This window comes from Oerskovia sp. 140933, from assembly GCF_059651515.1.
Genome location: NZ_JAMXIO010000005.1, coordinates 1 through 115,343 on the forward strand (window position 1 = coordinate 1; position 115,343 = coordinate 115,343).

The 115,343-nt window shown below is 72.7% G+C and carries 98 protein-coding genes (1 of these 98 running past the window's edge); 28 read left to right on the top strand and 70 right to left on the bottom strand.

Annotated features, from left to right (window positions below):
- Positions 1–320 precede the first annotated feature (320 nt).
- The 19 genes from NHG27_RS04210 to NHG27_RS04300 all read right to left on the bottom strand — a co-directional run bounded on the left by NHG27_RS04210 (position 321) and on the right by NHG27_RS04300 (position 21,939).
- A complete protein-coding gene (locus NHG27_RS04210; protein ID WP_497014850.1) occupies positions 321–797 on the bottom strand; it encodes an LpqN/LpqT family lipoprotein in 477 nt (158 codons plus the stop codon).
- Between the two features lie 111 nt (positions 798–908).
- On the bottom strand, positions 909–1,607 hold the full coding sequence (locus tag NHG27_RS04215) for an FHA domain-containing protein (RefSeq protein WP_497014851.1): 699 nt from the start codon (positions 1,605–1,607) through the stop codon (positions 909–911).
- 124 nt (positions 1,608–1,731) lie between these two features.
- Positions 1,732–2,754, bottom strand: a complete 1,023-nt coding sequence (locus NHG27_RS04220; RefSeq protein WP_497014852.1) for a polyprenyl synthetase family protein — start codon at positions 2,752–2,754, stop codon at positions 1,732–1,734.
- On the bottom strand, positions 2,751–4,556 hold the full coding sequence (gene nuoN, locus NHG27_RS04225) for an NADH-quinone oxidoreductase subunit NuoN (protein WP_497014853.1): 1,806 nt from the start codon (positions 4,554–4,556) through the stop codon (positions 2,751–2,753). The genes NHG27_RS04220 and nuoN overlap by 4 nt, the downstream gene beginning before the upstream one ends.
- Entirely contained in the window at positions 4,553–6,118 is a 1,566-nt protein-coding gene (locus NHG27_RS04230) for an NADH-quinone oxidoreductase subunit M (RefSeq protein WP_497014854.1), read from the bottom strand. Before NHG27_RS04230 ends, nuoN begins: the two co-directional genes overlap by 4 nt.
- Before the next feature lie 7 nt (positions 6,119–6,125).
- Positions 6,126–8,177, bottom strand: coding sequence for an NADH-quinone oxidoreductase subunit L (gene nuoL, locus NHG27_RS04235; protein ID WP_497014855.1), 2,052 nt, complete (start codon positions 8,175–8,177; stop codon positions 6,126–6,128).
- Between the two features lie 10 nt (positions 8,178–8,187).
- Positions 8,188–8,487, bottom strand: coding sequence for an NADH-quinone oxidoreductase subunit NuoK (gene nuoK / locus NHG27_RS04240; protein ID WP_138825647.1), 300 nt, complete (start codon positions 8,485–8,487; stop codon positions 8,188–8,190).
- Between the two features lies 1 nt (position 8,488).
- The gene (locus tag NHG27_RS04245; RefSeq protein WP_497014856.1) at positions 8,489–9,442 is read right to left on the bottom strand and encodes an NADH-quinone oxidoreductase subunit J; all 954 of its coding nucleotides are present in this window, start codon (positions 9,440–9,442) and stop codon (positions 8,489–8,491) included.
- On the bottom strand, positions 9,439–10,107 hold the full coding sequence (gene nuoI / locus NHG27_RS04250; protein WP_497014857.1) for an NADH-quinone oxidoreductase subunit NuoI: 669 nt from the start codon (positions 10,105–10,107) through the stop codon (positions 9,439–9,441). Before nuoI ends, NHG27_RS04245 begins: the two co-directional genes overlap by 4 nt.
- Entirely contained in the window at positions 10,100–11,548 is a 1,449-nt protein-coding gene (gene nuoH, locus NHG27_RS04255; RefSeq protein WP_497014858.1) for an NADH-quinone oxidoreductase subunit NuoH, read from the bottom strand. The genes nuoI and nuoH overlap by 8 nt, the downstream gene beginning before the upstream one ends.
- Positions 11,545–14,301 carry an NADH-quinone oxidoreductase subunit G gene (locus tag NHG27_RS04260; RefSeq protein WP_497014859.1) on the bottom strand — a complete coding sequence of 919 codons (2,757 nt, stop codon included), beginning with the start codon at positions 14,299–14,301 and terminating at the stop codon, positions 11,545–11,547. Before NHG27_RS04260 ends, nuoH begins: the two co-directional genes overlap by 4 nt.
- Positions 14,301–15,635, bottom strand: coding sequence for an NADH-quinone oxidoreductase subunit NuoF (gene nuoF, locus NHG27_RS04265; RefSeq protein WP_497014946.1), 1,335 nt, complete (start codon positions 15,633–15,635; stop codon positions 14,301–14,303). The genes NHG27_RS04260 and nuoF overlap by 1 nt, the downstream gene beginning before the upstream one ends.
- A gap of 11 nt (positions 15,636–15,646) precedes the next feature.
- Positions 15,647–16,486, bottom strand: a complete 840-nt coding sequence (gene nuoE / locus NHG27_RS04270; RefSeq protein WP_497014860.1) for an NADH-quinone oxidoreductase subunit NuoE — start codon at positions 16,484–16,486, stop codon at positions 15,647–15,649.
- Entirely contained in the window at positions 16,483–17,832 is a 1,350-nt protein-coding gene (locus tag NHG27_RS04275) for an NADH-quinone oxidoreductase subunit D (RefSeq protein WP_497014861.1), read from the bottom strand. The genes nuoE and NHG27_RS04275 overlap by 4 nt, the downstream gene beginning before the upstream one ends.
- Positions 17,829–18,551 (bottom strand): NADH-quinone oxidoreductase subunit C, encoded by a 723-nt coding sequence (locus tag NHG27_RS04280; RefSeq protein WP_497014947.1) that lies wholly within the window; start codon positions 18,549–18,551, stop codon positions 17,829–17,831. Before NHG27_RS04280 ends, NHG27_RS04275 begins: the two co-directional genes overlap by 4 nt.
- A 71-nt stretch (positions 18,552–18,622) precedes the next feature.
- Positions 18,623–19,174 (bottom strand): NuoB/complex I 20 kDa subunit family protein, encoded by a 552-nt coding sequence (locus NHG27_RS04285; protein ID WP_191791733.1) that lies wholly within the window; start codon positions 19,172–19,174, stop codon positions 18,623–18,625.
- A 25-nt stretch (positions 19,175–19,199) separates the two neighbouring features.
- Complete coding sequence (locus NHG27_RS04290; protein WP_030152013.1) at positions 19,200–19,562, bottom strand: NADH-quinone oxidoreductase subunit A; 363 nt, start codon at positions 19,560–19,562, stop codon at positions 19,200–19,202.
- A 148-nt stretch (positions 19,563–19,710) separates the two neighbouring features.
- Positions 19,711–21,012 (bottom strand): geranylgeranyl reductase family protein, encoded by a 1,302-nt coding sequence (locus NHG27_RS04295; RefSeq protein WP_497014862.1) that lies wholly within the window; start codon positions 21,010–21,012, stop codon positions 19,711–19,713.
- A 231-nt stretch (positions 21,013–21,243) separates the two neighbouring features.
- Positions 21,244–21,939 (bottom strand): demethylmenaquinone methyltransferase, encoded by a 696-nt coding sequence (locus tag NHG27_RS04300; protein WP_193721115.1) that lies wholly within the window; start codon positions 21,937–21,939, stop codon positions 21,244–21,246.
- A gap of 33 nt (positions 21,940–21,972) precedes the next feature.
- Between NHG27_RS04300 and NHG27_RS04305 the strand changes: the two genes are divergently transcribed.
- Together NHG27_RS04305 and NHG27_RS04310 are read left to right on the top strand one after the other, a co-directional pair.
- Positions 21,973–23,385, top strand: coding sequence for an isochorismate synthase (locus tag NHG27_RS04305; RefSeq protein WP_497014863.1), 1,413 nt, complete (start codon positions 21,973–21,975; stop codon positions 23,383–23,385).
- A 146-nt stretch (positions 23,386–23,531) separates the two neighbouring features.
- A complete protein-coding gene (locus tag NHG27_RS04310; protein WP_193721113.1) occupies positions 23,532–24,086 on the top strand; it encodes a GNAT family N-acetyltransferase in 555 nt (184 codons plus the stop codon).
- 257 nt (positions 24,087–24,343) lie between these two features.
- Here NHG27_RS04310 and NHG27_RS04315 read toward each other — a convergent pair whose 3' ends face one another.
- The 4 genes from NHG27_RS04315 to NHG27_RS04330 all read right to left on the bottom strand — a co-directional run bounded on the left by NHG27_RS04315 (position 24,344) and on the right by NHG27_RS04330 (position 29,547).
- Positions 24,344–25,948 (bottom strand): S1C family serine protease, encoded by a 1,605-nt coding sequence (locus NHG27_RS04315; protein WP_497014864.1) that lies wholly within the window; start codon positions 25,946–25,948, stop codon positions 24,344–24,346.
- Between the two features lie 113 nt (positions 25,949–26,061).
- Complete coding sequence (gene menD, locus NHG27_RS04320) at positions 26,062–27,873, bottom strand: 2-succinyl-5-enolpyruvyl-6-hydroxy-3-cyclohexene-1-carboxylic-acid synthase (protein ID WP_497014865.1); 1,812 nt, start codon at positions 27,871–27,873, stop codon at positions 26,062–26,064.
- Entirely contained in the window at positions 27,870–28,865 is a 996-nt protein-coding gene (locus tag NHG27_RS04325) for an o-succinylbenzoate synthase (protein ID WP_497014866.1), read from the bottom strand. The genes menD and NHG27_RS04325 overlap by 4 nt, the downstream gene beginning before the upstream one ends.
- A 73-nt stretch (positions 28,866–28,938) precedes the next feature.
- The gene (locus NHG27_RS04330) at positions 28,939–29,547 is read right to left on the bottom strand and encodes a TetR/AcrR family transcriptional regulator (RefSeq protein WP_497014867.1); all 609 of its coding nucleotides are present in this window, start codon (positions 29,545–29,547) and stop codon (positions 28,939–28,941) included.
- Between the two features lie 194 nt (positions 29,548–29,741).
- Between NHG27_RS04330 and NHG27_RS04335 the strand changes: the two genes are divergently transcribed.
- A complete protein-coding gene (locus NHG27_RS04335; RefSeq protein WP_321575495.1) occupies positions 29,742–30,707 on the top strand; it encodes a 1,4-dihydroxy-2-naphthoyl-CoA synthase in 966 nt (321 codons plus the stop codon).
- Between the two features lie 80 nt (positions 30,708–30,787).
- Here the strand turns inward: NHG27_RS04335 and NHG27_RS04340 are convergent, their stop codons facing one another.
- Both NHG27_RS04340 and NHG27_RS04345 read right to left on the bottom strand, forming a co-directional pair.
- Positions 30,788–31,033: a hypothetical protein gene (locus NHG27_RS04340; protein WP_193721107.1), complete on the bottom strand. Its 246-nt coding sequence runs from the start codon at positions 31,031–31,033 to the stop codon at positions 30,788–30,790.
- Positions 31,034–31,177: 144 nt separating this feature from the next.
- Positions 31,178–32,242 carry a DUF3048 domain-containing protein gene (locus NHG27_RS04345; RefSeq protein WP_227748796.1) on the bottom strand — a complete coding sequence of 355 codons (1,065 nt, stop codon included), beginning with the start codon at positions 32,240–32,242 and terminating at the stop codon, positions 31,178–31,180.
- A gap of 75 nt (positions 32,243–32,317) precedes the next feature.
- Here NHG27_RS04345 and NHG27_RS04350 point away from each other — a divergent pair, with 75 nt between their 5' ends.
- Both NHG27_RS04350 and NHG27_RS04355 read left to right on the top strand, forming a co-directional pair.
- On the top strand, positions 32,318–33,553 hold the full coding sequence (locus NHG27_RS04350) for an AMP-binding protein (protein WP_193721106.1): 1,236 nt from the start codon (positions 32,318–32,320) through the stop codon (positions 33,551–33,553).
- Between the two features lie 10 nt (positions 33,554–33,563).
- Positions 33,564–34,433 carry a 1,4-dihydroxy-2-naphthoate polyprenyltransferase gene (locus NHG27_RS04355; protein ID WP_193721105.1) on the top strand — a complete coding sequence of 290 codons (870 nt, stop codon included), beginning with the start codon at positions 33,564–33,566 and terminating at the stop codon, positions 34,431–34,433.
- A 13-nt stretch (positions 34,434–34,446) separates the two neighbouring features.
- Here NHG27_RS04355 and NHG27_RS04360 read toward each other — a convergent pair whose 3' ends face one another.
- Both NHG27_RS04360 and NHG27_RS04365 read right to left on the bottom strand, forming a co-directional pair.
- Positions 34,447–35,217 (bottom strand): hypothetical protein, encoded by a 771-nt coding sequence (locus NHG27_RS04360; protein ID WP_497014868.1) that lies wholly within the window; start codon positions 35,215–35,217, stop codon positions 34,447–34,449.
- Positions 35,218–35,267: 50 nt separating this feature from the next.
- Entirely contained in the window at positions 35,268–35,612 is a 345-nt protein-coding gene (locus tag NHG27_RS04365) for a DUF4229 domain-containing protein (protein WP_227748802.1), read from the bottom strand.
- 98 nt (positions 35,613–35,710) lie between these two features.
- On the opposite strand from NHG27_RS04365, the gene NHG27_RS04370 reads away from it, so the two are divergent.
- Positions 35,711–36,184 (top strand): PLD nuclease N-terminal domain-containing protein, encoded by a 474-nt coding sequence (locus tag NHG27_RS04370; protein ID WP_497014869.1) that lies wholly within the window; start codon positions 35,711–35,713, stop codon positions 36,182–36,184.
- A 45-nt stretch (positions 36,185–36,229) separates the two neighbouring features.
- Here the strand turns inward: NHG27_RS04370 and NHG27_RS04375 are convergent, their stop codons facing one another.
- The 7 genes from NHG27_RS04375 to NHG27_RS04405 form a co-directional block, all read right to left on the bottom strand.
- A complete protein-coding gene (locus NHG27_RS04375; protein ID WP_497014870.1) occupies positions 36,230–37,429 on the bottom strand; it encodes an LCP family protein in 1,200 nt (399 codons plus the stop codon).
- Positions 37,430–37,738: 309 nt separating this feature from the next.
- Complete coding sequence (ccsB, locus tag NHG27_RS04380) at positions 37,739–38,701, bottom strand: c-type cytochrome biogenesis protein CcsB (RefSeq protein ID WP_497014871.1); 963 nt, start codon at positions 38,699–38,701, stop codon at positions 37,739–37,741.
- Positions 38,698–40,599 carry a cytochrome c biogenesis protein ResB gene (gene resB, locus NHG27_RS04385; protein ID WP_497014872.1) on the bottom strand — a complete coding sequence of 634 codons (1,902 nt, stop codon included), beginning with the start codon at positions 40,597–40,599 and terminating at the stop codon, positions 38,698–38,700. The genes ccsB and resB overlap by 4 nt, the downstream gene beginning before the upstream one ends.
- The gene (locus NHG27_RS04390; RefSeq protein WP_193721099.1) at positions 40,599–41,429 is read right to left on the bottom strand and encodes a cytochrome c biogenesis CcdA family protein; all 831 of its coding nucleotides are present in this window, start codon (positions 41,427–41,429) and stop codon (positions 40,599–40,601) included. Before NHG27_RS04390 ends, resB begins: the two co-directional genes overlap by 1 nt.
- 3 nt (positions 41,430–41,432) lie before the next feature.
- Entirely contained in the window at positions 41,433–42,077 is a 645-nt protein-coding gene (locus NHG27_RS04395) for a TlpA family protein disulfide reductase (protein WP_193721098.1), read from the bottom strand.
- 52 nt (positions 42,078–42,129) lie between these two features.
- Positions 42,130–42,819, bottom strand: coding sequence for a histidine phosphatase family protein (locus tag NHG27_RS04400; protein ID WP_193721097.1), 690 nt, complete (start codon positions 42,817–42,819; stop codon positions 42,130–42,132).
- Between the two features lie 101 nt (positions 42,820–42,920).
- The gene (locus tag NHG27_RS04405) at positions 42,921–43,427 is read right to left on the bottom strand and encodes a MarR family winged helix-turn-helix transcriptional regulator (protein WP_193721096.1); all 507 of its coding nucleotides are present in this window, start codon (positions 43,425–43,427) and stop codon (positions 42,921–42,923) included.
- A 204-nt stretch (positions 43,428–43,631) separates the two neighbouring features.
- On the opposite strand from NHG27_RS04405, the gene NHG27_RS04410 reads away from it, so the two are divergent.
- On the top strand, positions 43,632–44,183 hold the full coding sequence (locus tag NHG27_RS04410) for a YceI family protein (RefSeq protein WP_193721095.1): 552 nt from the start codon (positions 43,632–43,634) through the stop codon (positions 44,181–44,183).
- Between the two features lie 188 nt (positions 44,184–44,371).
- Here NHG27_RS04410 and NHG27_RS04415 read toward each other — a convergent pair whose 3' ends face one another.
- Positions 44,372–45,088: a redox-sensing transcriptional repressor Rex gene (locus NHG27_RS04415; RefSeq protein ID WP_497014873.1), complete on the bottom strand. Its 717-nt coding sequence runs from the start codon at positions 45,086–45,088 to the stop codon at positions 44,372–44,374.
- Between the two features lie 86 nt (positions 45,089–45,174).
- On the bottom strand, positions 45,175–45,510 hold the full coding sequence (locus tag NHG27_RS04420) for a glutaredoxin family protein (RefSeq protein ID WP_321575494.1): 336 nt from the start codon (positions 45,508–45,510) through the stop codon (positions 45,175–45,177).
- 105 nt (positions 45,511–45,615) lie between these two features.
- Here NHG27_RS04420 and NHG27_RS04425 point away from each other — a divergent pair, with 105 nt between their 5' ends.
- Entirely contained in the window at positions 45,616–46,425 is an 810-nt protein-coding gene (locus NHG27_RS04425) for an HAD family hydrolase (protein ID WP_193721093.1), read from the top strand.
- Positions 46,426–46,482: 57 nt separating this feature from the next.
- A complete protein-coding gene (locus NHG27_RS04430; RefSeq protein WP_497014874.1) occupies positions 46,483–46,995 on the top strand; it encodes a hypothetical protein in 513 nt (170 codons plus the stop codon).
- A 128-nt stretch (positions 46,996–47,123) separates the two neighbouring features.
- Here NHG27_RS04430 and NHG27_RS04435 read toward each other — a convergent pair whose 3' ends face one another.
- Together NHG27_RS04435 and NHG27_RS04440 are read right to left on the bottom strand one after the other, a co-directional pair.
- Positions 47,124–47,222: a 30S ribosomal protein bS22 gene (locus tag NHG27_RS04435; RefSeq protein ID WP_003792170.1), complete on the bottom strand. Its 99-nt coding sequence runs from the start codon at positions 47,220–47,222 to the stop codon at positions 47,124–47,126.
- 216 nt (positions 47,223–47,438) lie between these two features.
- A complete protein-coding gene (locus NHG27_RS04440; protein WP_497014875.1) occupies positions 47,439–48,635 on the bottom strand; it encodes an acetoin utilization protein AcuC in 1,197 nt (398 codons plus the stop codon).
- 276 nt (positions 48,636–48,911) lie between these two features.
- Here NHG27_RS04440 and NHG27_RS04445 point away from each other — a divergent pair, with 276 nt between their 5' ends.
- A complete protein-coding gene (locus NHG27_RS04445; protein ID WP_497014876.1) occupies positions 48,912–50,288 on the top strand; it encodes a TrkH family potassium uptake protein in 1,377 nt (458 codons plus the stop codon).
- 78 nt (positions 50,289–50,366) lie between these two features.
- Positions 50,367–51,038, top strand: coding sequence for a potassium channel family protein (locus NHG27_RS04450; RefSeq protein WP_193721090.1), 672 nt, complete (start codon positions 50,367–50,369; stop codon positions 51,036–51,038).
- Here the strand turns inward: NHG27_RS04450 and NHG27_RS04455 are convergent.
- The 13 genes from NHG27_RS04455 to NHG27_RS04515 all read right to left on the bottom strand — a co-directional run bounded on the left by NHG27_RS04455 (position 51,035) and on the right by NHG27_RS04515 (position 75,117).
- Entirely contained in the window at positions 51,035–51,760 is a 726-nt protein-coding gene (locus NHG27_RS04455; protein ID WP_227748798.1) for an ABC transporter permease, read from the bottom strand. The genes NHG27_RS04450 and NHG27_RS04455 overlap by 4 nt on opposite strands.
- Before the next feature lie 101 nt (positions 51,761–51,861).
- Positions 51,862–52,638, bottom strand: a complete 777-nt coding sequence (locus NHG27_RS04460; RefSeq protein WP_497014877.1) for an ABC transporter ATP-binding protein — start codon at positions 52,636–52,638, stop codon at positions 51,862–51,864.
- Positions 52,628–53,278 carry a TetR/AcrR family transcriptional regulator gene (locus tag NHG27_RS04465; protein WP_497014878.1) on the bottom strand — a complete coding sequence of 217 codons (651 nt, stop codon included), beginning with the start codon at positions 53,276–53,278 and terminating at the stop codon, positions 52,628–52,630. Before NHG27_RS04465 ends, NHG27_RS04460 begins: the two co-directional genes overlap by 11 nt.
- Positions 53,279–53,487: 209 nt before the next feature.
- A complete protein-coding gene (locus NHG27_RS04470; RefSeq protein ID WP_497014879.1) occupies positions 53,488–56,280 on the bottom strand; it encodes an immunoglobulin-like domain-containing protein in 2,793 nt (930 codons plus the stop codon).
- Between the two features lie 199 nt (positions 56,281–56,479).
- On the bottom strand, positions 56,480–61,465 hold the full coding sequence (locus tag NHG27_RS04475) for a family 43 glycosylhydrolase (RefSeq protein ID WP_497014880.1): 4,986 nt from the start codon (positions 61,463–61,465) through the stop codon (positions 56,480–56,482).
- 212 nt (positions 61,466–61,677) lie between these two features.
- The gene (locus NHG27_RS04480; RefSeq protein WP_497014881.1) at positions 61,678–65,580 is read right to left on the bottom strand and encodes an alpha-L-arabinofuranosidase family protein; all 3,903 of its coding nucleotides are present in this window, start codon (positions 65,578–65,580) and stop codon (positions 61,678–61,680) included.
- A gap of 215 nt (positions 65,581–65,795) precedes the next feature.
- Entirely contained in the window at positions 65,796–66,905 is a 1,110-nt protein-coding gene (locus tag NHG27_RS04485) for an ABC transporter permease subunit (RefSeq protein ID WP_497014882.1), read from the bottom strand.
- The gene (locus NHG27_RS04490) at positions 66,902–68,035 is read right to left on the bottom strand and encodes an ABC transporter permease (RefSeq protein ID WP_193721452.1); all 1,134 of its coding nucleotides are present in this window, start codon (positions 68,033–68,035) and stop codon (positions 66,902–66,904) included. The genes NHG27_RS04485 and NHG27_RS04490 overlap by 4 nt, the downstream gene beginning before the upstream one ends.
- Positions 68,032–69,570: a sugar ABC transporter ATP-binding protein gene (locus NHG27_RS04495; RefSeq protein ID WP_193721451.1), complete on the bottom strand. Its 1,539-nt coding sequence runs from the start codon at positions 69,568–69,570 to the stop codon at positions 68,032–68,034. The genes NHG27_RS04490 and NHG27_RS04495 overlap by 4 nt, the downstream gene beginning before the upstream one ends.
- A 137-nt stretch (positions 69,571–69,707) precedes the next feature.
- The gene (locus NHG27_RS04500; RefSeq protein WP_193721450.1) at positions 69,708–70,697 is read right to left on the bottom strand and encodes an ABC transporter substrate-binding protein; all 990 of its coding nucleotides are present in this window, start codon (positions 70,695–70,697) and stop codon (positions 69,708–69,710) included.
- Positions 70,698–71,104: 407 nt separating this feature from the next.
- Positions 71,105–72,169: an arabinan endo-1,5-alpha-L-arabinosidase gene (locus NHG27_RS04505; RefSeq protein WP_321575541.1), complete on the bottom strand. Its 1,065-nt coding sequence runs from the start codon at positions 72,167–72,169 to the stop codon at positions 71,105–71,107.
- Positions 72,166–73,677, bottom strand: a complete 1,512-nt coding sequence (gene arfA / locus NHG27_RS04510) for an arabinosylfuranosidase ArfA (RefSeq protein ID WP_193721448.1) — start codon at positions 73,675–73,677, stop codon at positions 72,166–72,168. The genes NHG27_RS04505 and arfA (NHG27_RS04510) overlap by 4 nt, the downstream gene beginning before the upstream one ends.
- Before the next feature lie 84 nt (positions 73,678–73,761).
- Positions 73,762–75,117, bottom strand: coding sequence for a glycoside hydrolase family 27 protein (locus tag NHG27_RS04515; RefSeq protein ID WP_321575540.1), 1,356 nt, complete (start codon positions 75,115–75,117; stop codon positions 73,762–73,764).
- A 312-nt stretch (positions 75,118–75,429) separates the two neighbouring features.
- On the opposite strand from NHG27_RS04515, the gene NHG27_RS04520 reads away from it, so the two are divergent.
- The 5 genes from NHG27_RS04520 to NHG27_RS04540 all read left to right on the top strand — a co-directional run bounded on the left by NHG27_RS04520 (position 75,430) and on the right by NHG27_RS04540 (position 80,698).
- Entirely contained in the window at positions 75,430–76,770 is a 1,341-nt protein-coding gene (locus NHG27_RS04520; RefSeq protein WP_497014883.1) for an ABC transporter substrate-binding protein, read from the top strand.
- An 83-nt stretch (positions 76,771–76,853) separates the two neighbouring features.
- A complete protein-coding gene (locus NHG27_RS04525) occupies positions 76,854–77,816 on the top strand; it encodes a carbohydrate ABC transporter permease (RefSeq protein WP_497014884.1) in 963 nt (320 codons plus the stop codon).
- A gap of 17 nt (positions 77,817–77,833) precedes the next feature.
- Complete coding sequence (locus NHG27_RS04530; RefSeq protein ID WP_497014885.1) at positions 77,834–78,691, top strand: carbohydrate ABC transporter permease; 858 nt, start codon at positions 77,834–77,836, stop codon at positions 78,689–78,691.
- A gap of 1 nt (position 78,692) precedes the next feature.
- Complete coding sequence (locus tag NHG27_RS04535) at positions 78,693–80,000, top strand: arabinan endo-1,5-alpha-L-arabinosidase (RefSeq protein WP_497014886.1); 1,308 nt, start codon at positions 78,693–78,695, stop codon at positions 79,998–80,000.
- Positions 80,001–80,017: 17 nt separating this feature from the next.
- A complete protein-coding gene (locus NHG27_RS04540; protein ID WP_497014887.1) occupies positions 80,018–80,698 on the top strand; it encodes a DUF624 domain-containing protein in 681 nt (226 codons plus the stop codon).
- Between the two features lie 22 nt (positions 80,699–80,720).
- Here NHG27_RS04540 and NHG27_RS04545 read toward each other — a convergent pair whose 3' ends face one another.
- On the bottom strand, positions 80,721–81,824 hold the full coding sequence (locus NHG27_RS04545) for a LacI family DNA-binding transcriptional regulator (RefSeq protein ID WP_497014888.1): 1,104 nt from the start codon (positions 81,822–81,824) through the stop codon (positions 80,721–80,723).
- Positions 81,825–81,925: 101 nt separating this feature from the next.
- The gene (locus NHG27_RS04550; protein WP_497014889.1) at positions 81,926–83,899 is read right to left on the bottom strand and encodes a glycoside hydrolase family 127 protein; all 1,974 of its coding nucleotides are present in this window, start codon (positions 83,897–83,899) and stop codon (positions 81,926–81,928) included.
- Between the two features lie 96 nt (positions 83,900–83,995).
- On the opposite strand from NHG27_RS04550, the gene arfA (NHG27_RS04555) reads away from it, so the two are divergent.
- On the top strand, positions 83,996–85,540 hold the full coding sequence (arfA, locus tag NHG27_RS04555) for an arabinosylfuranosidase ArfA (RefSeq protein ID WP_497014890.1): 1,545 nt from the start codon (positions 83,996–83,998) through the stop codon (positions 85,538–85,540).
- A gap of 120 nt (positions 85,541–85,660) precedes the next feature.
- Here arfA (NHG27_RS04555) and NHG27_RS04560 read toward each other — a convergent pair whose 3' ends face one another.
- From NHG27_RS04560 to NHG27_RS04600, 9 genes are all read right to left on the bottom strand, one after another.
- Positions 85,661–85,912, bottom strand: coding sequence for a hypothetical protein (locus tag NHG27_RS04560; RefSeq protein WP_497014891.1), 252 nt, complete (start codon positions 85,910–85,912; stop codon positions 85,661–85,663).
- Between the two features lie 55 nt (positions 85,913–85,967).
- Positions 85,968–86,957, bottom strand: a complete 990-nt coding sequence (locus NHG27_RS04565; RefSeq protein ID WP_497014892.1) for a glycoside hydrolase family 43 protein — start codon at positions 86,955–86,957, stop codon at positions 85,968–85,970.
- The gene (gene araA / locus NHG27_RS04570) at positions 86,954–88,462 is read right to left on the bottom strand and encodes an L-arabinose isomerase (RefSeq protein ID WP_193718189.1); all 1,509 of its coding nucleotides are present in this window, start codon (positions 88,460–88,462) and stop codon (positions 86,954–86,956) included. Before araA ends, NHG27_RS04565 begins: the two co-directional genes overlap by 4 nt.
- A 100-nt stretch (positions 88,463–88,562) precedes the next feature.
- Positions 88,563–89,423, bottom strand: coding sequence for an L-ribulose-5-phosphate 4-epimerase (locus NHG27_RS04575; protein WP_497014893.1), 861 nt, complete (start codon positions 89,421–89,423; stop codon positions 88,563–88,565).
- Between the two features lie 19 nt (positions 89,424–89,442).
- Positions 89,443–91,056 carry a xylulokinase gene (locus NHG27_RS04580; protein ID WP_497014894.1) on the bottom strand — a complete coding sequence of 538 codons (1,614 nt, stop codon included), beginning with the start codon at positions 91,054–91,056 and terminating at the stop codon, positions 89,443–89,445.
- Positions 91,057–91,262: 206 nt separating this feature from the next.
- Positions 91,263–92,333 carry a LacI family DNA-binding transcriptional regulator gene (locus NHG27_RS04585; RefSeq protein ID WP_227747943.1) on the bottom strand — a complete coding sequence of 357 codons (1,071 nt, stop codon included), beginning with the start codon at positions 92,331–92,333 and terminating at the stop codon, positions 91,263–91,265.
- Positions 92,330–93,196, bottom strand: coding sequence for a pyrroline-5-carboxylate reductase (proC, locus tag NHG27_RS04590; protein ID WP_497014895.1), 867 nt, complete (start codon positions 93,194–93,196; stop codon positions 92,330–92,332). The genes NHG27_RS04585 and proC overlap by 4 nt, the downstream gene beginning before the upstream one ends.
- A gap of 128 nt (positions 93,197–93,324) precedes the next feature.
- Positions 93,325–94,014 (bottom strand): hypothetical protein, encoded by a 690-nt coding sequence (locus tag NHG27_RS04595; protein ID WP_497014896.1) that lies wholly within the window; start codon positions 94,012–94,014, stop codon positions 93,325–93,327.
- 76 nt (positions 94,015–94,090) lie between these two features.
- The gene (locus NHG27_RS04600; protein ID WP_227747942.1) at positions 94,091–94,618 is read right to left on the bottom strand and encodes a potassium channel family protein; all 528 of its coding nucleotides are present in this window, start codon (positions 94,616–94,618) and stop codon (positions 94,091–94,093) included.
- Between the two features lie 144 nt (positions 94,619–94,762).
- Here NHG27_RS04600 and radA point away from each other — a divergent pair, with 144 nt between their 5' ends.
- Positions 94,763–96,247, top strand: coding sequence for a DNA repair protein RadA (gene radA / locus NHG27_RS04605; RefSeq protein ID WP_497014897.1), 1,485 nt, complete (start codon positions 94,763–94,765; stop codon positions 96,245–96,247).
- A 116-nt stretch (positions 96,248–96,363) separates the two neighbouring features.
- On the top strand, positions 96,364–97,419 hold the full coding sequence (gene disA / locus NHG27_RS04610; RefSeq protein WP_193718329.1) for a DNA integrity scanning diadenylate cyclase DisA: 1,056 nt from the start codon (positions 96,364–96,366) through the stop codon (positions 97,417–97,419).
- A 56-nt stretch (positions 97,420–97,475) separates the two neighbouring features.
- Here disA and NHG27_RS04615 read toward each other — a convergent pair whose 3' ends face one another.
- Positions 97,476–98,318, bottom strand: coding sequence for a hypothetical protein (locus NHG27_RS04615; protein ID WP_497014898.1), 843 nt, complete (start codon positions 98,316–98,318; stop codon positions 97,476–97,478).
- Positions 98,319–98,487: 169 nt separating this feature from the next.
- Between NHG27_RS04615 and NHG27_RS04620 the strand changes: the two genes are divergently transcribed.
- Entirely contained in the window at positions 98,488–99,447 is a 960-nt protein-coding gene (locus NHG27_RS04620; RefSeq protein WP_497014899.1) for an HhH-GPD family protein, read from the top strand.
- 44 nt (positions 99,448–99,491) lie between these two features.
- On the opposite strand, the gene NHG27_RS04625 is transcribed toward NHG27_RS04620, so the two are convergent.
- Together NHG27_RS04625 and NHG27_RS04630 are read right to left on the bottom strand one after the other, a co-directional pair.
- Positions 99,492–100,019 carry an amino-acid N-acetyltransferase gene (locus NHG27_RS04625; protein ID WP_497014900.1) on the bottom strand — a complete coding sequence of 176 codons (528 nt, stop codon included), beginning with the start codon at positions 100,017–100,019 and terminating at the stop codon, positions 99,492–99,494.
- Positions 100,020–100,056: 37 nt separating this feature from the next.
- Positions 100,057–101,061: a sugar-binding transcriptional regulator gene (locus tag NHG27_RS04630; protein ID WP_193718180.1), complete on the bottom strand. Its 1,005-nt coding sequence runs from the start codon at positions 101,059–101,061 to the stop codon at positions 100,057–100,059.
- A gap of 250 nt (positions 101,062–101,311) precedes the next feature.
- Here NHG27_RS04630 and NHG27_RS04635 point away from each other — a divergent pair, with 250 nt between their 5' ends.
- The 3 genes from NHG27_RS04635 (at position 101,312) to glpK (ending at position 105,735) form a co-directional block, all read left to right on the top strand.
- Positions 101,312–103,060: a glycerol-3-phosphate dehydrogenase/oxidase gene (locus tag NHG27_RS04635; protein WP_193718179.1), complete on the top strand. Its 1,749-nt coding sequence runs from the start codon at positions 101,312–101,314 to the stop codon at positions 103,058–103,060.
- A gap of 219 nt (positions 103,061–103,279) precedes the next feature.
- Positions 103,280–104,041 (top strand): MIP/aquaporin family protein, encoded by a 762-nt coding sequence (locus NHG27_RS04640; RefSeq protein ID WP_193718178.1) that lies wholly within the window; start codon positions 103,280–103,282, stop codon positions 104,039–104,041.
- A gap of 176 nt (positions 104,042–104,217) precedes the next feature.
- Positions 104,218–105,735 (top strand): glycerol kinase GlpK, encoded by a 1,518-nt coding sequence (gene glpK / locus NHG27_RS04645; RefSeq protein ID WP_193718177.1) that lies wholly within the window; start codon positions 104,218–104,220, stop codon positions 105,733–105,735.
- A gap of 87 nt (positions 105,736–105,822) precedes the next feature.
- On the opposite strand, the gene NHG27_RS04650 is transcribed toward glpK, so the two are convergent.
- On the bottom strand, positions 105,823–106,185 hold the full coding sequence (locus NHG27_RS04650; protein ID WP_193718176.1) for a hypothetical protein: 363 nt from the start codon (positions 106,183–106,185) through the stop codon (positions 105,823–105,825).
- Positions 106,186–106,225: 40 nt separating this feature from the next.
- Positions 106,226–106,690, bottom strand: coding sequence for a Fur family transcriptional regulator (locus NHG27_RS04655; RefSeq protein WP_193718175.1), 465 nt, complete (start codon positions 106,688–106,690; stop codon positions 106,226–106,228).
- 96 nt (positions 106,691–106,786) lie between these two features.
- Here NHG27_RS04655 and NHG27_RS04660 point away from each other — a divergent pair, with 96 nt between their 5' ends.
- Together NHG27_RS04660 and NHG27_RS04665 are read left to right on the top strand one after the other, a co-directional pair.
- Positions 106,787–108,100, top strand: a complete 1,314-nt coding sequence (locus NHG27_RS04660; protein ID WP_497014901.1) for an alpha/beta fold hydrolase — start codon at positions 106,787–106,789, stop codon at positions 108,098–108,100.
- 220 nt (positions 108,101–108,320) lie between these two features.
- The gene (locus NHG27_RS04665; protein WP_497014902.1) at positions 108,321–110,954 is read left to right on the top strand and encodes a helix-turn-helix transcriptional regulator; all 2,634 of its coding nucleotides are present in this window, start codon (positions 108,321–108,323) and stop codon (positions 110,952–110,954) included.
- A 10-nt stretch (positions 110,955–110,964) separates the two neighbouring features.
- Here NHG27_RS04665 and NHG27_RS04670 read toward each other — a convergent pair whose 3' ends face one another.
- Complete coding sequence (locus NHG27_RS04670; RefSeq protein ID WP_497014903.1) at positions 110,965–111,564, bottom strand: hypothetical protein; 600 nt, start codon at positions 111,562–111,564, stop codon at positions 110,965–110,967.
- 60 nt (positions 111,565–111,624) lie between these two features.
- Between NHG27_RS04670 and NHG27_RS04675 the strand changes: the two genes are divergently transcribed.
- The 3 genes from NHG27_RS04675 to NHG27_RS04685 all read left to right on the top strand — a co-directional run bounded on the left by NHG27_RS04675 (position 111,625) and on the right by NHG27_RS04685 (position 114,435).
- Positions 111,625–111,753 (top strand): hypothetical protein, encoded by a 129-nt coding sequence (locus tag NHG27_RS04675; protein WP_497014904.1) that lies wholly within the window; start codon positions 111,625–111,627, stop codon positions 111,751–111,753.
- 210 nt (positions 111,754–111,963) lie between these two features.
- Entirely contained in the window at positions 111,964–112,923 is a 960-nt protein-coding gene (locus NHG27_RS04680) for a hypothetical protein (RefSeq protein ID WP_497014905.1), read from the top strand.
- A gap of 147 nt (positions 112,924–113,070) precedes the next feature.
- A complete protein-coding gene (locus NHG27_RS04685; protein ID WP_497014906.1) occupies positions 113,071–114,435 on the top strand; it encodes a hypothetical protein in 1,365 nt (454 codons plus the stop codon).
- 98 nt (positions 114,436–114,533) lie between these two features.
- On the opposite strand, the gene csrA is transcribed toward NHG27_RS04685, so the two are convergent.
- Both csrA and NHG27_RS04695 read right to left on the bottom strand, forming a co-directional pair.
- Positions 114,534–114,770 carry a carbon storage regulator CsrA gene (gene csrA / locus NHG27_RS04690; protein ID WP_497014907.1) on the bottom strand — a complete coding sequence of 79 codons (237 nt, stop codon included), beginning with the start codon at positions 114,768–114,770 and terminating at the stop codon, positions 114,534–114,536.
- Positions 114,771–114,839: 69 nt separating this feature from the next.
- On the bottom strand, positions 114,840–115,343 hold the 3' portion of the coding sequence (locus tag NHG27_RS04695) for a hypothetical protein (protein ID WP_497014908.1). The gene runs 336 nt beyond the window's last position; 504 of the gene's 840 nt are visible here — the last part of the coding sequence; its start codon lies beyond the right edge, outside the window; the stop codon is at positions 114,840–114,842.

Below are 115,343 nucleotides of genomic sequence, written 5' to 3' on the forward strand. Positions count from 1 at the left end.
CGCCGCATAGATCCCAGCCGGACCAGCACCGACGATAGCCACACGCAAAGGACGAGAGCTGCTCACAAGAAAGAACGCCTTCCGGTCGAGGAGGGAGGTCGAGCCGCAGGACTGGGCGGACCGGTCGCCCGGGCTGTCCGGGAGGTCCACGGCTGCCAACGGGAGAACTCGATTGTACGTCTGAGGTGAATCTCCACACTGACAGCGGATCTCGCCTGGTGGAATCGCGTCTCAGGATCCGGCCGAATGTTACGTGCCGCGGGGCGCGCCGGTGCGTCGGGAAGCGACCCCGGCCACCGCCCGGCGGTACCGCAGGGGGCTCACACGACGATGCTCAGGCTGTCCTGGATCGCACGGATCTCCGGCAGGGTGCTCGGCATCTGCGCGCCGGTGCAGGAGCCCGTCACCTGCACCAGGTCCTTGACCGGCCCGCGGTCCACGAGGACGATCCGCACGGCCTGGACGAGCATGCCGAGCGTCGGCTCGGCGAAGAGCCCCTCGATCCGGAACCCGGCGTTGCCCTGCACCTCGATCTCCGACCTCCCGAGCTCCTGGAACTGCGGGAGCCCGGTGAGGCGCGCGACGACCTCGCCGACGGCCTGGTCGAGCGTGTGCTCCGCCCGGACACGGTTGAGCACCGTGATGACGTTCGCCCGGAACTCGCCGTCGGCCGCGTCCTTGGCGAGTGCGAGCGGCAGACCCACCTCGGGAAGGGGCTGCCACCCCGAGGGCTGCACGAGGCCCACCCCGGGGTAGGCGGGAAACTGCTCGCTCGGGAACTGCAGGGTCGTCGGCACGCTCACTCCTCTTCGTGGTCCACCAGGCCCCGACAGTCTAGGCAGGGCCGGGCGGCGCACCAGCCCAGGGCGGCGCACCGGCCCCGGGCGGGGCGGCGGGCGCGAGGACCGTCAGGAGAGCTCGCCCACCAGGTCGAGCAGGTGCAGGTCTTCGGCCGTGACGAGGCGGGAGGCCACCGCGTACTCCACGAGCCGCGCCCGACGGTTCGTGGCGGGCGCGCCGGACCCGCCGCGCAGGCCCTCCACACCGACGCGGTCGAGCTTGTCGCACACGTCGTCGAGCTTGCGGTGGAAGCGGTCGGCGGCCCACCCGAGCCTGCGGGCCGCGTCGGCCGCGGTCGGGACCTCCGAGGGCACCGTCCCCCCGCTGCCCAGCACGGGCTCTGCGAGGGCGAGGAGGAGCTGCTTCTGGGTGATCGTGAAGGCGACGGCCGCGATCGTGGTGGCTCCCCCGGACGGCGCCTCCGACCGGACCGGCCGGTACGGGGCGTCCTGGAGCTCGACCTGGAGCACATAGGTGGTCGGTCCGGCCGTGAACACGACCGACATCGACGGGAGGACGAGCGGCAGCCGGCCCCCGGGAGACAGCCACGACTGCACACCACCCCCGGCGTCGCAGACCGTCGCGGAGATCGACGACCCGACGTTCGCCAGCCACCAGACGCCGTGGTCGTGCGTGAACCGCAGGAAGCGACGGTGGAGGTACGGGTTGTCCTCGATCCCCAGGTCGCCGTCGCGCCCGACGTCGAAGGTCCCGCCCGGGACCGGCCGGAACCGCTCACCGCGGAACCCGATCGCCAGGTCGCTCATACGGCGGCCACGCAGGTCGGCGCGGGCTGGGACATCCTGCACTCCCTCTCGTTCACGATCTCGGCGTCACCCGCTCGTACGTGGCGTCTCGACCCGCGGGCGACGGCGGGCACGCGGCTGCGCCTCAGGCCGCGCGGTCCGCCAGCGCCTGGGCGAACGAGACGAGCGCCTCCTTGACCGGTCCTGCCGGGAGGGGCTCGAGCTCGGCGATCGCCGCCTGCGCCCACCCCACGGCGAGCGCCCGGGTCTCGCCCAGGACCTCGTGCGCGCGGAGCGCCGAGACCGCGGACGCGAGCTCCTCGTCCCCCGACAGGTCGGAGTCGAGCAGGTCGACGAGCTCCGCGTCGGCCGCGGTGCCCGTTCCCGCCGCGACCCGGGCGCGCAGCAGCAGGGCCGGCATGGTCGGCACCTTCTCCCGCAGGTCCGTGCCCGGCGTCTTGCCGGACTCGGCCCCCGAGGACGCGAGGTCGAGCACGTCGTCGGCGAGCTGGAACGCGACGCCCAGCTTCTCGCCGTACTCCGCGACGACCTCGACCACCGACGCGTCGCAGCCGCCGAACATGGCGCCGAGGCGGGCCGACGTCGCGAGCAGCGACGCGGTCTTGTCCGCGAGGACGCCCAGGTAGTGCTCGACGGGGTCGTCGGACCCCGAGGGGCCCGTCGTCTCGTGGAGCTGGCCCAGGCACAGCCGCTCGAAGGTCCGCGCCTGGATGAGCACGGCCTCCGGTCCCAGCGCGGCGACCGTCGACGCCGCGCGGGCGAACAGCAGGTCGCCGATGAGGATCGCGACGGAGTTGCCCCACACGGCGTGCGCCGACGGAGCCCCGCGCCGCACGGGCGCCGAGTCCATGACGTCGTCGTGGTAGAGCGAGGCCAGGTGGGTGAGCTCGACGACGACCGCCGCCTCCACCACCTCGGGCCGGTCGCCGTCGCCCAGCTCCGCGCACAGCAGTGCGAGGAGAGGACGCAGGCGCTTGCCGCCGGCGTTCACGAGGTGGCGGGACGCGGAGTCCGCGAGCCCGTCGGACTGCGCGACGGCGTCGCTCAACCTCGCCTCGACAGTCGTGAGGCGTGCGGTGAGCGTCGCGGCGAGCTCCGGATCGGTCAGGGGGATCGCCGTCGTGGAGACGGGTGGCACAGTGGTCACGGTCTGAACTTAGCCGCCTCGAAGGCAAGATCGAGAACCGAGGAGGGCAAAACGCCGAGAAGGATGACGCCGATCACACAGATCGCGATGGCGACCGTGGTGAATCCCTCCGACCTCACGACCGTGACCCGGCTCGTGAGCGCCGCGACCGGGCTCGTCCCGCCACCCGTCGACGACGCACCGTCGGGCGCCGTCCCCGGGCCGCCCGCTCCCTGCGGCGTGGGCGTGGGCGTGGGCGTGGGCGTGAAGAACATCAGCACGATGATGCGCACGTAGAAGAAGACCGCGACGGCCGAGGCCAGCACGCCGATCAGCGCCAGGGGCCAGGCCCCGACCGCGACCGCCGACTGGAACGCGGTGAACTTCGCGATGAAGCCGGCCGTGAGCGGGATCCCGGCCATCGAGAGGAGGAAGAGCGCGAACGCCCCCGCGAGCCACGGGCTGCGCCTGCCGAGCCCGGCCCACTCGCTGAGGTGCGTGGCCTCGCCGAGGACCGCTCCGGCGTCGGGCACGTCCGACCCGGCGGACGCCGCCGTGCCGGAGGCCCCCGCGCCTGCCCCGGCGCCCACCGTGGCGAGGTCCACCTCCGCGGGGACCACGACCGGCTGCGGTGCGCGCTCCCGCACGAGCGTCACGACCGCGAACGCGCCGATCGTCGCCAGGCCGTACGCGAGCAGGTAGAACAGCAGCGCCCGGACGCCGAACCCGCTCAGCTCGCCGAAGCCGACGAGGGCCACGATCAGGAAGCCCGCGTGCGCGATCGAGGAGTAGGCGAGCAGGCGCTTCATGTCCGTCTGGACGACGCCGATCACGGTCCCGACGACCATCGTCAGGATCGCGACGACCCACAGCGCGACCACGAGCTTCTCCTGGAGGTCGGGCGGCAGGGCCTGCCCGACGACGTACAGCACCCTCAGGAGCGCCCCGAAGGCCGCCGCCTTGGTGCAGGCCGCCATGAAGCCCGTGATGGGCGTGGGGGCCCCCTGGTAGACGTCAGGGGTCCACGAGTGGAACGGCGCCGCCCCCACCTTGAACAGCAGCCCGGTGAGCACCATCACGAGGCCGAGCAGCACGAGGCTCGTCATGCCGTCGAGGCCCGTGCCTCCCAGCAGCGCGCCGCGGACCTCCGCGAGCTGCACCGAGCCCGCGAAGCCGTAGACGAGCGCGACCCCGAAGATGAAGATCGCGGACGCGAACGCCCCCAGCAGGAAGTACTTGAACGAGGCCTCCTGCGACAGGAGCCGACGGCGGCGCGCGAGCGCCGTGAGCACGTACAGCGGGAGCGAGAGCACCTCGAGCGCGACGAACATCGTGAGCAGGTCGCCCGTCGCCGGGAAGATCATCATGCCGCCGACCGCGAAGAGCACGAGCGGGTAGACCTCGGTCTGCTCCAGGCCGCGGCGCCGGGCCAGGTCCTCGTACGCCGAGCCGGGCACGGCGGCCCCCGTGGGGGCGAACGCGTCCTGCTTGGTCGAGGTGCGGTCCGCGACCACGAGCGTCGCGAGGAGCGCGAGGACCACCACGATGCCCTGCACCGCGAGGCCGAACGGGTCGACGACGAGCGCACCGCCCAGGACCCGCACGCCGTTGCGCTCGAGCACGTCGGGCCACAGCAGGACGATCGACGTGAGCGCCCCGGCCAGGGCGCCGAGCGCCAGCACGAGCTGCACCGCCCGGCGCGCCCGGTCCGGCACGAAGGCCTCGACGAGCACGCCGACCACGCCGGCGACCAGGACGACGATCACCGGGACCAGGTAGGCCCACTCGATCGTGGGGGCCACGAAGGCGGCTGCGGGGGTCACGAGTCGCTCCCTTCAACGCTGAGGAGATCGGGGGTGGTGGCCGGGTCCTCGAGCCCCACGGCCGTCATGGTCACCTGCGCGGGCTCGCGCACGAGGTCCAGCGCGGGAGCCGGGTAGAAGCCCAGGGCCAGGAGGGCGACGATCAGCGGCGCGACGACCCACTTCTCGCGCGCCCCGAGGTCCGGGGTGCCCACGAGGTCGTGCGGGGCCTTGCCCGTGAAGACCTTCTGGTAGGTGAGCAGGACGTACAGGGCCGCGAGGACCACGCCGAGGACGGCCACGAGAGCGGCCGGGTGGCTCCGGGAGAACGTCCCGACGAGCACCATGATCTCGGACACGAAGGTCGAGAGCCCGGGCAGCGACAGGGCCGAGAGGCCCGCCACGAGGAACGTCCCCGCGAGGACCGGCGTGACCCGCTGGAGCCCGCCGTAGTCCGCGAGCCGGCGCGAGCGCGTCGGGTGCCGCGCGACCAGGAACCCGGCGAGCAGGAACAGCGCACCCGTCGAGATCCCGTGGTTGAACATGTAGAACGACGCCCCGGACACGCTCAGCGACGTGAACGAGAAGATCCCGAGGACGATGAACCCGAAGTGCGACACCGACGTGTACGCGATGAGCCGCATGATGTCGCTCTGGCCGATCGCCATGAGCGCGCCGTAGAGGATCGACACCACCGCGAGCACCACGACGACGGGCGCCGCCCACTGGCTCGCGTGCGGGAACAGCGGCAGGCACAGCGTCAGCATCCCGAACGTCCCCACCTTGTCCAGGACGCCCACGAGCAGCGTCGAGGTGCCCGCAGGGGCGTGCTCGGCGGCGTCGGGCAACCAGGTGTGGACGGGGAAGAGGGGCGCCTTGATCGCGAAGGCCAGGAAGAAGCCCAGGAACAGCAGGCGCTCCACGCTGACCGGCAGCGGGTTCGCCGCGAAGTGGTCCACCAGGTTCTGGGTCAGGAAGCCCTGCTCGCCCCCCGGACCGTTGAGGTACAGCGCGATCACCGCGACGAGCATGACGAGCCCGCCAGCGAGCGAGAAGAGCAGGAACTTCACGGCCGCGTACCGCCGCTGGGCGCCACCCCCGAAGCCGCCGATCATGAAGTAGACCGGGATCAGCATGGCCTCGAACAGCACGTAGAAGAAGAACACGTCGCGGGCCACGAAGACCGCGACCATGAACGCCTCCAGGAGCAGCACGAGCCCCAGGTAGTGGCGGAGCTTGGCGAGGTCGCCGTCCTGCTCGCGCCACGCAGCCAGGATCACGAGCGGGACCAGCAGGACGGACAGCCCGACCAGCAGGAGCGCGACGCCGTCGGCCCCCACCGCGTAGCTCACGCCGAGCTGCGGGATCCAGGCGTGCGTCTCGGTCAGCTGGACCGTGCCCGCGTCGGACGTGTCGAACGCGCTGATCGCCAGGCCCAGCAGCACCAGCTCGGCGAGCCCGAACACCACGGCCACGGTCCGCAGGTGCTTGCGCGCGGACGTCGCGCCCAGGCCCCAGACGGCCGCCGCACCGACGAGCGGCAGGGCGATCAGGAGCGTCAGCCAGGGAATCTCGGTGGTCATCGTTCCCTCAGCTCCCTGTTCCGGTGGTCACGGCGAGGACCACCGCGACGATCACGATCAGGCCGGCGAGCATCGTCGCCGCGTACGACCTGACGAATCCGTTCTGCATGCCGCGCAACTTCTCCCCCGTCGCTCCGACGAGACCGGCCAGACCCATCCAGCCGCCGTCGACCATCTGCCGGTCCCCGTAGACGAGGGACCGCGTGAGGTACTGCCCGGGCCGCATGAACACGGCCTCGTTGACCTGGTCCTGGTACAGGTCCTTGCGTGCTGCCCGCGTGAGGACCGAGCCGCGCGGCGGGACGATCGGCACGCGGGAGACCGCGAACTGGCGCCAGGCCAGCAGCACGCCCAGCAGGACGAGCACCAGGGTCAGCGTGACGAGGGCCCACACCGGGAGCACCGGGTCGGCGTGCTCGACGTGCCCCGTGACGGGCGAGAGCCAGTCGACGAACCCGTTGCCGAACGCCAGGAGGCCACCGAGGGCCACCGACCCGACCGCGAGGACGACCATGGGGGCCGTCATGAGCAGGGGGGACTCGTGCGGGTGCTGCACGGGTCCGTCGGTCGAGAGCGGCCCCGTGGGGCTCCCCGACCCGTCGTTCCAGCGCTTGTGCCCGTGGAAGGTCATGAAGAACAGGCGCGACATGTAGAACGCCGTGATCCCGGCCCCCAGCAGCGCGACGCCGCCGAAGACCCACGCGCGCCACTCCTGCCCGTCGATCGGGACGAACGCCGCCTCGATGATCTTGTCCTTCGACCAGAACCCGGAGAACGGCGGGATGCCCAGGATCGCGAGCCAGCCCAGGCCGAACGTGATCCACGTGACCTTCATGTACCTCGACAGCGCACCGAAGCGCCGCATGTCGACCCCGTCGTTCATGCCGTGCATGACCGAGCCCGCCCCGAGGAACATCCCGGCCTTGAAGAAGCCGTGCGTCACGAGGTGGAAGATCGCGAACGCGTACCCGATGGGCCCCAGGCCCGCCGCGAGGATCATGTAGCCGATCTGCGACATGGTCGAGGCCGCCAGGGCCTTCTTGATGTCGTCCTTGGCGCAACCGATGATCGCCCCGAACAGGAGCGTGACCGCACCGACGACGACCACGACGAGCTGCGCCGTCGGGGCCCCCTCGTAGATGGGTGCCGAGCGGACGACCAGGTAGACGCCCGCGGTGACCATCGTGGCCGCGTGGATCAGGGCCGAGACGGGCGTGGGACCCGCCATGGCGTCACCGAGCCACGCCTGGAGCGGGAACTGCGCCGACTTGCCGCACGCGGCGACCAGGAGCGCCAGACCGATCGCGGTCAGCAGGGCCGTGCCCGCCTCCGGCGCGTCGGCGAAGACCGTCGCGAAGTCGACCGCGCCGAAGCCCGCGAACATGAGCATGAGCGCGACGATCAGCCCGAGGTCGCCCACGCGGTTCATGATGAACGCCTTCTTGGCGGCCACCGCGTTCTCCCGCTCGTGGTTCCAGAACCCGATGAGCAGGTAGGACGCCAGGCCCACGCCCTCCCAGCCGACGAAGAGCACCAGGTAGGAGTCCGCGAGGACCAGGACCAGCATGGCCGCGACGAACAGGTTGAGGTACGCGAAGAACCGCCGCCTGTCCTTGTCGTGCTCCATGTACGCGACCGCGTACACGTGGATGAGGGTGCCGACGAACGTCACGAGCAGCACGAACGTCACGGACAGCGGGTCGAGCCGCAGGCCCACGCCCACGTCGAGGCCGCCGGCGGCGATCCAGTCGAACAGTCGGTGGTCGACCACCCGCTCGTCCGGGGGCAGGCTCAGCATCGAGAAGAACACGACGAGCGCGACCACGAACGACGCCGCGGACATGAGCACCCCGAACCACGCGCCCCAGCGGTCGCTGCGCCGTCCTGCGAGGAGCAGGATCGCGGCTCCCAGCAGGGGCAGCAGGATCAGCAGCGGGGCCAGCAGGAACGGCCCGGGCACGACCGTCGTGGCAGGGACGACCTCCTGTGTCGACAGGGCGGCCGGCAGCGCCGCCGGCAGGGCGTGCGCGAGTGCCGGAAGCAGAGTCACCGTTGGCATGCCTGCCCTCTCAGTTCTTCAGCAGGTTGACGTCGTCGACCGAGGCCGAGCGGCGGGTACGGAAGATGGCCACGATGATCGCGAGCCCCACGACGACCTCGGCCGCGGCCACCACCATCACGAAGAAGGCGATGACCTGACCGTGCAGGTCGCCGTGCATGCGGGCGAACGTCACGAACGTCAGGTTCGTGGCGTTGAGCATGAGCTCGATGCCCATGAAGACGATGATCGCGTTGCGTCGCAGCAGCACGGTCGTGGCACCGATCGCGAAGAGGATCGCGGCGAGGACCAGGTAGTTGGTCAGCTCCATGTCAGCTCTCCTTCCCGTGCTCGGTCGTCGGTCCGGCGGGGCTCGTGGGCGTGGTCGACCCGGTCGGGCCGTCCGCCGTACCGGTGGCTTCCTGGCCGGACGCGGGCGCCCGGGTCTGCCCGGACAGGTCCGCGGCGACCTCCTCGTCGGTGGCCGCCGAGAGCTCGGGGAAGCGCCTGGACGTCAGCTCGGGCTCGTGCTCGAGGAGCACGGCCCGCTCCTTGGCGAGGATGCGGCCCGCGGACCGCTCCTGACCGCGGATGCGCAGGATGCGCGAGACCGAGTGCTCGATGGGCCGTCCCTGCGGGTCGAGCGCGGGCGTGTCCATGGCGTTGTTCTGCGCGTAGACGCCGGGCGCCGGGAGGGGCGTGAGGAGCCCGCCCTCGGCGAGCGCGGCGACCTTGGCGTCGGAGATCTGCCGCTGACCCACGCGCGGGACCAGCCGGCGACGGTGGGTCAGGACCAGGGCCGCGATGGCCGCGGTCACGAGCAGGATGCCGACGACCTCGAGCGCGAACACGTAGTCGGCGAACAGGATCCGGGCCAGCGCGACGGGGTTGGTCTCGGCGTTGGCCGCGGTGAGTCCCACCGAGGGCGGGAACGTCGACTGCGCGATCACCCCGACGAGCACGGAACCGAGTCCCAGACCCAGCAGCCACCCGACGACCCGCTGGCCGCGGATGGTCTCGACGAGCGAGTCCGAGGCGTCGACGCCCACGAGCATGAGCACGAACAGGAACAGCATCATCACGGCGCCCGTGTAGACGACGATCTGGACGACGCCCAGGAACGCCGCCTCCTGCGCGATGTAGAGGATCGCGAGGCTGATCATGACGAACACGACGCAGACCGCGGCGTGCACGGCCTTGCGGGCGAACAGCAGGCCGAGCGCGGCCAGGACCATGAGGGGGGCGAGGACCCAGAACAGGACGACCTCTCCCCCGCTGACGGTCACCGGACCACCTTGCGGACCTCGGGGCGCCGCGCGGCCGCAGGGTCCTCGACGGGCGGCAGGGTCGGGTCGTCGGGCCGGTGCTCACGCACCCAGTCGATCTGCTCGGGCACGGGCCCGGTCACCTCTCCCCGGTAGTAGTCGGTGTCGCTCGTGCCGGGCACCATGGGGTGCGGGGCGGCGAGCATGCCCTCGCGCAGCGGCGCGAGGAGGTCTTCCTTCTCCCAGATCAGCCCCTCGCGGGTGGGTCCGGTGAGCTCGTACTCGTTGGTCATGGTGAGCGCCCGGGTGGGGCACGCCTCGATGCACAGCCCGCAGAAGATGCAGCGCAGGTAGTTGATCTGGTAGACGCTGCCGTAGCGCTCGCCGGGCGAGCGGTGCGCGCCGTCGGGGAGCGCGGAGTTGTCCGCGCCCTCGACGTAGATCGCGTCCGCGGGGCACGCCCAGGCGCACAGCTCGCACCCGATGCACTTCTCCAGGCCGTCCGCGTACCGGTTGAGCTGGTGACGACCGTGGTAGCGGGGCTTGGTCGGCACCTTCTCGAACGGGTACTGCTCGGTCACGGTCGGCCGGAACATCGAGGAGAACGTGACCCCGAACCCTGCGACCGGCGCGAGCAGACCGCCGAGCCCCTTCCTCTGCGGGATCAACGACTCGTAGTCAGCCACGGGGGACCTCCTCGTCCTGGGCGTCGGGTGCTGCGGTGCCCGCACCGGGCGGGCTGTCCTCGGGGACCAGGCGCCGTGCTCGGCGCGAGGCGCTGGGCAGGGTCTGGCCGGGCAGCGGCGGGACGGGGAAGCCGCCCGCGAAGGCGTCGAAGGGCTCGGGGGCCGCGGTGGCGCCCTTGCGGTAGGGGCCCGACGGCGTCGCTCCCCCGGCCGTCTCGGCCGCCCCTCCGGGTTCCTTGCGCGCCGGCCACAGGAAGATCGCGAGCATGGCGACCACGAACAGCGCGCCGGCCGCGACGAGGATCGCGCGGTTGTCGACGTCGCCGAAGCGGATGAGGCCCTGGACGACCGAGAGCACGACGATCCAGGCGAGCGCGGCCGGGATGAGGATCTTCCAGCCGAACTTCATGAACTGGTCGTAGCGCAGGCGCAGGAGCGTGCCGCGGACCCACACGAACACGAACATGAAGGCCCAGACCTTGACGAGGAACCAGAGGATGGGCCACCAGCCCTCGTTGAACATGCCGTCGTTGATCGCGGACAGCGGCCAGGGGGCGCGCCAGCCGCCCAGGAAGAGCGTGGTCGCGACCGCCGAGACGTTGATCATGTTGATGTACTCGGCGAGGAAGAACCAGGCGAACTTCATGGACGAGTACTCGGTCATGTAGCCCGAGACCAGCTCGCCCTCGGCCTCGGGGAGGTCGAACGGCAGGCGGTTGGTCTCGCCGATCATCGCGATGATGTAGATCACGAAGCTCGGGATGAGGATGAGCGCCCACCAGACCCTGGTCTGGGAGTCGACGATCTCCGAGGTGGACATCGAGCCGGCCATGATGAAGACGCTCACCAGGGCCAGGCCCATCGCGAGCTCGTAGCTGATGACCTGGGCCGTCGAGCGGACCGCGCCGAGCAGCGGGTAGGTCGAGCCGGACGACCAGCCGCCGAGCACGATCCCGTACACGCCCACCGAGGCGCACGCCAGGATGTAGAGCACCGCGACGGGGAAGTCGGTGAGCTGTGCGGGCGTGGAGTAGTCGGTGAACGGGATCGTGACGTTCGGCCCGAACGGGATGACCGCGAAGGTCAGCAGCGAGCAGAACACCGCGATCATGGGCGCCAGGATGTACACGAACTTGTCCGCCGCCGAGACCGTGAGGTCCTCCTTGAGGAGGAGCTTCATGGCGTCCGCGAGCGACTGGAGCAGACCGAACGGCCCGTGCACGTTGGGTCCGGGACGGACCTGCATCCGGGCCACGACCTTGCGCTCGAACCAGATCGCGATGAGCACGCTCGTGAGCAGGAACACGATGATGAGGACGGCCTTGACCAGGTACGTCCAGCCGTTGTCCTGCGAGAAGTCGGCCGCGATCCCGGGCACGCCCGGGGTCTCGGAGGCCAGTGCCGCCTCGGAGACCAGGGCGAGGTTCAGCAGGCCGCTCATGATGCTCCCCCGTCGGTGGGCTGGGTGGTTCCGCCGGGCCGGGAGGCACCGGCGGTGCGCGGGCCGGGACCGGCGACCGGCTCGACGCGCACGAGCGCGCCGGGGGCCACGCCGAGGTCGCGGTGGACCCGCGACCCCTCGGAGCCGAGCGGCAGCCAGACGACGTGCTCGACCATGTCGGTGATCACCACGGGCAGCTCGATCGACCCGCGGTCCGTCGAGACCCGCACGACGTCGCCCTCGAACAGGTCGGCGGCCGCCGCGGTGGCCGCGGACAGCCGGGCCACGGGTCGCTTGGCCGTGCCCGCGAGGAAGCGCTCGCCGTCCTGGCCGCGCCCCGCGTCGAGCAGCAGCCGCCAGCCCGCGAGGACCGCGGTGCCGGGAGCGACCGCCGGGGGCTCCGCGGTCGGGGTCGAGGGCGCCGCGGGGCGTGCACCGTCCCAGGTGCCGAGCTGGTCGATCTCCGCCCGGACCTCCTCGACCGTCCGCGCCCCCAGCGTGACGCCGGCCGCGTCGGCGAGCGCGTCCAGGACGCGGTGGTCGGGCATCGCGGTCGTGGCCAGCGCGGCCTCGAACGACCGCACGCGACCCTCCCAGCTCACGAACGTGCCCGCCTTCTCGACGGGCGGCGCCACGGGCAGGACCACGTCGGCGAGGGCCGTGACGTCCGAGGCACGCACCTCGAGGGACACGACGAACCCTGCGGCCCCCAGCGCCTTGCGGGCGTGCTCCGGGTCGGGCAGGTCGTCGGTGTGCAGGCCGCCCACGAGGACGCCGCCGAGCTGCCCCACGGACAGCGCGTCGAGGATGTCGCCCGTGTCGCGACCGGGCGCCTCCGGGAGGTGCTCGACGCCCCAGGTGACGGCCGCGTCGACGCGCGCTGCGGCGTCGGGCACGGGGCGCCCGCCGGGCAGGAGGCCCGGCAGCGTGCCCGCCTCCACCCCGCCGCGCTCGCCCGCCCGGCGCGGGATCCACGCGAGGCGAGCCCCCGTGGCCTCGACGAGGCGCACCAGCGCCGAGTACCCGCCGGGGACCCCGGCGAGCCGTTCGCCGACCAGGACCACCGCGCCGGGCTGCGCGAGCGCGTCCCGCAGGGCCGAGACCTCGGCGGGCTCGTCGACCGACTCGGAGGCGTCGGGTCCCACGGAACCGTCGTGGCCGAACAGCGTCTGCGCCCCGGAGGCGAGCACGTCGAGCCACTCGGCCTCGGTGCCCGGGGCCGCGCGCAGGAGCGTGCCGTCGAGTCGCTGCACGCCCCGGCTCGCGAAGGGAGCGAGGGAGAAGACCCGCAGGCCGCGCTTGTGCACGCCCTTGCGCAGGCGCAGGAACGTCACGCCCGCCTCCTCCTCGGCCTCGAGGGCCACGAGGAGCACCGCGGGCGCCTTCTCGAGCTCGTCGAACGTCACGCCCAGGCCCGTGCCCGCGACCCGGTGGGCCAGGAACTCGGCCTCCTCGGCCGAGTGCACGCGGGCGCGGTGGTCGACGTCGTTGGTGCCGAGCACGACCCGTGCGAACTTGCCGTACGTGTACGCGTCCTCGACCGTGAGGCGCCCGCCGGGAAGCACCCCGACGCCGCCCGCCGCGCGGGCGCGCTCCAGACCCGCCGCCGCGACCTCGAGGGCCTCGGCCCAGCTCGCAGGGCGCAGCTCGCCGCGCGTGAGGCGCCCGTCCTGGTCGACCTCGCGGTCGCGCACGAGCGGGTGAGTGAGGCGGTCCGGCGCGTCCTGCCACGTGAACGCGAAGCGGTCCTTGTCGGTGATCCACTCCTCGTTGACCAGCGGGTCCTCTCCCGCCAGGCGCCGCAGCACGACGCCGCGGCGGTGGTCGACGCGGATCGCGGAACCGCACGCGTCGTGCTCCCCCACGCCGGGCGTCGAGACCAGGTCGAAGGGCCGCGAGCGGAAGCGGTAGGCCGCGCCCGTGAGGGCACCGACCGGGCAGATCTGCACGGTGTTGCCGCTGAAGTAGGACGCGAACGGACGGCCCGACTCGTCCTCGAGCGCGGCCCCCACGGGCGCCTCGAAGCCCGCCCGGGCGCCGTAGGGCAGGGCGCCCGCGGGTGCCGCCGCCTCGGAGTCGGCGTCGGCGAAGCCCAGGACGCGTGCGTCGTAGCGGCCGATCTGCTGCTGCGCGCCGCGCTTCTGCAGGTCGATGAACGCGTCGCCCGCGATCTCCGCGGAGAACCGGGTGCAGCGCTGGCACAGGACGCAGCGCTCACGGTCGAGCAGGATCTCGGTCGAGATCGCGATGGGCTTGGGGAACGTGCGCTTGACGTCGACGAACCGGCTCGTCGCGCGACCGTTGCTCATGGCCTGGTTCTGCAGGGGGCACTCGCCGCCCTTGTCGCACACCGGGCAGTCGAGCGGGTGGTTGATGAGCAGGAGCTCCATGACGCCGTGCTGCGCCTTGTCCGCGACCGCGGACGTGTGCTGGGTCTTGACGACCATGCCCGGCGTGGCCTCGAGCGTGCACGAGGCCTGCGGCTTGGGCATGGGGCGGACGTTGCCCTCGCGGTCGGGGGTCGCGACCTCGACGAGGCACTGGCGGCACGCCCCCGCGGGGGCGAGCAGCGGGTGGTCGCAGAACCGCGGGATCTGGATGCCGACCTGCTCGGCGGCCCGGATGACCAGGGTGCCCTTGGGCACGGCCATCTCGATCCCGTCGATCGTGAACGACACGTCGTCGGGACGGGCGGGGGGCTGAGCGCCTCCCGCCGCGACCGTGGTCGACGGCTTGGGCGTCGTGGTCGTCATCAGTGCGCTCCTGCCGTCAGGGCCTGCGGGGCACGCCGGGGCGTGTAGTCGAACAGCGCGGCGGCCGACGGGTCGAACGGGCAGCCGCGCCCGGTGATGTGCGCCTCGAACTCGTCGCGGAACAGCGCGATGCTGCTCGTGACGGGCGAGGTGGCGCCGTCCCCGAGCGCGCAGAACGCGCGGCCGAGGATGTTGTCGCACGTGTCGAGCAGGACGTCGAGGTCGCCCTCGGTGCCCGCACCGGTCTCGATGCGGCGCAGGATCTGCTTGAGCCAGTAGGTGCCCTCGCGGCACGGCGTGCACTTGCCGCACGACTCGTGCGCGTAGAAGTCCATCCACCGGCTCACGGCCCGCACGACGCACGTGGTCTCGTCGAAGATCTGCAGCGCGCGCGTGCCCAGCATCGAGCCCGCCGCCGCGACCGACTCGTAGTCGAGCGGGGTGTCGAGGTGCGCGTCGGTGAACAGGGGGGTCGAGGACCCGCCGGGGGTCCAGAACTTCAGGCGGTTCCCGCCCCGGACGCCGCCCGCCATGTCGAGGAGCTCGCGCAGCGTGATGCCGAGCGGGGCCTCGTACTGCCCCGGACGGACCACGTGCCCCGACAGCGAGAACAGCCCGTGGCCTGCCGAGCGCTCGGTGCCCATGGACGTGAACCAGTCGGAGCCGTGGTTGACGATCGCGGGCACGCTCGCGACGGACTCGACGTTGTTGACCACGGTGGGCCGTGCGTACAGGCCCGCGACCGCGGGGAACGGGGGCTTGAGGCGCGGCTGGCCGCGCAGCCCCTCGAGCGAGTCGAGCAGGGCGGTCTCCTCGCCGCAGATGTACGCGCCCGCCCCGGCGTGGACCGTGACGTCGAGGTCGAAGCCGGACCCCTGGATGTTCTTGCCCAGGTACCCGGCCGCGTAGGCCTCCTCGACGGCCCGCAGCAGGCGGCGGTACACGTGCAGGACCTCGCCGCGCACGTAGATGAACGCGTGGTCGCACCCGATCGCGTAGGACGTGATGGCCACGCCCTCGATCAGGAGCTGGGGGCTCGCGAGCATGAGCGGGATGTCCTTGCACGTGCCCGGCTCGGACTCGTCGGCGTTGACGACGAGGTAGCGGGGTCCGCCGTCGGGCGCGGGCAGGAAGCCCCACTTCATGCCCGTGGGGAACCCGGCGCCGCCGCGGCCGCGCAGGCCCGAGTCCTTGACGACCTGCACGACGTCCGCGGGCGGCTGCGCGAGGGCCTTCGCGAGGCCCTGCCAGCCACCCTGCGCGACGTACGCGTCGAGGGTCCAGGAGCGGTCCGCGTCCCAGGTCTCGCTGAGGACGGGGGTCAGCGGGTCGATCGTCCGGTCGCTCACGGCTGCTTCCCCTTCGAGGCGTCGGGCGTCTCGCCCGTGGTGTCCGCGGGCGTGGTGGGCGTGCGCTCGGCGCTGGACTGCTCCTGCCCGACGACGGAGGCGCCCTCCGCGGCCGCCTCGCCCGTGCCCGTGGCCGACCCGTCCGCCTGCTCCGGGGCCTCGCCGCCGGGTGCCGTCCAGTCGTGGTCGCGGGCGAGCCGCAGGCCGGCGAGCGTGGGCCCCCCTGCCCCGACGCCCTCGTCCGCGCGACCGTCGGGGAACCCGGCGAGCACACGGCTCATCTGCTTGAACGTGCACACCGAGGCCGCACCACGCGTGGGGGCGACGTCCTCGCCCGCCCGGAGGCGGTCCGCGAGCTGCGTGGCGCCCGCGGGCGTCTGGTTGTCGAAGAACTCCCAGTTGACCATCACGACGGGCGCGTAGTCGCACGCCGCGTTGCACTCGACGCGCTCGAGCGTGATGGCGCCGTCCTCGGTCGTCTCGTCGTGCCCGACCCCCAGGTGCTCCGAGAGCTCGTCGAAGATCTCGTCGCCGCCCATGATCGCGCACAGCGTGTTGGTGCAGACCCCCACGGTGTAGGTGCCGTTGGGGTGGCGCTTGTACTGGGTGTAGAAGGTCGCGACCGCCGACACCTCGGCCGCCGTGATCCCCAGCTGCTCCGCGCAGAACGCGATGCCGTCGCGGGACACGTAGCCGTCCTGCGACTGCACCAGGTGCAGCATGGGCAGCAGGGCCGACCTCTTCTCCGGGTACCGCGCGACGATCGCCGCGGTGTCCTGCGCGAGGCGCGCGTACGTCGCCTCGTCGTATCCGGACCTTCTGGCCTCGAGCGTCATCGGTCCACCCCTCCCAGCACCGGATCGAGCGAGGCGACCGCGACGACGACGTCGGCGACCTGGCCGCCCTCGCACATCACGGCGACCGCCTGCAGGTTGTTGAACGAAGGATCGCGGAAGTGCGCCCGGTACGGGCGCGTGCCGCCGTCGGAGACCAGGTGCACGCCCAGCTCGCCGCGCGGGTGCTCGACCGACTGGAACACCTGGCCGACCGGGACCCGGAAGCCCTCCGTGACCAGCTTGAAGTGGTGGATCAGGGCCTCCATCGAGGTGCCCATGATCTCCCGGATGTGGTCGAGCGAGTTGCCCTGGCCGTCCGACCCGACGGCGAGCTGCGCGGGCCACGCGATCTTCTTGTCGGCGACCATGACGGGCTGGCCCGCCGTGGCCTCGAGACGCTCGAGGCACTGCTCGACGATCCGCAGCGACTGGTAGCACTCCTCGAGCCGCAGCACGACCCGCGAGTAGCAGTCGGCCTCGTCCGACGTGGGGACGTCGAAGTCGTACGTCTCGTAGCCGCAGTACGGGGCGGCCTTGCGCACGTCGTACGGCAGGCCCGTCGAGCGCAGCACCGGCCCGGTGATCGCGAGCGCCATGCACCCCGACAGGTTCAGGTGACCGACGCCCTGCAGGCGCCCCTTGAAGATCGGGTTGGCGAGCATGAGGTCGCCGAGCTGCCCGAGGTAGCCGCGGATCAGCGGGTCGGCCTTGCGGACCTGGGCCACGACGTCCGGCGGGACGTCCTGGACCACGCCGCCCGGGCGCACGTACGCGTGGTTCATGCGCAGCCCCGTGACGGCCTCGAAGATCCGCAGGATCTCCTCGCGCGCCGTGAAGGAGATGGTCATGACCGTCGTGGCGCCCATCTCGTTGCCACCGGTCCCCAGGCACACGAGGTGGGACGCGATGCGGTTGAGCTCCATCATGAGGACGCGGATGACGCTCGCCCGCTCGGGGACGTCGTCCGTGATGCCGAGGAGCTTCTCGACCGCCAGGCAGTAGGCCGTCTCCTGGAACAGGGGTGCGAGGTAGTCCATGCGGGTGCAGAACGTGACCCCCTGGGTCCACGTCCGGTACTCCATGTTCTTCTCGATGCCCGTGTGCAGGTAGCCGACGCCGCAGCGGGCCTCCGTGACGGTCTCGCCGTCGATCTCGAGCATGAGCCGCAGCACGCCGTGCGTGGACGGGTGCTGGGGGCCCATGTTGACGACGATGCGCTCCTCGCCGAGCTGGGTGGCCTCGGCGGCGATGTCTGCCCAGTCGCCGCCCGAGGCCTCGTAGCTCGGGATGCTCGCGTCGAAGTCCCCGTACGGCGCCTTCGTGGCGTGGGGCGTGGTGGTGCTCACGAGTACGACCTCCTCTGGTCCGGCGGGGGCACCGTGGCGCCCTTGTACTCGACCGGGATGCCGCCGAGCGGGTAGTCCTTGCGCTGCGGGTGGCCGGGCCAGTCGTCGGGCATCTCGATGCGGGCGAGGGCCGGGTGGCCGTCGAACACGATCCCGAAGAAGTCCCACGTCTCGCGCTCGTGCCAGTCGTTGGACGGGTAGACCGAGGTGGTCGACGGGACGTGCGGGTCCGCGTCCGGGACGGAGACCTCGAGGCGCAGGCTGCGTCCGTGGGTCACCGAGGTCAGGTGGTAGACGGCGTGCAGCTCGCGGCCCACGTCGTGCGGGTAGTGCACGCCGCTGACGCCCATGCTCAGCTCGAAGCGCAGGTCCTGCTCGTCGCGCAGCGCCCGGGCGACCGTCACGACGTGGTCCCGGCGCACGTGCAGCGTCAGCTCGGCGTGGCGTCCCGGGGGGTCCACGACGACCTGCTCGACCGCGTCCTCGAACCGCACGCCGGACTCCGCGAGGACCTCCGCCAGGACGTCGACGGCCTCGTCGAACCAGCCGCCGTACGGGCGCGCGCTCGGTCCGGGCAGCACCACGGGACGCACGAGCCCGCCGTACCCCGAGGTGTCGCCCGACCCGTGGGCGCCGAACATGCCCGTCCGGACCTCGACGACCTCGAGGGGCTCGCGGGCGCCCGCCTCCGGTCCCGTCACGAGCTCGTCGCCGGGCACGTCGCCCTTCGCGACCTTCTCGCGCTGGACGTCGTCCGCGGGGCGGCCCGTCGAGCCGTCGTTGGTGCTCGTCACCGCAGCAGTCCCTTCATCTGGAACGTGGGGGTCGCCTCGAGGGCCGCGGCCTCCGCGGCCTTGGCGGCCTCGCGCCGGTTCACGCCCAGCGGCTCCGCCTGGATCTGCTCGTGCAGCGCGAGGATCGCGTTGATCAGCATCTCGGGGCGCGGCGGGCAGCCGGGCAGGTAGATGTCGACCGGCACGATGTGGTCCACGCCCTGCACGATCGCGTAGTTGTTGAACATGCCGCCGCTCGACGCGCACACGCCCATCGACAGCACCCACTTGGGCTCGGACATCTGGTCGTAGACCTGGCGCACCACGGGCGCCATCTTCTGGCTCACGCGACCCGCGACGATCATCAGGTCGGCCTGCCGCGGCGAGGCCCGGAAGACCTCCATGCCGAAGCGGGACAGGTCGTAGCGCGACGCGCCGGCCGCCATCATCTCGATGGCGCAGCACGCCAGGCCGAACGTCACCGGCCACAGCGACGCCTTGCGGAAGTACCCCGCGAGGTTCTCCACGCTCGTGAGCAAGAAGCCCGAGGGAGCCTCTTCGATCCCCATCTGCGTTCTCCCTAACTGGTTCCGGCTAGTCCCACTCGAACCCGCCACGGCGCCATTCGTAGACGAACGGCACGGTGATCAGGGCGAGGAAGCTCAGCATGGCGACGAGCCCGAAGGTGGCCAGGACGGTGAAGTCCACCGCCCACGGGTAGAGGAAGACCACCTCGATGTCGAAGATGATGAAGGTCATCGCGACGAGGTAGTACTTGATCGGGAAGCGCCCTCCGCCGACGGCGTGCGGGGTGGGCTCGATGCCGCACTCGTACGCGTCGAGCTTGGCGCGGTTGTACCTCTTGGGGCCGATCACGGCGCTCGCGGCGACCCCGCCGAGAGCCAGGACGGCCCCGATCCCCATCAGGACGAGGACGGGCACGTACGGGTTGGTCATCGGTCTGCTCTCCGGGGGGTGCGCTGGGGCATGTCGGGAGTGCTGCCGCCGGGCGTCCGCGCATCGTTGCGTCGGCCCGGGTCCGAGGGGCTGGGTGGTGACTGCGTGAACAGCGATGACGGCTTCCTTGCCGTCGCACCAAGGTCGGTCATGCCGATGGCACCACCCTCGTCAGGCCCGCGATGACGCGGTCGACCACGTCGCCACCGCGGGGTTCGTAACAGTCGGACAGCAGCTTGAGGACGAAGCGCATGACGAGCGGCCGGGGCAGCCCGTACCGGGTGCACAGCCGCATGATCTCCGGGTGCTCGATGAGCCGCACGAAGTACCGGCCGAGCGTGTAGTACCCGCCCAGGTCGTTGCGCATGATCTCGGGGTACGTCGCGAGCGTGCGCTCGCGGGCCGCGTCGGTGCTGCGCGCCCGGGACTGGGCCACGACGTCCGCCGCGACGCGCGCTGCCTGCATGGCGTAGGCGATGCCCTCGCCGTTGAACGGGCTGACCATGCCGCCCGAGTCGCCCACGAGCACGACGCCGCGCGAGTAGAGCGGCTTGCGGTTGAAGCCCATGGGCAGGGCCGCGCCGCGCACGGGGCCGACCTGGTTCTCCGGGGTGAACTCCCACCCGGCGGGCGCGTTGGCCATCCACCGGGCGAACAGGTCCTTGTAGTCCACGTTCGCGGCGGACTGGCGGGCCGGCGTCGAGTTGACCGAGCCGAGGCCGACGTTCGCGGTGCCGTCGCCGAGCGCGAAGATCCACCCGTAGCCGGGGAGGAGGTTGGACCTCCCGGCCGGGCCGTCCCAGAGCTCGAGGTGGGACTCCATCCACTCGTCGTCGTGACGCGGGGTCCTGAAGTAGGTGCGGACCGCGACCCCCATGGGCCGGTCCTGGCGCTTCTCGAGGCCGAGGGCGAGGGCGAAGCGCGACGAGACGCCGTCCGCGGCGATGACGACGGGGGCGCGGAGCTCGTACTCGTCGCCCGCGCGGCGGCCGTTCTCGTCGAGGGGGCGCGCGGTGACGCCCACGACCCGTCCGGTGCGCTCGTCGAGGAGCGGCCCGGTCACGTTGGTGCGCTCGAGGAGCTTGGCTCCCGTGCGCTGCGCGTGCTCGGCGAGGGTCTGGTCGAGGTTCATGCGGGAGCGCGCGAGGCCGTAGGACGGGTAGGCCTTGAGCTCGGGCCAGGGCAGCTCCCACTGCCGGCCGCTCGCGACGACCCGCAGGCCCTTGTTGCGGATCCAGCCGTCCTCGGCGCGCGTGGGGACGCCCATGCGGACGAGCTCGCCCACGGCGCGCGGCGTGAGACCGTCGCCGCAGATCTTGTCGCGCGGGAACGAGGCCTTCTCCAGCAGGAGGACGTTCAGGCCCGCGGCGGCGCAGTAGTGCGCGGCAGTGGCTCCGGCCGGGCCGGCGCCGACGACGATGACGTCCGCGTCATCGGTCCTTCCACGCACGTTCTCACCTCGCTCGGTACGCTCGGGCACACCTCGGAAAGCCCCTTGTGAAGTCGCTCACAATGAACGTCTTCACTCTAGCCACACAACCTCGCGGTTGTGTAGCAAGGCAACCCTTCCTTGGGCGACGAACGGCCTGGTCGCAGGGGTAGGAGGGCAGCACGACGCAGGCGCGCCCGGCGTGTCAGGCGCGCCCGGCGTGTCAGGCGCGCCTGCGTCGATCGGTGGGCCTCAGGCCGGGCGGACCGCCCGGTGAAGTGCCACGAGGCCGCCCGAGAGGTTGCGGTAGGCAGCCCCCTCCCAGCCGGCGTCGAGCATGAGGTGCGCGAGCTCGGGCTGCGTGGGCCACGTCCGGATGGACTCGACGAGGTACTCGTACGAGCCCTTCTCCTTGGTCACGGCCCCGGCCACGACCGGCAGCAGCCTCATGAAGACGTCGGTGTACAGGACGCGGAACGGCTTCCACGTGGGCTCGGAGAACTCGCAGATCACGATGCGCCCGCCCGGGCGCGTCACACGCAGCATCTCGCGCAGCGCGGCGCTCGTGTCAACGACGTTGCGCAGGCCGAACGAGATCGTCACGGCGTCGAACGACGCGTCCGCGAAGGGCAGCGCGGTCGCGTCCCCCGCGACGAACGGCAGGTCGGGACGCCGGCGCTTGCCGACCTCGAGCATGCCGACCGAGAAGTCGCACGGCACGACCTCGACGCCCTCGTCGGCGAACGGCTCGCTCGACGTGCCGGTGCCCGCGGCGAGGTCCAGGACGCGCTCGCCGGGCAGGGCCGCGACGGCGTCGACGGTGTGCTTGCGCCACCGCCGGTCCTGCCCCAGGGAGATGAGGTCGTTGGTGAGGTCGTAGCGACGGGCGATCCCGTCGAACATGGAGGCGACCTCGGTGGGCTTCTTGTCCAGGCTGGCACGCGACATGCCGCCCATCGTTTCACGCCTACGCTGGAGACGATGACTGAGCACTCTCCCCTCCCGGCGGGCACCGACGACCTCGGCGCTCCCCCGGCAGGTTCCCCCCGCACCGGCTCCTCCGGCCCGTCGGCCGTCCCCCGCCTGGTCGTGCGCACGACGCTCCTGCCCGACGGCCTGCCGGGCGACCTGACCGCCCTCACCGACCTCCTGCCCGACGCCCGCCCGCTCGCCTGGGTGCGACGTGGTGACGGCATCGTCGGGTGGGGAGAGGCCCTGCGCCTCGAGGCGTGGGGGCCGGGGCGGTTCGCCGACGCCGAGGCCGCGTGGCAGGAGGTGCTGGGCGCCGCCGTCGTGCACGACGACGTGGCGCTGCCCGGCAGCGGCCTCGTCGCGTTCGGGTCGTTCGCGTTCGACGACGCGTCCGGGACCACGGGCGACGCCCGCCCGGGCGGGACGATCGTGGTGCCGCGCGTCGTCGTCGGACGGCGCGGCGGGCCCGGCGGCACGGCATGGGTCACGAGCATCTCGGAGGGCGACGCCCTGCCCGACGACGTCGCGACCGTCCTCGACCCCACGCACCGCACGCCCGTGGTCGGGCCGGGCCGCGTGACCACGGTCGACGGGTCGCTGAGCGCCCAGGACTGGACCGCGGTCGTCGCCGAGGGCGTCGAGCGCATCCGCCGCGGGGACCTGGAGAAGGTCGTGCTCGCGCGCGACGTCCTCGCGACCGCGGAGCGCCCGGTGGACCCCCGCTGGATGCTCGGTCGCCTCGCCACGGCCTACGAGGCGTGCTGGACGTTCTCGGTCGACGGCATGGTCGGCGCGACCCCCGAGCTGCTCGTGCGCAGCGAGAAAGGGCTCGTCACCTCGCGCGTGCTCGCCGGGACGATCCGCCGCTCGGGCGGTGCCGAGGCCGACGACGACTCGCTGCTGCGCGCCGCGCACCTCGCACGCTCGTCGAAGGACCTCGAGGAGCACGAGTACGCGGTCGCGTCCGTGGCCGACGCGCTCGCCCCCTTCTGCTCGTCCATGAACGTGCCCGACGCGCCGTTCGTGCTGCACCTGCCCAACGTGCTGCACCTCGCGTCCGACGTCACGGGCGTCCTGCGGGCCGGGACGGACGACGCCCCCGCGCCCACGAGCCTGGCGCTCGCGGCCGCGCTCCACCCCTCGGCCGCGGTGTGCGGCACCCCGACGCTCGCGGCACGCGACCTCATCCGGGAGATCGAGGGCATGGACCGTGCCCGCTACGCGGCCCCCGTGGGCTGGTTCGGGGCCGACGGCGACGGCGAGTGGGGCATCGCGCTGCGCTCGGCCGAGCTGTCCGCGCAGGACCCGTTCCACGTGCGGCTCTTCGCGGGGTGCGGGATCGTCGCGGCCTCGGACCCCGCGGCCGAGCTCGCCGAGTCCGAGGCCAAGCTCGAACCCATGCGGCACGCGCTCGGGGGGTGAGACGGGCGTCCGCACGGCGGACGTCTCCACCTGCGGAATGGGCCGGAGCCCCCGGCTCCACCGAGAGTTTCGTGCACTACGCGACGGATGGACCGTTCGCCGGACAGGTCCGGGAAAAGGGCAGTCCGGCCTGTTAGGTTCACCCGGTGAGCGATGCGACGACGACACTGGCCCCCACGCAGCGCGACGTCACCGTACGCCGCGCCACGACCGCCGACCGCGAGGACCTGTGGCACCTCGTGCTGCGCCTCCAGCCGGACGCCCCGGACCGCGCCACGCACGACCGCGTCGTCGGGCCCCTGCTCAGGGCCCTCGACACCCTGCTGCTGGTCGCCGAGGACGCGACCGGGGTCGTCGGCTACCTCCTGGCCAGCCAGCGCCTGACCTTCACGGCGAACGGCCTGGTCGTCGAGGTCGACGAGATCGCGGTCGACCCCGACGCCGACCGCGCGACCGTCGCGACCCGGCTCGTCGCGGCCGTCGAGTCCTGGGGGCAGGAGTTCCGCGCGACCCGGGTCACGCTCGCCGACGTCCTGCCGCGCGACGTCGCCGACGGCCTGGGATACACGACCACCGAGGTCCGGTCGACCAAGGCGCTCGACCTGCTCGACGACGACCCGGTCCTGACCTCGCCGTGGGACGGGCCCGCCGTCGTCACGGCGCCCACCCCGGAGGACGTCCCGCTGCCGGTCCGCGACTGACGTCTCCCCCGGGCCGACGTGGTCGTCGGCCGAGCACGGCGACGCCCCGGCCCGCGCGGTGACCGCGCGAACCGGGGCGTGCGTGCCGAGGGGCACCTGCAGGGGAACAGGGCCGCGCCTCGGCGGTCCCGCCGGTCGACAGGGGGGACGCGGACCGGGGGACGGGAGAGGACCGCAGCGGCGTCGGCGTCCGCCGGCGGGCACGGGGAGGAGATCCCACCGTGGCCGCCGACGCCACCGGGTCCGGCTCGTGCTGCTCAGCCCTGACCGTTGAACCAGTCGAAGGGGTTGGGCAGGTTGTTCGGGTTGGTCTGGTCGGACTCGTCCTGGCCGGAGCTGCCCTGGTCGCCCGAGCCCGGTCGGCCCTGCTGACCCGAGCCGTCCTGGTCGGAGCCCGAGCCGTCCTGGCCGGAGCCGCTCTGGTCGCCCGTGGTCGTCTCGGTCGGCTTGGCGGCGAGCGTCACGTCGACCTCGACCGTCTTGCCGTCGCGGACCACGGTGACCTTCGCGACGTCACCCGTCGCGCGCTCGCGCACGAACCCGGTCAGGGACTCCGCGCCGCTCACGGGGTTGCCGTCGATCGCGACGATCACGTCGCCCGTCTCGATACCCGCCTCGGCGGCCGGAGAGCCGTCCTGGACGCTCTTGACCTCGGCCCCGCGGCGCGTGACGCCGTCGGCCGTGGCCGTCGCGTCGGTCATGCTCACGCCCAGGAACGCGTGCTCGGCGGTCCCGTTCTCGATGAGCTGCGCGCTGATGTTCTTCGCCAGGTTCACCGGGATGGCGAAGCCCAGGCCGATCGAGCCGGACTGGCTCGACGTCGTCGCGATCGACGACGTGATGCCGATGACCTCGCCCTGCGCGTTGAACAGGGGCCCACCGGAGTTGCCCGGGTTGATCGCGGCGTCGATCTGGATCGCGTTCGTGACCACGGTGCTGCCGCCGTCGGAGCCCGACGCGGCGACCGGACGGTCGAGCGCGGAGACGATGCCCGTCGTGGCGGTGTTCGCGAGGCCCAGCGGGTTCCCGACGGCCAGGACGGACTCGCCGACCGTGACGTCGTCGGAGTCGCCGAACGTGGCCGGCGTGAGGTTGCTCGGCGGGTCGACGAGCTCGACCACCGCGAGGTCGGTCGTGGGGTCGAGCCCCACGATCTTCGCCTCGTAGAGCCGACCGTCGCTCAGGGTCACCTGGACGGTGTCGTTCTGCGCGCCCTCGACCACGTGGTTGTTCGTCAGGACGTGACCCTCGGTGTCGATCACGACGCCCGAGCCCTCACCGCTGCCCGAGGCCGTGGTGACCTGGATCGAGACGACCGACGGCGCGACCGCGCTCGTCACCGCCTGCCAGTCGGGGTTCTCCGACGTCGAGCTCGCGACGGGGACCGTGCTGTTCTCCTTGTTCTCGCCGATCGAGGCGAGCGAGCTGGAGGACGGGCCCGAGCCGTCGAGGGCCGTGAGCAGCCCGGCGGTGCCGGCGCTCGCGAGGACCGCCGCCGCGGCGGCCGCACCGACCACGGGGATCCACGTCCTGTTCTTGCGCGGAGCGGCTGCGGCCTGCTCCGGGGCGACCGGTGCGGGCGGCATGCCGGCCGCGGAGTACGGGGTGCTCGTGGGGGCACCGTGCTGGGCCTGCGCGCCGTGCGGGGCGTGCTGCGGCCCGGCCTGCTCCTGCGCCGGCGGCGCGGGCACGGGGCCCGGGTGCGGCGCGGCGAAGTGCTGGGTCGGGGTCTCGTGGGCAGGGGTCGCCGGAGCCTGCGCCGGGGTGGCGGGGAGCTGCTGCGTGGGCTGCGCCTCGATGCGCTGCGTGTCGCCCTCGCGCGGCGTCTGCGGCTGGGGGACCTGCGGGGTGTTCTCGGTCATGGTGTGTTCCCTCCTCGTTCTTCCTGAGGACTACTTCACACCTGCGCGCTGGAACGTCGCTTGAACGATCCTGTGAGTTCGCTGCGAGTTCCCGCGGTCGCCTGGGAGGGTTCTCAGGCGCCCGCGGCGGGGCCCCGGTCCGTGCTGCCCGGCCCGGTCGGGACCGCGCGCGCGACGGCCTCCTGGACCTCCGCGGCGAGGTCCGCGCCGTCGGCGCGGCGCCGGGACCGGTCGACGCGGACCTCGACGACCTCGATCCCGCGGTGGGCGCGCGCGAGCTCCCCGCGCAGCGACGCGGTGTCCGTGACGAGCCGGTGCCGCACGCCGTAGCCCGCGCACAGCGCCGCGAGGTCCGCCCCGTGCGGGGTCGAGAAGACGCGCTCGAACGCGGTCGCGGTGGCCGGCGCCTCCTCGGCGAGCGCACCGTACTCGAGGGTCGCGAAGATCGACCCGCCGTCGTCGTTGACCACGACGACCTGGAGGTCCGCGGTCGGTTCGTGCGGTCCCCGCAGGAGCCCGCCCACGTCGTGCAGGAACGTGAGGTCGCCGACCAGCGCGCGCGTCCGCCGGCCCGCGCGCGCCGCGACGAGCGCGACCCCCGTCGCGGTCGAGAGCATCCCGTCGATGCCCGCCAGGCCGCGGTTGGCGAGGACGAGCGGAGCCGTGTCCCAGTCGACCACGAGGTCGAGGTCGCGCACCGGGTTGCTCGACCCGACGACGAGCACGTCGCTCGGGCCCGACGCCTCGGCGACGGCCGCCGCGACGGTGAGCGGCGTCGCCGGTCCGGAGGCCGACGCGCGGGCCGCGACGACCTTGCGCGCCGCCTCCCCCGCACCCCGCCACGCGTCGAGCCACGCGCGGTCGCCCACCGGTCCCGTCCACCAGTCCCCCGGGACGCCCGGCAGGACCGCGCTCGCCGAGCGCGCGGCGTCGGGCCAGGGCGCAGCGCCCGGCGCGACGACGAGCACCTCGACGCCCTCCCGGGCGAGGAGCTGCTGGACCGGGCGCGAGAGCGTCGGACGGCCCATGACCACGACGCGCTCGACCTTCTCCCCCAGCACCCCGAGGACGAGCCGGTGCGCGGTGATCGCGTTGCGCCCCGCCGCGGCACCGGAGGACGCCTCGGCGAGCAGCGGCCAGCCCCGCGCCTCGGCGAGGCGTCGTGCACCGGCCCCCGCGCCGTCGCCCGCGACCAGCACGGTCGCCCGCGACGGGTCGAGCGGCCACGGACCGACGTCGTCGCGCACGGCTCCGACGAGGGGCCGGGCGGAACCGGCCCCCGCCGTGCTCGGCGGCAGCGCCCCCAGCGACGCCGGCGGCACGAGGGGTTCGCGGAACGCGACGTTCAGGTGGACAGGACCTGGGTGGCGCGAGCGGGTCCCCCGGGCCGCCGCCAGCGCGCGCACCAGGACCGCCCCCAGGTCGCGCAGCTCGCCGGGGCGCCCGTCGGGGGCGGGGACGTCGGCCGCCAGGCGGACGGCGCCACCGTACAGGCCGACCTGGTCGGTGGTCTGGTTGGCGCCCGTGCCTCGCAGCTCGTGCGGCCTGTCGGCCGTGAGCAGCACGAGCGGGACGCCCGAGTGATGGGCCTCGAGCACCGCCGGGTGCAGGTTGGCCGCCGCGGTGCCCGAGGTCGTGACCACGGCGACGGGTCGCAGCCCGTCGGGCCCCTCGGTGACCTGGGAGCCGCGTGCCAGACCGAGGGCCAGGAACGCGGCCGACCGCTCGTCGACCCGGACGTGCAGCGTGAGCAGCCCGGCCGCGTCGGCCGCCGCGAGGGCGTACGCGAGGGCCGCGCTGCGAGAACCGGGCGACACGACGACGTCGCTCACCCCGTCCGCGACGAGCGCTGCGACGATCTCCCGGGCCGCGGCGACCGCGGGCGGCAGCGACACGCTCCCGGCGTCGGCGGACGTGGCGCTCATGCCGCTGCTCCGTCGAGGAGAGCGCCGACCCGCTGGTACCGGGTGACCCAGCGCTCGTGCGTCGACGGGTCCGCGGCGGCCCGTGCGAGGGCCGCGGCCGACGGCTCGGGCCGTCGGACCGTGATCTCGCCGCCCCGGGGCAGCAACGGCTCGTCGACGACGTCGTGGACCAGGAGCTGGGACGTCGCCAGGCCGCACGCGAACGGCAGCTCGGGCAGCGCGGCCGCGAGCGCCAGTCCCGCCGCGAGCCCCACGGAGCTCTCGAGGGCCGACGAGACGACCACGGGGAGCCCGACCTGCTCGGCCAGCTCGAGGCAGGCGCGGACCCCGCCGAGCGGCTGCACCTTGAGCACCACGACGTCGGCCGCCTCCGCGCGCAGCACCGCGAACGGGTCCTCCGCCCGGCGGATCGACTCGTCGGCGGCCACCAGGACCGACGTCGAACGGCGCACCGCCGCGAGGTCCGCCACCGAGGCGCACGGCTGCTCGACGTACTCGAGCCCGCCGGCAGCCCGGTCGAGCAGCGGCAGCCGCCGCAGCGCCTCGTCGAGCGTCCACCCCCCGTTGGCGTCGACCCGGATCCGGCCACCCGGCCCCAGCGCGTCCCGCACGGCCTCGAGCCGCGCGACCTCCCGGCCGACGGGCTCGACGGCGCCGTCGGCCGAGCGCTGCGCGACCTTGACCTTGGCCGTCCGGCAGCCGTCGGAGGCGGTCACGATGTCGTGCGCCCGCTGCGGGTCCGTCGCGGGGACCGTGACGTTCACGGGCACGCTCGACCGGACGGGTGCCGGCCAGCCGACGTCGGCGGCCTCCCGCGCAGCACGCAACCACGCGGCCGACTCGGCGTCGTCGTACTCCCAGAACGGCGAGAACTCGGCCCACCCCGCGGTCCCCCGGACGAGCAGCCCGTCGCGCGCGTCGAGCCCCCGGAAACGGGTGCGCAGGGGCGAGGACCAGGCGACGGTACGAGCGGGCGACGTGGTGGGGGGCACGGTCACAGGCTATCTCCGCAGCGGCGCTCGGCGCGGTCCGGGCGACCGAGCGGCGCGGCCCCGCGGCCCCGGGTCAGCCGACCCCGAGCAGCTCGGTGACGCAGTCGACCGCGAGGTCGCGGACCGCGCGCCCCTCGCACAGCGCCGTGACCGCGGCACCGTCCACGACCGCGATCAGCAGGACCGCGGAGAACCGGAGCCCGAGCTGGGCGAGCAGCGCGTCGACGACGACGTCGAGCTCTCCCCTGCCCTGCGCGAACGCCGCCGCGAGCACCGGGCTGCGGCCCGCGCTGACGACGTGCTCGTAGAACCCGAGGAGCTCGCCGTGGCCCCCGGGAGGGAGGACGGCGTCCACCAGGAGGAGCGCGCGCGACCGCGTGCTCAGGGAGTCGATCCCGCCGTCGGCGACGGCCTCCGTGACCGCATGACCGATCGCCTGCGCACGCTCCGCCCAGTCGCGGACGATGCGCTGCCCGGCCGCCGCGAGCAGGTCGTCGAGGCCCGAGAAGTAGTACGTCGTCGCCGCGAGCGGGACGTCGGCCTGAGCGGCCACGGAGCGGTGCGTCACGCTCGACGGGCCGTCCCGCAGGATCAGCTCGGCCGCCGCGGACACGATGAGGTCTCGCCGCTGCGTGCCACGGGCCTGCCGGCGGGGAACGTGCTTGTCGGTCTCTGGAGCCATCAGGGACTTCCTCCGGGACGGGTTGAGGCCGACGAACCCGCGCGAGGAGGACCGACGACATGATCTTGAGCACAAACAGGCTTCACCGAATTACACGACCGCGTGTACTGCCGTCAAGACCTCCGAGGTCCCCACCCCCACACCGTAGGGCAGCCGGGCGGACCACGAGAGCGCGGACGACTAGGGTGGCGGTCGTGAGCAGCATCCCCGCACAGGTGTCCGAGACGTTCGATCCCCAGGCCTGGCGCACCGTCGCCGGCTTCGAGGGACTCACCGACATCACCTACCACCGCGGCGTCGAGCGCGGCCTGGTCGACGGTGAGCCCCGCGAGCGCGACCTGCCCGTGGTCCGGGTCGCGTTCGACCGCCCCGAGGTCCGCAACGCGTTCCGCCCCCACACGGTCGACGAGCTCTACCGGGTCCTCGACCACGCCCGCATGACGTCCGACGTGGGGACGGTCCTGCTCACGGGCAACGGCCCCTCGGCCAAGGACGGCGGCTGGGCCTTCTGCTCGGGAGGCGACCAGCGCATCCGCGGACGCGACGGCTACCGGTACACGACGAGCGAGGACGCCCAGACGGCCGACGCGATCGACCCCGCCAAGGCCGGGCGGCTCCACATCCTCGAGGTCCAGCGCCTCATCCGCACCATGCCCAAGGTCGTGATCGCCGTCGTCAACGGGTGGGCCGCCGGGGGCGGGCACTCGCTGCACGTCGTCGCCGACCTGTCGATCGCGAGCCGCGAGCACGCCAGGTTCAAGCAGACCGACGCCAACGTGGGCTCGTTCGACGCGGGCTACGGCTCGGCGCTCTTCGCCCGGCAGGTGGGCCAGAAGCGGGCCCGCGAGGTCTTCTTCCTCGCCCGCGAGTACTCGGCCCAGGACGCCTACGAGTGGGGCGCCGTGAACGAGGTCGCGGACCACGCCGACCTCGAGGGTCTCGCGCTCGAGTACGCGCGGATCGTCGCGACCAAGTCGCCGCAGGCGATCCGCATGCTCAAGTTCGCGTTCAACCTCGCGGACGACGGGCTGGCGGGCCAGCAGGTCTTCGCCGGCGAGGCCACCCGCCTGGCATACATGACGGACGAGGCCGTCGAGGGCCGGGACGCGTTCCTCGAGCGCCGCGACCCGCAGTGGGACGACTTCCCCTACTACTTCTGACGACGCCCTCCGTCGACGACGCCCCCGCAGGAGGGGTGGCGGCAGGACGGCCGTGGCGGCCGCTCAGGAGCGCCGACGGCTCAGGCTGCCGCCAGGCCCGTGAGCATCTCGACGATGCCTCGGCCGGCGAAGGCCACCGCGACCGCCAGGCCGAACAGCAGGACGATCGACACGACGACCGGGCCGACCGACGCGGCCGGACGCGCGCCGGTCTCGTCGGCCTCGTCGTCCTCGGCCCGCAGCACGGGACGGGCGGGGGCGATGGACGGCGGGTACGCGGTCGAGGTGGGGTCGAAAGGGCTCTGGGTGGGGTTGATCGTTGCCATGCCCCTACGTTCCCGCGGACCCCGGCGTCGCCGCATCGGCCCCGCGGCTCGACCTCGACCCCGCCTGGTCCTCCTCAGGGGTGAGCGCCCCCTCCTCCACGAGGATGAGGCGCTCGCCCGCGGACGGGCCGGCGGGGCCCGTGGTCAGCTGACCGTGTAGCTCCCGGACCCGCGCGGGACGAGCTCGATCCACGTCGCGCCCTGCTCCAGGAGGACGCGCCCGCCGTCGGGCCCCGTGAGGACCAACGGCGCCTCGACGCCGTCCTTGGACCACGTCACCGCGACCTGCTTGCCGGCGCTCGCGACGACCCCCTCGCCCGTACCGACCATCTGCGTCTCGGGCACGAAGGCGCCCGCAGGGTCCTTGAACTTCGTGTTCGTCATCTCGACGCTCAGCACCACCACGTTCGCGGCCGACAACCGATCACCGTCGGGCGAGACCGCGGGCTTCGTGCCCTCGCTGCGCAGGAAGGCACCCTCGTCCGCGCCCCACGACCACTGGGCCCGCGAGGACGCCGAGAGCCGGACGTCCAGCAGGGCGACCGGGGCACCGGCCGTCGTGGCCGTGCCCTGGCCCTCGCTGCTCGCGTACGCGAACTGCGCGGGAGGCGGGGACGTCCGGTCGTCGTCGGCCTGCGCCCAGAAGTCGGACGTCCGACCGAACACGTTGTGCGGCGCCCGCTTGCCCTTCTGCTTGTAGAAGCCGTCGTCGCCCTTGTCCATGATGATCGACTGGATGCCCGCCGCCCCCACGGCCTCGATGAAGGGCTTCTGTGCGCCGGTGTACGCCAGGATGCCGTGCATCGGAGCCACGATCGCGGGGTCCATGGGACGCACCGAACGGATCGGGCCGACGGTCTCGGGGGTCTTCGAGTGGTAGACCGCGACGAACCGCGTGATGCCTCCCTCGACCACCTCCTCCCAGACGATGTCCGCGGCGTCGAGGCCGGCCTGGGGGCGGGCCTGCGGGAGGTTCTCGATCTTGACCGCCAGCGCGGGGCGGGTGGCGACGTCGTCGGACGGGACCCCCGTCAACGGCCAGGCCGTCGGTGCCGCGGGTGACGGCGGCGCCCCCTTGTCCGCCTCGACGGTCGCCGGGACGGTCCTCGTCGGGACGTCCGTGGGGCCGCCCCCTCCGCAGGCCGCGAGCGCCAGCACGCCTGCGACCATCGTCGCAGCCCATGCGGCTCGTCCCGGCTTCCTCGCCATGTCCATTCCAGTCCCTCGCGCTCCTCGGCCCTGCACAGTTCCCCGACACCCTACGGCCCGACCTACGCTGGGGAGATGCCACGCGCCGACGTACCCGCACCTGATGACCTCGTGGAGCTGCGGGCCGCGCTCGCGGCCGCCCTGTCGGGACGCGGACCGGCGGTCGCCCCGGCCCCGCTCGCCTTCACCGGTCCGCTCCCCGACGGCACGGCCCTCGTGCTGCGGACGTCGGGCTCGACCGGCCTGCCCCGCGAGGTCGCCCTGGGGGCCGCAGCCCTCGTGGCGTCGGCCCGGGCGACGCACGAACGGCTCGGCGGTGACGCGCAGTGGCTGCTGACGCTTCCGCCCACGCACGTGGCCGGGCTCCAGGTGGTCCTGCGCTCGGTCGTCGCCGGGACGGACCTCGTGGCGGCAGACCTGGACGCCCCGTTCTCCGCGGCAGGCTTCGCGGCCGCCGCGGCGCGCATGGACGGCGTCCGCCGGTACGTCTCTCTCGTCCCCACGCAGCTCCACCGGCTCGTGCACGCCCAGGGCACCGCGGACGGCGAGGCCGCTCTCGACGCCCTGCGCTCGTTCGACGCGATCCTCGTCGGCGGCGCCGCGACCTCCCCGTCGCTCCTCGCGGCGGCGCGCGGGACGGGCGCCGCCGTCGTGACCACCTACGGCATGACGGAGACGAGCGGCGGCTGCGTGTACGACGGCGTCGCGCTCGCGGGCGTCCGGGTGCGGACGGTCGACGGGTCGTCCGGGCAGGAGCTCCCGACCGCCGCCACGGGGGTCGTCGAGATCTCCGGCCCCGTGCTGGCGACCGGGTACCTGGGTGACGAGGCGCTCACGGCGTCGACGTTCCGCACCGACCCCGACGGGTCCCGCTGGCTGCGGACGAGCGACCTGGGCTCGCTCTCTCCCGACGGGGTGCTCACGGTGCTCGGGCGGGCCGACGACGTGATCGTGACGGGCGGGGTCAACGTCGCCCCGGCCGCGGTCGAGGCCGTGCTGTCGGGTGTGCTCGCGGGCGTGGGCGAGGTGTGCGTGGTCGGCGTGCCGGACCGCGAGTGGGGTCAACGGGTCGTCGCGGTCGTCGAGGTGCGCCACCCGGCCGAGGGGGGCGACGGTGCCGAGGTGCGCGACCACCCCGCCGCGGACGACCTGCTGGCCCGTGCCCGCCACGCGGTCGCGACTACGCTGGGACCGCCCGCCGCTCCACGCGACCTGCTCGTCGTGGGCGACCTGCCCCGCCGTGGGCCGGGCAAGATCGACCGGGCGGCCGTGACAGAGCTCGCTGCCCGCACCGCACCACGCACCCTCTGAACGGAGCACCATGGCCACCTCTGCCGAATGGGTCGCAGGCGCGCGCCTGCGGACCCTCCCCGCGGCGGCTGCACCCGTCCTCGTCGGCTCGGGCGCTGCCGCGCAGGTCGACTCGTTCGCGTTCTGGCCCGCGCTCCTGGCGCTGGGTGTCGCGCTCGCGCTCCAGGTCGGTGTCAACTACGCCAACGACTACTCCGACGGCGTGCGGGGCACGGACGTCGACCGGGTGGGGCCCATGCGGCTGACCGCGTCGGGGGCGGCGCTCGCCTCGCAGGTCCGCAACGCCGCGTTCGCGTGCTTCGGTGTCGCAGCGGTCCTGGGCCTGGCGCTCGTGGCCCTCACCGGCCACTGGTGGCTGCTGGCCGTCGGGGCGCTCGCGATCGTCGCCGCCTGGTTCTACACGGGCGGCAAGAACCCCTACGGGTACCGCGGCCTCGGGGAGGTCGGGGTGTTCGTCTTCTTCGGGCTCGTCGCGGTCCTCGGCACCACGTACACCCAGGCGGACCGGGTGACCTGGGTCGCGGGCGTGGGGGCCGTGGCCGTGGGCCTGCTCGCGTGCGCGCTCCTCATGATCAACAACGTGCGCGACATCCCCACGGACGTGCTCGCGGGCAAGCGCACGGTCGCGGTGCGCCTGGGCGACTTCCGGGCCCGGCGCGCCTACGTCGCCATGATCTGGGTGCCGATCCTGCTGGGCGTCGTGTGCGCGTTCGCCGCGCCGTGGTCGCTGCTCGTGCTGCTCCTGCTGCTGCCCGCGGTGCTGCTCACGCTGCCCGTGATAGCCGGGGCGCGCGGACCGCTGCTCGTGCCCGTCCTCGCCGGGACGGGGATGTTCGAGCTCGGTTACGGCGTGCTGCTGGGGCTGGGGCTCGCGCTCTAGCCGGACGAGTCGCTCAACCGGGCCCGTCGCTGAAACCGGGCCCGTCGGGGGCGACGAGGGTCTCGAGCCGTGCGAGGCCGGCGGGCAAGGCGTCGTACTCTGCGGCCAACTGGTCGGTCAGGGCGGTGAGCCGCACGACGTAGCGCACGACGCCGTCGTCCAGATCCAGGCCCTGCTCGACCGAGATGAGCAGGCCCTGGGCCTCAGCGCGTTCGCCGAAGCGGTCTGCGCGCAGGTACTCCTCGCGCGTCCACGGGCTCTGGACCACGTGCAGCGCGTCGCCGTGCAGCTGGCGCAGCCGATCCTCGACCGCTGCCTTGTCGTGGGCAGCCACCAGGACGACGGGCTCGCCGTCACGGGAGAACGGCACACGCCAGATGAGGTCTCCCGACTCGAACAGCGGGCCCTCGATGGCCCGAGCCGTCGCATGGCCGGGCGTGCGCAGCTCTCGCCCTGCCACCCGTACGGGCTCTGCCTCCGGCAGCAGGGCGAGCGGAGCGACGTCGCCGGTCGTCGGGTCGCAGACGATGCCCTCGCTCGTCCAGGTGCCCCGGACGCGAAGGCGCCGCCCGATGAGCTCTTCCCAGGTCTGCGCGTGCCCGGCGGGCCCCAGGATCGGGACCACCACGGAGATGGGTGGGTAGTCCAGCTCTGGCAGCACAGGGCCGGGACCGGTGTCGTCGGCGACTCCCACGCCCGTGCTCGGCCGGACGCTCGTGCGCACGACCGTGCCAACCAGGGCTGCGCGGTCCCCGTCCCTGACCACGCGCCGCGTCGCTGTCATCCTCCGACCACGACGAGGGCCGTTCTCGCGGTTGCCAGCGCAACCAGCACCTAACCCTCGCTCTGGGCCCGGGCCGGGCGGGTCTGCCCGTCGGCGTCCTCGGACGGCGTCGCGGCCTCGGCCGCCTCCGCGGCGTCGACGGCGGCGTCCTCGTGCGCGGCGTCGTCCTCGATCTCGCGCGAGAACTGCTCCCCGGTCGCCTTGCGCCGGGCGGCGCGGTCCGCGAGGTACTGGGCGGCACGCTCGCGCGGGCCCCGCAGGACGAGGTAGGAGACCAGGAAGGCCAGGACGGCGGCGATGACCGCGCACACGACCCAGTGCCCGAGGTTCAGGACGTACAGGACGACGAAGAGGACCGCGAAGATCGCCAGGCGCAGCGCGGAGTAGATGACCATAGGCACCTCTCCAGGGTAGGCGCCTCCTCCGGGTTCGCCGAACCGCGCGCCTGGGCTGCCGCACCCGCCCTGGTTGCCAGGACGCATAGGCTGGGGGCATGATCCGCGTCCTGCTGACCCTGCTCGCCGTAGGCCTCGCGGTCTACGCCCTCTCCGACTGCGCCACGAGCGACGAGGACGACCGGAGCGGGATCCCCAAGGGGCTGTGGATCGTGATGATCATCTTCCTGCCCTTCGTCGGACCGCTCGCGTGGATCCTCGTGTCCCGCACGCAGCGCTCCCGCCACGCGCACGCGGGCCGGACTCCCGCAGCGGGACCCGGTCGCCCGGGGGCGCGTCGGCGCCCGTCAGCTCCGGTGGCCCCGGACGACGACCCCGACTTCCTGTGGAAGCTCGAGCAGCAGCGTCGCCGCGAGGCGCGTGGTGAGACGGCGGGCGGCCCGACGGCGGGCCCCGCCTCGGGGGACACGGCCGAGGACGGGCGCGGGTCGTCGGACGACTCCTCGCACGGCTCGACGTCCGGCGAGACGGACGGTGCGCCCGGCACGCCGTCGTCGGGCAGCACCGACTGAGGACCCAGGGCCCTCCCGGCTACCCGCCTGCCGCGGCAGGCGCCCTCAGCACGCCGCCTTCGCGTCCGCCGAGGTGATCGCCTGGCCGGGCCTGCGGTCGGCCAGCGGGTCGACCACGGCGGGCTCGTCGGTGGTCGTCGCGGTGGGAGGAGCGGGCCCGTCGGCACCGACCTGCGGGCCGGGCGCCTCGGGTGCCACGGGCACCTCGGGCGTCACGGGCGTCACGGCCGGCTTCGCCGGGACCACGGGCTCGTCCGCCCCGATCCTCGCCCACACGTCGGCCGCGGCCGGGGACAGGACGACACGCGCCGGGTCGGACGGCATGGGTCCCGACGGGATCGTCAGGAACGTCACGGACTCCGTCCTCACCGACCGCAGCGAGAAGGCGAGCCCCTCGAGGTCGACGCCCCCGCTGATCGACAGCGAGCTGGTCGCGGCATCGAGGAACCTGACCAGGCTCGGCAGGTCGGTCAGGAGGTTCTTGGTCAGGATCGACCGGGTCATGGCGGCGAGCAGGGCCTGCTGCCGCCCCATGCGGTAGGTGTCGCTGCCGTCGCTCAGCTCGTGCCGGGCGCGGGCGAGCGAGAGCGCCTGGGCTCCCGTCAGGGTCTGCGTCCCGGCGCGGAGGTCGAGGTTCGCGTCCTCGTCCCGCATGTCCTCCGGGATGCACATCGGGACCCCCTCGAGCGCGTCGACCATGGCCTGGAAGCCCGCGAAGTCCACGACGGCGAACCCGTCCGTGCGGACGCCCGAGACCTGCTCGACCGTCATCTGCGTGCAGGTCGCGGCCGAGGCGAGGTCCTTGCCCCCGATCCAGCCCTTCGAGAAGGCCTCGTTGAACATCGTGCGCGTCGCCGCCCGCGTCGTCCCGCCGCCCGTGACGGTGCACGAGGGGATCGGGACCATGAGGTCGCGCGGGATCGAGACGAGCTCGACCCGGGAACGGTCCGCCGCGACGTGCAGGAGGATGGTGGTGTCCGAGCGCATGCCGGCCTCGGCCCCGCCGATCGCCTCGTTGACCCCCGACCGGTCGTCGGACCCGATGAGGACCAGGTTCACGGGCAGCCCCGCGAGCGGGTCCTCGGGGTCCGGGGTCGCGACCGGTGGCCGGTCCGCCTCGGGCGCCACCAGCGCCCTGTTGTCGACGTGCTCCACGTTGGACAGGGACCTCACGACGAGCGCCGTCGCGCCCGAGGCACCGAAGGCGACGACGGCGGTCGTGACGAGGGCGACGGAACGCAGCACCCGGTGCTCGCGCCGCGACCGGACGTGACGCACCCCCTGTCCGCCCCGGCCCGTCCGTGCCCTGACCCCCGTCCTCCGTCTCGAACATCCTGCTTCCCCCCTCGCGCGTCGGTCACGAGGGCAGAGCCTAGGTGCACCGGGATCCCGCGCCGGGGATCTCGCCGTCGTCGGACGCATCGCGTCGCGCGCCACCCGGCACGTACCCCGGCGCCACGGGGCGCGTCCGGTCGCGGACGCGCCGGAGGGGCCGTCCGTCGAGCGGACGGCCCCTCCGGGGCTGGGCGGGAGCGGCGGCTGGACCGCTCCAGGTCACTCCTGCGTCGTGATGCCCGAGTACGAGTGCTTGCCGTTGAAGATCAGGTTGACGCCGGTGAAGTTGAACAGGACGCACGCGTAGCCGACGAGCACGAAGTACGCGGCCCGGCGCCCGGACCAGCCGCGCGTGGTGCGTGCGTGCAGGTACGCCGCGTACACGACCCAGACGACGAAGCTCCAGACCTCCTTGGGGTCCCAGCCCCAGTAGCGGCCCCAGGCGTGCTCGGCCCAGATCGCGCCGCCGATGATCGTGAACGTCCACAGCACGAACGCGACCGCGTTGAGCCGGAAGCTCAGGGCCTCGAGCTGGCCGGGGCGGGGCGTCGTGTCGAGCCAGCGCCAGGCCGGGTGCCCCAGGAAGCCGTTGCCGGTCTCGCGCGAGTCGCGCAGGAGCTGGATCAGGGACAGGACGAACGCGACCGTGAAGATGCCCGTGGCGATGATCGCGACGCCCACGTGGATCACGAGCCAGTAGGACTGCAGCGCGGGCTGGACGCCCGTGGCGGCGAGGAAGAACGAGTTCTGCGCGACCACGAGGAACAGCACCGCGAGCCCTGTCACGAACGCCCCGAGGAACCGCACGTCGCGGCGCAGGCTCACGCCGAGGAACACCGCCATCGCGACGAACGCCCCGACGAGCGTGAACTCGTACATGTTGGCCCAGGGAGCCCTCCCGGCGGCGATGCCGCGGGTCACGATCGCCGCGAGCAGCAGGATCGTCCCCAACCAGCCCGTCGAGATGCCGATGCCCGCGGCCTTGCGCGACGCCGGCCTGTCGGGGGTGGCCACGGCCACGGCGACCGGGGCGTCGGCGTCGGAGATCGCGTCGGTCACGACCTCCGGCTCGGGCACCTTGGCCCCCAGCCGGGACAGGTCGATCGCGAACGCGACGAACGCGACCGTGAGGGCGGTCGCAGCCGCCCACACCAGGTCGGAGCTCAGGTCGGCAACGGTCATCGGTCAGCCTTTCGTGGTCGGTCGGCGCGAGCCCGACCGTCGGTGCGGGGGGAGGACGGGGTGCTGCGTGGCCGGGCCGGAGGCCCGGCGGGCGGTTCGGCCGTGGGCGGGGTCCCGGGCAGGGACTCGACGACGCGGTCCACCTCGCCCTGGAGCCCGGCGTCGTCGCCGCGGGCGAGTCCCGCGACACTGACGACGGTACGCCGGGGCGACGCTCCGCCGTCGGGCGACTCCTCGCTCCACACCCGCAGCCACACGCGGCGGCGCGGCGTGAAGAGCGAGACGGCCAGGCCGCCGAGCGCCCCGAGCGCGAACACGAGGATCCAGACGAGCGCCGGGTCGTGGCGCAGGTCGAGCGCGACGTAGCGCGGGACGTCGCCCGCGGCGAACGTGATGGTGCCCAGCTCGTCGGGGAGGTCGACCGTCTCGCCGGGGGCCACGAGGACCCGGACGCGTTCGCCGTCCTCGTCGAGCGAGGGCGTGAGCGTGTCCGTGTTCAGGCGGTACACGTTCTGCGGCATCCCCTCGTCGAGCCCCAGGTCGCCCCGGTAGACCTCGAGCACCAGCAGGGGGTTGATCGGTTGCGGGAAGGTCGAGCGCGCGCCCACCTCGTCGATCTCGGCCGTGGGCAGGAAGTACCCGACCAGGCCGATCTGGTCGAGGCCGGGCGAGGTGTCGGGGACCTTCACGACCCCGCGCGAGGTGTAGAGGGTGTCCTCGGGCAGGAACGGGACGCGGCCCGCGAACGCGACCTGGCCCTCGGCGTCGTGGATCGTGATCTCGGGCGCGTAGCCGTTGCCCTGGAGGTAGATCTTGGCGCCGCCCGCGACGATGGGGTGGTTGACCTTGATCTGCTCCTGCTCGGACGTGCCGTCGGGGTTGCGGACCGTGACGTTGGCCGTGAAGTCGCGCGACTGCGCGAACGCGACGGCGTCCATCGCGAACTGCGCGTCGAACGAGTCGAGGGTCATGGAGAACGGCACGAGCGAGGACGGGCTGAACAGCGACCCGTTCTCGAACGTGTCATAGTCGACGACCGCGTTCGCGAAGCCGCGCCCCTCCGTGATGATCGCCTGGCCGCGGAAGTGCAGGAGCTGGCCCGTGGCGACCGCCACGAGGAGGCCGAGCAGCGACAGGTGGAAGACGAGGTTGCCGGTCTCGCGCAGGTAGCCGCGCTCGGCCGCCACGGTGCGGCGCTCGGGCAGCCCCCGGGCCGGGTCGGCGGGCTCGGTCCCGACGTCGACGCGGAACGTCGGCAGCCAGCGCACGCTTCCCCGCAGGTGCTTGGCGGCGGCCTCCACGACCTCGTCGGGGGTCGCGGTGCTCGTGGTCTCGGCCTTCGCCGGGAAGCGGTCGAAGCGGCGCGGGGTGCGCGGGGGCCGGTTGCGCACGGCCTGCAGGTGCGCCTTGGTGCGGGGCAGGATGCAGCCCACGAGCGAGACGAACAGCAGGATGTAGATCGCGGAGAACCACGGCGACGCGTAGACGTCGAAGAAGCCGAACCGGTCGAGCCACTCCCCCGTGCCGGGGTTGTCCTGCAGGTAGGTGAGGACCGCGGCCGGGTCCTGGGGGCGCTGGGGCAGCACCGAGCCGGGGACGGCCGCGACGGCGAGCAGCATGAGCAGCATGAGCGCGACGCGCATGCTCGTCACCTGGCGCCACACCCAGCGCAGGCTGCCCTGCAGGCCGAGCGCGGGGAGCTGAGGCTGCCCGGTGCCGCCGGTGCGTGCGGCGTCGCCCGCGTCGGGAGCGGTCCCGTGCGGGGTCGGCGCCTCCCGGCCCGACGGCGCCGCTCCCGCCGGGCGGGCCGTCTCGCCCTCGGCCGGGCCCGCCTCGGGCTCGGGGTGGCTGAACGCGTCGTCGATGCCCTCGGGGCGGTAGAGGTCCTTGTCGCTCATCAGATCACCGGCTCGAAGCCCGTGATGAGCCCGCCGAGGCGGGAGGTCCAGGTGCCCCAGACGCCGGTCACGAGGGCGAGACCGATGACGATGAGCATGCCGCCGCCGATGCGCATGATCGCGACCCGGTGACGACGGAGGAAGGCCACGGCCTTCTTGGACCGCTCCAGGCCGATCCCGATGAGCAGGAACGGGATGCCGAGGCCCAGGCTGTAGGCGATGCCCAGGATCGCCCCGCGACCCGCGGTGGCCTCCTCGAGGGACAGCGCCATGACCGCCGTGAGCGTCGGGCCGATGCAGGGCGCCCAGCCCAGGCCGAACACGATGCCCAGGAGCGGTGCACCCCAGATTCCCGCGGTGGGGCTCAGGTGCAGGCGACGGTCCCGCTGGAGGAAGGGCATCGCGCCCATGAACGCGAAGCCCATGAGGATCACGAAGACCCCGATGACCCGCGTGATGACGTCCTCCCAGTGCTTGACGTGCACGCCGACGGCCCCGGCGGCGACCATGAGCAGGACGAAGACGAGCGTGAAGCCGGCCACGAAGAGCCCGACGCCCGCCGCGACCCGCCACCGGCCCGGTGCCCGCGCGGTCCGCACCGCCGTGCTGCCGCTGCCGCCCGACCGCTGCACCCCGGTCGCGCCGGCGTTCGCCGCCGCCAGCCCGCTCACGTACCCGACGTAGCCGGGGACGAGGGGCAGGACGCAGGGCGAGGCGAACGACACGAGCCCCGCGAGGATCGCCACAGGGACCGCGAGCAGCATCGAGCCGCTCCACACCGTCGCGGCGAAGGTGAAGCCGAGGTCACCGGCGAGCACGAGGGGACCCATGCGTCAGGCGCTCTCGGCGAGCAGGTCGTCGACGATGGCACCGAGCGTCGAGCCCTCGGCACGCCCGATGACGCGCGCGGCGACGCGGCCCTCGCGGTCGAGCACGACGGTCGTCGGGACGGCCTGCAGCGGGACCGAGCCCTCGAGCGCAGCGATGGCCTCGCCGCGCGTGTCCTCGATCGACGGGTAGGGCACCTCGAACGTGCGCTCGAACGCGAGCGCGGCGCCCGCGTCGTCGGTGCTGTTGATGCCGAGCACGTGCACGCCCTCGGGGCCGCGGTCGTTGGCGAGCGCGACCAGGTCCGGCGCCTCGGCGCGGCAGGGCGCGCACGACGCGTACCAGGTGTTGATGACGACCACGTCGCCCAGCCACTCGGTCGTGTCGACCGCGCCGCCCTCGAAGTCGGTGCCCGTCAGCGCGACGGGCTCGTCGCGGTCGGAGACCTCCCAGGTCTTGACCGAGCCGTCGCCCGAGACGTAGCCCTGCCCCACGACGTCGTCGGGGCTCGTGGCCCCGGACTCCTGGGAGCAGCCGGTGAGGACCAGGCCGAGCGCGACGAGGGCGGCGGTACCGAGGGTGAGCGTGCCGGCGGACCGGCGCCCGTGGGCGAGCGCGCGACCGTCCCGGGCACGGAAGGGGTGGATCATGGCAGAACTTTCTCCCACGTGCCTGGGCACAACCTGGGAAGGACCTGGCGGGTCACGCTCCCGAGACCTTCGCCGCCCCCGGGAGCAGGTCCGCGACCGGCTCGGTGTAGTGGATCCCGACGAGGCGGTCACCCTCGAAGCGCAGCGACGTGAGCGACGCGAGCGAGCACTGACGGTTGCGCGGGTCGTGCCACAGGCGCTTGCCCTCGAACGCCAGGCGGGAGATCCAGATGGGGAGCTGGTGGCTCACGAGCACGACCTCGCGCCCCTCGGCCTGGGCCCGGGCGTCGTGGATCGCGGCGTGCATGCGCGCGACCTGCTGCTTGTAGGGTTCGCCCCAGGACGGACGCAGGGGGTTCCACAGGTAGGGCCAGTGCCCGGGGTGGCGCAGCGAGCCGTCGCCCACCCCGAACTTCATCCCCTCGAAGTGGTTGCCTGCCTCGATGAGGCGCTCGTCGGTCCCGAGGGGCAGCCCGAAGGCCTCGGCCACCGGCGTCGCCGTCTCCTGCGCCCGCTGCAGCGGGGAGGCGATGACCAGGGCGACGTCGAAGGGCTCGGGGGCGACGTCGTCGGGCAGCGCGGGTGCGCCCTCGACGGGCTTGCCCGACAGGTGCCCCGCGACGCGGCGCGCCATCGTGTGCCCGAGCTCCGAGAGGTGGTAGCCGGGGATTCGACCGTAGAGGATGCCGTCCGGGTTGAAGACTTCACCGTGACGCATGAGGTGGACCGTGGTTGCGACCATGCGGACCAGTGTCCCAAAGTTCTGCGCCGCGCGGTGCACCGGGGCGGCGTGCTCCCCGACACAGGAATCTCCGGTGCCGGACGGCCAGGGGCCGGCGCCGGCTACTGGTCGCGCTCGTCCGCGAGCCGGCAGGCCTCCCCGATCGCCGCCATGGCCTCGCCGAGGTTCTGCAGCTGCGTGGGCGTCAGGACGTCGACCATGAGGCGACGCACCGCGGTCACGTGCCCGGGTGCGGAGGCCACGAGCTCGGCGTGGCCCGCGTCGGTCATGACGCAGTTCACACCGCGCCGGTCGTCCGCGTCGGCGGTCCGGCGCACCAGGCCGCGCTGCTCCATGCGGTGCACGGTGTGGGTGACGCGGGACCGCGAACGGGCCAGGCCGTCGGCGAGCGCCGACATGCGCATGGTGTGGTCGCGGGCCTCGGAGAGCCGCACGAGGAGCTCGTACTCGCCGAGCGTGAGCGAGGAGTGCTCCTCGTGGTCCCTGCTCAGGGCCTCGACGAAGCGGGCCGTCCCGTCGAGGTACTGGCGCCACGAGAGCTGCTGGGCGTCGTCGAGCCATGGCGTGCCCTGCGCCGCGATCGTGAACCTGTCCTGCTGAACCGTCATCTCCGCCTCATCCGTCACGCCCCGCCGTCCGAACAATCCTCCCATTCTCCCACCCGGGGAACGATCCGCCCGACGGGAGCCACTCGTCAGGGAATAGAGGGAAGAGGGCTTGCGTTGATGCGTTCGTATGAAGTTGAATCTTCAACTAGTGGCGCGCCGACGGTGCGCCTGACGCATACGCACCACGACATCCAGGAGACACTCATGGCCACGACCCTTCCCGCCGGACTGACCGCAGGCACCTACACGATCGACCCCTCGCACTCGCAGGCGACCTTCACGGTCCGCCACGCAGGCATCTCGAAGGTTCGCGGCTCGCTCGCGATCGCCGAGGGCACCGTGAACATCGGCGACGACGTCGAGTCGTCCAACGTGGTCGCGGCGATCGACGCCAAGTCGGTCAACACCGGTGACGCAGGGCGCGACGGGCACCTCCAGTCGGCCGACTTCTGGGACGCCGAGAAGAACCCGACCTGGAACTTCGTCTCGACCGCGGTCGAGGCCGACGACGACGACTTCGTCATCGAGGGCGACCTGACCATCAACGGCGTGACCAAGCCGGTCAAGCTCGAGACCGAGTTCACGGGCACCGCCGTCGACGCCTACGGCAACTCGCGCGCCGGGTTCGAGGCCACGACCGAGGTCTCCCGCAAGGAGTTCGGCCTGACCTGGAACGTGGCCCTCGAGGCCGGCGGCGTGCTCGTCGGCGACAAGATCAAGATCGCGCTCGACCTCTCCGCCATCAAGCAGGCCTGAGCCTCCCGCACCACCGGCGGGCAGCACGGACCGACGGCGCGGAGCGCCCCGGACCCACGCGGCCCCGCCACCACCAGGAGCCGGCGCCCCCTCACGGGGCGCCGGCTCCTGCGCTGCCCGGGGGCGCGGACGCCGCCCCGGGGCGGGCGGACCGGCAGGGCTCGGCGGCATCCGCCTCGCCCGACGGGCTAGGGCTGGGCCGCGGGTTCCTCGGTGGCCTCCACCGCGTCCGACGGCGTCGACCCGCTCTCCGCGAGCGCCCGCGCCTGCGCGTGGAACGCCAGGATCTGCAGCTCGCTGCCGACGTCGACCGACCGCACGATCACGTCCTCGGGGAGCTGGAGCGCTCGCGGGGCGAAGTTGAGGATCTCCCGGACCCCCGCCGCGACGACGCGCTCCGCGACCTCCTGCGCGACGTGCGCCGGGGTCGCCAGGACCACGATCGTCACGTTCTCCCGCGCGAAGACCTCCTCCAGCGCGTCGATGTGCTCGATCACGAGACCGGCGGCCTCGGTGCCGACCACGCCGGGCGACGCGTCGAGCAGGGCCGCGACCTCGAAGCCACGCGTCCCGTACCCCGAGTAGTTCGCGAGCGCGTGCCCCAGGGAGCCGATGCCGACGATCGCGATCCGGTGCTCGTCCTCGACGCCCAGCGCCGAGGTGATGTACGTCGCGAGCGAGTCGACCACGTAGCCCACGCCGCGCGTCCCGTACGACCCCAGGAACGACAGGTCCTTGCGCAGCTGTGCGGAGCCGACGCCCGCGAGCTCGGCGAGCTCGGTCGACGACGTCGTCTCCACCCCGCGCCCCTCGAGGTCGCGCAGCGCGCGCAGGTACGCGGGGAGCCGCGCCACGGTCGCTCCAGGAATGCCGGTATCACCCAGGGTCTCTGCCACCCGAACCACCCATGCTTCGTCATGTCGTCGTCGTTGACGCTCTCGCTGTCCTGCTGTCTCGGATCATCCCAGGCGCCCGGCCCGGGTGCGGCACCTCAGCCGGTGGCGCGCCGTCGCGAGAGCGCTCGGGCGAGCCGCGCGCCGTCGACCTGCCAGAACCCCTGCTGGACACCGTCCACGGTCACGACGGGGACGTAGTCACCGTACTGCGCGGCGAGCGCCCCGGTCGGGTCGCCGTCGACGTCGACCTCGGCCCAGGCGACGCCCTGGTCCGCGCACACCGACTCGACGACCTCACGGGCCACCTCGCACAGGTGGCACCCGTCGCGCCCGTAGAGCACGACGCGCGCTGGCGCGCTCGTGACGGGGTCTGCGGCGGCTCCTGCTGCCGGTCCGGGGACCTGTGCAGCGGCGGGTTCTGCGGGGCTCACGCCCCCAGCCTACGCATCTCGGACAGTGCGTCGCACCGGCCCTCCGACGTCGCGCCGCGTGAGCGTCGTCGGCAGGTGTCGGTACGCGCCGATAGAGTGGGCGCCATGCCGACGTCTGCTCCTGGGTCCAACCATCCCACGGCGGCCTTCTTCGACGTCGACAACACGATCATCCGAGGCGCCAGCTCGTTCCACCTGGCCAGGGCGCTGTACCAGCGCGGGTTCTTCTCCACGCCGGACCTCGTGACGTTCGCGGCGCACCAGGCCCGCTACCTCCTCCTCGGGGAGAACAAGCGCCAGATCGACCAGGTCCGCACGCGGGCCCTGGACCTCGTCGCGGGCCGCTCGGTCGCGGAGGTCGTCGCGATCGGCGAGGAGGTCTACGACCAGGTCCTCTCGCTGCGCATCTTCCCCGGCACCCAGAAGCTCCTCGACGAGCACATCGCCGCCGGCCACCAGGTGTGGCTCGTGTCCGCGACCCCCCTGGAGATCGGACAGCTCATCGCCCGTCGCCTGGGCGTCACGGGTGCGTTGGGCACGGTCGCCGAGCACGAGGACGGCCTGTACACGGGCCGGCTCGTGGGCGACATGATGCACGGGCGGGCCAAGGCCGCAGGGGTCCGCGAGCTCGCCGAGCTCCACGGGATCGACCTGTCGGCCTCCTACGCCTACGGCGACTCGCTCAACGACGTGACCATGATGCAGGCCGTGGGCCACCCCTGCGCGATCAACCCGGACGCGCGCCTGCGACGGCACGCCAAGGACGTCGGCTGGCCCATCCGCGAGTTCCGGGGCCGGCGCCGCCGCGTCGCGAACCGTGGGCTCAAGACCGCGAGCTGGGCCGGGGCCGCATGGGTCCTGGGGCTCGTGCTCCGCTCGATCCGGCGGTCCCTCAAGGGGCGCGCGGGGCTCTGAGGCGGTGGTCTCCCCCGGAGATCGATCGTTGTCGGCACCCGGTGGGACGATCCGTCGATGCTGACGCTCTTCGACCGCGACCTCGGCCTCCACTACGGCTTCTTCCACATCTGCGACCCGAGGGACGGGCCACCGATCGGCCTCGGGACGGACGGTCAGGCCAACGGCCTGTGCGGGGTCCCCGGCCCGGGGAGCGTCTCGATGCAGACCGGTCTGCACACCGGGCACGCGCCCCTCAGGATCGAGCTCCACGGGGACGAGCCTGCGGTCGACCCCGCCTGGGAGGAGATCGTGGAGGTCTCGTTCACGCCGGTCGACGGCCAGCTCGCCCTCATGTCGTTCGACGACGGGGCGGACCTCGAGGTCCCGGCCCTCGGGCCGCTGCGCGTCCGCTACTGCGCGTCGCGGATGAACGAGGCCGCCCGCCAGGACACCATCCTGGACGGCGAGCCCACGATCGACCGGTACCTCGTCCAGCTGTGGCCGGCGGCGCACGCCCCCGACACGGTCGTCCGGGTCACGAGCGACGTCGCCCGCCGCGCGCACGCCAGCACGCCGCCCCCGCCGTGAGCGGCCTGGCCGGACGGCGGACGGCGGACGGCGCACGCGCGCGGACCGTCGCCGGCGACGCGAAGAGCCCGGCACCCCTCAGGGACGCCGGGCTCTCGCGACACCGTGCGCGTGACCGCGCAGCGCTGCTACTTCTTGTTGCGACGCTGGTGGCGCGTCTTGCGAAGCAGCTTGCGGTGCTTCTTCTTGGCCATACGCTTGCGGCGCTTCTTGATGACGGAGCCCATGGGTCCTCACAATGCTGGATCGGTGTGCGATCGGGATCGCCCCGATCATGGTGGTCCACGGCTGATCGGGAACCGACCAACACGAGAAAAAGTCCGTCTCCTAGACTACCTGCTCCCGGCCGGTCGCCCGAAATCGACGCGGGGTGACGTCGTCGGGCCTGGTGGGACGCCGCTCCCGCCCCCGCCGTGAGGCGCTCGCCCCGCCGCAGGACCGCCTCAGTCGAAGTGCGCGTCGAGGCCCAGCAGCGGGAAGACGGCCTTGCGGGTCGCGACCACCGCGCGGTCGACCTCGTCCTCGGGGTCGTACCCCTTGTCCCACGCGCTGAACTCGACGTCCCCGTCCCCCATGAGCTCGGGCGTCTCGCGGTGCGCGACGGCGCTGATGTGGTCGCGCCACGCGGCCGGGACCGGGGTCGACGGCGCGACGGGCGCGTGCACGACCTCCGCCACGACGTTCGACCACGCGTACGGGACGACGGACGTGACCGAGTACCCCCCGCCGCCGAGCGCGACCCACCGACCGTCCGCGAGCTCGTGCGCGAGCCCGTGGACCCAGCGCACGGCCGTGCGCTGCGCGTCGACGTCCACGTCGAGGTCGCTCAGCGGGTCGTGCCCGTGCGCGTCGCACCCGTGCTGGGACACGACCACCTGCGGGCGGAACGCGCGCAGCACGGGCGGCACCACGGCGTCGACGGCCCGCAGCCAGCGTGCGCCGTCGGTGCGGCGCGGCAGGGCCACGTTGACCGCGGTGCCTGCGGCGCCCGGCCCACCCGTGTCCGTGGCGTGCCCCGTGCCGGGGAACAGCGTCGCGCCGCTCTGGTGCACCGAGACGGTCAGGACGCGCGGGTCGTTCCAGAACGCCTGCTCGACGCCGTCACCGTGGTGCGCGTCGAGGTCGACGTACGCGACGCGTTCCGCGCCGTCGTCGAGCAGCCTGCGGACCGCTGCCGCGGCGTCGTTGTAGATGCAGAAGCCCGACGCCGCCCCCCGCTGGGCGTGGTGCATGCCACCCGCGATGTTCACGGCGTGCAGCGCCCGCCCGGCCCACACGGCCCCAGCGGCTTCGTACGAGCCGGACAGGATGCGGGCCGCGGCCTCGTGCATGCCCGCGAAGACGGGGTCGTCCTCGGTGCCCAGGCCCAGGGCCGGGTTCTCGACGCCGTGCTCGGAGGCCGCGTGGACGGCGGCGACGTAGGCCGGGTCGTGGACCAGGCCGAGCACCTCGTCCGACGCGGGCGCGGTGCCCACGACCGAGACCCCCGGGGCGTCCAGGAGACCCAGCGCGCGCACCAGGCGCATCGTCAGGTCGAGCCGCGTCGGGGACATGGGGTGCCCGTGACCGAAGTCGTACCCCAGCAGGTCCGGGCTCCACACGACCTGCGCGGCGAACGGCACGGAGTCTGGCTCGGTCACGTGCGCTCCTCGGTCGGGGGCCGGTCGTCTCGTGCGGCGGGGCGCCCCGTCGCACGGCCCGCCGAGCGGTGCGCGGTGGCACCGGGCACGGGCAGGAGACACGGTATCGCCCACGCGGCCCGACGGCGGCACGCGGTTCAGCCGGTGGGCACGGCCCCTCCTGTGGCAGAGTTGGGCGACACATCGGCACGCACGGCGACCGGCACGGCCCCCGCAGGGACCCCGGCGCCACCCGTCCACCCGGACGAGGCGCACGGACAGCGAGACGGAGGACCGATGGCCCAGGGCGTCTCCGGGCGATTCTTCGCAGGTCGCGAGCTGGTCGACCGCCTCGCCCGCCACTCCCCTGCCCGCCTCGCCGTGACGGTCTTCGCGGCCGTGATCTCGCTGTTCACGCTGCTCCTCATGGCGCCGTGGGCCACGACGTCCGGGAAGCCGGCGCCGTTCATCGACGCGCTGTTCACGGCGACGTCGGCCGTGTGCGTCACGGGCCTCGTGGTCGTCCCGACCGGGACCTACTGGTCCACCTACGGGCAGGTCGTGATCCTCGTCGGCATCAAGATCGGCGGCCTGGGTGTCATGACGCTCGCCTCGATCCTCGGCATGGCCGTCTCGCGGCGCATCGGCCTCACGCAGAAGCTGCTGACCGCCTCCGAGACCAAGACGACGCGGCTCGGCGAGGTGGGCTCGCTCGTGCGGGTCGTCATCATCACGTCGACGACCATCGAGCTGACCATCGCGCTCCTGCTCCTGCCCCGCTTCATCGTGCTCGAGGAGACGTTCGGCGAGGCGGCCTGGCACGGGTTGTTCTACGGGATCTCGGCGTTCAACAACGCGGGCTTCATCCCGACCGCGGAGGGCCTCACGCCCTACGTGGGCGACTGGATGCTGCTCATGCCGATCATCGTCGGCGTCTTCATCGGTTCGCTCGGCTTCCCCGTGATCCTCAACGTCATGCGCAACCGCAGGCGCGCCTCGCGGTGGAGCCTGCACACCAAGCTGACGCTGACGACGAGCGCGGTCCTGGTGGTGGTGGCCGTGATCCTGTTCGCGGCGTTCGAGTGGACCAACGAGAAGACCCTGGGGCCGCTGAGCCTCAACGAGAAGATCCTCGCCTCGCTCTTCGCCGGGGTCATGCCCCGCTCGGCGGGCTTCTCGACGATCGACATCAACGGCATGCACGAGTCGAGCTGGCTCATCACCGACGCGCTCATGTTCGTCGGTGGTGGCAGCGCCTCGACCGCAGGCGGCATCAAGGTCACGACGCTGGCGGTCATGCTGCTCGCGATCGTCTCGGAGGCCCGCGGCGACCGCGACCTGGAGGCCTTCGGGCGTCGCGTCCCGCGCGAGACCCTGCGCCTCGCGGTCGCCGTGTCGTTCATCGGCGCCACGGCCGTGCTCGTCGCGAGCCTCCTGCTCCTGGAGATCACGGGCTGGACGCTCGACGTGATCCTCTTCGAGACCATCTCCGCGTTCGCGACCGTGGGCCTGTCGACGGGCGTGACCGCGGATCTGCCGACGGCAGGGAAGTACGTGCTCGTCGTGTTGATGTTCATCGGCCGCACCGGGACCATGACCCTGGCGGCCGCGCTCGCGCTGCGCGACCGGCGCCGCGTCATCCGCTACCCCGAGGAACGTCCCATCATCGGCTGACCCGGCGTCCGCCGGCCCTACCCGGCCTGCGTCCCGGCCCCGCCGACACCTCCAGATCCACCGACGAAAGGCCCCCAGGTGCCCGACAAGAAGGCCCCCGAGAAGAACGCGGGCGTGCTCGTGATCGGCCTCGGCCGGTTCGGCTCGGCGATCGCCGCGACGCTCGACCGGCTCGGCCAGGACGTGCTCGCGGTCGAGCGCTCGCCCGAGCTCATCGCCCAGTGGTCGGGCCAGATCCCGCTCGTGGAGGCCGACGCCTCCAACCCGACGGCGCTGGAGCAGCTCGGCGCGCGCGACTTCCCCGTCGCGGTGGTCGGGGTGGGCACGTCGCTCGAGGCGAGCGTGCTCATCACGGGCAACCTGGTGGACCTGGGCACGCCGCAGATCTGGGCCAAGGCCATCTCGGCCGAGCACGGCCGCATCCTGCAGCGCATCGGCGCGCACCACGTGGTCTTCCCCGAGGCCGACGCGGGCAGCCGCGTGGCGCACCTGGTCTCGGGCAAGCTGCTCGACTACATCGAGGTCGAGGACGGCTTCACGATCGTCAAGATGCGCCCGCCCAAGGAGACGCAGGGCTTCACGATCGAGCAGACCAAGGTCCGCGACCGCTACGGCGTGACCATCATCGGCGTGAAGTCGCCCGGTCAGGACTTCGTGTACGCGGAGCCGACCACGCGCATCTCCGCGAACGACCTGCTGATCGTCTCGGGTCACGCCGAGCTGCTCGAGAGGTTCGCGGCGCGCCCCTAGGCCGTCCGGCGCCGCAGCGTCAGCGTGCCCAGCACGAGGGCCCCGACGATGAACCCGACGATCACCGCGACCGCTCCGGCCACGTCGGCGAAGGTCCCGCCCGCGGCCACGTCCTGCAGGGCCGAGACGCCGTACGTCAGGGGCAGCACGCGGCTGACCGCCTCGAGCACCGCGGGCATCTCGTCCCGGGGCATGAGGAGCCCGCACGTGATGAGCTGCGGGAACAGGACCACGGGCATGAGCTGGACCGCCTGGAACTCCGAGCGGGCCAGCGCCGAGGCGGCGAGTCCCAGGCAGGACCCGAGGATCGCGTCGAGCACCGCGACGAGCACCACGAGCCCCACGGGTCCGGCGACGTCCATGCCGCACACCCACACCGCGAACGCCACGACGACCAGTGCCTGCACGGTCGCGAGGACCGCGAAGGCCAGCGCGTAGCCGCCCACGAAGTCTCCCTTGCCGAGCGGCATGGTCATGAGCCGTTCGAGCGTCCCGGACTGGCGCTCGCGCAGCGTCGTGACGCTCGTGACGAGGAACATGATGACCAGGGGGAACAGGCCGACGAGGATGGGCCCGAACTGGTCCAGGACGGGAGTCCCGTCGAACATCCAGGCGATGAGCCCCAGGAGCACGCACGGCAGCACGACGAGCAGCGCGATGGTGCGCGGGTCGTTGCGGATCTGCCGCAGGACGCGGCCCGCGGTCGCGAGGGTCAGGCGCAGGCTGACCGCGCGCGGCGCGCGCGGCCACGGTCCGGGCCGTCGCCCCTCCGTCCTCGATGCACCGGCCGCTACCGCGGCGCTCCGGTGCGCGTCGTGCGCGCTCACGACGCCTCCCCTCCGAGGTGACGCGGACTGCCGGCCGGCGCGGCGCCGTCGGGCGGGGTCGTGCCCTCGACGAGCCGCAGGAACGCGTGCTCGACGTCGTGGGCCCCCGTGCGCTCGAGCAGGCCCGGCAGGGTGTCGTCCGCGAGCAGGCGCCCGTCGCGCAGGAGCAGGAGCCGGTCGCAGCGGGTCGCCTCGTCCATGACGTGCGACGACACGAGCAGCGAGGTCCCGGCGTCGCGCAGGCGTGCGAACAGGTCCCACAGGTCGCGGCGCAGGACGGGGTCGAGGCCCACGGTGGGCTCGTCGAGCACGAGCAGCCGCGGCTCCCCGAGGAGCGCGGCGGCGAGCGAGACGCGCGAGCGCTCGCCGCCCGACAGGGTCCCGACGCGGCGGCGGGCGTGCCGCGCGAGGTCCACGGCGTCGATCACGCGCGCGACGTCGCGGGCGCCCGCTCCCAGGACCGTCGCGAAGTAGCGCAGGTTCTCCGTCACGCTGAGGTCCGCGTAGATGCTCGGCGACTGCGTCACGTACCCGACCTGGTGACGCAGCGTGGGGTCTCCGGCGGGTCGGCCGAGCACGTCCACGGTCCCCGCCGTGACCACCTGGACGCCCACGAGCGTGCGCAGGAGCGTCGTCTTGCCGCTGCCGCTGGGTCCGAGGAGCCCGACGACCTGCCGCTCGGGGACCGCGAGGTCGAGCTCGTGCAGCACCGTGGTCCCGCCGCGGTCGACGCGCAGGCCCCGGATGCTGATCACGCGGTCATTATTCCCCATGTGAGGAATTTTGCTCCTCGGCCGGCCCCGGCGCAAGACCTTCGTCCGCGCCTTCGAGATAGCGCTGCAGCGTGGGGGCGATCGATCGCACGAGCTCGTCGGCCGGCATCGACGCCACGGGCTCGAGACGCAGCAGGTGACGCGCGACCAGCACCCCGAGGACCTGGCTCGCGACCAGGCTCACGCGGCGCGCCGCGACCGCCCGCGGCAGGAGGGCCGCGACCTGGTCGAACACGGTCCGCTGCAGGTAGCGCGGCAGCTCCTGCACGTGCCCGTCGGCGGACAGCAGCCCGGAGAGCACGAGCCGGAGCTGGACCTGCCCGTCCGGGGCGTCCCACACCGCGAGCACCGTGCGGGCGAGCCGCTCCCCCAGGCCCTCGAGACCGCCCTCGGCGAACCGGCCCGCGAGCGCCTGCGGGTCGGCTCCCGCCGGGACGAGCGAGGCCGCGAAGAGCTCGCCCTTGCCGTCGAAGTAGTGCCGGATCAGACCGGGGTCCACCCCCGCCGCGCGGGCCACCCCGCGCACGCTCACGGCGTCGTACCCCTTCGCGGCGAACTCCTCGCGCGCCGCGGCCACGATCGCCGCCCGGGTGTCCTCCCCCGCGGGCCGACGGCCCCGCCTCACCGCACCAGCGCTCATGACCCGATTCTGCCCGACGGCGCAGCGCACCCGCGCTCCCGGGTGCGCGACGACGTCGGGCGGGGGACGACGACGCCCGGTCCGCCGCGACGCAAGGAGTCGTCGCGGCGGACCGGGCGCAGCACCCCCGGCGCTCCATCGCGCGACCGGGGACGGACCGTGGGGCGGGGCAGGACTCCTCGCCCCACGGCAGTCGTCGGTTCAGCGCATCACCCGCACGCGAGGGCCAGGTACCGGGCCTCGGTCGTCGCGGTCGCGGGCGAGGAGCCCGTGGTGCTCGCGGTGATCGTCACGACCCCGGCGTCGACAGAGCCGGCACGCGTCGCGAACGACTGCGACGCGCTCTTGCCCGGCGCCACCCCCGTGAACGACCTGGACCCGTACGCCGAGGCGACCGTCACGTCGACCGGCACGTCCTCACCGTTCACCGCACGCACCGAGACCGTGACCTTGCCCGCCACGCACTTCGCGGCGGCCGAGACCTCGACCGCGAGGTCGGGCTCGGGCTCGGGCTCGACGGGGGTCACGGTGACCGTGGCGGTCGCCCGCGTCGTGACCGACGGACCGAACGACCCGCCGACCGTGAAGGTCCCGGCCTGCGCCCAGGAGGCGGGGTCGACCGCGTCCCACGTGACCGTGAGCTCCCTGGTCGCGCCGTCGCCGTAGGTCGCGGCGACCGTCGCGGGCAGCACGGGCGCGGTGCCCGCGGCCGTCGTGACCGTGACGGGGGCGGCCGAGGCCACGAACGCGTCGGCCTGGTAGTGCGCGAGGAGACGGTCGTACTCGGCCTGGGTGACCGGGAGCACCGTGCCGTGGCGCGGGCTCACGGGCAGGGTCGCGGGCTCGGACTTGGTCCAGACCCCCGAGTCGAGGTCGGTCGACTCGAACGGGACGTACCCCTTGCCACCGTGGTAGCTGGGCTGGTCCATGAAGACGTACCACTTCTCCTCGGTGTTGGACTTGAAGACCGTCGGTCCCTCGCCCGCCGTGAACGTGCCGCCGTAGCCGTTGGGCTGGCCCACACCGATGTTCTCCGTGATGAGGTCCCAGCTCGTGGCGCGCAGGTCCGTGGACTTCTCGCTCCGGACGGTCATGTACCTCTCGTCCTTGATGAAGCGGTAGTACGTGTCGCCCACCTTGGTCACCGAGGCGTCGATGATGCCGAGGCCCGTGCCGCGCTTGTTGTCGACCCAGATCCGCGGCTCGCTGAACGTCACGAAGTCACGCGTCGTGGCGTACATCATGCGCTGGTAGCTCGTGGCGATCTTGCGCCCGCTCGAGTCCGTCGTCGGGTAGAGCGCGGACGCCCAGTACACGACGTACTCGCCCGCGGCCTCGTCGTAGAACGCCTCGGGGGCCCAGGTGTTGCCCGCGTAGTCGCTCGAGACCTTGACCATGCGCTGGTCGGACCAGTTCACGAGGTCGGTCGACTCCCAGATCATGAGGCTCAGCGAGCCGCGCTCCTGCGCGTTGCCGAAGTTGTTGCCTCCGTAGATCCTGAGGTCGGTCGCGATCAGGTAGAACGTGTCGCCCTCGGGCGAACGGATGACGAACGGGTCGCGCAGGCCCTTCTCCCCCAGGCCCGAACGCAGGACCGTCTTGTCGTCGTTCAGCTCCTGCCACGTGAGCGGGTCGTCGCCCTGGCTCGCGGCGAAGTAGATCTCCTCGCCGTCGGCCGTGCTCTCGCCCTTGAAGTAGGGGAAGAAGTACGCCGCGGGCTCCTGGGCCTCGGGGGCCTGGCGGACCGTCGCGGTGCGGGGCTGGGTCGAGGTCGCGGTGCCCTTGGTCGCGGTGACCGTGAGGGTCACCTCGGTGTCGGCCGTGCCGTGCGCCGGGCGATGCACCACGCCCGTGTCGCTCACGGTCCCGGGCGCCGAGGACGTCCAGGTCAGGGTCGAGCCCTGCACGCCCTTCGTCGGGAGGGTGAGGTTGCCGCGGACGTCCGCGATGTTCGTGACCACGGTGTGCTGCGCGTCCCACGCGGCGGCCTGGGCGTCGTCGAACGCCGCGGGCACGACCACGGTGAAGGTCCGCGGGAGCGTCACGGCGCCGCGCGTGACCGACGCGGTCAGCGTGACCGTCGCGGCGGGCTGCCCGGCGGCGGGCTGGGTGACCTTGCCCGACGACGTCACGACGTCCGCGTGCGAGGTCGCCCACGCGATGGTCGACCCCTGCGCGCCCGTGACCGGCAGCGCGAGGTTGCTCGTGACGGCGCTCGTGTCGCCCAGGTCGAGGGCTGCGGCGTCGGCACCTGCGGCTGCGGCCGAGGTCTTCTGCGCGAGGGCCGCGACGTCGTTCGCGGGCAGCGCCCGGTCGTAGACGCGGAAGTCGCGGACCTGGCCCTTGAGGTACTTGTCGCCCGGGTAGAGCGAGCGACCGATGTAGTTGGCGGTCGTCGTCCCGGCGCCGATCGAGGCCGGCGTCGTGGTGACCGCGGTGTTCTGCGCGACCTGCACGCCGTCCTCGTAGAGGGTCCCCGTGGTGCCGGTCTGCGTGTAGGTCAGGTGCTTCCAGACACCGCGCGCGAGGTTCGAGCCCTTGGTCGTGTTCTGCTCGGTCGACCAGTTTCCTGACGCGATCCCGGTCCGGTAGGCGTTGCCCGTGGTGAACAGGTAGCCGTTGCCGCTCGACCCGCTCGTGTTGCCCATGCCCCAGATGAAGTAGGGCGTGGCCTGGGCGGGGTCGACCAGGACGTCGAGGTCGACCGTGACCGAGGTCAGGTTCTTGAGCAGGCTGTCGGGGAGCCGGACGTGGTCGTCGGTCCCGTCGAGCGTGATGCCGCTCGCGCTGCGCGCGGCCCCGTTGACCGTGGCTGCCCCGAACGTCGAGCCCGGCGCCGAGTTCGCGGCCGACGTGCCGCTCGCCTCGTCGAGCTTGTACCAGGCGACGAGCCCGGTCTCCGGGAGTGCGGCCTCGTCGGCGGCGACGGCGACGCTCGTCAGCCCGGTGCTCAGGGCGACGGCGACGCTCGCGGCGACGAGGCGTCCCCTTGTTCTTCTCACGATGTGCTCCTTCGGGTCGTGGTGCGGGCAGGGCTGGTGGTGCGGGCAGGCCTGGTGGTGCGGTGGTGCGGGCAGGGCTGGTGGTGCGGGCCGTGCGGGCGGGACGGGCGCCGTCGGCGCCCTGGCCGAGACGTGAGCAGACGCCCCGGCTCGGCCCACAGGAGGGGCGTCTGCTCACGTCGGGGCGGCGACCAGCAGGTCAGCCGCAGCTGGTCGCTGCGTAGGTGACGTCGTAGGCCGTGGTGACCGGGGCGCCGTCGAGCAGGGCCTGGGCCGTGACCGTGACCTTCCCTGCCGCGAGCGTCACCGCACGGGCCGAGAACGTCTGGGACGCGAGCCTGCCCGGCGCGACCTGGAGGAAGGTCTTGGTCCCGAGCGGCGTGGTGACGACCACGTCGACGGGCACCTCCTCGGTGTTCTTCACGAGCACCGTGAGCGCGGCCTTGCCGGCCACGCACTTGGGCGCGACCGTGACGTCGACCTCGACCTGCGCGGGCTCGGTCACGTCGAGCGGCGGGACGCTCTCGAGGGTCGGGACGACCTTCTGGATGAGCCCGTCCTCGCCGAACGTGAGGCGGTCGATGGTCGTCTCGCGGTGGTTCCCGTCACCGCCGGGGATCGCGAAGCGGTGGTAGGCGATGTACCACTCGTCGGTCCCGGGGACATTGACGATCGAGCTGTGCCCGGTCCCGAGGATGCCCTGCGACACGTCCTTCTCGAGGATCACGCCGCGGTAGGTCCACGGCCCGTCGATGCTCGTCGACGTCGCGTACCCGACCCGGTAGTTCTCCGAGCCCGTGTCGTCGATCGAGTAGGTCAGGTGGTAGATCCCCTCGCGGTAGTTGAGGAACAGGCCCTCGCGGAAGTTCGTCAGACCACCGAACTTCGTGATGGTGTCCTGCTTGACCGAGACCATGTCGTCGTTCAGCTCGGCGTACAGCGGCGCGTTGCTGCCGTTGCCCCAGAACAGGTAGAACGTGCCGGTCTGCGGGTCCTCGAACGCCGCCGGGTCGATCGCCTGCCCCGTCGTGACGGCCTCCCCGTTGGTGATCATGGCCGTCGGCTGCGCGGTGAAGGGCCCCTCGGGGCTGTCCGCGACCGCGACACCGATCGTCTTGCGGTTGTAGGTCGGGTTGTGGCCGGAGAAGTAGAAGTAGTACTTCCCGTCGCGCTCGATGATGGTCGGCGCCCACGCGTTACCCGTGGCCCACGGGACGTCGCCCGCTGCGCCGTCGAGCGTGAGGAACGGCTCGGCCGAGCGCTCCCAGCTCGCGAGGTCGGTCGACTTCCACACGTAGAAGTCCTTGCCGCCCCAGCCGGGGGTGCCGTCCGTGGTCGCGTAGATGTAGTAGACCCCGTCGAAGACCGCGATGTTCGGGTCCGCGTACAGGCCCGGCAGGACCGGGCTGCGCATCTCCTTGGCCTGGACGGTCCACGTTCGCGCGGTCCCGTCGGGGCCGGTCACGGTGTAGGTCACGGGCTGCGTGAGGTCCTGCACCGAGCCGTTGGCGGGCGTCACGGTCGCACGGTCGGACACGACCAGGCGGGGCGCGAGCGCGGAGCGGTCCGTGCCGGGCACCACCGGGAGCGTGACCGTGCTGGACCCGCCGTCGACGATCGCGGCGACCTTGAGCTCGGCGAGCTCGACCCCCGTGACGGCCGAGTGGTCCTGACCGAGGTCCTTGACCTCGTCGGCGCTCAGGGCGTGGTCGTAGACGCGGAAGTCGCGGACGTCGCCCTTGAGGTACTTGTCGCCCGCGTAGAGCGAGCGGCCGATGTAGTTCGCGACCGTGGTGCCGTTACCGATCGAGCCCGGCGTCGTGGTCACGTCGGTGTTCCGCGCGACCTGGATCCCGTCCTCGTACAGCGTGCCCGTGGTGCCCGACTGCGTGTACGTCAGGTGCTTCCACACGCCGCGGGCGAGGTTCGAGCCCTTGGTCGTGTTCTGCTCGGTCGTGTAGTTCCCCGAGGCGATGGCCGTGCGGTACGCGTCCCCCGTCGTGAAGAGGTAGCCGTTGCCGCTCGACCCGCTCGTGTTGCCCAGGCCGTAGATGAAGTAGGGCGTGGGCTGGGTGGTGTCGATGCGCACGTCGAGCGAGACGGTGATCTCCGTCAGGCCCTTGAGCACGTCGTTCGGCAGCTTGACGTGGTCGTCGACCCCGTCGAGACGCACGCCGTCGGTGCCGTTGCGGGCGGCCCCGCCCACGACGGTCGCGGGACCGACGGCGCTGCTCGGCGCCGAGTTCACGGCCTGCGTGCCGCTCGTCTCGTCCAGGCGGTACTGGACCACCAGGCCCGGGATCTCCTTCGTCACGTCGATCGCGACGGTCGCGGTGCGCGACCCGTCGGCCGTCGTGGCGGTCACGGTCGTGCTGCCCGCCGCGACGCCGCGCACGGTGCCCGCGGAGGGCCCGTTGGAGACGACGGTCGCGACCGACGGGTCGGCGCTCGTCCAGGTGATGGTGCGGGCCGTGGCGTTGGCGGGGGTCACGGTCGCGGTGAGCGAGCGTGCCGTGCCGACCGTGACCTGCGTCGAGGTGGGCGAGACCACCAGGCCCGTGACGGGGACGTCGCCCTCGACCACGGTCACGACGGCCTTGGCACGCACGCTCACGCCGGCGCCGAGCGAGCCCGTGACCTCGAAGGTCCCGGCCTGCGCGTAGCTCGCGGGGTCGATCGCGTCCCACGTGACCGCGGTCTGCGTGGTCGTGCCGGCTGCGGTGCGCGTGGCGACCGTGGCCGGCAGGACCGGTGCGTCCCCGACGCTCACGACGGCCGTGACGTCCTGTGCCGACTCGACGAACGCGTCGGGCTGGTAGCCCTTGAGCAGCGCGTCGTACTCGGTCTGCGTCACGGGCAGGACCGTGCCGTGGCGCGGGCGCGAGGGCATCTCGTAGCCCGTGGACATCTTCCACTCGTCGGCGTTCAGGTCGGTCGTCTCGAAGGGCACGTAGCCGCGGCCGCCGAACTCGTCGATGAACAGGTACCACTTCTCCTCGGTGTTCGACTTGAAGATGGTCGGACCTTCGCCCTGGTTGATGCCGCCGCCGAGCGAGTTGGCCTTGCCGATGCAGTCGGTGATGAAGTCGTAGCTCAGCGAGCGCAGCTCGCTCGCCTTCTCGCCCAGCACGAACTTGGAGCACGGCGTCGTGGACGTGTTGTTCCGCTCGTCCTTGGTGAATCGGTAGAACTCGCCGTCGTGCTCGATCACGGTCGAGTCGATGACCGAGTAGCCCGGGTCGACCCACACCTGCGGCTCGGTGAACGTGTAGAAGTCGCGGGTCGTGGTGTACATCATGCGGTTGTACGTGGTGGCCGTGTGGCCCGGGTCGTCCTCCTCGTAGAGCTTGGAGGCCCAGAACACGACGTACGCGCCGATCGTCGCGTCGTAGTAGGCCTCGGGGGCCCAGGTGTTGCCCGCGGTCTCCGGGGAGACCTGGACGAGGCGCTGGTCGGTCCAGTTCACGAGGTCGGTCGACTCCCACACCATGATCGACCTGGAGCCCGTGCGCTGGGACGCGTCCCAGTTGCCGTTGCCGTGGATCTTGAGGTCGGTCGCGATCTGGTAGAACTTGTCGCCCTCGGGCGAACGGATGACGAACGGGTCGCGCAGGCCCGTCTCCCCCAGGCTCGACGTCAGCACGGGCTGGTTGTCGTTGAGGTTGCGGTACCTGAGCGGGTCGTTGCCCTTGCTCAGGCCGAAGTAGACCTGCTCGCCGGTCGCGTAGCCCTCACCGATGAAGTAGGAGAACAGGTAGCCCGCGTAGTCCTGCGGCTCGGGGAGCGCGGGGACCGTCGCGGCGAACGCACGCGTGGCCGTGGCCTGCCCCTTGCTCACGGTCGCGGTCAGCGTGACGGTCCGGTCGGCCTGGCCGTGCGCGGGTCGCGTGACCTCGCCCGACGGCGTGACGACCGTGGGTGCCGTGGTGGCCCACGTGACCGTGGTGCCCTCTGCTCCCGTGGCCGGCAGCGTGAGGTTGCCGCGCACGTCGTCGAGGTTCTTGACCTCGAGCGCGGCGGCAGCGGCGTCCACGACGCCCTGGTCGCCGGTGCCGGGGACCACGGTGACGTCGAACGTCCTGGTCGCGCTCTGGCCGCGCAGCGAGAGCGTCGCGGTCAGGGTCGCGGTGTGCGCCTGGCCGACGGGCTGGGTGATGACGCCCGACGACGTCACGACGCTCGCGTCCGACGTCGCCCAGGTGACGGTCGAGCCGCCCGTGCCCTTCGCGGGCAGCGTGAGGTTCTTGGCCACGGCGCTCGTGTCCCCGAGCGACAGGGCGCCGGCGTCGGCGGAGACCGACGCCGCCGCGTTCGCGGTGCTGAGGTCCGCGACCTCGGCCGCCGTGAGCGCACGGTCGTAGAGCCGGAAGTCCTTGATGCGCCCCTTGAAGAGGTTGTCGGCCGCGTAGGCGGACCTGCCGAGGTAGTTGGCGGTCGTCTTCCCGTCGCCGATCGAGCCCGGCGTGTGGGTCACGGCCGTGTTGACGCCGACCTGCGCGCCGTCCTCGTAGAGGCGTCCCGTACCGGCACCCTGCGTGTACGTCACGGTCTTCCAGACGCCGCGCGCGAGGGCCGCAGACGGCGACTTGGCCGTGTTCTGCTCGGCACCCCACGCGGCGTTCGAGACCGACGCGCGGTAGTTCGCGTTGCCCGAGGAGAACAGGTAGCCGTTGCCGCTCTGGGGCGAGCCGACCGCGGTGTTGCCCAGGTTGTAGAAGAAGTAGTTGCCGCTCAGGGTCGTGTCGACCCACACGTCGGCGCTGACCGTCACGGCCGAGTACCCCGCGAGGAGGTCGTCGGGCAGGTCGACGTAGCTCGAGCCGCCGAACGTCAGCCCCTGCCCGTCGGTCCAGTCTCCGCCGCCGACGAGCGTGCCGTCACGGCCCGAGCCCGAGGCGTCGTGGGCGACCGTGCCGCTCAGCTCGTCGAGCTTGTACCAGAGCTTCAGGCCGTCGGCCGTGGGGGTGGGGATCGCTGCGGCAGTCGTCTGCGTGGCAGCCGACGCCGCCGGGGCGAGCGCCGTCGGGCGTGCGGGCGCCGAGGTCAGGGCCGCTGCCGGGCCCGCCAGCGCCATCGGGGCGAGCAGAGCGACGCTCAGCGCTCCCCCGAGGGCGGCGCGAGCCCCGCGGGGGGTCCTCCGTCGGACCGTGGGCGCGGTCTGCGCCGGATCGTGTCGGGTGGTCATGTGGTTCGTGGCCTCCGCCGTCTCGTCGTTGAGCGCCCCCCGCCGGGGAGCGCCGGGCCGGTCGTGACGGCTCGGCGGTCCCCCGCGTCCTTGTGGTGCTGGTCGTGCTGTCCTGCTGGTCGTGCTGGTCCTGTCACCGGCCCGTCTGGACCGGAGGGTTCACGCCGGGGCCGCGAGAGGACCTCGCGACCCCGGCGGAGCCGGTGCGGTCGTCAGCCGCAGGTCGTGGCCGGGTACTCGACGTCGAACGTCGTCGAGCGGGCCCCGGCTCCCGTGCCGATCGTGCCCACGACCGTCGCGGTCCCCGCGGGGACCGCAGCCGCACGGCTGTTGAACGACTGCGACGCGCTCTTGCCCGGCGCCACCGACGCGAACGTCCTGGTGCCGAACGGCGTCGTGAGCGCCACGCTCACGGCCTCGTCCTCACCGTTGACCGCACGCACCGTGAGGTTCGCCCGGCCCGCGACGCACTGCGCCTTGGCCGTGACCGCGAGGTCCACGGGCTCGACCGCGGGCCCTGCCGCCTGGAGCCGCAGGAACGTGACCGAGTAGGCCGGGAACGTGTAGTCGAACGCGTTGGACGCCCCGTCCCAGGTCCGCTCGACGGGCACGATCGCCCGCGGGTTCGCCTTGGTGTTGGTGTCCGTGGGCGCGCCGACCATCTCGGTGATCGTGGCCTGGGCCGCGATCTCCTGGCCTGCGACCGTCACGGCCGTGTCGGCCGAGGTCGCGGTCGGATTGACGACCTTGACCACGAGGTCGCCCGACTCCTCGTCGCGCGTGACGACCTGGTAGAGCGACTTCGCCGCGGGCTGCTCGTACGAGATCTGGAGCTGGCCGTCCAGGTAGAGCTGGATCGTGCTGCCCTGGACGACGACCTTGACCTTGTAGCCCTGGCCCGTCTCGACGCTCTTGTTCTCGACCGCCGCGACCTCGGCGGCACTGCCGCCGTCGGCCCGCTGGAGGACCGAGCGGGTGTTGTTCCAGCCGCCGATGTTCCACCAGTAGTAGTCGTTCGGTCCGCCCGCGGCGAAGCCCACGAGGAAGCCCTCGGACCCGGCGATCTTGCGGGCGTCGAGCTCGAGCGTGTAGTTCTTCCAGTCCTTGGCGTAGGCACCCGTGACGATCGAGCGCGCGTCCGTCACCGATGTCGAGGACTGCGTGTAGACGCCGTCCTGCGCGGCCCACGTCCCGGTCACGGGCGACCACTGCGTGGCGTCGTCGAACCCGTCCTGGAACAGGACGTCGCCGCTCGCGTTGTCGGTGACCGTGACGTTGTCGTACGACGCGCTGGTCGACCACGTGGACAGGAAGACGCCTCCGTCCAGCGCGGGCTCGGCCGAGGCGTCGGCACCGTGCACGGACGGGACGACCTCGTCGCCCACGTTGTTCGCGAACAGCTCCTGGACGTAGTAGTTGGGCGTGCCCCACGACTCGTCGTTGTCGAACCAGATCGCGTCGGGCGACCACTGCACGTACGACTCGTTGGAGAGCAGCGGCGCGTAGGACGCGAGCTCGACGACGTCGGAGTTGCGCTCGAGGCCCGTCATGAAGGCGGCCTCGGACAGCGCGTTGAAGAACGTGTTGCCGCGCGACGCGTACTCGCCGAGGAAGACGTGCGGGCCCTCGCGGTCGTAGTCGTCGTAGCGGTCGGCGTTCTCGAGGAACCAGCTCGGGTCGTTGTAGTAGTGCTCGTCGACCAGGTCGACCTCCTGCGCGCGGTTGAACTCCCAGAGCTCGTCGAACCGCTGGCCCGTGTCGTCCGGACCCGAGTTCGAGATGATCTGGACGTCCGGGTACGCGGCGCGCACGGCGTCCTTGAACTTCGGGAAGTTCGCCTCGAACGTCTTGGTGTTCTCCTCGTTGCCCAGGCCCAGGTACTTCAGGCCGAACGGCTCGGGGTGCCCGAGCTCGGCGCGCACCGCGCCCCACTCGGTCGTGACGTCACCGTTGGCGAACTCGACGAGGTCGAGCGTGTCCTGGACCCAGCGCTGGATCCGGACGTCGTCCTTCATCTCGGGGATGGTGCTGCCGCAGCCGTTGGCCCCGACCGACAGGACGGGCAGAGGCGTCGCGCCGAGGTCCTCGGCGAACGTGAAGTACTCGTAGTACCCGATCCCGTACGACTGGTTGTATCCCCAGAAGTTCCAGTTCGTGGCCCGCTCCTCGACCGGCCCGATGGTCTCCTTCCACTGGTACGTGCGCCGGCGGTCGGTGCCGTTGCTCTCGAGGTAGGTGTCGAACGTGCCCGCGTTGGTCACGCAGCCGCCCGGGAACCGCAGGAACTGCGGGTTCATGGCGTCGATCTTCTCGGCGAGGTCCTTGCGCAGGTGGGTCCTGCCGTTGACCGGCCCGACCCACGTGTCCTGCGGCATGAGCGAGACCATGTCGAGGCGCACGGTGCCCGCGGCGCCCGCGAGGACCGCGAGGCGCCCGGCGGAGGTCGTGCCGGTCGCGGTGAGGGTCACCGCGTACTTCTTCCACGTGTCGGTGCCGTCGACGCGCACCTTCCCGGTCGCGTAGGTGGTGCCCGCCGCGGCGTCCTCCACCTGCACGGTCAGGTCCTGCCCGACGGCGGAGCGCGCCCACACCTCGACGTCGTACTTCTCCCCCTTCTCGAGGAAGAAGCCCGTGTTGAAGCCCGCGTTGCGGATGCCGGCGCCGGGCGCCGACGCGTCGAGCCGCAGGTAGTACCGGTTGCTGTCGTTGAGACGCTGCGCGTCGGTCACGACCGTCGTGGTCGCCGTGGCGCCGTTGCGGGCGACCCGCTCCCAGGCCGTGAGCCCCGTGAACGAGGAGTTGTCCGAGGAGTTGAACTCGAACGAGCGGTTGCGCACGAGCTCGGCGTACAGCCCGCCGTCCGCGGCGTAGTTGATGTCCTCGTAGAAGATCCCGTACAGGTCCTCGCTCATCTCGACGGTCTCGCCCGCCGCGTCGATCGCGAGCGTGTGCTCGGCCGACGACAGCGCGGTGAGCGTGAGCCTCGCCGCAGCCTCCTCGGCACCGAGCACCAGGGCGCCGTCCGCGGCGCGCACTCCCGCGAACTCCCCGGCAGCGGCGCCCGGCACGCGCAGGGCGAGCCTGCCGCCGCCCACGTCGGTCAGCCGGACCTGGGCCGGGGTCGCGTCCGCGGCCCCGAGCGTGAGGCGCCCGTCGCCCGCGACGACCACCGGCAGACCGGTACCCGCCTGCGCGAGGGTCGCGGCGCCGTCGGGCCCGCCCGCCACCGCCGTGGCCACCAGGCCCAGCGGCGACGCCGGACGCTGCGCGACGAACGACAGACCCGTGTCCGTCAGGACCAGGTGCTTGCTGTCCGCCGGACCGACGAGCGAGAACGTGCCCGTCGGGACGACGTCCTTGCCCTCCGCCGCGTCGACCGCGACGTAGTCGAACGTCGCGGTGTGGCTCGAGCCGTCCTGTGCGGCGAGGGCGTACAGGCCCACCTGCGTGACGTCGAACGTGACGGTCGTCGAGCCCGCGGGCCTCCAGTCCCCCGCGGTCGCGTCCCAGTACGACACCGCGAGCGTGTCGCCGGTGCGCTGCATGCGCAGCGTCTCCCCGGTCGAGCCCGCACGGTCGGTGAACGACGCTGCCGAGAACGACCCGCCCGTCTCGTTGTCGAGCTCGATCGCGCGCGCCGACGGGGACAGGCCGCCCACGTACGTCAGGCCCGCGCGGACGTAGTTGTCCATGTCCTTCCACGCGATGAGGCCCGCGCCCTGGTAGACCTTGCCGACCGGGGCCGACACCTTGGTCACGACCGTGAAGTCACCCACGGGGACGTCGACCATGAAGACGTTCTTCGCGGTGTTCGCCTCCTGGTAGGTGTCGCCCGTCTGGGACGTCAGGGTCAACGACCCGGGCGTCGTCGCGAGCGACCACGCCGACGGGACCGGGTTGACGACGTCCCACGCCGAGCCGAGCTCGGCCGAGTCGAACTGGTCGACCCAGGCGTCGGCCGGGAGGACCGGCTCCGGGACCGCGACCGCGACCGCGGCCGGCGCGACCGCCAGTGCGGTCGTCGCCGCCAGTGCGAGGACCGCGACGGAGGCCGCCCAGGGGCGGGTCGTCCTGCCGCGGGACGACCCGCGCGCAGAGGGATGAGAGATGATCACGTTGCTCCAACCTTGCTGCGACGAGGAAAGGAGCGATGGCGGGTGTGTCCCGTGCGCTCCATTGCTGTACGGGGTGCGCCCGGCGGGTGCACCCTCCCGGTCCTCCGAGCCGGCCCCGGGTACCAGCCGGGACGGGCTCGACCGGGAGGGTGCCACCTCCGGGTCCTTCTCGGCCCGCCCCCTGGACGGACCGCGCTGTGGTGGTGCCGGGTGCGCTAGGTCGCGCTGCCGCGCCCCTGACGGAACGTCATGGCCCGCTGCAGCAGGACGAACGCGAGCAGGACGACACCGATGAAGACCTTGGTCCACCAGGAGTCCAGGCCCTCACGGGCGATGAGCACCTGGATCAGGCCGTACACCAGCACGCCCGCGACGGAACCGAGGACGAACCCGCCGCCACCGGTCAGCAGCGCGCCGCCGATCACGACCGCCGCGATCGCGTCGAGCTCCATCCCGATGCCCGTCAGGTTGAACCCCGACTTGGTGTAGAGCGCGAACAGGATGCCGGCGATCCCGGCGCACGTGCCGCTGATCACGTAGACCCACACCTTGGTCGAGCTGCCCTTGAGCCCCATGAGGTTCACGGCCGTGCCGTTGTCGCCCGTGCCCAGCCCGTACACCGTGCGGCCGAAGCGCGTGTAGTGCAGCAGGTAGACCGCGAGCAGCAGGACGACGAGCGCGACGACCATGCTGAGGTTGATGCTCCACGCCTCACGCCCCTCGCCGAACTTGATCTTCCACGAGGCCAGGGCCGCGAAGCCCTCGTCCTTGATCGCGAGCGACTGGACGCTCACGACGTTGGCCAAGCCACGCGCGAGGAACATCGCGGCGAGCGACGCGATGAAGGGTTGTATGTCGAAGTACTGGACCATCACACCGATCAGCAGGCCGAACGTCGTGCCGATCAGCACGCCCAGGACCAGGACCACGGGGAGCGGTGCCCCCACGATCAGGAGCTTGGCCACGACGAGTCCCACGAGGGCCACCACGGCGCCGACCGACAGGTCGATCCCGCCCGTGATGATCACGAAGGTCATGCCGATCGCGAGGACGATCAGGTACGAGTTGTCGACCAGCAGGTTGGAGAAGAGCCGCATGCTCAGGAAATCGCGGCGGTCGGTGCTGTAGCGGACCTGCCCCACGACGAGGATGACCGCGAGGGCCACGAGCGTGCCCGTGACCGGCAGGAGCCGGCGGTCCGCAAGCTTGCGGACCACGGGGTGCGTCGCGAGGCGTGCCACGAGACCCGTGTCGTGGCCACCCCGCGGAGCCTTGCCCTGCTGAGAGCTCTTGGGCGCCTGGGGCGCCGTCTCGACCGTGCTCACGCCGTCACCTCCTGCGCGCTCGGCGTCGACGTTCCCGTGCCCGGCGCCGGGCGCTTCCTCGGTAGTCGCGACGTGAGGAGCGACCGCAGCCGCTCGGAGGCCGCGATGCACACGATGATGAGCACGAGCGCCTTGAACAGGGGCGTGATCTGCGAGCTGATGTGGAAGATGACCACGGCACGCTCGAGCGTCGAGAGCAGCAGCGCACCGACCACGACGCCCGCGAGGCTGAACTTGCCGCCGTCGAGCTTGGTGCCGCCCAGGACGACGACCATGATCGCGTCCATCTCCTTCATGAGACCGATGTTGTTGGCGTCCGCGGCCATGGTCGGGGCGCCGTAGACGATGCCCGCGAGCCCCGCGAGCAGGCCGCAGAGCAGGTACACGAACCACGTGATGTTCCGCGACTGCACCCCCGCGAGGCGGCTGGCCTCACGGTTGATGCCGATCGACTCCACGAGCATGCCGAGGGCCGTCCGGCGCACCAGCAGCGCCACCAGCGCGAACACGACCGCTGCGATGACCACGGGCGTCGGGATGCCCAGGACGAACCCCGAGCCGATCGACTTGAAGGGCGGGCTCGTCGTCGTCGTGATCTGCCCCTTGGTGATGAGCATCGCGATACCGCGCCCCGCGACCATGAGGATCATGGTCGCGATGAACGGCTGGATGCCCAGGACCGTCACGAGGAAGCCGTTGAACGCACCGATCACCGCGGCGACCAGCAGGCCGATCGCGACCGCCGTCAGCGCGGTGCCGACCGTCCCGCCCGTACCGCTCGCGTCGATGTAGGTCAACGACACCGCGAGCGAGATCGCCATGACGGCACCGACCGAGAGATCGATGCCGCCCGTCGCGATCACCAGGCACATGCCGATGCCCAGCAGCAGCGGCGTGGCGCTGGCCCGCAGGATGTCGACGGGCTGACCGAACAGGTGGCCGTCCATGATCGTCACGTCGAGGAACCCCGGGCTGCGCAGGCCGCACGCGAGGAGCATGACGACGAGCGCGACGACGGGCCAGAACAGGTGGTGGTGCGTCACGCGACGCACGGCGGCCCGGGCACCCTGGGGCCTGGGGCTGCCGGACGCCGTCGGCGGGGCCGACGGGGTCGTGGTGGTGGTGCTCATGATGCGCTCCCGCTCGCTGCGATCGTCTCGAGGATCGTGGTGGACGTGACGTCGGGCCCGTTGGTGATCTCGCCGATCTTCTGGCGGTCCCGCATGACGACGACGCGCTGGCTCAGGCGCAGCACCTCGTCGAGCTCGGACGAGATGAAGACGACGCCCATGCCCTGGCCGGCGAGCTCGGCGACCAGGCGCTGGATCTCGGCCTTCGCACCCACGTCGATACCGCGCGTGGGCTCGTCGAGGATGATGAGACGGGGCTCGGTCGCGAGCCACCGGGCGAGGAGGACCTTCTGCTGGTTGCCGCCCGACAGGTTCCTGATGAGCATGTTCGGGTTGGCCGGGTAGACGTTGAGCGCCTTCATGTACCGCTCGACGACCGCGTCCAGCTCCTTGGCCGGGACGGGTCGCCACGGGCCACGGCTCGCCTGCATCGCGAGGGCGATGTTCTCGCGGACCGTGAGGTCCCCGATGATGCCCTCCTTCTTGCGGTCCTCCGAGGAGAACGCGACGCCTCGCTTGATCGAGGTCAGGGGGGTCGCGGCGCGCGTCGTGCCGTCGAACGTCAGCGTGCCGCTGCCCGCCTTGTCGGCGCCGTACAGCAGGCGCGCGACCTCGGTGCGCCCCGAGCCGAGCAGCCCCGCGACACCGACGATCTCGCCCGCGTGCACGTCGAGGTCGAACGGCTCGACCGACCCGTCGCGCCCCAGGGCGACGGCCCGGAGCAGGGGGGCCTCGTCGTGCTCCGACGCGACCCGGTGCGCGCGCTCCTCGACGTCCGCCAGGGCCTCGCCCGACCGGCCGATCATCGCGGAGATGAGCTCCATGCGCGGGAGCTCCTTGGTCAGGTGCTCGGAGATGAGGCGGCCGTTGCGCAGGATCGTCAGGCGGTCGGTGATCTCGTAGATCTGGTCCAGGAAGTGCGACACGAAGAGGATCGCGACGCCCTTGTCCCGCAGCGAGCGGATCACGTCGAACAGCTCGGCGACCTCGGCCTTGTCGAGGCTCGACGTGGGCTCGTCGAGGATGAGGACCTTCGAGTCGACGACCATGGCCCGCGCGATCGCGCAGAGCTGCTGCACCGCGATCGAGTGCGAGGACAGGGCCGACGACGGGTCGATGTCCAGGTTGAGGAGGGCCAGGTGCTCGCGCGCCTTGCGGCGTGTCGCGGGCCAGTTGATGAAGGGGCCGAAGCGCACCTCCTGGCCGAGCATGATGTTCTCGGCGACCGAGAGGTTCGAGCAGAGGTTGACCTCCTGGTACACGGTGCTGATGCCCGCGTCCTGGGAGTCGCGGGTCCGCGTGAACCGGTGCTCGGAGCCCGAGACCACGATGCGCCCGGCATCGATCCGGTAGACCCCGGTGAGTGCCTTGATGAGGGTGGACTTGCCGGCGCCGTTCTCACCCATCAGGGCGTGGACCTCGCCGGGGCGCAGCGTGAGGTCGACGCCGTCGAGAGCCTTGACGCCCGGGAACTCGATGGTGATCCCGGTCATCTCCACCACGGGCGCCGCGTCCGCTGCAGTCGTCGTTGACATGTTGTTCTTCCGTCCTGGGGAAGGTGCTGGTGCTCAGGTCACCGGAGGCGGGGCGAGGGTCTCGCCCCGCCTGCGGTGAGAGCGGCCCGGGGTTCGCCGTGCCGCGGGCACGGCGACGAGCCGCCGGGTGCTGCTCGTCAGAACGAGCGGGCGTCGATGACGTCCTGCGTGATCGTCTGGTCGAACGCCTGGTCGACGACGATGGTCTCCTTCTCGACGTCCTCGCCGGCCGCGACCTGCTTGACGAGCTCGAGGAGCTGGTCGCCGAAGGCCGGGTTGCACTCGACCACGAAGTTGAACTTGCCCTCGAGCAGCGCGGTCAGGCCGTCCTTGACGCCGTCGACCGTGACGATCTGGATGTCCTTGCCCGGGACCTTGCCCGCGGCCTCGATGGCCTCGATGGCGCCGAGGCCCATGTCGTCGTTGTGCGCGAAGATCAGGGTCATGTCGGGGTAGGCCTGGAGCGCGGCCTCGGTGGCCGCCTTGCCCTCGGCGCGCGTGAAGTTGCCGGTCGCCTCGCCGACGATCTGGTCCTCGACGACCGAGCGGAAGCCCTCCTGGCGGTTGGTCTGGGCGCCCGAGCCCATGGTGCCCTGGAGCTCGAAGACCTTGGCGTCGGGGGCGTTCTCCGCGACCCACTCGCCCGCCGTGACGCCCTCGGCCGTGAAGTCTGCGCCGATCCACGTGACGAACGGGTCCTCGACCGTGGTGTCGACCGTGCGGTCCACGAGCACGACCGGGATCTCGGCGTCCTTGATCTCCTGGAGGACCTCGTCCCAGCCGGTCTCGATGACCGGGGAGAACGCGATGACGTCGACGTCCTGGTCGATGAAGTCGCGCAGGGCCTTGATCTGGTTCTCCTGCTTCTGCTGCGCGTCGACGAACGTGAGGTCGATCCCGTTCTCGGCCGTCAGGTTGGCCTTGACCGACTCGGTGTTCGCGGTGCGCCAGCCGCTCTCCGCGCCGAGCTGGGAGAAGCCGACGCGGATGTTCTCGCCGCCGCCGCCTGCGCCCTCGGTGCCGTCGGCGGAGTCGGTGCCGCCGCCGCCGCAGGCCGCGAGCGCGAGGACTGCCGCGCCTGCGAGGATCCCGGTGAACCGCACGCGTGCCGTGGTCTTGTTGAACATGATCTCCTCCTTGAGATTCGGCCGTCGGTGCCTTGCCGAGACCGTTTCGGCCCGTCGTCGGGCTGTCGAATCGTGGTGGTGCGCTGTCAGGTGCGTCGGTGTCCGTCTCCGAGACCTGTCCACCCCCGGGACAGGCGTCGTGCGACTTGCGTCGCACGTCGGCCGGACCGGTCACGTCCGGGGTTTCGGAGGGACGACCGAGCTGTCCTGCCGAAGGTCCGAATGTGACCGCTAACACCCCCTGGTGAACGATGTTAGCGCTCACACGCAGGAAGCGATAGTCGCTGGGGTCACGTTTCGATCACGAGAACATGCCGACGAACCCGACACGACGGGGCGTACCGGGATCAACGGTACCTCGCCCCGTTCGTGCGGGTCGGTCGGGAGCGGCTCTGCCGCGAGGTCGCTCAGCCCTCCTCCGGCCCTCCCTCGGTCGGCAGCACGGCAGCCCGCGGCCACCCCTCGTCCGTCCAGGCGAGCTCATGGATCGCGAGCCGGAAGTCACCGCCCTCTCGGGCGTCGTAGTAGTGGAACGCGATCCGCCCCTCGTCGACCGACTGCCCGCCGGGGCCCACGACGTACCCCGAGGACTCGAGGAGCGGGGTCCCGCCCCCGCGCGCCAGGTCACGGCCGTCCTCGTCGAGGTAGGGCCCGGTGATCGCGCGCGACCGGCCGACGGCGACGCTGTACGTCGAGTCGGTCCCCCGGCAGCACGCGTCGCGCGACGTGAACAGGTAGTACCACTCGTCCCGGCCGACGACGGCAGCCCCCTCGATCGCGTTGGGCGACCCGACCCGGCTCGCGACCGTCACGGGCTCGGCCCCCTCGACCACCTTCCCGCTCGGCCACTCGAGGGGCAGCGCCTGGATCCCGCCCCAGAACGAGCCGAAGAACAGCCACGGCTCTCCTGCCGTCGTCTCGACCACCGCGGGATCGATCGCGTTGAAGCTCTCCTCGCCCGGACGCGAGCGCACGACGAGACCCTCGTCCCGCCACCCGTACCCCGGCTCGGCCGGGTCGAGCGTCGATCCCGTGCGCAACCCGATCGCCGAGTCGTTGCTGCCGAACGTCGACGCCGAGTAGTACAGGTACCAGGTCCCGTCGTGCTCGTGGAGGTCGGGCGCCCAGAAGTTCGTGACGCCCGGGATCTCGTCACGGACCCAGGACGGGTCGCCCGCGACGTCCCACGCCGTGCCGACCTCGGCCCAGGTCCGGCCGGCGTCGTCCGAGCGCCGGACCTGGGGTGCGCCGAACCCGACCGCGACGTCGCCCGTCGAGTACACGAACCACGGCTCGCCGTCCTCGCCGACGACGAGCTCGGGGTCGTGCACCCGCACGTCGCCCGACACCTCGAGCGCGAACCCGGCGGGGGGCTCCCAGGGCCTGGCGAGCGCCAGGGCCAGGCCCGCCGCGAGCACGACCCCCGCGGTCGCGCCCGCGGCGAGCGCGATCCCACGCCGGGACGCGATCACGCGCGACCCAGGCGCAGCACCGACCACGACACGGGCGGAAGCTCCGCTCGGGCGCGGTCGTCGGCCACCTTGGCCGACGTGTTGGGCACGGGCCCCACGCTCGTGGCGTCGTCGGCCGTGGCCTGCCACGTGTGGTCGGGGTTGGACAGCGTGCGCGCGTCCAGCAGACGCAGCCCCGGGAAGCCGCGCAGGTCGACGTCGAGGTCGACCGGGGTCGTCGTCGAGCGGTTGACGGCGAACACGACGACGTCCCCCGTGCCGGGGTCGTGCGTCGCGACCGCGTCGAGCACGGGCACGTCGCCGAACCGCGCGGTCTCCTCGGCGGGCGACTCGACCGCGACCCGCAGCACGTCGCCCGCCGCGTGCCGGGCCGTGAGCGCGAACGGGTGGAACGTCGTCTGACGCCACGACCGTCCACCGGGCTCGGTCATGATCGGCGCGATGACGTTGACGAGCTGGGCCAGCGACGCCGCGTGGACCCGGTCGGTGTGCCGCAGGAGCGAGATGAGCAGGTTCCCGACGACGACCGCATCGGCGACGTTGTAGCGGTCCTCGAGCAGGACCGGGGCCACGGGCCAGTCGTCGCCCGACGGCGGCCGTGACTCGGCACGCTTCTGGTACCAGACGTTCCACTCGTCGAACGAGATGTGGATGCGCTTCTCGTGCTTGCCCGCCGCCCGGACGGCGTCCGCGGTCGCGGCGACCGACTCGACGAAGTGGTCCATGTCCACCGCGGACGCGAGGAAGGACGCGAGGTCGCCGTCCTCCTCCCAGTAGTACGCGTGGGCCGAGACGTGGTCGACGTGCTCGTACGTCTCGGTGAGCACGACCCGCTCCCACTCCCCGAAGGTCGGCATGTCGGAGCTCGACGAGCCGCACACGACGAGCTCGAGGCCCGGGTCCATGAGGCGCATGGCGCGCGCGGTCTCGGCCGCCAGACGCCCGTACTCGTGCGCCGTCTTGTGGCCGATCTGCCACGGCCCGTCCATCTCGTTGCCGAGGCACCACATCTTGATGCGGTAGGGCTCCTCGACGCCGTTGGCCCGACGACGGTCGGACCACGCGGACCCGCCGGGCACGTTGCAGTACTCGAGCAGGTCGAGGGCCTCCTGCACACCGCGGGTCCCGAGGTTGACGGCCATCATGGGCTCGACGTCCGCCTTGTCCGCCCACCGCATGAACTCGTCGACGCCGACGAGGTTCGGGTCGCTCGAGTGCCACGCGAGGTCCAGGCGCGTGGGGCGCTCGCCCACGGGCCCGACCCCGTCCTCCCACCGGTAGCCCGAGACGAAGTTCCCGCCCGGGTACCGCACGGTCGTCACGCCGAGCTCGCGCGTCAGGTCGAGGACGTCGCCCCGGAACCCGTCGGCATCGGCGGTCGGGTGGTCCGGGTCGTGGATCCCCGTGTAGACGCACCGGCCGAGGTGCTCGACGAACGAGCCGAACGTGCGGCGCCGGACGGGCCCGACGACGAACGCCGGATCGAGGGTGAGGGTCGCTGAGTACATGGTGTCCTTCCAGGGTCGTGCTGTGGTGACGAGGTCGGTGGTGCGCGGTGCGGGGGCAGTGCCCGGGCCCGCTCTGGCGGGCCGTCAGGCAGGTGCCCCGCCCGGCGGCCGGGGCGGGTCGAGGCGCAGCAGGCGCACCCCGTGCGCGGGGACGTCGAGCGTGAGGACCGCTTCGCCGCCGGTCACGGCGCCGGCCGGGTCGACGGGGACCCCGGCGCCGGTCCAGACGTCGACGACGTCGAGGAGCGCGGCACCCCCGGGAGCGAGAGGGGCCAGGCCCGCGGCGGCGGCCGGCACGCGCACCTGCACGGGTGCGTCTGCGGTCGAGAAGACGCCCGCCCAGCGCGTGCCGGCGCACGGACCGGTGCCCTCGGCGCCCCAGACCACGAGGTCCCCCTCGCGCACGAGCTCCGCTCCACCCGTCGAGTGGTGCAGGACGTCGATCAGGCCGGGGTGCACGAGGTCGGCGATCGTCGCCGGGTCCGTGCTCGGCAGGTCCCCGCCCATGAAGAGCGGGGACCGTGCGAGGCACCAGAGCGACAGCAGCGTGCGGCGCTCGTCGACCGTGAGCCGGCTGTCGCGCGGTCCGCCGCGCTCGGCCCGGAGCCCGATGCGCCCCAGCGGGAGCATGTCCGCGTCGGCCCAGGCACCGGGGCGCTGGTGCGGTGCCCAGCGCGCCAGGCGACCGAGCTGGGCCTCGACGTCCTCCCACCGGTCCCAGAGGTCGTCGGAGACCCGCCACATGGTGGCGTGGCGGCGCAGGTGGCCGAGCCGCGCGAGCGAGAGGTCGGTGCCGGGCGAGAGCGAGAGCACGACGTCGCGTCCGTGCCGGTCCGCCGCACGGGCGACCGCGCCCGCGAGCGCCTCGACGGCGTCCGCGTGGTACGGGGCGAGCATGTCGTCGACCTTGAGGAGGTCGACGCCCCAGCCGACGACGCGGTCGACCTGGGTGTCGAGCCACGCGCGCGCCCCGGGGTGCTCGAGGTCCAGCCCGTAGTTGTCGGAGTTCCAGGAGCACGTGCTGGTCCGGTCGGCGATCTCGCCGGTGCGGTACGGGGTGCCACGGACCGGGAGGTCCGCCTCGACCGTGCGTCGTGGGATGCCGCGCATCAGGTGGATCCCGAACCGCAGCCCGAGCGCGTGCACCTGCGCCGCGAGCGGCGCGAGCCCGAGCCGGTCCTGCGCGGACGGGAAGCGTCCCGGCGCGGGGCGCTGGACGCCGTCGTCGTCGATCAGCACGGGGGCGCCGTCGTTGTACCCGCCGGCGCGGGCGGTCGGCTCGTACCACTGGATGTCGACGACCACGGTGTCCCAGCCGACGTGGGCCATGTGCGCGGCGAGGAAGCGGGCGTTGGCGAGGACCTCGGCCTCGGTGACGGTCGTCCCGAAGCAGTCCCACGAGTTCCACCCCATGGGCGGGGTGGTGGCGGTGGTGTGCACGGCAAGGCTCCTCGGCGCTCACGAGCGTCCGCCGTCGGACGCTCTACAACGTTGTAGACGAGGATGATGCCGAGCCTCCCCCGGCCCCGTCAACCCGGCGCCACGACCGACCCGCCATCAGTTTCCATCGTTGTAGATTCGTGACCCGGCCGACTTGACCCGGTGGCACGTCGCGTGCAACCGTTCGTTTTCATCGATGTAAATCGGGTCGACGGAGACCACGGACCCCGGCCGCCGCACCACGCGACGACCGCCGATCCGCAGCGAGGCAAGCCGTCCTCCCAGGACACCTGAGGAACGAGAGGACCCGTGATGAAGAAGTCACGACTCACCACCGTCGTCGGTATCGCACTGGCGACAGGCATCGCGCTGACCGGTTGCTCGAGCGGCGACTCCGGCGGCAGCGACACGCTCACGTTCATGTTCCGCGGCGGACCGGACGAGAAGAAGGCCTACGAGGACGCGATCACGCGGTTCACCGAGGAGACCGGCGTCCCGGTCAAGATGATCGTCACCGACGCGGACCAGTACTCGACCAAGCTCCAGGCGGCCGTCTCGGGGAACAACGTGCCCGACGTCTTCTACCTCGAGCAGGCGAACCTGCAGTCCTACGTGAGCTCGGGCGTCCTCATGGACATCACCGACCAGGTCGCCGAGTCGGGCGTGGACCTCGACAACATCTGGTCCTACGGCGTCGACTCCTACCGCTTCGACGGCACGCTCCAGGGCACGCCGGACGGTCGGCTGTACGGGCTGCCCAAGGACGTGGGCCCGTTCTCGTTCGGCTACAACAAGACCATGCTCGAGGCCGCCGGCATCCCGCTGCCGGACAAGGACGTCCCGCTCACGTGGGACGAGTTCGTCGCGATCTCGAAGCAGCTCACGACCGACACCGACGGCGACGGCGCCGTCGACCAGTGGGGCACGGGGCTCAACGTCCAGTGGAACCTCCAGTCGATGGTCTGGAGCAACGGTGGCGACTGGACCAACGCCGACCGCACCGAGGTCACGGTCGACACGCCCGAGTTCGCCGAGGCGCTCCAGACCTTCGCCGACCTCACCAACGTCGAGGGCGTGACGCCGTCGGCCTCCGACGCCGCGACCCTCGACACCTACCAGCGGTGGATGGCCGGCTCGATCGGCTTCTTCCCCGTCGGGCCGTGGGACGTGAGCGTCTACAACGAGCTCGACTTCGACTACGACCTCATCCCCTGGCCGTCGATGAGCGGCGGCGAGAGCGCCACGTGGATCGGTTCGCTCGGGATCGGCGTCTCCAGCACCACCAAGGACCCGGAGAACGCCGTCCGGCTCGCGACGTACCTGTCGACCGACCCCGCTGCGCAGAAGACGCTCGTCGACGCGAACATCCAGGTCCCCAACCTCGTCGACGCCGCCGCCGAGTGGGCCGCGGTCCCCGACTCCGCGCCGGCCAACCGCCAGGAGTTCCTCGACATCGTCGAGGACTACGGGCACGCGATGCCCGCCGCGTTCACGTACGGCGCCGAGTGGTACGACGAGCTCTGGACGAACATCCAGCCGGTGCTCGACGGCAAGCAGACCGCGGCCGACTACCTCGCCGAGACCCAGCCCCGGATGCAGGCGCTGCTCGACGAGTCCAACGCCGCCGCCGAGCAGGCCGCAGCAGGGAGCTGACGACGCGGCCCCGCCGCCCGCTCCGGCGGGCGGCGGGGCCGCCGCTCACCAGCACCGGTCGCCACCCGAGAGGAACCACCCCGATGACGCAGATCGCGGACGTCACAGACGACGCTCCGGCCAGCACGACGTCGCGGCCCCAGACCTTGCGCAGCGCCAAGGACCGACGCCGCCTCCACCGCACCGAGCACCGGTGGGCCTACGCGTTCGTCGCGGCCCCCGTCGTCGGGTTCCTGGCCTTCACCCTGTACCCGCTGGGCTTCGCGCTCTACGCGTCGCTCACGAGCTGGAACGGGCTGGGCGCCATGCGGTTCGTCGGCCTGGACAACTACACCACGCTGCTCACCGACGAGTACTTCCACAAGAGCCTGTTCAACACGTTCTTCTACATGCTCGGCATCCCGATCGGGATCGTGCTGGCCCTCGTGCTCGCGATCGCGCTCAACCGGAGGATCCCCGGCCGCACCTTCTTCCGCACGGTCTACTACGTGCCGGTCATCTCGTCGCTCGCCGCGATCGCGATCGTGTGGCAGTTCGCCTACAACGGCGACTTCGGGCTCATCAACCAGGCGTTGTCCTGGTTCGGCATCGACGGCCCCGACTGGCTCCAGAACACGAGCACGGTCAAGCCCGCGATCATCCTCATGGCCGTGTGGAAGGGCCTCGGCTACTCGATGCTGCTCTACCTCGCGGCGATCCAGTCCGTCCCGGCCTCGCTGTACGAGGCCGCGTCCCTCGACGGCGCGAACGCGTTCCAGAAGTTCCGGTCCATCACCCTGCCCATGGTCCGCCCCGTGACGTTCTTCATCGTCGTCACCAACGTGATCGCGGGCGCCCAGATCTTCACCGAGATCAACATCATGACCCCGGCGGGCGGCCCGGAGTTCAGCTCCGCGAGCGTCGTCTGGTACATCGTCCGCAAGGCGTTCAAGTACCAGCAGATGGGCTACGCGACGGCCATGGCGGTCGTCCTGGGCGTCATCGTCCTCGTCATCACGCTCATCCAGTTCCGGCTCAACCGCCGCAACAGCTTCAGCATCGACTGAGGGCAGGAGTCACCGACATGAGCAAGACCCTCGACAGCGTCACCGGCCGCAACCGCGTGACGAACACGATCCTCTTCGTCGTCCTCGCGCTGTTCGCCGTGGTGATGATCGCACCGCTGCTGTGGATGTTCTCGACGTCCCTCAAGACCAAGCCCGAGGTGTTCGCGCTGCCGCCCGTGCTGTGGCCCTCGGACCCGCAGTGGGACACCTACACGCGCATGTGGTCCGAGGCGCCCATCCTCTCGGGCTTCCGGAACAGCCTGGTCGTGGCCACGACGGTCACCGTGGTCGGCTCCGTGACCTCGTCGCTCGCGGCCTTCGCCCTGGCCAAGATGCGGCTCCCGGGCAAGAACGTGATCTTCCTGGCGCTGCTCTCGGGCCTGATGATCCCGTACCCGACGATCATGATCCCGCAGTTCGTCATGTTCTCCCGGCTGCACTGGGTGGACACCCTGCTGCCGCTCATCGTCCCGCTGCTGTTCGGGAACATCATCATGATCTTCTTCCTGCGCCAATACCTGGAGTCGGTACCGGACTCGATCGTCGAGGCCGCGAAGATCGACGGCGCCTCGTACTTCCAGATCTTCCGCGTCATGATCCTGCCGATGATCAAGCCCGCCATCGCGGCGCAGTTCATCCTGTGGTTCATGACGATCTGGAACGACTACCTCGCCCCGATCCTCTACCTGAACTCTCCCGAGAAGCAGACCCTGCAGGTCGTCATCGCCAACCTCAACGTCGAGTTCGCGACGCAGCGGGACTACCCCCTGATCATGGGGGCGTCGTTCGTCGCGCTGCTGCCGATCCTCGTGATCTTCCTGATCTTCCAGCGGCAGATCATCCAGTCGGTCGCGCTCACCGGATCGAAGGGCTGACGTGCGGGACGACGCTGCGGGGTGGGGCGCCGAGCACGCCCACGACCCGACCGCGGTGCGCGACGACGACGGCACCTACTGGCTCTTCTCGACCGACACCGCGGCCGACGGCCCGCTCCGGGCGGGGGTCCAGGTCCGCCGCTCGCGGGACCTGGTCGACTGGGAGCTCCACGGCTGGGCCCTGGAGGGGGTACCCGGGCCGGCCGCGGCGTGGTCGGGGGCGGAGGGGCTGTGGGCCCCCGACGTCGTGCGGGTCGCGGACGGGTGGCGCATGTACTACTCGGCCTCGTCGTTCGGCTCGCGACGGTCCGCGATCGGCCTCGCGACGGCGCAGCAACCCGGGGGGCCCTGGACCGACCGCGGCGTCGTCGTCGCGAGCGACCACCTGCCGGACCCTGCCGGGCTGACCCACCCGAACGCGATCGACGCCCAGGTGGTCGTCGCGCCCGACGGGTGCCACCACCTCGTCTACGGGTCGTTCTTCGGCGGGATCCACGTGCTCGACCTCGATCCGGCGACCGGCCTCGCTCCGGGGGCGCCGGCTCCCGGGGCCCTGCACACGGCCCCCGGCGCGCTGGTCGCGCGACGCCCGCGCTCGGTCGACGGCGCGGTCGAGGGGGCGTTCGTGGTCGAGCGCCCGGGCGGCGGCTGGGCGCTCCTGGTCAGCCACGGTTCGCTGTTCTCGACGTACCACGTGCGCGTCGGGGTGTCCGACGACGTCGAGGGGCCCTACCTCGACCGCTCGGGCCGGGACCTGGCGGACCTGGACGCCCCCGACGCGGGCACGACCGTCCTCGCGGGGCACCGCTTCGCCGGGGGCCCGGGCCTCCTCGCTCCGGGGCACGCCTCGGTCCTGACCGAGCCCGGGCGGCAGACCCTCGTGCACCACGTCCGGGACGCGCACGACCCGACCCGTCACCGGGTCCAGGTCCGGCGCCTCGTGTGGACGCACGACGGTTGGCCGCTCGTCGCCCCGCAGCCCTGGGCCGGGCCGTCCCGCGAGGTCGACGACGAGTCGGCCTGGCCGTCGGACGTCGCACAGCTCGTCGGGACGTGGGACCGGGTCCACCTCGACACGGACCCCTCGACAGTGCAGGCGTCGGTCCGGGGACCGCTCGACGTCGAGCCCGGTTCGGTGCGCGCTCACGGCCGCGGACGGTTCACCTGGGCCACGTCCGCAGGGGTCGAGGTCGCAGCGGTCGTGTTCCCCTCGTGGGACGCCGTGCGGGGGCGTGCCGCGACGTCCGTCACCGCGCTCGGCGACGACGGCCGGGTCGTCGTCGCGACGCGCGTGGAGGACGAGCCGTGACCTGGCACGATCGTCCGGTGACCGCGCCCGCTCCCCGCCCCACGCCCCCCTCGCCCAGGACCGCCGACGACGAGGTGCACGGCTGGGCCGGTCGCGTGATGCAGGTGCTGCGGTGGGTCATGCAGCTCGTCGCGGTCAACCTGCTCGTGATCGCCGGGACCCTCGCGGGCGGGGTCGTGCTGGGCCTGTTCCCCGCTCTCGACTCCGGGGGGCGGCTCCTGGCCCGGCTCGCCGACGCAGATCCTTCCGACCGTCTGTGGCGCGACTTCTGGACCGGCTGGGCCGCGGCCTGGCGCCGCCTCGTCCTGCTCGGCCTGCCCGTGGTCGTCGCGGCGGCCGTGCTGCTCGTCGACGCCGCCGTGCTCCGCGCCCTGGACGGTCCCGCGGCGGCGGCCCTGAGCGCCGGGAGCACGGTCGTGGCTGCCTGGACGCTCGTGGTGGCCGCCTACGTGCCCGCGGTCGCCCGGCGGTACGACGAGCCCTGGGTGCGCACGTGGCGCTTCCTCGTGCTGCTGCCCGCGCTGGGTCCGGCCGCCGCGCTCGCGATGCTCGTGACGAGCACGGTCCTGCTGCTCGTGTGGTGGTTCGTGCCCGTGCTCGTCCCGCTCGTCGGGGTCAGCGTCCCGCTGCTGGCCACGGGGCTGCTCGCCGACGGCCAGCTGGAGCGGCTCGACGCACGGGCCCACGCCCCGACCTGAGGTCGCGACGACGACGGGTGGGTCAGTTCCCGGCAGCGCGCCGGACGACCTCGACCGTCTCGGTGCCTCCCGGCTGGACCGACACCACGCGCTCGCCGCCACCGGGCGGGACGTCGCCCGTCGACTCCCTGCCGACGACCGACGAGTCGGGGACCACCCGGCGGAAGGGCGCCTGCGGCTCGTCGGGCCGGGCACCGATGCGCTCGACGAGCAGCTCGACGGCCGTGCGGGCGATCTGCGGCCGGCCGGGCGAGACCGAGCTGATGGTGGGGACCGAGTAGCGCACGTCGTCGACGTCGTCGAAGCCCATGATCGCGACGTCACCCGGGACGTCGACGCGGCGCGCGTGCAGCGCGTGCAGCGCGCCGAGCGCCATGGCGTCGTTGAGCGCGAAGACCGCGTCGATCTCCACGCCGTCGTCGAGCATGCGGCCCATGGTCTCCGCCCCCGTCGAGCGGTGCCACAGGCCGGCCTCCCCCACGAGGCGGGGGTCGAGCGGGATGCCCGCGTCCGCGAGCGCCTGCTCGTACCCCGCGAGGCGCAGCGCGGCGGACCCGACGGACTCGCCCGCGTGGGCCCCGACGACCGCGATCCGGCGGCGGCCCAGCGAGAGGAGGTGCTCGGTCGCCGCGTAGGCGCCGGCGACGTTGTTCATGGTCACGTGGTCCGCGGGCGCCCCGAAGATGCGCTCACCGAGCACCACGAGGGGGAAGTCGACGTCGAAGTGCTCGAGGTCGTCGGGACCGAGGGCGAGCGGCGAGAAGACGAGCCCGTCCGTGAGGTGCCGTCGATGCCCGGAGAGCACGTCGAGCTCTCGCTCGCGCGAGGCGTTGGTCTGTTCGATGAGGACCGTGAGGCCTTGCGCGTCGGCCGCCTGGATCACGGAGTCGGCGAGCTCGGCGAAGTACGGCAGGGAGAGCTCGGGGACGGCGAGCGTGATCATGTCCGTGCGGCGCGTGCGCAGGTTCCGGGCGGACACGTTGACGCGGTAGCCGAGCTCCTGGATGGCCTTCTCGACCCGGTCGCGGGTCGAGGGGCGGATGTGGGCGTAGCCGTTGACGACGTTGGACACCGTCTTGATCGACACGCCTGCCCGCGCTGCGACGTCGTGCATCGTCACCGGCATCCGTCTCACTCCTCCTCGCTCCCGGGGCGGCAGCACCTCGGGCGTCAACTGTGCCACGGGGTCACGTCCCGCGGTCTGCGCCGCACCGGCGCCGTCGGGGGTCACCGGTCACCAGCCGTGGGGAGCCAGACGCGCATCGCCCCCTCACCGCGCTCGCCCCACAGAGCGTAGGGGACCGCGACGAGGTCCACGACCACGTCGGTGCCGGCGTGCTCGTCACCGTCCTCGGCGCCGTCGCGCGCGTCGGCGTAGAGAGGCGCGTCCGGGACCGCGGGGCGCGCGAGGCCGCGCGCCCGCAGGGTCACGGGGGCGTCGATCCCGTCGACGGGCCCCGCGACGCGCACGGGCGAGCCGAGGTCGAGCACGACGTCCTCGAGCGCGACGCCCGGCACGTCCACCTGCTCGACGCAGTGCACGACCGGGCCGCGCACCAGGGCGACGCAGCCGCGGACCGCGTCGACCCGGGGGTGCGCACGGACCGCACGGACGTCGAGGGGAAGGTCGAGGAGGATCTCTCGCACCCCGTCCGGGCCGGGAACGACCGTGGCGTAGCCGTCGACGACGGCGGCCTCGCGCGGTTCCCCGTCGACGACGAGGCGCACCCGGGCGGGGTCGGCCCAGCCCGGCACGCGCAGCGCGACGGGCGCGTGCCACGGGTCGACCGAGCGGACCGTGACGGTCCCGTCGTCGGGGTAGCGCGTGCGGATCTCGAGCCGCGCCGACGACGTCCCGGGGGCCACCCCTGCGGACGGCAGGACGACGTCGGCGTCGGTGTACAGGTGCACCGCGAGCGTGCCGTCCTGGCGCCCGGTCGCGACGTAGTGGTGCAGCGAGGCGACCAGGCGCGCGAGGTTGGGCGGGCAGCACGCACACGCGAACCAGGGCAGCCTGCCCGACGGCGAGTACTCGCTCGAGCCGTCGTGCCCCTCGCGCACGTGGAGCGGGTTGGAGTAGAAGAAGCGGGTGCCGTCCGCGGACGTCGCTCCTGCGACCACGTTGAGCAGGGCACGCTCGAGCTCGTCGGCGTAGCGGCCCTGCCCCGTCGCGAGGAGCATGCGCCAGCACCAGTGGACGCTCGCGATCCCGGCGCACGTCTCGGCGTACGCGCGGTCCGGCGGCAGCTCGTACGGGTCGCCGAACGACTCGTCCTTGTGCCGCGACCCCATGCCGCCCGTGACGTGGGCGCGTCGGCCGTACGCGTCCTCCCAGAGTCGTTCGAGCGTCGTGAGCCACGCGGGGTCGCCCGTCTCGAGGTAGACGTCGGTCACGCCCGCGAGGAGGTAGAGCTGCCGGACGGCGTGGCCCGTGACCTCGGTCGAGGCGAGCACGGGCTGCGCGTCCTGGTGGTAGCCGGGCTCGAACGGCCCGGAGCCGAGCCGGCCGTGACCGCGCAGGTCGATCATGCAGACCGCGGCGTCGAGGTAGCGCGGGTCGTCGGTGTGTCGCGCGAGCTCGACGAGAGCGGTCTCGACGCCGGGGTGACCGCAGACCAGCTCCTCGCCGTCGACGAGCCGGGCGACGACGTCGTCGGCCCAGCGGCGACCGACCGTCAGCAGGTCGTCGCGCCCCTGGGCGCGCGAGCGGGCGATGCCCGCCTGGAGCAGGTGGCCCAGCACGTACAGCTCGTGGCCCCAGCGCAGGTCGGCGTAGGGGGTGCCCGAGGGCGCGGCCCCACCCTGGACGTGCGAGTCGAGGTAGCCCGTGGGGTCCTGGACCGTACGGGCGAGGTCCACGATCGCGCGGACCGTGTCCTCGTGAGGGTCCGTGCCCGTGCGGCCGGCGTCCCACGCGACGGCCTCGAGCGTCTTCCAGGCGTCGGAGTCGGCGAAGTTGAAGCCGCGGTACGGGCCGTCGTGGCGTGCGGGGTCGCCCTCGTCGAGCAGTCGCCGCAGGTTGTCCAGGACACCCGAGGACTCGAGCGCGTCGAGGCAGTGCGGCACGGTCGCGCGTGCGCTCGCGGCCTGCCACGCACCGAGCCCGGCGTCGGTCCCGAGGATCACCGAACCGGCGGGCAGGGGGGCCCAGACGGCGTGCGGGACCCGCCCGCCGACCGGGCCTCGGGCTGTCGTCGTCATGAGGTCTCCTCCGGGTTCGGCGTCGTGCTCAGGTAGACTCTACATCGTTGTAAAGCACCCCCGGCCCCGCCGGGACGACCACAAGCGAGGATCCCGATGACGCACCTCCGCGCCCGTGTGGCGCTCCACCCCGACTTCCGGGTCGGCCCGATCGACCGCCGCCTCTTCGGCTCGTTCGTCGAGCACCTGGGCCGCGCCGTCTACACCGGCATCTACGAGCCCGGGCACCCCACGGCGGACGAGCACGGCTTCCGCCGCGACGTCGCCGAGCTGACCCACGAGCTCGGCGTGACGATGCTCCGCTACCCCGGCGGGAACTTCGTCTCGAACTACGTCTGGGAGGACGGCGTCGGCCCCGTCGAGGACCGCAAGCCCTTCCTCGACCTCGCGTGGCGCACGGTCGAGCCCAACACCGTCGGGACCGACGAGTTCCTCCGGTGGGCCGAGCGCGAGGGCATCGAGCCCATGATGGCCGTCAACCTCGGCACGCGCGGCGTCGCGGCGGCCGCCGCCCTCGTCGAGTACTGCAACGGCGAGGCCGGCACGCGCTGGGCCGACCTGCGCATCGCCAACGGGCGGGCCGAGCCGTATGGCGTGCGGCTCTGGTGCCTCGGCAACGAGATGGACGGACCGTGGCAGATCGGCCACAAGGACGCCCACGAGTACGGCAAGCTGGCCGCCGAGGCCGGCAAGGCCATGAAGCTCGTCGACCCGAGCATCTCGCTCGTCGTGTGCGGCTCGTCCTCGATGCAGATGGACACGTTCGGCGAGTGGGAGCAGACCGTCCTGTCGTACACCTACGACCTGGTCGACCACATCTCCATGCACGCGTACTACGAGGAGTTCGCAGGGGACCGTGCGTCGTTCCTCGGGTCCGGCACGGCCATGGACCGGTTCATCGACCGCGTCGTGGCGTCGGCCGACGCGGTCGGCGCCGCCCGCCGCTCCGACAAGAGGATCACCATCTCGTTCGACGAGTGGAACGTCTGGTACCTGCAGTCCCGCTTCCCCGGCGAGACCAACCTGCCCGTCCAGCGCGACGCCCCGCGCATCATCGAGGACGTCTACTCGGCGCTCGACGCCGTCGTCGTCGGAGACCTGCTCGTCACGCTCCTCAACCACGCCGACCGCGTGCCCGTGGCCGCGCTCGCACAGCTCGTCAACGTCATCGCACCCATCATGACCGAGCCCGACGGCGAGGCGTGGCGCCAGCCCACCTTCCACCCGTTCGCCACGACCGCCCGCCTCGCACGCGGAGAGGTGCTCGACGTCCGGGTCGAGGTCCCCACGACCCCGACCAGGGCGCACGGCGACGTCCCGCTCGTGACCGCCGCGGCCACGCACGACCCCGCCACCGGCGCCGTCGCGCTCTTCCTCACCAACAGGTCCGCCGAACCGGTCGACGTCGACGTCGACCACCTCGGGCTGAGCATCGACCTCACCGAGGGGTGGCGCATGGTCGCCGACCACGAGGCCGCGGTCGAAGGACCCGCGCACGCGCGCAAGGTCCTCGACGCGTGCTGGTCCGCCGTCGACGTGGCGTCGACGACCCGTTCCTCCCGTGCAGGCGCGGCACGCACGACCGTCACGCTCGACCCCGAGTCGTGGACGGCCCTGTCCGGGACCCTCTCCCACGCCTGACCACCCGCACCCCGCCGGACGATCCCGGCCCCCGCCCGGCGGGGTGCGCACGTCGTCGGGAAAACTCGGGAAGACTCGTCGGGATGCCTCGTCGGGAGGCCGGGCCCGGCGACCTGCCGGTCACAGGACCCAGAGGGTCCGTCCGAGCCGGTCGCGCACGGGCTCGTCCGTCTGGTCGAGCACGGAACGCACCCAGACCACGGACAGCCCGCCGGACGTCGCGATCTCGTCGGCGCTCGCGCCGGCCGCCGACGTGCCGCGCACGAGCCTCGCGAGCTCCCCGAGCCGCGCGCCGTCCCGGAGGTCGTCGGCCGAGGTGGTGCGCGCCAGCTCGTGGAGCCGGACGAGCTCTGCCTGCGCGTCGGGACCCATCGTCCGAGCATAGGCCGGGCCGCGTCGGCGGCGCGGGCGGCGCCTCGGTGTCGCGTCAGCGCCCCCAGGCGCGTGCGATGCGCTGCCACTCGTCGCCCCGCAGCGGGACGACGACGCCGTGCTTGGTGCGGTCGGGCAGGTCGAAGCCCCCGCCCGCGGGTTCCCAGCGGCCCGACGCGAGGTCGTCGGTGACGAACGGCCGGTAGCCCTGGCCCCCGTCCCCGTACTGGTCGACGAACAGGTACCAGCGTTCGGCGTCGTTCGCCCGGAACACCAGCGGCCCTTCGACGTCACCGAACAGGTCCGCACCGATGCGCTCGGCCAGCACGGTCGCGTCGTCGGACAGCGCGTGCGGGACCACGTCCATGTAGAGGCCGCGCCCGCCCGGGCTGTTGTCCTTGTGGAACCGGTACACGCGCCCACCGTGCTCGATCATGGTCGTGTCGATCGTGGTGCGGCCCGTGTCGAGCAGGACGCGCGCGGGCGAGAACGTCTCGAAGTCGGTCGTGGTGGCGTACAGCACGCGGCTGTACGACTCCCCCGCGTGCGCGTCGTCGTCGGGCCCGAACAACGTCGACGACCAGTGGACGACGAACTGCCCGGCCCGCTCGTCCCAGAAGGACTCGGGCGCCCACGCCATGCCCGCCCGGGCAGGCGCGACCTCGATCAGCCGCGGCTCGGACCAGCGCACGAGGTCCGCGGACCTCGACACCACGAGCGACCTGCTCCCGTGCCGCTGCCACGCGTCCCACCCCGCGTCGTCGCCGCCGAACACCCGCAGGTCGGTCGCGACGAGGACGAACCCGTCCCCCGTGCGCACGACGTGCGGGTCGCGCAGCCCGGTCGTGCCCAGCCGGGACTCGAGCACGACGCCCAGCCGGTCCCACGCCGTCGGGTCGTCGCCCCGGCTGAGCGAGCAGTGGACGGTCTCACGGTGCTCGTCCGGGTCCTCGACGAAGTGCACCAGCAGGTAGCCGAACGCGTCGGCCCGCCCCTCGCGGGGGCGGACCGACGCGTCCGGCGAGCCCGAGGCGGATCCGCTCACAGGCCCTGCGCGACGCGGAAGTAGACCTGGTTCCAGCGGACCTGGTCACGGAAGCCGCGGCGCGTGGTGCTCTCGTCGATCACGAGCAGCTCGGTGCGCGCCATCTCGGCGAACACCTCGAACGCGTCGATGCCCGCGGCGGTCGAGAGCACCGTGTGGTGCGCGCCGCCCGCGGTGAGCCAGGCCTCGGCCGACGTCACGAAGTCGGGTCGCGGCTCCCACACGGCACGCGCGACGGGCAGGTGCGGCAGCGGCGCGCTCGGCGGGACGACGTCCACGACGTTGGCCGTGAGGCGGAAGCGGTCGCGCATGTCGGCGAGCGAGACGACGACGCCCACGCCGGGGTCGGCGTCGAACACCATGCGGACCGGGTCCTCCTTGCCGCCGATCCCGAGCGGGTGGATCTCCACGCGCGGGCGCGACGTCGTCAGGGACGGGCAGACCTCGAGCATGTGGGCGCCCAGGATCTTCTCGCTGCCGGGCGTGAGGTCGTACGTGTAGTCCTCCATGAGCGACGCGCCGCCGGGCAGCCCCTCGCCCATGACCTTCGCGGCGCGGACCAGCACGGCCGTCTTCCAGTCTCCCTCGGCACCGAACCCGTAGCCCTTGGACATGAGCCGCTGGACCGCGATGCCGGGGAGCTGGCGCAGGTCGCCCAGGTCCTCGAAGTTGGTCGTGAACGCCTTGGCCCCGACCGACTCGAGGAACGTCTCGAGAGCGATCTCCTGACGGGCGGCATAGCGCAGCGACTCGTGCCGGTCGCCGTCCTTGCGCAGCTCCTCGGCCACGTCGTAGAGGTCCTCGTACTCGGCCACGACGGCGTCCACGTCCGCCTCGGAGACGGCGTCGACAGCAGCGACGAGGTCGTTGACTCCCCACGTGTTCACGCTCACACCGAAGCGCAGCTCGGCCTCCGTCTTGTCCCCCTCGGTCACGGCGACGTTGCGCATGTTGTCGCCGAACCGGGCCAGGCGCAGCTCGTGCGTCGCCGCCCAGCCCGCGGCCCCGCGCACCCATGACCCGACACGTGCCGTGACGGCCGGGTTCGACACGTGCCCGACGACGGTCGTGCGCGCCACCCCGAGCCGCGTCGCCATGTACGCGTACTCACGGTCGCCGTGCGCGGCCTGGTTGAGGTTCATGAAGTCGAAGTCGATCGAGTCCCACGGGAGCTCGACGTTCGCCTGCGTGTGCAGGTGCAGCAGCGGCTTGCGCAGCGCGTCGAGCCCCCCGATCCACATCTTCGCGGGGCTGAACGTGTGCATCCACGTCACGACGCCGAGCACGCGGTCGTCCGCGTTGGCGTCGAGCATCGCGCGCCGGATCGACGAGGCGTCCTTCAGGACGGGCTTCCAGACGACGTTCGCCGGGACGTCGGCGGACGCGTCGAGGGCGCGCGCGACCTCCTGCGACTGCTCCGCGACCTGGCGCAGCGTCTCCTCGCCGTACAGGTCCTGGCTGCCGGTGAGGAACCAGATCTCGCGGTCCGCGTAGGGCTTGCTCATGGGGTCCACATCTTTCGTGTCGGTGGGGTCGGCCCCCGCGTCGGTGCGGGGCCGGGTGTACGGGTGAGGGGGTGCGCACTGACGCGCCGCCCGCCGCGCGTCAGTGCGCGGGCGGCTGACCGTAGACGTGCTGGTAGCGCGTGTAGAGCGAGTCGACGTCGGACTGCTCGATCCGGGTCGGGTCGCCGAGCTGGCGGCTGACGTGCACGGTCCGGGCGACCTCCTCGCACATCACGGCCGCCTTGACGGCCGAGCGGGCGTCCTTGCCGATCGTGAACGGCCCGTGGTTGCGCATGAGCACCGCGGGGCTGCGGGACTCGCGCAGGGTCTCGACGATGCCTCGCCCGATCGAGTCGTCGCCGATGAGCGCGAACGGCCCCACCGGGATGTCGCCGCCGAACTCGTCGGCCATCATCGTCAGGACGCACGGCACGGGTTCGGCGCGCGCGGCCCAGGCCGTCGCGTACGTCGAGTGCGTGTGCACCACCCCGCCCACCTCGGGCATGTGGCGATAGACGTAGGCGTGGGCCGCGGTGTCCGACGACGGCGCACGGTCCCCCTCGACGAGGTTCCCGTCGAGGTCGCACACGACCATCGACTCGGGCGTGATGTCGTCGTAGGACAGGCCCGACGGCTTGATGACGAGGAGGTCACCACGGCCGTCGGCGCCACCGGGACCCTCGGCGGCGCGCACGCGCTCGGACACGTTGCCCGCCGTCCACACCACGAGCTCCCAGCGGGGCAGCTCGGCGTGCAGCGCGGCCACCCGCTCCTTGGCGGCGTCGACCGCGGCGCGCAGGTGGGCGGGCACGCCCGGCGGCGGGGCCGTCGGGCTTGCGGCAGGGTGGCCGGGACCGGTCGCGCGGGACGGGTCGGCGGCCCCGGTCGCACCGGCCGGGCCGTCGGAGCCGGCGGGGCCGGTCGGCCCGCTCGCCTCGGTCGTCGTGGGCAGGGTGCTCATGAGATCTCCTTCGTCGGGGTCAGAGCGCGTCGACGGCGGCGCGCTCGACCGCGAGGCCCGCGTCGTAGCGGTCGAGGTAGGCGGCGAAGCCCGCCGCGTCCACCGGGTCGGGCCGGGCGGTGTCCAGCTCGGCCGTCGCGAACACGTGCTCACGGAGGTAGGTGTCGAGGTCCTGGTCGTTCCCTCCGGCCACCGAGCGTGCGTAGGCGGCGAGCACCGCGATGCCCCACGCACCGCCCTCGCCCGCTGTCCGCCCCACGGTCACGGGCGCGCCGATCGCCGCGGCGAGCAGCCGTTGGGCCACGCCCTCGGTCCGGAAGATCCCGCCGTGCGCGAACATCGCGTCGAGCGCGACGCCCTCGGCCGCGAGCACGCGCATGCCCAGGGCGAGCGTGCCGAACGCGCTGTAGACCTGCGTGCGCATGAAGTTGGCGAGGGTCAGCCTGCTGCCGGGCGTCCTGACGACCAGGGGGCGCCCTTCCTCGAGCCCGGTGATCGGCTCACCCGAGAGGTAGTTGTACGCGAGCAGCCCACCGCCGTCCGCGTCGCCGTCGAGAGCGGCGCGCAGGATCGCGCCGAACACGTCGTCGGGCGCCGCGGGGGTGCCGAGCGCGGACGTGACCTCGCCGAACAGGTCGGCCCAGGCGGCGAGCTCGCTCGCCCCGTTGTTGCAGTGGACCATCGCGACGAGGTCGCCCGCGGGGGTCGTGACCAGGTCGAGCTCGTGGTGGCGGGCGGCGAGGGCGTGCTCGAGCACGACCATCGCGAAGATGCTCGTGCCCGCGCTGACGTTGCCCGTGCGCGGCGCGACCGAGCTCGTCGCCACCATGCCCGTCCCGGCGTCACCCTCTGGGGGGCAGAACGGCACGCCCGGGCGGAGGGCGCCCGTGGGGTCGAGCCAGGCCGCGCCCGCGGGGGTCAGGCTCCCGGCGTCCTGACCCGCGACGAGGACCTCGGGCAGCAGGGGCTCGACCGCGAGGCCGGGTGCGCGCGTGGCGACGAGCCCGTCGAACGCGTCGAGCATGCGGCGGTCGTACGTGCGCGTCGCGGGGTCGACGGGGAACATGCCGGACGCGTCGCCCACCCCGAGCACCGGGCGGCCGGTGAGGGCGCGGTGGACGTACCCGGCGAGCGTCGTGAGGGACGCCACCCGGGCCACGTGGGGCTCGTCGTCGAGGATCGCCTGGTACAGGTGGGCGACGGACCAGCGCAGCGGGACGTTGTGGTCGAACAGCTCCGAGAGCTCGGCCGCCGCTTTGCCCGTGGTCGTGTTCCGCCAGGTCCGGAACGGGACGAGCTGCTCGCCGTCGGCGTCGAACGCGAGGTAGCCGTGCATCATGGCAGAGACCCCGATCGCCCCGAACGTCGTCGGGCGCACGCCGTACCGGCGCTCGATGTCGGCGACCAGGTCTGCATAGCAGTGCTGCAGCCCCTCGCGCACCGCGTCGAGCGAGTAGGTCCAGGTGCGGTCGAGGTACTCGTTCTCCCAGGCGTGGCTGCCGCTCGCGACGGGGGTCCCGTCCGGGCCGACCAGGCACGCCTTGATCCGCGTCGAGCCGAGCTCGATCCCCAGTGCGGTGTTCCCGGCGACGACCGACTCCCTGAGGTCGACCACCTCGTCCTGCTGCACCATTGCTGTCTCTCCTCGTCGCATCGTCGCGCTCGGCTACGTCCTGGCGTGAATGTTAGCGCTCACACGCGAGGTTTCGCCACCCCGTCGACGGCCTGTCGGGAGGATCGAGGTTCTCGAGGGCGCTGAACGGCGTCCCGCCGCGGGAGCGCGCCCACGTCTCGAGCGCGGCGCGCGGGCGGTTCAGGCGGGCGGCGGCGCCGGGCGCCTCAGGTGCGCGGCGCGGCCGAGCTCGCCCGGGTCACGAGGACCGGGGGGATCTGCGCGGACTCCGGGGTCGCACCGGCGAACGCGTCGAGCAGCAGCGCCATGCAGCGGCGCCCCAGCTCGTCGAAGGGCTGACGGACGGTCGTGAGCGGTGGGATGAAGTGCGCCGAGCCCTCGACGTCGTCGAACCCGACGACCGACACGTCGCGCGGGACCACGACGCCCGCCTCCCAGAACGCCTGCAGGACGCCCAGCGCCAGGTGGTCGTTGCCCGCGAAGACCGCGCTCGGCCCGTCCCCCGCCTGCACGCGCCGGGCCAGGTCGCGCCCGACCTCGTAGCCCGCGTCGGACGACCAGGTGCAGCGGATCATCTCGCGCTCGGCCTCCGGCACCCCGCGCGCGGCGAGCGCGTCCCGCCACCCGCGCGCACGTTCGCGCGCGTCGAACCAGTCGAGGGGGCCGCTCAGGTGGACGACCGTCCGGTGCCCCAGGTCGAGCAGGTGCTCGGTGGCCAGCCGCGCCCCCAGCCGTTGGTCGACCGCGATCGGCAGGATGCTCGCGGCGCCGGCGTGCGGGCCGCCCCCCGGCGTCTCGCCCGGCTCGCGGGCCGCGATGAGGATGACCGGCACCGCGGCCCGGAACGAGTCGACCGCCGACGCGACGTCCGTCTGGGGGGCGATGACCACGATCCCCTCGACGGCCTGCGCCATGAAGTGCTCGAGGACCGTGTTCATGGTCTCCGCGTCGTAGCTGCGGATCGTCGCGACGGACACGAAGTAGCCGTGCTCGCGCGCCGCGCCCTCGACCGCGATGAGCGTGCTCGTCGGCCCGTACAGCGCCGAGCCCGTCGTCACGACGCCGATGGTGCCGGAGCGTGCCGTGACCAGCGCCCGGGCCGCGCTGTTGCGTCGGTACCCGAGCCGCGCGATCGCGTCGAGGACCCGCTCCCGCGTCTCCGGGCGCACGCTCGGATGGTCGTTGAGGACGCGCGACACCGTCTGGTGCGACACCCCGGCGACCTCGGCGACGTCGGACATCGCGGGGGGCCGGGTCCGTCCGTGCTCGCCGTTCATCGTTGCGCCTCGAGAGCCGCGGCGAGCTCCTGCGACCGGTCGCGGGCCGCCTCGAGGGCCGAGAGGAACGAGGCCCGGACCCCGCCCGCGTCGAGCTCCCGCAGCGCGGCGACCGTGGTCCCTCCGGGCGACGACACCTTCTCGCGCAGGATCACGGGGTGCTCGCCCGTCTCGTCGAGCATGCGGGCCGAGCCGAGCACGGTCGCCGTGGCGAGCTCGAGCGCGACGGCCCGGGTCAGCCCGAGCAGCACGCCCGCCTCCGCGAGCGCGTCCACGACGTAGAACACGTAGGCGGGGCCGGAGCCGGACAGCGCCCCGACCGCGTCCTGGTCCTTCTCCGCGACGCGCACCACGAGCCCGGTCTCGCCCAGGAGCCGCTCGACCAGGGCGACGTCGTCGTCGCTCGCGGCCGAGCCGCCGCTGACCGCGCTGACGCCCGCACCGATCACGGACGGGGTGTTGGGCATGACGCGCACGACCGCCGTCCCGGCCGGGAGCCGGTCCTCGTAGAACCGCGTCGAGAGCCCGACGACGACGCTCACCACCACGGTCCCCTCGCCCAGGTGGGGCGAGACCTCCGCGAGCAGCGCGGCGACGTCCTTGGGCTTGACGGCGACCACGACCACCCGCGCCCCCCGGACGGCCCCGGCGTTGTCGGTCGTCGTGCTCGCACCGTAGCGCTCCCCCAGCTCGTGGCCCCGCTCGGGGCGGCGCACGGTCGCGACCACCTCGGACGCGGGCCAGCCGGCGCGCAGGGCCCCGGCCAGCACCGTCTCCCCCATGACGCCGGTCCCCAGGACCGCGAGCCGTGGGGCGGGCCCCGGGGTGAGCTCCTCGTGGGTCGTCGTGGGCGTCGAGGACATCGTCGTTCCTGCTTCCTGGTCGTGCGTCCCGGTCCGTCGGCCGGTGCCCGCCGAGGGCCGACGAGCCCGGTGCGCGGGGAGCACCTGACCTGGTGCGCCCCGCTGCGCCGTCGCCGACGGTACCGCGGCTAGAGCGGGAACGCGGTGAAGAACTTCTCGATCTCGTCGACCGGTCCGGTCGCCTGCAGCACGACCGTGCCGTTGCGCCAGGTGACGGTCGACGTCCCCTCGGTCTCTGCGACCGGGGTGACGACATAGGTTCCCACGACCTCGCCACCGACCTCGACGTCACCCTCGGACGCGGGCTCGCCGCCCGCGTCGACGGCGGCGGCGACCAGGTCGTCGTACGCCTCCTTCGCCTCGTCGTCGGTGCCCCACTGCCCTGCCAGCACCGTGACGAGGGTCGCGTCGTCCCCTTCGGCGTCCGCGTACGTCAGCGCGTGCGCCTCGATCACCCCGGCGTCACCGTAGTCGTCGGTCGGGGCCTCCTCCCGGAGCGCGAACTGCAGGACGCTCGCAGGCAGCGCCTTCGCGAGCTCGGTGGTCGCCGACCGCTCGACCGGCTCGATCGTCGGTGTCGCGGGAGGTGCGGTGACGGTGACCTCGGCGGGCTCCTTCTCCTCGCCCCCCGAGGCGAACCCCGGCCAGACGAACGCGAGGAGGAGGACGAACCCGACCAGCAGGCCGACGAGGAGCACCAGGGCGACCAGGCGCCGTCGTGCGAAGACGTCCGACGAGGGACCGCGGTGGTGACGGCTGTCCCTCAGGCCCGGACGGTCCTGGGACGGTGGACGCGGCCGCCCCGTCTGCTGGCTCATGGCACTCTCCTCGTGGCGACGCTGTGAAGGCGCCAGAATAGTGTGCGCCCGCACGCGTCCGTGGGAGCCGCGCTGGTCAGTCCCCGTCGAGGTGGACGTCCCGCCGCTCCGCCCGTTCCTTCATGCGCTGCGTCGCGACGGCGACCAGCACGCCGATCACGGCGAGGTCGAACAGGATCTGGACCATCGTGATGACGCGCGCCGCCTGCCCGACGGGGTGGACGTCCCCGAACCCGACGGTCCCGAGCGTGACGACCGTGAAGTACAGCGCGTCGGTGCGTGTCTCGATCCCCACGAACTCGGTGTCGCTGTGGATCGCCAGGAGGTAGTAGGCGATCGAGAAGAAGACGATGATGGGCGACAGCAGCCCGATCACGGACTGGACGCGCACGCTCGGCTCGCGACCCGCGCGGAGCTGGCGCCGCACCTGGAACCTGACGAGGTAGCACAACCCCAGGAAACCGACCGCGAACAGCAGGATCTGCACCCACTCGCGGTCGGCGTCCCCGAGCGGCACGCCGTAGTAGAGGAGCAGGCACGCCGCGAGCGAGCCCAGGGTGGTGATGACGGTCCACCACGGGCTGTCCTTCCGGAGCCTGCGCATGGCTTCATGATGGGCAGGGGCCGGGCCGCGCGCCATCGGGACCACGTTCCGCCGCCCCCGGGCGGGCGCCCCTCGCCGCCGACGGCGCGCCGCGCGGGCCGCGACCCCGCCGGGCTGTGGGTGCCGACGGCTAGCGTGACGCGCGTGACCACATCGACCTCCGCCTCCCGTGCCACGAGCAAGCGCCCGGCCAAGCCCGCCTACCGCTGCAGCGAGTGCGGGTGGACCACGGCCAAGTGGGTCGGCCGCTGCGGCGAGTGCCAGGAGTGGGGCACCGTCACGGAGGAGGCCACGGCGAGCGCCGGGCCCCGGACCGCGGCGGTCGCCCCGACCCGCAACCCGGCGCGGCCCATCGGAGAGATCGACGTCGAGACCGCGCGCGCCACGCCCACGGGCGTCGCCGAGTTCGACCGCGTGCTGGGCGGCGGCCTGGTCCCGGGGGCCGTGGTCCTGCTCGCGGGAGAGCCGGGCGTGGGCAAGTCGACGCTGCTGCTCAAGGTCGCGAGCAACGTCGCGGCCGGAGTGAGCGACAAGGTGCCGTCCCCGGGCGACTCCCCGCGCCCGACGCCGCAGCCTCGCACGGTCCTGTACGTCACGGGCGAGGAGTCGGCCGGGCAGGTCAGGTTGCGGGCCGAGCGGGTGGGCGCGCTCGCGCCGGGCCTGCTGCTCGCGGCCGAGACGGACCTCGCGACCGTGCTGGGGCACATCGAGGCCACGAACCCCGCGATGCTCGTCGTCGACTCGGTGCAGACGATCGCCTCGGCGCAGGTCGAGGGCGCCCCCGGCGGCGTGAGCCAGGTGCGCGAGGTCGCCGCGGCGCTCATCGCCGCGGCCAAGGAGCGGGACCTGCCCGTGATCCTCGTCGGGCACGTGACCAAGGACGGCTCGGTCGCCGGGCCGCGCACGCTCGAGCACCTGGTGGACGTCGTGTGCCAGTTCGAGGGCGACAGGCACTCGCGCCTGCGGCTCGTGCGAGCCGTCAAGAACAGGTACGGGCCGACCGACGAGGTCGGCTGCTTCGACCTGTCGGAGACCGGGATCGTGGGTCTCACGGACCCCAGCGGGCTGTTCATGTCGCACTCGGGGGCCGGCGCCCCCGGCACCTTCATCACCGTGACGCTCGAGGGGCGTCGCCCGCTCGCGCTCGAGATCCAGTCCCTCGTGGTCCCCAGCTCGCTGACGAACCCGCGGCGCACCACGAGCGGCGTGGACTCGAGCAGGCTCGCGATGATCCTCGCCGTCATGCACCGGCACGCCGGGGTCCGCCTGGTCGACCAGGACGTCTACGTCTCGACGATCGGCGGCGCCCGCGTCACCGAGCCCGCGGCGGACCTCGCGATCGCGCTCGCGACGTTCTCGGCCCGCGAGGACCAGGTCATGCCACCCGGGACCATCGCGATCGGCGAGGTCGGGCTGGCCGGCGACATCCGCCCGGTCTCCGGCCTGGACCGGCGCCTGGGCGAGGCCGCGAGGCTCGGCTTCACCCGTGCCGTGGTTCCTCGCGGGTCGTCCCCCAAGCCCCCTGCGGGCATGACCGTGCTGCCCGCGCAGCACCTGGGCGAGGCCGTCGAGCTGGCGCGCGCCGGTCACCTTCCCTCGCAGCAGGAGCGCACGCGCTTCGACGAGTGAGAACCGTTGCGCCATCGTGACCTCCGGTCGTCCCAGGAACGGTGTTTTCTCGCCCCTCGAACGGCCCGGCAGCGTAGGATGCCCACGTGGCCAACTCCCCTGTGCACCCTGACGACATGCTCCGGGAGACCCTCGCAGCAGTGGCTCCGGGCACCGAGCTCCGCGACGGCCTCGAGCGCATCCTGCGTGGCCGGACGGGCGCACTGATCGTCCTCGGCCTGGACAAGGTCGTCGAGACCATGTGCTCGGGTGGTTTCGTGCTGGACGTCGGTTTCTCCGCGACCCGCCTGCGCGAGCTCTCCAAGATGGACGGCGCCGTGGTCCTCGACCGGGACGCGAACCGCATCCTGCGCGCGGCGGTCCAGCTCCTGCCGGACGCGACCATCGAGACCACCGAGTCGGGCACGCGCCACCGCACCGCGGAGCGCGTCGCCAAGCAGTGCGGGTTCCCCGTCATCTCGGTCAGCCAGTCCATGCGGATCGTCGCGCTGTACGTGGGCGGTCAGCGCTACGTGCTCGAGGACTCGGACACCATCCTCTCCCGTGCCAACCAGGCCCTCGCGACGCTCGAGCGCTACCGCGCCCGCCTCGACGAGGTCAGCGGCACGCTGTCGGCCCTGGAGATCGAGGACCTCGTCACGGTCCGCGACGTGTGCGCCGTGGTCCAGCGCCTCGAGATGGTCGGCCGCATCTCCGAGGAGATCGCGGGCTACGTCGTCGAGCTCGGCACGGACGGTCGACTGCTCGCGCTCCAGCTCGACGAGCTGATCGGCGGGATCGGCTCGGACCGCGAGTCCGTCATCCGCGACTACGTCGAGCTCGGCCGCAAGGAGCGCTCGCTCGCGGACGTCAAGAACGCCCTCGGTGCGCTCGACTCGACGCAGCTCCTCGACCTCACCCTCATCGGGCGCGTCCTCGACCTCCCGGGTGGTGGCGAGGCCCTCGACGCGGCGGTCGCACCGCACGGGTACCGGCTCCTGTCGAAGGTGCCCCGCCTGCCGGGCACCATCATCGACCGCCTGGTCTCGCACTTCGGTGGTCTCCAGAAGCTCCTGGCCGCGAGCATCGACGACCTCATGGCCGTGGACGGCGTGGGCGAGCAGCGGGCCCGCGCTGTCCGCGAGGGCCTGTCGCGCCTCGCCGAGTCGAGCATCCTCGAGCGGTACGTCTAGCCCAGCGACGCGTTGACGTCCGGCGTCCGGGGCAGCCCCGGGACCAGAGACGGGGACTACCCCTCGGGCGGGACGTCCCCCTCGGGGGTCGCCGCTCCGTCCTGCGACGGCGCCTCCCCGTCTCCGGCGGCGGGCGGCTCCGTGCCCTCCGCGGGCACGGCCGGGGCCTCGTCGGCCCCTTCTGCGGGAGCCCCGTCGGCCGGGGTCTGCGGCGCGGGCGGCGTCACGGGTTCGGGCGCGACCAGCGTGAAGGACACGGCGGGGCTCGTGAGCCCCTCGGCCTCGTTCGACGCCACGACCACGCTGTAGGTCCCCGGGAGCGTCGCCGGCAGGCCGGTGGCGCACTCGGGGGCCGAGCGTTCCCTCGTCCACGTCACGGTCTTCGGCCACTCGTCGCCCGGGGCCATGAGGAGGGGCTCGGACTCCGCGGGGCAGTCGGCCGACGACCAGATGCGCTCGCTGCCGGAGGTGATCGTGAGCTCCTGGACCGCGAACGAGGCGTCGACGAAGCACGGCCTGGAGCCCACGTGCGTCAGCGTCACGGTGAAGGACGGGTTCTCCCCGACCGCGTACTCGGTGCTCGAGGCTGCGAGCCACAGCGTGACGTCCTTGGCCTGGCAGGCCTTGTACCCGGTCGCGGCGACCTCCTGGGGAGGCGGAGGGGCGACCTTGCCCTGGGGGTCCTCCGCGAGCAGTCCCGTGCCGAACGCGATCGCGGCCCGGACGAGCATGACGACCCCGACCACGATCACCGCGAGCAGGACGAGTGCCATGGTGCGGCGCACGCGCAGCGTCCGGGACGTGGGCCTGCCGGCCGACGCGCCGCCCGGCCTGTGCCCGGGGGCCCCCGGGACCGGGTTCGACCCGGTCGGCGGCCGGGTACCTTGCGCCGTGCTCACGTGCGGCTCCGATCGACTGTCCGCGCAGGCTCGCCCTGCACTAGGGGCAACGGTACGTCGCCACGGGGGCCGTTCCTCACCGCCACACCGCGCGGCTCCCGTCGGGTGGCGGACGGGCGCGGCCCCGTCGACGCACGGGGTGCGCAGGGTCGGCGAGAATGGTCGCACCATGCCGTCCTCCCGCACCTCGCTCGACGCCCCGCGTCCTCGCACGCCCGACCGCCGACCTGCCCTGGCGAGCCTCCAGGGACCTGACCCGCACGCGGACCTGCGCGACGCCGTCGGGCAGTGGTTCGCCGCGAGCGCGCGCGACCTGCCGTGGCGGCGCGACGACTGCTCCCCCTGGGGCGTCCTGGTGAGCGAGGTCATGCTGCAGCAGACGCCCGTGGTGCGGGTCGAGCCCGCGTGGCGTGCGTGGACGGCGCGGTGGCCCGAGCCCGCGGACCTCGCGGCGGCGTCGACGGCCGACGTGCTGCGCGCCTGGGGGCGCCTCGGCTACCCGCGCCGCGCCCTGCGCCTGCAGGACTGCGCGCGCGCAGTCGTCGGACGGCACGCGGGGCAGGTCCCCCAGGACCTGGACGAGCTGCTCGCGCTGCCGGGCGTCGGGGAGTACACGGCCGCGGCAGTGAGGGCGTTCGCGCACGGGCGCCGTGCGGTCGTCGTCGACACGAACGTGCGGCGCGTCCTGGCGCGCGCGGTGGCGGGGACGGCGCTGCCCGCACCGTCGTACACCGCGGCCGAGCGCCGGCTCGCGACGCTCGTCGCGCCGACCGGGGACGCCGAGGCCGCGTCGTGGGCGGCCGCCTCGATGGAGCTCGGTGCGCTCGTGTGCACGGCACGCTCGCCGCGCTGCGACGAGTGCCCGGTCGCGGACCTGTGCGCGTGGCGGGCTGCGGGCAGCCCACCGGACGAGCACGCCGCCCGACGCCGGACCCAGGCCTGGGAGGGCACCGACCGGCAGGCACGGGGCCGGGTCATGGCCGCGCTGCGCGGCGCGGACGGGCCCGTGCACCGCGACGTCGTCGCCGGGCTGTGGCCCGACGCCGCACAGCTGGGGCGGTGCGTCGCGAGCCTGGTCGAGGACGGCCTCGTGGAGCAGGACGGCGAGGTCTACCGGCTGCCCGCCTGACGGTGCGGACGCCCCTGCCGGAGCGCCGGGCGCGAGCGCGCCCCTCAGAGCGCCAGCAGCATCCGGGTGTTGCCGAGGGTGTTGGGCTTGACCCGGGCGAGGTCGAGGAACTCGGCCACGCCGTCGTCGTGCGAGCGCAGGAGCTCGGCGTAGACGTCGGGCGAGACCGGGGTGCCCTCGATCGGCTCGAACCCGTGCGCGCGGAAGAAGTCGACCTCGAACGTCAGGCAGAAGACGCGCCGCAGAGCCAGGGAGCGGGCCCGGTCGAGGAGCTCGGTCACCAGCCGGTGCCCCACCCCCTTGCCGAGCCAGGCGCGGTCGACCGCGAGCGTGCGGATCTCGGCGAGGTCGTCCCACATGACGTGCAGCGCCCCGCAGCCGACGACCTGGGGGGCGTCCGGCTCGCCGACGTCGGCGACCACGAACTCCTGGACGGCCTCGTAGTAGCCGACCATCTCCTTGGCCAGGAGGATGCGCTCCTCGGCGTAGGGCTCGACGAGCCCGCGGATGGCGCGGACGTCCGCGGGCAGTGCGGGGCGGAGCGTGAGGGTGGTCGTGGGGCTGCTCGTCACCCGGACAATCTACGCCTCCGCGGCCCCAAGTGCGTACTCATGCACCCGACTGCATAGTTTCGATGCGCGTGCGGGCGACCGCGATGCGCCCCGTCTCCTGCTCGATCAGGTGCGAGGCCGTGATCTCGTCGATCACCAGGTGCGTCACCACACCGGCCCGCAGCGCGGCCCGCAGCGGCGCGACCTTGTTGTCGCCCGCGACCGCGCAGATGCGCTGCGGGATCCGCTTGAGCTCGTCGGGGCCGGGGCCCGTGGCCCGCTCGTTGAGCGCGATGTCCCGGTAGGTGCCGTCGGCCCGCAGGAAGACGGTGCACACGTCCCCGACCACCTTCTCGGCCTCCAGCACCGCGATGTCCTCGGGCTCGAGGTAGCCCGCGGAGTACACGTGGCTGGGCACGGCTCCCGACACCGCGCCCACCGAGAACAGCGCGACGTCGGCCCGCCGCTGGACGTCGAGCACGCGTCGCACCGACCGTTCGCGCCACATGGCCTGCTTGGTCTCGGCGTAGTCGAAGAACGCGGGCACTGGGAAATGGTGCACGTGAGCGTCGAACGCCTCGCCGTACCCGGCGATCAGGTCACCCGCGTAGTGCACCCCGGACGTGCGCGTGTTGGCCGCGCCGTTGAGCTGCACGACGGCGGAGCCCCGGGTCGGCTTGCGGCTCAGGTGCCGGGAGATCGCGGCGAGCGTGGTCCCCCACGCGATGCCGAGGATCATGTCGGAGTCGAACCACGAGCCGAGCAGGCGGGCCGTCGTGAGGGCCACCTGGTCGAGCCGGTCGACCTGCTGGGTCGAGTCCGGGACGGGCACCACGTAGGCGTCGATGCCGTAGGTGGCGGAGATGTGCGCGCCGAGCCCGGGCGCCCTGCTCTGCGTGGGGCGCAGCGTGATCTCCACCAGACCAGTCTCACGCGCCTTCTTGACCAGACGCGAGACCGTCGAGCGCGACGTGCGCAGGTGCTTCGCGATCGCCTCCATCTTCATGTCCTGGAGGTAGTACATCGAGGCCGCCCGGAGGACGTCCTGCTCACGATCCGCCATCTGCGGGTCTCCTGCCTCTGCCTTCGGCGTCTGCACGTTTGTGCACTGCGCTTGCGCGTACGTTCCTGACATGTTGACGTTAATACGTGCAGCGGCATTTCGACAGCGCTGTGCCGCGGCACGGCGCCCTCCTGGGCCCCGCCTCGTACCGCTAGCGCGGGACGCGGAGCCGTGGGAACGTCACAGGAGGGGCGCCGCACCCCCTGCCTCCCCGTGACGCACCAGATCGACGACGAGAGAAGGCCATCGGATGACTTCCAGCAGACTCACCGCAGAGTCTCGCCAGCGAGCGCTGAGCGCGCTCGAGGCGAGCACGAGCGCGGACCAGGAGCTCGACGTCCTCGTGATCGGCGGCGGCGTGACCGGGGCGGGCATCGCCCTCGACGCCGTGACCCGCGGGCTGTCGACCGCGATCGTCGAGGCCCAGGACTGGGCCGCCGGCACGTCGAGCCGCTCGAGCAAGCTGGTCCACGGCGGGCTGCGCTACCTGCAGATGCTCGACTTCCACCTGGTCCACGAGGCGCTCACCGAGCGCGACCTCCTCATCAAGGACCTCGCGCCGCACCTCGTGCGCCCCGTCCCCTTCCTCTACCCGCTCGAGCACCGTGTGTGGGAGCGCGCCTACGTCGGCGCCGGCATCGCGCTCTACGACACGCTCGCGAGCATGGCCCCCGGCAAGCGGGCCCTGCCCCTGCACCGCCACCTCTCGCGCAAGCAGATGGAGCGCAAGTTCCCCGACCTCGCGCACGACGCCGCGATCGGCGCGGTCCAGTACTGGGACGCCTCGGTCGACGACGCCCGCCTGGTCTCGACCCTCATCCGCACCGCGACCTCCTACGGCGCGCACGCCGCGTCCCGCACCCAGGTCGTCGAGCTGACCAAGGGCCCCACCGGGGCGGTCAACGGCGCGATCCTCGAGGACCTCGAGACGGGCCGCCGCATCACGGTCCGCGCCCGCGCCGTCATCAACGCGACGGGTGTGTGGACCGAGGACACCGAGGCCCTCGCCGGCTCCGAGGGAGGCCTGCGCGTGCTCGCCTCGAAGGGCGTCCACATCGTCGTCCCGCGCGAGCGCATCAAGGGCCAGGTCGGCCTGATCCTGCAGACCGAGAAGTCGGTCCTCTTCATCATCCCGTGGTCCCGCTACTGGGTCATCGGCACGACCGACACCCCGTGGGAGCAGGAGCTCACGCACCCCGTGGCGACGTCGGCCGACATCGAGTACATCCTCGAGCACGCCAACGCCGTCCTCGCCCAGCCCCTGACGCGCGACGACATCATCGGCACGTACGCCGGACTGCGCCCCCTGCTCCAGCCGGGCACCAAGGAGGGCACGAGCTCGGCCAAGGTCTCGCGCGAGCACACCACCGCGTCGCCGACGCCCGGCCTCACGGTCATCGCGGGCGGCAAGCTCACGACCTACCGTGTCATGGCCAAGGACGCGGTCGACTTCGCGATCGGCCAGCGCTCGGCGGCCCTGCCCTCGATCACGGACAAGATCCCGCTGATCGGCGCCGTGGGCCTCGACGCGGTCCGCCGCCAGGCGCGGCCGTGGGCCTCGAAGTTCGGCTGGACGCCGCAGATGGTCGACCACCTGCTGCACCGCTACGGCTCGAACCTGCGCGACATCGTCGCCCTGTGCGAGGCCGACCCCACGCTGGCGAAGCCGCTCGAGCACGCACCCGCCTACCTGCGGGCCGAGATCAGCTACGGCGTGACCCACGAGGGTGCGCTCCACCTGGAGGACCTGCTCCTGCACCGCACGCGCCTCAACTACGAGGTGCTCGACCGCGGGCTCGGCGCTCTCCCGGAGATCGCCGACATCGCGGCACCGCTCCTCGGCTGGAGCGACGAGCAGCGGGCTGCGGAGATCGAGTCCTACACGGCTCGCGCGGCGGCCGAGGAGGCCGCCGAGCAGGAGCCCGACGACGCCACGGCCGAGCGCACCCGGCTCGCCGCGGACGACATCGCCCCGCTCAAGCCGCTCGACGCCTCCTGACCGGCCTGCCTTCCTGACCATCCCCTGACCGCCCGGAGCCTCGGCTCCCCGAGAACAACTTCATCCGCCGGTCCCCGGCCCGTTCGGCTCACGTCGACGGACCGGGGGGCGGCACCCCCCCAACCTCACGGTGCGCACCTCGCGGCGCACCGGGGCCCCGCCGCACGGATGCGCCGGGGTGGTTGCGACAACGAAGTCCACCAAGAAAGAGAGAACCTGATGGACACACTCATCCTCAACGCCTTCTGGTCCGAGATCCTCGGCACCGCGACCCTGATCCTGCTGGGTGCCGGCGTCGTGGCCAACGTGATCCTCCCCAAGACCAAGGGCTTCAACGGCGGATGGCTCCTCATCAACTTCGGATGGGGCCTCGCTGTCTTCACCGGCGTCTACGTCGCGTACAAGTCGGGTGCACACCTGAACCCGGCGGTGACCATCGGTCTCTTCACCGCGGACCGGCCCTTCTACCAGGTCACGGGACCTGAAGGGATCCTCACGGCCACGATCGAGCCGACCGTGAGCAACATGTTCATCTACTTCGGTGCACAGATGATCGGTGCGATCGTCGGTGCCGTGCTCGCGTTCGTCGCGTACAAGAAGCACTTCGACGAGGAGGCGCCCGCCGCCACCAAGCTCGCGGTCTTCTCGACCGGCCCCGAGCTCCGCTCCTACGGCTGGAACTTCGTCACCGAGGTCATCGCGACGTTCGTGCTCGTGTTCTTCGTCGTCGCGTCGGGCAACACGCCGTCCGGTCTCGGGCCGCTCGCGGTCGCACTCGTCGTGGTCAGCATCGGTGCGTCGCTCGGTGGTCCCACCGGGTACGCCATCAACCCTGCTCGTGACCTGGGTCCCCGCATCGCCCACGCCCTCCTGCCCATCCGTGGCAAGGGCTCGAGCGACTGGGCCTACTCCTGGGTCCCGGTCGCAGGTCCGCTCGTCGGCGGCGTGCTCGCCGGCCTCCTCGGCAAGGCCTGGGGCTGATCCCGGGCACCTGCCCTGACCTACCCGCGCGACCGGGGCGTGGGCGACCCGCCCCGGTCACGCGGCCACCCGCCGTCGGGCACGGCCGCCCCGCGCGATGCCCACGGCCCCCTGCTCCTCCGCCGCGCCCGGCGCGGCGCCCCCTCGACACCTCCGACGTGAAGGACTGACACACCATGGCCGACTACGTTCTCGCCATCGACCAGGGAACCACCAGCTCCCGGGCCATCGTCTTCAACCACTCCGGGCAGATCGTCTCCTCCGGTCAGCTCGAGCACGACCAGATCTTCCCGCGGGCGGGCTGGGTCGAGCACAACCCGGAGCAGATCTGGAACAACGTCCGCGAGGCCGTGGGCCTCGCCCTGACCCGCGCGAACGTGACCTACACGGACATCGCCGCGGTCGGCATCACCAACCAGCGCGAGACCGCGGTCGTGTGGAACCGCAGGACGGGCAAGCCCGTCTACAACGCGATCGTCTGGCAGGACACGCGCACGCAGAAGATCGTCGACGACCTGGGTGGCGACGCGGGCCCCGAGAAGTACAAGTCGATCGTCGGCCTGCCCCTCGCGACCTACTTCTCGGGCCCCAAGGTCAAGTGGATCCTCGACAACGTCGAGGGTGCCCGCGAGGCCGCCGACGCCGGCGACCTCGTGTTCGGCAACACCGACACCTGGGTGCTGTGGAACATGACGGGCGGCGTCGACGGCGGCGTGCACGTCACGGACGTGACCAACGCGTCGCGCACCATGCTCATGGACCTCGACACCCTGAGCTGGCGGGAGGACATCGCGGCGGACATGGGCATCCCGCTCTCGATGCTCCCGGAGATCAGGTCGTCGTCCGAGGTGTACGGCGTCGGGCGTCCCGGCGGGCTGCTCCCGGGCGTCCCGATCGCGGGCATCCTGGGAGACCAGCAGGCCGCGACGTTCGGGCAGGCGTGCTTCGAGGTCGGCCAGGCCAAGAACACGTACGGCACGGGCAACTTCATGCTCCTGAACACGGGCACGGAGAAGGTCCAGTCCCGCAACGGTCTGCTGACCACGGTCTGCTACAAGATCGGTGACCAGCCCGCGCGCTACGCGCTCGAGGGCTCGATCGCCGTCACGGGGTCGCTCATCCAGTGGCTGCGCGACAACCTGGGCATGTTCTCGGACGCGCCCGACGTCGAGTGGCTCGCCCAGAAGGTCGAGGACAACGGTGGTGCGTACTTCGTGCCCGCGTTCTCGGGCCTGTTCGCGCCGCACTGGCGCTCCGACGCCCGTGGCGCCCTGGTCGGCCTCACGCGCTACGTCAACAAGAACCACATCGCGCGTGCCGCGCTCGAGGCCGTCGCGTTCCAGTCCCGCGAGGTCCTGGACGCCATGAACGCGGACTCGGGCGTCGACCTCACCGAGCTGCGCGTCGACGGCGGCATGGTCCAGAACGAGCTGCTCATGCAGTTCCAGGCGGACCAGCTCGGCGTGGACGTCGTGCGGCCCAAGGTCGCGGAGACGACGGCGCTCGGTGCGGCGTACGCCGCGGGCATCGCGGTCGGGTTCTGGCAGGGCGAGCAGGACGTGATCGACAACTGGGCCGAGGACAAGCGCTGGAGCCCGTCGATGGACGAGAGCGAGCGCGAGCGCCTCTACCGCAACTGGAAGAAGGCCGTGAGCAAGACCCTGGACTGGGTCGACGAGGACGTCGAGAAGTAGGTCGTCGCGTCCCGTCCCCCGGAGGGACGACGACGGAGGGTGGGGTGCTCGTCGAGCGCCCCACCCTCCGTCGTCGTGCGGCCGGTGTCAGCCGCAGTGGACGGCGAACCCGCCGCGCGTGCCCGTGTCCTCGAGGAGCCGGTAGCGCGCCTCGGTGCCGTGGTCGGCGTCGAGGGACCAGATCCGTCGTTCGACCCGGCCGGCCGACTCGTAGGCCAGGGCGATGCGGTCGTAGGCGCGGCCGTCGGCACGCCGGCCGATGACGTGGCTGGGCGCGCCGGGGCTGTTGCAGGCCAGGGTGGCCACGAACTCGTCGTCGCGCAGGGTGCGCGGCGCCTCGTGCTGCTGGCGCAGGTCGGACATGCTCACGGTCCCCACCAGCACGGTCTCCTGGAGAACGGACGGCTGGTCGAGAACGGTGGTGTCGGGGGTCTGGGCGATGGTCGCCATGGTGTTCCTCTCGGTGAAGATGTGGAGCCGGTGGCGCGCGTCAGTCCGCGGCGCGGGCCGGTTCCGTCTGCTCGCAGGATCGACAGATCCCGCGGAAGGTCACGTCGGTCACGAAGACGCGCATGTCGTGGCTGTCCGACGGCACGAGGCAGGGCGCGTGCCCCACCACGCAGTCGACGTCCTCGACGCGGCCGCACACCACGCACTGCACGTGGTGGTGGTTGTCGCCCGTGCGGGTCTCGTACCGCGCACCGCCGGAGTCGGACAGGTCCGTCCGGCGGAGCAGGTCCCGCTGGTGCAGGTCCTGCAGGATGTTGTGGACGGCCTGAGGCGACGTCGACGGCAGCTCCTCGCGGAGCGCCCGGAAGACGTCGGAGGCGGTCACGTGCGGGTGCTCGTCGATGTAGGCGAGCACCGCGACGCGGCCTGCCGTCGCACGCAGCCCTCGGGCGCGGAGGTCTCCGGCCCGGTCGGTGGCGCTGCGCGGTCCCCCGGTCGTGTCCATGGCTACGACCCTACGGCCTTCTTTTGATCGAGTCAAAACAACGAACGACCCAAAGCAACGCACGCGGCTCCCTGGTGCCCCCGTAGGCTGGAGGCCGTGACCACCAGCCCCGCGCACCGGACCGCGTACACCCTCCCCGGCATCCACGTCACGGACCATGCGGTCGAGGTCCCCCTCGACTGGTTCGACGAGACCGACCCGCGACGGATCACGGTCTTCGCCCGCGAGCTCGTCGACCCGGTCCGACGGCACGAGGACCTCCCGCTGCTCGTGTTCCTCCAGGGCGGCCCCGGCGGCAAGGGCCCGCGCCCCACGGGACCGGACGGCTGGGTGGGCACCCTGCTCGCGACGCACCGCGTGATCCTGCTCGACCAGCGCGGGACGGGTCGCAGCTCGGCCGTGCGCGGTCACCACCTGGCCGCGCTCGGCGACGCGGTCGCGCAGGCCGAGTACCTCGCGCACTTCCGCGCGGACTCGATCGTCGCCGACGCCGAGCACCTGCGCCGCACCCTGTTCGGCGGGCGCCGCTGGGCCACGCTCGGGCAGAGCTACGGCGGCTTCCTCACGCTCACGTACCTCTCGCACGCCCCGGAAGGGCTCACCGCCTGCTACGTCACGGGCGGGCTCGCGGGCCTCGAGGCCGACGCGACCGAGGTCTACCGTCGCACCTACCCGCGCACGGCCGCGAAGAACGCGCGCTTCGCGGCACGCTTCCCCGACGACGTCGCGCGCCTCGCGCGCATCGCCGACCGGATCGCGGTGGGTGACGTCACCCTGCCCGACGGCGACACGCTCTCCGTGCGTCGCCTCCAGACGCTCGGCCAGGACTTCGGCATGAAGCCGGGCTTCGAACGCGTGCACTGGTTGCTGGACGAGGCCTTCGACCACGGCGACGACGACCTGAGCGACACGTTCCTGAGCGAGGTCCGGGACCTGACCTCGTACCGCACGAACCCCCTGTACGCCGTGCTGCACGAGTCGATCTACGCGTCCGGCCACGGCGCCACGGACTGGGCCGCCGAGCGGGTCCGCGCCGAGCACCCCGCGTTCTCCCCCGACTCCCGCCCGCTGCTCTTCACGGGCGAGATGATCTACCCCTGGATGTTCGAGGAGATCGCGGGGCTCCGTGCCTTCCGCGGGGCGGCCGAGGAGCTGGCCCGCCGCGAGGACTGGACCCGGCTGTACGACCTGGACGCGCTCGCGGCCAACGAGGTCCCCGTCGCGGCGGCCGTCTACTACGACGACATGTTCGTCGACGCGCACCTCTCGCTCGACACCGCGGCCCGGGTGGGGAACCTGCAGGCGCTCGTCACGAACGAGTTCGAGCACGACGGGCTGCGCACGGGCGACGTGCTCGAACGTCTCCTGCCGCTCGTGGACCAGCAGGGCGGTCCGTTGCGGGACGCCTGACCCCGTCTCCGCGCGTCCCCGCGGCACGCACGCCCCCTCCTGCCGCCGCGCACCGGGAGGAGCCGACCCGTCCGGGGTGTCACCGCGCCCCTTCCTCACGAAACGGCTTCGCGTCGCCTAAGGTGACAGATCGGAAGGCGGCGCGGTGCCGGCTCCAGTGCCAACGGCGACGCGGCCGATGGCGGGTCGCCGGGGCACCTCAGGGGAGGGCGGAGGCAGGATGCCGGCAGACAGCACCACTCCTGCCCGCATGCACGGTGCCCCCCGGGCACCCCACCTCGAGCTCGTACGAGAGCGCCTGATCGACCGGCTCGACGCCGAGGCCGCGCTGCGTGTCGTCCGTGGCCCGGCGGGAGGCGGCAAGACCTCGCTCCTCGCCGAGTGGGCCCGACGACGCTGCGCCACGGGCGTGTGGGTCACCGCGACGCCGGGCACGACCCGCTCGGAGCTGTGGCGCACCGTCGCACGGCGCACGACGCAGATCGGTCTGCTGAGGTTCGAGGGGACCACCGGCCTGGAGGACCTGACCGCCGACGCCCTGGTCACCCGCCTCACCGACGCGCTGCTCATGGTCACGGGAGACGTGCTCCTCGTCGTCGACGACTACCAGCACGTCCTGGGCGAGGAGGTGCACGACGACCTCCTGCACCTGCTGCGCGCCTGCCCCCACCTGTCGGTGGCCCTCGCGACGACGACGAGCTCGGTCCTCGAGGCACCCGTCGTCGGGCTCGAGCTGAACCGCACCGTGATCACGGCCGACCAGCTCCCGCTCACGCTGGACGAGACGGCGCGCGTGCTGCGCCAGGTCGGCGCGGACCTCGACCCCGCACAGACGCACCTGAGCACGGGCGGTCAGCCCCTCTACCTGCGGGTCGCGATGCTCGCGGCCGAGCTGGCGGGCTCCCACGGCACCCCCGCGCACGTCCAGGTCGCCGACGAGCTGCTCCGTGCCGCGGTCGACAAGCAGCTCGACGGCCCGGACCGGCGACGCTTCGACCGCCTCCTCGCACGGTGCGTCGTCCCCGAGGTCCTCACCGCGGACCTCGCGGTGGCGCTGACCCTCGACCCCGCGGCCCCCGAGCTCCTGTCCGAGCTCGAGGCCCGGGGGCTCGGTACGTGGGAGCGGCAGCCCACGGGGCGCGTCTTCGTGCTGTTCCCCGTCGTGCGGTCCCTCCTGCTGGAGTCCTGCCGGAGACAGGACCCCGAGGAGGCGCGCTCGGCCGAGGTCGCGAGCGCTCGGTGGTACCAGCAGCACGGATACGTCCTCGAAGCCGTCCGGCACGCCGTGACCGCGGGCGACCTCGCGATCGCCTCGGCTGCCGTCGCCCGGAGCTGGGCCCAGGTCTTCGAGGAGCGCACGCTCGCCGGCCTCGACGTCCTGCGCGCGGTCCCCGTGCCGGAGCTGAGTCACTGGCCGCTGCTCGCGGGGGCTCTCGCGCTCCACCACGACAGCGTGCCCGGAGGCCGGGACGAGGCCGTCGAGCTCTACCACGCGGCCCTCGCAGGGCTGCGGTCCGGGACGCGCCCCACGCCGCCGGGCGAGCGGGTCGCGCTCGAGGTCCTCGAGAGCCTCGCGCTACGGTCCACGGGCTCGGCGCAGCGCGCGCTCGACCCGGCGCGGCGCGCCGCCCGCATGCTGACCGAGCTCCGTGTCACCGAGCGCCGGGCGCTCACGCGCGAGCTGCCGCGGCTGCGCGCCGAGATCGCGCGGTCCTTGGCACGGGGCGGGTCGTCGACCGAGGCGCTCGCGATCCTCGAGGACCTCGGCGACTCCCCCGACGAGAACCCCCGGACCGTGTACGGGCTCACGCTGCGCGCGCTCGTCCACGTCGTCCACGGCAACATGCCCGAGGGACGACGAGACCTCGAGATCGTCGAGGCCTCCCCGCACGAGGAGGTGCTCCCCGGCCGCGGCCAGGACCTCTACCGCCTCACGCGGGCCCTGGTGTGCGTCGAGGCGTTCGACGCGCACGGCGCACAGGCGCACCTCGACGCCGCCCGCCCGTACCTGTCGACGCTCGAGTCCCGTCCGTTGTTCGCGCTGGCCCAGGCGTCCGTCGACCTGCTGTCGTTCGAACCGGCCCTCGGCGCCGAACGGCTGCGGCGCTACATCGAGTCCGAGCGCGGACGACAGCGGATCTCCGTGCAGGACAGCGACCGGCTGGGGTACGCCGGCGGCCTGCTCGACCTGGCCCGCGGTCGGCTGGGCGCGGTCCACGCAGCTCTGCGCGTCGCGTCCCCGACGTCCTCCCACGCCCCTCTCCTGCGGGCCCATCTCGCGCTGCTCACCGAGTCGTGGCAGGTCGCGCGCGACGTCCTCGTCGAGCACACCCCGGCCGTCGACGCACCGCCCCGGTCGCGGGTCGCGCACTCGGTGCTGCTCGCGGCGGCCCTCGTCAACGGGGACGACGAGGCGCACGCGTGCGACGCCCTCGGCAAGCTGGCCGCGATCGCCGACGACCGCGGGCTGCGCTTCGCGCTGACCCTGCCGCCACGGCGCGAGCTCCTCGCCCTCGTCGACCTGGCCGCACGCAGCAAGGACAAGACGGCGCAGCGCGTCCTGGCCTCGGCCGGTCACGTCCCGGAGACGTTCACCACCATGGTGGGCTTCCCGCAGGCGTTGACCGACCGGGAGATCGTGGTCCTCGACAGCCTGCGACGCCACGCGACCGCGGCCGAGATCTCGCTGAGCCTGACCGTCTCGGTCAACACGGTCAAGAGCCAGCTCCGCTCGGTCTACCGCAAGCTCGGGGTGCGGCGACGGGAGGACGCGCTGGCGAAGGGGATCGACCTGGGGCTCATCGTGTCCGACCACGTGGACCCGGCGTCGGCCCGGCACGAACGGTGGTGGTAGGCCGCGCGCGTCAGACGAGGTCGTCGACGATCTTGGCGGAGGCCCTGGTCCTCTCGTGCGACTCCGCGTCGTCGATCTGGAGGCCCGACGCGACGAGCGCCGCCCGGCGCAGCCACGAGAAGGCGACCAGGACGGGGTAGGTGTCCTCGCCGACGTAGACCCGACGGCGCCACGAGGCCCACGCGACGGCCCTCGCCAGCGCCGGCACCGGCTCGGCGAGCTCGTTGGCACGGTGCGCGACGTTCTCCCACCCGTGCTCGGCGTCGCTCATGAGCCGTGCACCGTCACGACCCAGCGGTCGGGCGAGGGCAGCGAGGCCGATGTCCTCGCGGATCTCCGTGGCCTCGGTCGGGACGAGGTCCAGCCCGTCCCGGTAGGTACCGAACGTCGAGGCGTCCACGTGGCGCCACGGGTCCCCGTCCGGGAGGGAGTCGAGGAGGTCGGTGAGCGTGCCGGCGAGGAGGGTCACGGCCCGCAACCGGTGGCCCTGGGCCTGGGCCTGCATCGACTCGAGGTCGGCGACACGGTCGTACGGGTCGATCAGGGGTTCGACGAGCCCGACGGCCCACGCCGCCCAGGTGGTGTCGTCCCACGGGATCGCTGGGCTCATCGCGTCGTCGCCCCGACACGCCGGCGACGCGCCCGAGACGAGGCAGCGGCACGGTCCGACGTGATCGCGGTCGCGGGGCGCTCGCCCCTCGAAGGCCTCGTCGTCGAGGACGGTGCGCAGGTCGTGCCGCCCATGCTCCACCTCCTGCTCGTGTGCGTGTCCGCGCCCAGGTCAGCGAGCGATCGCTGACGCGGAAGTGTATCCATCACCAGTGCCTGTGCATAAGAGGCGAACGAACCCCTCCGGGGCGCGGGCGGGTGAACTTCCTGGGCACCCGGCGCGCCGTGCTCACCAGCATTCACCATCCATGGCACACGTTCCCGAGAAGTGAGGGTGAACTCCGGTGTGAAAACCGTGTTCAGACGTGAAAGTAGTGCGAAGCGGCCGCATGCTGAGGGCATGAACGTGCGGCCCCCATCCGGCACGTGCCCGGACCGGGCGCGTGAACTGCGCTCCCCGCATGCTGCGGAGGAGCAGCCCATCGGCGACGACCCCGACGCGCCCTCCGACGCCGTCCGTGCGGAGGTCGAGCGCATCGTCGCTCTCCACGACGACGCCCGGTACCGCACCGAGGTGTCCGCCTTCATCGCCGAGCACCGCGACACCTGGCGCCGGATCGCCGCACGGCTGTGCCGCGTGAACTCCGTGCAGGCCGCCCAGCACCTCGAGGACGTCGAGTCGATCGTCACGGAGACCGTGTGGGAGATGCTCGAACGGTCGAGGCAGGACCCGACGTACCTGGCCACCATGCGCTCCTTCCTCGCGATCGTCGTCTACACCGCACGGCCCAAGGTCCGCTCGTTCGTGGACCACGCGACCGCTCCGGCGTCGGGCATGGTGTCGGCGCAGCGTCGCCGCCGCGAGCTGGCTCGCACCCGGGCGGAGCTCGCCGCGCTGCGCGGCACGGTGCCGACCGTGCAGGAGGCCGTGCAGGCCACGAACGACCGCCTGGGCGCCCAGCGCTCCGACGTCGTCCGTCAGGGCATGGTCGTGACCGAGGCCGACGAGCTCGTCCTGTCGGGCGCGCTGCCGTTCGACGAGGCGCTCGACTCCTTCCCCCCGGTCCCGGACGACCAGGGCTGCGCGCTGCACCCCGTCGAAGCCCCCCACCTCGTGCGCGCGGTCGTCGACGCGGCACGGGCCGAGCACTCGACCCGCGGCCGGGTCGCCGCCCTGTGGATGTCGGAGGCGTACGGCGGGGGTGGCCCCCTGCCGGGGCAGGACACGGTCGTGTGGATCTCCCGGACTCTCGGGCTCCCCCGCCGCAGCACGCTGGCGCACATCGACCGGACCCGCGAGCTCGCCGCCCAGCACCTGCGCGCCATGGGCATCGGGGCCGATCTCCTGGAGTCCGCGTGAGCGCGGCCCCCGGCCCGCGCTCCGCAGCACCGAGGACGGGGACGACGGCGAGGCGTGCGTCGCGCAGAGGTCCGGCAGCACCGCAGGACCGGAGCAGCGGCGGCCGCCGTCCCGTCCTGCCCGCCGGTGAGCAGGGGAGATCGATGCGTGTCTGACGCACGTCCCGCGCCACGACTCCCTGCCGGTGCCGGCGCGCTCGCGGGCCTCCCCGCGCTGCCGGTCACCGCGTGCGAGAGCGCGCTCACCGAGCTGCTCGCGGCCCGGGCGGGCGACCTCGCGCGCGAGGCACGTCGGGTCGTGCGGGCCTACGAGCTCGCCCCCGCCGACCGGGCGACGGCGCTCGACGCCGTCGCTGCCGTCCAGCGCGCGCTGCTCCTCGACGTCGTCGCCGGGCGCACGAGCATCGACCCGCGGACGTGGACCCTCTCCGTGCGCGGCGAGTCGGCGCGGGCCGTCCGCCGGGCGGCGGCCCAGGGTGCGATCACCGTGGCACCTCACCGGCAGCGCCTCGCGACCCAGCGGGCGGCGCTGCTCGCCGTCCGTGAGAACGCTTCCGTCGGTGTGCCGGTCGAGACCGGCACCGAGCAGCCCGTCGCGGACGTCCCGGTCCGGACGGAGCTCTCCGCCACGGCGGCGAGCCCGTTCGAGAGCACGACGGCGACGGGCCGCGCACCGCGCTCGGCGACCGGACCCCTCGGCCCCGCCCGGCACGCCCGCAGCCCGGTCGGCGCCACCCCGGGTCGGCGGCTCACCGCACGACGGTCGGCTCGATGGGGCGCGGCCGCCCTGCTGTCCTCCGTCACGATCATGGTCGGGGCTGCGGTCGCACCCGCCGAGGAACGCCCCGCGGACGCCCCCGGCACGTCGAACGTGTCCTTCGTCGACCGGCTGACGATGCCGATCATCGGACTGTGGGAGACCCTCGTCCCGGGGAGCAAGGACCAGGATCCCGCCGACGTGTCTCCCACCCCCGACCCACCGGCCCCTGCCGTCCCCGTACCGTCCGTCCCGACACCCGAGCCGACCCCGACCCCGACTCCCGACCCGACCGTGCCCGACGCGGCCGTCGTACCGGTCGTGCCCACCACGCCGATCGTGCCCGACGTGCCCGACGTGCCCGACGCACCCGTCTCCCCCGTCGTGCCCGCACCCGGCACGGGGTCCGGTGGCTCCTGGACGACGCCGGGAGACGGGCGCCCCGGGAACAGCGGCGGCCGTCACGATCACGACACCGGACGCGGCGAGAAGCACGAGCACGACGAGCGGCGCGGCGACGACGATGACGACGACCGGCGGGGGTGGGGACGCGACAAGGACCGGGACACGGGACGCGACGACGGCCGGCAGAGCAAGGGGCGCGGCAACGACCGCGACGACGACCGGCGGGACGGCAAGCAGGACGGCCGCGACCAGGATCGCCGGACCAACGCCAACACCGACAAGGCACGCAGCCGGGGTCGGAGCCGAGCAAGCCACGCCTCCGACCGCGAGGAGCCGAGCCCGCGGGTGTAGCCCGGGACCCTCGGCCGGGGCCTCGGCGCACGTCCCGCGTCGCCCCGACACCGACGGGAGCAGGACCTGCCCGGACGTCGTGGGGCGTCGTCGGGGGTTCAGGACAGCGAGCGCAGCGCGAGCAGGGCACGCACGTCGGCTGCCGTCCCCTCGCCTGCTGCGGCGGCACGGTTGTCCTCGGCCACCTGGTCGACGATCTCCGCGCGGTGGATCCGCACGTCCCTGGGCGCCTCGATCCCGATCCGCACACCGTCACGGCCCGCGGACACCACCGTCAGGACGATGTCGTCCCCCACGAGGATCCGCTCCCCCACCTTGCGCCCCAGCACCAGCATCGACGTCCTCCTGACGTTCGCGAATGTCGTCCTGACCTTCCGCGAGCACCTATGCGGCCGGGTGGTCGCTCAGTCCGCTTCCCAGCCCTCGGGCAGCCCCAGGAGGTTGACGGTCTCGGGGGTGCGCGTCGACGACCGGCCGACGACCGCCATGGCGTGCAGCGGCACGGCCGCCCGCAGCTCGCCGACCCAGGCTGCGGTGTCCTCGTGCTTGCGCGAGGCGTCGACCACGACCCACACCTGCTCGGGCGCGAGGTCGACGAGGATCCGGACGGCGTCCGCGACGTCGGGTCCGCACCCCACGGCCACGGCGGTCGCGGTGCCGGCGTGCACCCCGCGAGCGCGCGCCTCGGTGGCGCTGCGACGATCGGTGACCCGTAGGCCGTCCACGACGCGGGCGCGCCCGGCGCTCCCCGTCAGCAGGCCGAGGCGGTCGTGCACCGCGCGGACGACGCGGACGGGGTCGTCGCCCAGCCCGACGAGCGCGACGAGGTCACCAGGTGCCCTCGACGGCCCGGGGACCGCGGAACCGCGGTCGGGCTCGGGGAGCGCGGTGTCGGCGATGAGCTCGTC

Coding starts and splice junctions, on each gene's coding strand:
- NHG27_RS04355 (WP_193721105.1), top strand. CDS start 33,564: ATGGCCACCTCTGCCGAATGGGTCGCAGGCGCGCGCCTGCGGACCCTC.
- araA (WP_193718189.1), bottom strand. CDS start 88,462: ATGAGCAAGCCCTACGCGGACCGCGAGATCTGGTTCCTCACCGGCAGC.
- arfA (WP_193721448.1), bottom strand. CDS start 73,677: ATGTACTCAGCGACCCTCACCCTCGATCCGGCGTTCGTCGTCGGGCCC.
- NHG27_RS04665 (WP_497014902.1), top strand. CDS start 108,321: ATGCCGGCAGACAGCACCACTCCTGCCCGCATGCACGGTGCCCCCCGG.
- menD (WP_497014865.1), bottom strand. CDS start 27,873: ATGAGCGCCACGTCCGCCGACGCCGGGAGCGTGTCGCTGCCGCCCGCG.
- NHG27_RS04595 (WP_497014896.1), bottom strand. CDS start 94,014: ATGAGCCAGCAGACGGGGCGGCCGCGTCCACCGTCCCAGGACCGTCCG.
- NHG27_RS04550 (WP_497014889.1), bottom strand. CDS start 83,899: ATGACGACGACAGCCCGAGGCCCGGTCGGCGGGCGGGTCCCGCACGCC.
- nuoL (WP_497014855.1), bottom strand. CDS start 8,177: ATGCCAACGGTGACTCTGCTTCCGGCACTCGCGCACGCCCTGCCGGCG.
- NHG27_RS04405 (WP_193721096.1), bottom strand. CDS start 43,427: ATGACGGTTCAGCAGGACAGGTTCACGATCGCGGCGCAGGGCACGCCA.
- NHG27_RS04370 (WP_497014869.1), top strand. CDS start 35,711: ATGATCCGCGTCCTGCTGACCCTGCTCGCCGTAGGCCTCGCGGTCTAC.
- NHG27_RS04525 (WP_497014884.1), top strand. CDS start 76,854: ATGACGCAGATCGCGGACGTCACAGACGACGCTCCGGCCAGCACGACG.
- NHG27_RS04475 (WP_497014880.1), bottom strand. CDS start 61,465: ATGACCACCCGACACGATCCGGCGCAGACCGCGCCCACGGTCCGACGG.
- NHG27_RS04300 (WP_193721115.1), bottom strand. CDS start 21,939: ATGTCGCGTGCCAGCCTGGACAAGAAGCCCACCGAGGTCGCCTCCATG.
- NHG27_RS04350 (WP_193721106.1), top strand. CDS start 32,318: ATGCCACGCGCCGACGTACCCGCACCTGATGACCTCGTGGAGCTGCGG.
- NHG27_RS04215 (WP_497014851.1), bottom strand. CDS start 1,607: ATGAGCGACCTGGCGATCGGGTTCCGCGGTGAGCGGTTCCGGCCGGTC.
- NHG27_RS04315 (WP_497014864.1), bottom strand. CDS start 25,948: ATGACCGAGAACACCCCGCAGGTCCCCCAGCCGCAGACGCCGCGCGAG.
- NHG27_RS04445 (WP_497014876.1), top strand. CDS start 48,912: ATGGCCCAGGGCGTCTCCGGGCGATTCTTCGCAGGTCGCGAGCTGGTC.
- NHG27_RS04390 (WP_193721099.1), bottom strand. CDS start 41,429: ATGGGTCCCCTCGTGCTCGCCGGTGACCTCGGCTTCACCTTCGCCGCG.
- NHG27_RS04575 (WP_497014893.1), bottom strand. CDS start 89,423: ATGAGCACCCTGCCCACGACGACCGAGGCGAGCGGGCCGACCGGCCCC.
- glpK (WP_193718177.1), top strand. CDS start 104,218: ATGGCCGACTACGTTCTCGCCATCGACCAGGGAACCACCAGCTCCCGG.
- disA (WP_193718329.1), top strand. CDS start 96,364: ATGCTCCGGGAGACCCTCGCAGCAGTGGCTCCGGGCACCGAGCTCCGC.
- NHG27_RS04330 (WP_497014867.1), bottom strand. CDS start 29,547: ATGGCTCCAGAGACCGACAAGCACGTTCCCCGCCGGCAGGCCCGTGGC.
- NHG27_RS04500 (WP_193721450.1), bottom strand. CDS start 70,697: ATGTTCAACAAGACCACGGCACGCGTGCGGTTCACCGGGATCCTCGCA.
- NHG27_RS04520 (WP_497014883.1), top strand. CDS start 75,430: ATGAAGAAGTCACGACTCACCACCGTCGTCGGTATCGCACTGGCGACA.
- nuoK (WP_138825647.1), bottom strand. CDS start 8,487: ATGGAGCTGACCAACTACCTGGTCCTCGCCGCGATCCTCTTCGCGATC.
- NHG27_RS04635 (WP_193718179.1), top strand. CDS start 101,312: ATGACTTCCAGCAGACTCACCGCAGAGTCTCGCCAGCGAGCGCTGAGC.
- NHG27_RS04305 (WP_497014863.1), top strand. CDS start 21,973: ATGACTGAGCACTCTCCCCTCCCGGCGGGCACCGACGACCTCGGCGCT.
- ccsB (WP_497014871.1), bottom strand. CDS start 38,701: ATGACCGTTGCCGACCTGAGCTCCGACCTGGTGTGGGCGGCTGCGACC.
- NHG27_RS04640 (WP_193718178.1), top strand. CDS start 103,280: ATGGACACACTCATCCTCAACGCCTTCTGGTCCGAGATCCTCGGCACC.
- NHG27_RS04345 (WP_227748796.1), bottom strand. CDS start 32,242: ATGGCGAGGAAGCCGGGACGAGCCGCATGGGCTGCGACGATGGTCGCA.
- NHG27_RS04285 (WP_191791733.1), bottom strand. CDS start 19,174: ATGGGGATCGAAGAGGCTCCCTCGGGCTTCTTGCTCACGAGCGTGGAG.
- NHG27_RS04435 (WP_003792170.1), bottom strand. CDS start 47,222: ATGGGCTCCGTCATCAAGAAGCGCCGCAAGCGTATGGCCAAGAAGAAG.
- NHG27_RS04530 (WP_497014885.1), top strand. CDS start 77,834: ATGAGCAAGACCCTCGACAGCGTCACCGGCCGCAACCGCGTGACGAAC.
- resB (WP_497014872.1), bottom strand. CDS start 40,599: ATGAGCGACAAGGACCTCTACCGCCCCGAGGGCATCGACGACGCGTTC.
- NHG27_RS04425 (WP_193721093.1), top strand. CDS start 45,616: ATGCCGACGTCTGCTCCTGGGTCCAACCATCCCACGGCGGCCTTCTTC.
- NHG27_RS04465 (WP_497014878.1), bottom strand. CDS start 53,278: ATGAGCGCTGGTGCGGTGAGGCGGGGCCGTCGGCCCGCGGGGGAGGAC.
- NHG27_RS04580 (WP_497014894.1), bottom strand. CDS start 91,056: ATGGTGCAGCAGGACGAGGTGGTCGACCTCAGGGAGTCGGTCGTCGCC.
- nuoE (WP_497014860.1), bottom strand. CDS start 16,486: ATGACGCTCGAGGCCAGAAGGTCCGGATACGACGAGGCGACGTACGCG.
- NHG27_RS04495 (WP_193721451.1), bottom strand. CDS start 69,570: ATGTCAACGACGACTGCAGCGGACGCGGCGCCCGTGGTGGAGATGACC.
- NHG27_RS04655 (WP_193718175.1), bottom strand. CDS start 106,690: ATGGACACGACCGGGGGACCGCGCAGCGCCACCGACCGGGCCGGAGAC.
- NHG27_RS04630 (WP_193718180.1), bottom strand. CDS start 101,061: ATGGCGGATCGTGAGCAGGACGTCCTCCGGGCGGCCTCGATGTACTAC.
- csrA (WP_497014907.1), bottom strand. CDS start 114,770: ATGCTGGTGCTGGGGCGCAAGGTGGGGGAGCGGATCCTCGTGGGGGAC.
- NHG27_RS04260 (WP_497014859.1), bottom strand. CDS start 14,301: ATGACGACCACGACGCCCAAGCCGTCGACCACGGTCGCGGCGGGAGGC.
- NHG27_RS04545 (WP_497014888.1), bottom strand. CDS start 81,824: ATGCCGGTGACGATGCACGACGTCGCAGCGCGGGCAGGCGTGTCGATC.
- NHG27_RS04680 (WP_497014905.1), top strand. CDS start 111,964: ATGAACGTGCGGCCCCCATCCGGCACGTGCCCGGACCGGGCGCGTGAA.
- NHG27_RS04395 (WP_193721098.1), bottom strand. CDS start 42,077: ATGATCCACCCCTTCCGTGCCCGGGACGGTCGCGCGCTCGCCCACGGG.
- NHG27_RS04670 (WP_497014903.1), bottom strand. CDS start 111,564: ATGAGCCCAGCGATCCCGTGGGACGACACCACCTGGGCGGCGTGGGCC.
- NHG27_RS04290 (WP_030152013.1), bottom strand. CDS start 19,562: ATGACCAACCCGTACGTGCCCGTCCTCGTCCTGATGGGGATCGGGGCC.
- proC (WP_497014895.1), bottom strand. CDS start 93,196: ATGTCCTCGACGCCCACGACGACCCACGAGGAGCTCACCCCGGGGCCC.
- NHG27_RS04410 (WP_193721095.1), top strand. CDS start 43,632: ATGGCCACGACCCTTCCCGCCGGACTGACCGCAGGCACCTACACGATC.
- arfA (WP_497014890.1), top strand. CDS start 83,996: ATGACGCACCTCCGCGCCCGTGTGGCGCTCCACCCCGACTTCCGGGTC.
- NHG27_RS04585 (WP_227747943.1), bottom strand. CDS start 92,333: ATGAACGGCGAGCACGGACGGACCCGGCCCCCCGCGATGTCCGACGTC.
- NHG27_RS04340 (WP_193721107.1), bottom strand. CDS start 31,033: ATGGCAACGATCAACCCCACCCAGAGCCCTTTCGACCCCACCTCGACC.
- NHG27_RS04600 (WP_227747942.1), bottom strand. CDS start 94,618: ATGCGCAGGCTCCGGAAGGACAGCCCGTGGTGGACCGTCATCACCACC.
- NHG27_RS04360 (WP_497014868.1), bottom strand. CDS start 35,217: ATGACAGCGACGCGGCGCGTGGTCAGGGACGGGGACCGCGCAGCCCTG.
- NHG27_RS04460 (WP_497014877.1), bottom strand. CDS start 52,638: ATGGGGAATAATGACCGCGTGATCAGCATCCGGGGCCTGCGCGTCGAC.
- NHG27_RS04400 (WP_193721097.1), bottom strand. CDS start 42,819: ATGGTCGCAACCACGGTCCACCTCATGCGTCACGGTGAAGTCTTCAAC.
- NHG27_RS04560 (WP_497014891.1), bottom strand. CDS start 85,912: ATGGGTCCCGACGCGCAGGCAGAGCTCGTCCGGCTCCACGAGCTGGCG.
- nuoH (WP_497014858.1), bottom strand. CDS start 11,548: ATGAGCGGCCTGCTGAACCTCGCCCTGGTCTCCGAGGCGGCACTGGCC.
- NHG27_RS04230 (WP_497014854.1), bottom strand. CDS start 6,118: ATGACCACCGAGATTCCCTGGCTGACGCTCCTGATCGCCCTGCCGCTC.
- NHG27_RS04490 (WP_193721452.1), bottom strand. CDS start 68,035: ATGAGCACCACCACCACGACCCCGTCGGCCCCGCCGACGGCGTCCGGC.
- NHG27_RS04650 (WP_193718176.1), bottom strand. CDS start 106,185: ATGGCGACCATCGCCCAGACCCCCGACACCACCGTTCTCGACCAGCCG.
- NHG27_RS04620 (WP_497014899.1), top strand. CDS start 98,488: ATGCCGTCCTCCCGCACCTCGCTCGACGCCCCGCGTCCTCGCACGCCC.
- NHG27_RS04365 (WP_227748802.1), bottom strand. CDS start 35,612: ATGGTCATCTACTCCGCGCTGCGCCTGGCGATCTTCGCGGTCCTCTTC.
- NHG27_RS04430 (WP_497014874.1), top strand. CDS start 46,483: ATGCTGACGCTCTTCGACCGCGACCTCGGCCTCCACTACGGCTTCTTC.